Annotated in this window: 115 protein-coding genes, 1 pseudogene and 3 riboswitches (1 of these 119 running past the window's edge); of the genes and pseudogenes, 24 read left to right on the forward strand and 92 right to left on the reverse strand. The window is 42.5% G+C overall.

From position 1 onward, the window contains the following. The 11 genes from DSOL_RS05010 to DSOL_RS05055 form a co-directional block, all read right to left on the reverse strand. On the reverse strand, positions 1–367 hold a 367-nt coding region (locus DSOL_RS05010; RefSeq protein WP_139314386.1), incomplete at its 3' end, for a recombinase family protein. Beyond that, positions 315–620 carry a hypothetical protein gene (locus DSOL_RS27095; RefSeq protein ID WP_139314387.1) on the reverse strand — a complete coding sequence of 102 codons (306 nt, stop codon included), beginning with the start codon at positions 618–620 and terminating at the stop codon, positions 315–317. The genes DSOL_RS05010 and DSOL_RS27095, both read right to left, overlap by 53 nt. Before the next feature lie 59 nt (positions 621–679). After that, positions 680–1,294 carry a recombinase family protein gene (locus DSOL_RS26670; protein WP_083642316.1) on the reverse strand — a complete coding sequence of 205 codons (615 nt, stop codon included), beginning with the start codon at positions 1,292–1,294 and terminating at the stop codon, positions 680–682. Continuing rightward, positions 1,295–2,893: a recombinase family protein gene (locus DSOL_RS05020; RefSeq protein WP_075363792.1), complete on the reverse strand. Its 1,599-nt coding sequence runs from the start codon at positions 2,891–2,893 to the stop codon at positions 1,295–1,297. Between the two features lie 83 nt (positions 2,894–2,976). Further along, positions 2,977–3,138, reverse strand: a complete 162-nt coding sequence (locus DSOL_RS27840) for an SHOCT domain-containing protein (RefSeq protein ID WP_170871442.1) — start codon at positions 3,136–3,138, stop codon at positions 2,977–2,979. A 14-nt stretch (positions 3,139–3,152) separates the two neighbouring features. Then, positions 3,153–3,539, reverse strand: a complete 387-nt coding sequence (locus DSOL_RS05025) for a recombinase family protein (RefSeq protein ID WP_075363793.1) — start codon at positions 3,537–3,539, stop codon at positions 3,153–3,155. Positions 3,540–3,793: 254 nt separating this feature from the next. After that, positions 3,794–4,003, reverse strand: a complete 210-nt coding sequence (locus tag DSOL_RS05030; protein WP_075363794.1) for a hypothetical protein — start codon at positions 4,001–4,003, stop codon at positions 3,794–3,796. A 79-nt stretch (positions 4,004–4,082) separates the two neighbouring features. Then, on the reverse strand, positions 4,083–4,499 hold the full coding sequence (locus DSOL_RS05035) for a sigma factor-like helix-turn-helix DNA-binding protein (RefSeq protein ID WP_075363795.1): 417 nt from the start codon (positions 4,497–4,499) through the stop codon (positions 4,083–4,085). Between the two features lie 1,091 nt (positions 4,500–5,590). After that, positions 5,591–5,680: riboswitch (cyclic di-GMP riboswitch) on the reverse strand. 55 nt (positions 5,681–5,735) lie between these two features. After that, on the reverse strand, positions 5,736–5,921 hold the full coding sequence (locus DSOL_RS26675) for a DUF2680 domain-containing protein (protein WP_083642317.1): 186 nt from the start codon (positions 5,919–5,921) through the stop codon (positions 5,736–5,738). A 102-nt stretch (positions 5,922–6,023) separates the two neighbouring features. Beyond that, positions 6,024–6,272, reverse strand: coding sequence for a thioredoxin family protein (locus DSOL_RS05050; protein WP_075363797.1), 249 nt, complete (start codon positions 6,270–6,272; stop codon positions 6,024–6,026). A 58-nt stretch (positions 6,273–6,330) separates the two neighbouring features. Next, positions 6,331–6,663, reverse strand: a complete 333-nt coding sequence (locus DSOL_RS05055; RefSeq protein ID WP_075363798.1) for an ArsR/SmtB family transcription factor — start codon at positions 6,661–6,663, stop codon at positions 6,331–6,333. Positions 6,664–7,033: 370 nt separating this feature from the next. Here DSOL_RS05055 and DSOL_RS05060 point away from each other — a divergent pair, with 370 nt between their 5' ends. Further along, complete coding sequence (locus DSOL_RS05060) at positions 7,034–7,312, forward strand: sigma-70 family RNA polymerase sigma factor (RefSeq protein WP_075363916.1); 279 nt, start codon at positions 7,034–7,036, stop codon at positions 7,310–7,312. Positions 7,313–7,402: 90 nt separating this feature from the next. Further along, positions 7,403–8,002, forward strand: a complete 600-nt coding sequence (locus DSOL_RS05065) for a DUF2703 domain-containing protein (RefSeq protein WP_235838698.1) — start codon at positions 7,403–7,405, stop codon at positions 8,000–8,002. A 70-nt stretch (positions 8,003–8,072) separates the two neighbouring features. Here the strand turns inward: DSOL_RS05065 and DSOL_RS05070 are convergent, their stop codons facing one another. The 29 genes from DSOL_RS05070 to DSOL_RS05195 form a co-directional block, all read right to left on the reverse strand. Further along, positions 8,073–11,324 (reverse strand): molybdopterin-dependent oxidoreductase, encoded by a 3,252-nt coding sequence (locus DSOL_RS05070; protein WP_075363800.1) that lies wholly within the window; start codon positions 11,322–11,324, stop codon positions 8,073–8,075. A gap of 17 nt (positions 11,325–11,341) precedes the next feature. After that, complete coding sequence (gene nrfD / locus DSOL_RS05075) at positions 11,342–12,424, reverse strand: NrfD/PsrC family molybdoenzyme membrane anchor subunit (RefSeq protein WP_075363801.1); 1,083 nt, start codon at positions 12,422–12,424, stop codon at positions 11,342–11,344. 13 nt (positions 12,425–12,437) lie between these two features. Beyond that, positions 12,438–13,145, reverse strand: coding sequence for a 4Fe-4S dicluster domain-containing protein (locus DSOL_RS05080; protein WP_075363802.1), 708 nt, complete (start codon positions 13,143–13,145; stop codon positions 12,438–12,440). A 249-nt stretch (positions 13,146–13,394) separates the two neighbouring features. Further along, positions 13,395–14,042: a response regulator transcription factor gene (locus tag DSOL_RS05085; protein WP_075363803.1), complete on the reverse strand. Its 648-nt coding sequence runs from the start codon at positions 14,040–14,042 to the stop codon at positions 13,395–13,397. After that, positions 14,039–15,529 (reverse strand): HAMP domain-containing sensor histidine kinase, encoded by a 1,491-nt coding sequence (locus DSOL_RS05090; protein WP_235838699.1) that lies wholly within the window; start codon positions 15,527–15,529, stop codon positions 14,039–14,041. The genes DSOL_RS05085 and DSOL_RS05090 overlap by 4 nt, the downstream gene beginning before the upstream one ends. A 1-nt stretch (position 15,530) precedes the next feature. Then, positions 15,531–16,499, reverse strand: coding sequence for a substrate-binding domain-containing protein (locus DSOL_RS05095; RefSeq protein WP_075363804.1), 969 nt, complete (start codon positions 16,497–16,499; stop codon positions 15,531–15,533). Between the two features lie 326 nt (positions 16,500–16,825). After that, positions 16,826–17,092 (reverse strand): cytochrome c biogenesis protein CcdA, encoded by a 267-nt coding sequence (locus DSOL_RS29695; protein ID WP_345788361.1) that lies wholly within the window; start codon positions 17,090–17,092, stop codon positions 16,826–16,828. After that, complete coding sequence (locus DSOL_RS29700; RefSeq protein ID WP_345788362.1) at positions 17,064–17,408, reverse strand: cytochrome c biogenesis CcdA family protein; 345 nt, start codon at positions 17,406–17,408, stop codon at positions 17,064–17,066. Before DSOL_RS29700 ends, DSOL_RS29695 begins: the two co-directional genes overlap by 29 nt. Before the next feature lie 183 nt (positions 17,409–17,591). Then, positions 17,592–18,806 carry a molybdopterin molybdotransferase MoeA gene (locus DSOL_RS05105; RefSeq protein ID WP_075363805.1) on the reverse strand — a complete coding sequence of 405 codons (1,215 nt, stop codon included), beginning with the start codon at positions 18,804–18,806 and terminating at the stop codon, positions 17,592–17,594. Between the two features lie 219 nt (positions 18,807–19,025). Then, a riboswitch (molybdenum cofactor riboswitch) is annotated at positions 19,026–19,157 on the reverse strand. Positions 19,158–19,285: 128 nt separating this feature from the next. Continuing rightward, complete coding sequence (locus tag DSOL_RS05110) at positions 19,286–20,308, reverse strand: molybdopterin-binding protein (protein WP_075363806.1); 1,023 nt, start codon at positions 20,306–20,308, stop codon at positions 19,286–19,288. 439 nt (positions 20,309–20,747) lie between these two features. Further along, the gene (gene tatA, locus DSOL_RS05115; RefSeq protein WP_075363807.1) at positions 20,748–20,942 is read right to left on the reverse strand and encodes a twin-arginine translocase TatA/TatE family subunit; all 195 of its coding nucleotides are present in this window, start codon (positions 20,940–20,942) and stop codon (positions 20,748–20,750) included. Positions 20,943–21,081: 139 nt separating this feature from the next. Then, complete coding sequence (locus tag DSOL_RS05120; protein ID WP_075363808.1) at positions 21,082–21,747, reverse strand: TorD/DmsD family molecular chaperone; 666 nt, start codon at positions 21,745–21,747, stop codon at positions 21,082–21,084. A 264-nt stretch (positions 21,748–22,011) separates the two neighbouring features. Next, positions 22,012–24,822 (reverse strand): molybdopterin-dependent oxidoreductase, encoded by a 2,811-nt coding sequence (locus DSOL_RS05125; RefSeq protein ID WP_075363809.1) that lies wholly within the window; start codon positions 24,820–24,822, stop codon positions 22,012–22,014. Between the two features lies 1 nt (position 24,823). Further along, positions 24,824–25,990: an NrfD/PsrC family molybdoenzyme membrane anchor subunit gene (gene nrfD, locus DSOL_RS05130; protein ID WP_075363810.1), complete on the reverse strand. Its 1,167-nt coding sequence runs from the start codon at positions 25,988–25,990 to the stop codon at positions 24,824–24,826. Further along, positions 25,990–26,610, reverse strand: coding sequence for a sulfate reduction electron transfer complex DsrMKJOP subunit DsrO (gene dsrO, locus DSOL_RS05135; protein WP_345788365.1), 621 nt, complete (start codon positions 26,608–26,610; stop codon positions 25,990–25,992). Before dsrO ends, nrfD (DSOL_RS05130) begins: the two co-directional genes overlap by 1 nt. Before the next feature lie 286 nt (positions 26,611–26,896). Next, positions 26,897–27,466 (reverse strand): rhodanese-like domain-containing protein, encoded by a 570-nt coding sequence (locus tag DSOL_RS26680; protein WP_083642319.1) that lies wholly within the window; start codon positions 27,464–27,466, stop codon positions 26,897–26,899. A 136-nt stretch (positions 27,467–27,602) separates the two neighbouring features. Continuing rightward, positions 27,603–28,262, reverse strand: a complete 660-nt coding sequence (locus DSOL_RS05145) for a response regulator (RefSeq protein ID WP_075363812.1) — start codon at positions 28,260–28,262, stop codon at positions 27,603–27,605. 41 nt (positions 28,263–28,303) lie between these two features. Then, complete coding sequence (locus tag DSOL_RS05150; protein ID WP_083642320.1) at positions 28,304–29,821, reverse strand: HAMP domain-containing sensor histidine kinase; 1,518 nt, start codon at positions 29,819–29,821, stop codon at positions 28,304–28,306. Positions 29,822–29,873: 52 nt separating this feature from the next. Then, on the reverse strand, positions 29,874–30,830 hold the full coding sequence (locus DSOL_RS05155; RefSeq protein ID WP_083642321.1) for a substrate-binding domain-containing protein: 957 nt from the start codon (positions 30,828–30,830) through the stop codon (positions 29,874–29,876). Positions 30,831–30,905: 75 nt separating this feature from the next. After that, positions 30,906–32,384: a hypothetical protein gene (locus tag DSOL_RS05160; RefSeq protein WP_139314388.1), complete on the reverse strand. Its 1,479-nt coding sequence runs from the start codon at positions 32,382–32,384 to the stop codon at positions 30,906–30,908. Positions 32,385–32,632: 248 nt separating this feature from the next. Further along, the gene (locus DSOL_RS29705; RefSeq protein ID WP_345788363.1) at positions 32,633–32,899 is read right to left on the reverse strand and encodes a cytochrome c biogenesis protein CcdA; all 267 of its coding nucleotides are present in this window, start codon (positions 32,897–32,899) and stop codon (positions 32,633–32,635) included. After that, on the reverse strand, positions 32,866–33,324 hold the full coding sequence (locus tag DSOL_RS05165) for a cytochrome c biogenesis CcdA family protein (RefSeq protein ID WP_345788364.1): 459 nt from the start codon (positions 33,322–33,324) through the stop codon (positions 32,866–32,868). Before DSOL_RS05165 ends, DSOL_RS29705 begins: the two co-directional genes overlap by 34 nt. Before the next feature lie 206 nt (positions 33,325–33,530). Continuing rightward, positions 33,531–33,611, reverse strand: coding sequence for a YbbN family protein (locus DSOL_RS29935; protein WP_235838712.1), 81 nt, complete (start codon positions 33,609–33,611; stop codon positions 33,531–33,533). Between the two features lie 38 nt (positions 33,612–33,649). Next, positions 33,650–33,847 (reverse strand): hypothetical protein, encoded by a 198-nt coding sequence (locus DSOL_RS28690; protein ID WP_235838700.1) that lies wholly within the window; start codon positions 33,845–33,847, stop codon positions 33,650–33,652. Positions 33,848–33,911: 64 nt separating this feature from the next. Next, a complete protein-coding gene (locus tag DSOL_RS05175; RefSeq protein ID WP_075363813.1) occupies positions 33,912–34,352 on the reverse strand; it encodes a DUF2703 domain-containing protein in 441 nt (146 codons plus the stop codon). Between the two features lie 230 nt (positions 34,353–34,582). After that, complete coding sequence (gene arsB, locus DSOL_RS05180) at positions 34,583–35,659, reverse strand: ACR3 family arsenite efflux transporter (protein ID WP_075363814.1); 1,077 nt, start codon at positions 35,657–35,659, stop codon at positions 34,583–34,585. Between the two features lie 28 nt (positions 35,660–35,687). Next, entirely contained in the window at positions 35,688–36,404 is a 717-nt protein-coding gene (locus DSOL_RS05185; RefSeq protein ID WP_075363815.1) for a metallophosphoesterase family protein, read from the reverse strand. 59 nt (positions 36,405–36,463) lie between these two features. Then, a complete protein-coding gene (locus DSOL_RS05190) occupies positions 36,464–36,790 on the reverse strand; it encodes an ArsR/SmtB family transcription factor (protein ID WP_235838701.1) in 327 nt (108 codons plus the stop codon). 286 nt (positions 36,791–37,076) lie between these two features. After that, entirely contained in the window at positions 37,077–37,403 is a 327-nt protein-coding gene (locus DSOL_RS05195; RefSeq protein ID WP_207649603.1) for a hypothetical protein, read from the reverse strand. Between the two features lie 228 nt (positions 37,404–37,631). Between DSOL_RS05195 and DSOL_RS05200 the strand changes: the two genes are divergently transcribed. Then, positions 37,632–38,600 (forward strand): HAMP domain-containing histidine kinase, encoded by a 969-nt coding sequence (locus DSOL_RS05200; protein WP_075363817.1) that lies wholly within the window; start codon positions 37,632–37,634, stop codon positions 38,598–38,600. Here the strand turns inward: DSOL_RS05200 and DSOL_RS05205 are convergent. The 3 genes from DSOL_RS05205 to DSOL_RS05215 all read right to left on the reverse strand — a co-directional run bounded on the left by DSOL_RS05205 (position 38,581) and on the right by DSOL_RS05215 (position 42,712). Then, on the reverse strand, positions 38,581–40,980 hold the full coding sequence (locus DSOL_RS05205; protein ID WP_170871443.1) for a molybdopterin-containing oxidoreductase family protein: 2,400 nt from the start codon (positions 40,978–40,980) through the stop codon (positions 38,581–38,583). The genes DSOL_RS05200 and DSOL_RS05205 overlap by 20 nt on opposite strands. A gap of 207 nt (positions 40,981–41,187) precedes the next feature. Beyond that, positions 41,188–42,108 carry an NrfD/PsrC family molybdoenzyme membrane anchor subunit gene (gene nrfD, locus DSOL_RS05210; protein ID WP_075363819.1) on the reverse strand — a complete coding sequence of 307 codons (921 nt, stop codon included), beginning with the start codon at positions 42,106–42,108 and terminating at the stop codon, positions 41,188–41,190. After that, positions 42,086–42,712 (reverse strand): 4Fe-4S dicluster domain-containing protein, encoded by a 627-nt coding sequence (locus tag DSOL_RS05215; RefSeq protein WP_075363820.1) that lies wholly within the window; start codon positions 42,710–42,712, stop codon positions 42,086–42,088. Before DSOL_RS05215 ends, nrfD (DSOL_RS05210) begins: the two co-directional genes overlap by 23 nt. 234 nt (positions 42,713–42,946) lie before the next feature. Between DSOL_RS05215 and phnD the strand changes: the two genes are divergently transcribed. The 7 genes from phnD (at position 42,947) to DSOL_RS05250 (ending at position 51,608) form a co-directional block, all read left to right on the forward strand. Further along, complete coding sequence (phnD, locus tag DSOL_RS05220; protein WP_083642323.1) at positions 42,947–43,882, forward strand: phosphate/phosphite/phosphonate ABC transporter substrate-binding protein; 936 nt, start codon at positions 42,947–42,949, stop codon at positions 43,880–43,882. Next, positions 43,879–45,768, forward strand: a complete 1,890-nt coding sequence (locus tag DSOL_RS05225; protein WP_075363821.1) for a HAMP domain-containing protein — start codon at positions 43,879–43,881, stop codon at positions 45,766–45,768. The genes phnD and DSOL_RS05225 overlap by 4 nt, the downstream gene beginning before the upstream one ends. Then, on the forward strand, positions 45,755–46,384 hold the full coding sequence (locus tag DSOL_RS05230; RefSeq protein ID WP_075363822.1) for a response regulator: 630 nt from the start codon (positions 45,755–45,757) through the stop codon (positions 46,382–46,384). The genes DSOL_RS05225 and DSOL_RS05230 overlap by 14 nt, the downstream gene beginning before the upstream one ends. 138 nt (positions 46,385–46,522) lie before the next feature. After that, complete coding sequence (locus tag DSOL_RS05235) at positions 46,523–47,110, forward strand: 4Fe-4S dicluster domain-containing protein (RefSeq protein ID WP_075363823.1); 588 nt, start codon at positions 46,523–46,525, stop codon at positions 47,108–47,110. A gap of 2 nt (positions 47,111–47,112) precedes the next feature. Then, on the forward strand, positions 47,113–48,045 hold the full coding sequence (gene nrfD / locus DSOL_RS05240) for an NrfD/PsrC family molybdoenzyme membrane anchor subunit (RefSeq protein ID WP_075363824.1): 933 nt from the start codon (positions 47,113–47,115) through the stop codon (positions 48,043–48,045). A gap of 19 nt (positions 48,046–48,064) precedes the next feature. Continuing rightward, entirely contained in the window at positions 48,065–50,881 is a 2,817-nt protein-coding gene (locus tag DSOL_RS05245) for a molybdopterin-containing oxidoreductase family protein (RefSeq protein ID WP_075363825.1), read from the forward strand. Between the two features lie 91 nt (positions 50,882–50,972). Beyond that, positions 50,973–51,608 carry a TorD/DmsD family molecular chaperone gene (locus DSOL_RS05250; protein ID WP_075363826.1) on the forward strand — a complete coding sequence of 212 codons (636 nt, stop codon included), beginning with the start codon at positions 50,973–50,975 and terminating at the stop codon, positions 51,606–51,608. A 483-nt stretch (positions 51,609–52,091) separates the two neighbouring features. On the opposite strand, the gene arsA is transcribed toward DSOL_RS05250, so the two are convergent. The 8 genes from arsA to DSOL_RS05290 all read right to left on the reverse strand — a co-directional run bounded on the left by arsA (position 52,092) and on the right by DSOL_RS05290 (position 58,798). Further along, positions 52,092–53,828, reverse strand: coding sequence for an arsenical pump-driving ATPase (gene arsA / locus DSOL_RS05255; protein WP_075363827.1), 1,737 nt, complete (start codon positions 53,826–53,828; stop codon positions 52,092–52,094). Positions 53,829–53,876: 48 nt separating this feature from the next. Then, positions 53,877–54,263, reverse strand: a complete 387-nt coding sequence (gene arsD, locus DSOL_RS05260; protein ID WP_075363828.1) for an arsenite efflux transporter metallochaperone ArsD — start codon at positions 54,261–54,263, stop codon at positions 53,877–53,879. A gap of 307 nt (positions 54,264–54,570) precedes the next feature. Further along, entirely contained in the window at positions 54,571–55,647 is a 1,077-nt protein-coding gene (gene arsB / locus DSOL_RS05265) for an ACR3 family arsenite efflux transporter (protein ID WP_075363829.1), read from the reverse strand. A 57-nt stretch (positions 55,648–55,704) separates the two neighbouring features. After that, positions 55,705–56,031, reverse strand: a complete 327-nt coding sequence (locus DSOL_RS05270) for an ArsR/SmtB family transcription factor (RefSeq protein ID WP_235838702.1) — start codon at positions 56,029–56,031, stop codon at positions 55,705–55,707. Positions 56,032–56,081: 50 nt separating this feature from the next. Further along, the gene (locus DSOL_RS05275; RefSeq protein WP_075363830.1) at positions 56,082–56,360 is read right to left on the reverse strand and encodes a response regulator; all 279 of its coding nucleotides are present in this window, start codon (positions 56,358–56,360) and stop codon (positions 56,082–56,084) included. After that, positions 56,329–57,579 carry a sensor histidine kinase gene (locus DSOL_RS05280; RefSeq protein ID WP_075363831.1) on the reverse strand — a complete coding sequence of 417 codons (1,251 nt, stop codon included), beginning with the start codon at positions 57,577–57,579 and terminating at the stop codon, positions 56,329–56,331. The genes DSOL_RS05275 and DSOL_RS05280 overlap by 32 nt, the downstream gene beginning before the upstream one ends. Before the next feature lie 195 nt (positions 57,580–57,774). Then, positions 57,775–58,440 carry a TorD/DmsD family molecular chaperone gene (locus DSOL_RS05285; RefSeq protein WP_075363832.1) on the reverse strand — a complete coding sequence of 222 codons (666 nt, stop codon included), beginning with the start codon at positions 58,438–58,440 and terminating at the stop codon, positions 57,775–57,777. A gap of 31 nt (positions 58,441–58,471) precedes the next feature. Continuing rightward, entirely contained in the window at positions 58,472–58,798 is a 327-nt protein-coding gene (locus DSOL_RS05290) for an ArsR/SmtB family transcription factor (protein ID WP_235838703.1), read from the reverse strand. Between the two features lie 204 nt (positions 58,799–59,002). On the opposite strand from DSOL_RS05290, the gene DSOL_RS05295 reads away from it, so the two are divergent. Next, entirely contained in the window at positions 59,003–59,380 is a 378-nt protein-coding gene (locus DSOL_RS05295; protein ID WP_075363834.1) for a carboxymuconolactone decarboxylase family protein, read from the forward strand. A gap of 159 nt (positions 59,381–59,539) precedes the next feature. Continuing rightward, positions 59,540–60,961 (forward strand): MFS transporter, encoded by a 1,422-nt coding sequence (locus DSOL_RS05300; RefSeq protein ID WP_075363835.1) that lies wholly within the window; start codon positions 59,540–59,542, stop codon positions 60,959–60,961. 79 nt (positions 60,962–61,040) lie between these two features. Then, positions 61,041–61,101: riboswitch (Fluoride riboswitch) on the forward strand. A gap of 452 nt (positions 61,102–61,553) precedes the next feature. On the opposite strand, the gene DSOL_RS05305 is transcribed toward DSOL_RS05300, so the two are convergent. From DSOL_RS05305 to DSOL_RS05365, 13 genes are all read right to left on the reverse strand, one after another. After that, positions 61,554–61,799 (reverse strand): thioredoxin family protein, encoded by a 246-nt coding sequence (locus tag DSOL_RS05305; RefSeq protein WP_075363836.1) that lies wholly within the window; start codon positions 61,797–61,799, stop codon positions 61,554–61,556. A 68-nt stretch (positions 61,800–61,867) separates the two neighbouring features. Continuing rightward, positions 61,868–62,818: a permease gene (locus DSOL_RS05310; RefSeq protein WP_075363925.1), complete on the reverse strand. Its 951-nt coding sequence runs from the start codon at positions 62,816–62,818 to the stop codon at positions 61,868–61,870. 54 nt (positions 62,819–62,872) lie between these two features. Then, complete coding sequence (locus DSOL_RS05315; RefSeq protein ID WP_075363837.1) at positions 62,873–63,163, reverse strand: ArsR/SmtB family transcription factor; 291 nt, start codon at positions 63,161–63,163, stop codon at positions 62,873–62,875. A gap of 477 nt (positions 63,164–63,640) precedes the next feature. Further along, entirely contained in the window at positions 63,641–64,045 is a 405-nt protein-coding gene (locus DSOL_RS05320) for an ArsR/SmtB family transcription factor (RefSeq protein WP_075363838.1), read from the reverse strand. 61 nt (positions 64,046–64,106) lie between these two features. Continuing rightward, the gene (locus DSOL_RS05325; RefSeq protein ID WP_075363839.1) at positions 64,107–66,311 is read right to left on the reverse strand and encodes a heavy metal translocating P-type ATPase; all 2,205 of its coding nucleotides are present in this window, start codon (positions 66,309–66,311) and stop codon (positions 64,107–64,109) included. A gap of 278 nt (positions 66,312–66,589) precedes the next feature. Continuing rightward, a complete protein-coding gene (locus DSOL_RS05330; protein ID WP_075363840.1) occupies positions 66,590–67,654 on the reverse strand; it encodes a M20 family metallopeptidase in 1,065 nt (354 codons plus the stop codon). Position 67,655: 1 nt separating this feature from the next. Further along, positions 67,656–69,581, reverse strand: coding sequence for a S9 family peptidase (locus tag DSOL_RS28695; protein WP_075363841.1), 1,926 nt, complete (start codon positions 69,579–69,581; stop codon positions 67,656–67,658). 260 nt (positions 69,582–69,841) lie between these two features. Further along, positions 69,842–70,828: an ABC transporter ATP-binding protein gene (locus DSOL_RS05340; RefSeq protein ID WP_427854377.1), complete on the reverse strand. Its 987-nt coding sequence runs from the start codon at positions 70,826–70,828 to the stop codon at positions 69,842–69,844. A gap of 10 nt (positions 70,829–70,838) precedes the next feature. Next, positions 70,839–71,807 (reverse strand): ABC transporter ATP-binding protein, encoded by a 969-nt coding sequence (locus DSOL_RS05345; protein WP_075363843.1) that lies wholly within the window; start codon positions 71,805–71,807, stop codon positions 70,839–70,841. A gap of 11 nt (positions 71,808–71,818) precedes the next feature. Then, the gene (gene opp4C, locus DSOL_RS05350; RefSeq protein ID WP_075363844.1) at positions 71,819–72,706 is read right to left on the reverse strand and encodes an oligopeptide ABC transporter permease; all 888 of its coding nucleotides are present in this window, start codon (positions 72,704–72,706) and stop codon (positions 71,819–71,821) included. 16 nt (positions 72,707–72,722) lie between these two features. Next, a complete protein-coding gene (locus tag DSOL_RS05355; RefSeq protein ID WP_075363845.1) occupies positions 72,723–73,685 on the reverse strand; it encodes an ABC transporter permease in 963 nt (320 codons plus the stop codon). 129 nt (positions 73,686–73,814) lie between these two features. Continuing rightward, the gene (locus DSOL_RS05360; protein ID WP_075363846.1) at positions 73,815–75,494 is read right to left on the reverse strand and encodes an ABC transporter substrate-binding protein; all 1,680 of its coding nucleotides are present in this window, start codon (positions 75,492–75,494) and stop codon (positions 73,815–73,817) included. 69 nt (positions 75,495–75,563) lie between these two features. Next, positions 75,564–76,304, reverse strand: coding sequence for a gamma-glutamyl-gamma-aminobutyrate hydrolase family protein (locus DSOL_RS05365; RefSeq protein ID WP_075363847.1), 741 nt, complete (start codon positions 76,302–76,304; stop codon positions 75,564–75,566). 385 nt (positions 76,305–76,689) lie between these two features. On the opposite strand from DSOL_RS05365, the gene DSOL_RS05370 reads away from it, so the two are divergent. Beyond that, positions 76,690–77,928, forward strand: a complete 1,239-nt coding sequence (locus DSOL_RS05370; RefSeq protein ID WP_075363848.1) for a M20 metallopeptidase family protein — start codon at positions 76,690–76,692, stop codon at positions 77,926–77,928. A gap of 128 nt (positions 77,929–78,056) precedes the next feature. Here DSOL_RS05370 and DSOL_RS05375 read toward each other — a convergent pair whose 3' ends face one another. From DSOL_RS05375 to DSOL_RS05395, 5 genes are all read right to left on the reverse strand, one after another. After that, entirely contained in the window at positions 78,057–79,520 is a 1,464-nt protein-coding gene (locus tag DSOL_RS05375) for an aminotransferase class V-fold PLP-dependent enzyme (RefSeq protein WP_075363849.1), read from the reverse strand. Positions 79,521–79,798: 278 nt separating this feature from the next. Further along, positions 79,799–81,817 carry a sigma-54 interaction domain-containing protein gene (locus tag DSOL_RS05380; protein WP_075363926.1) on the reverse strand — a complete coding sequence of 673 codons (2,019 nt, stop codon included), beginning with the start codon at positions 81,815–81,817 and terminating at the stop codon, positions 79,799–79,801. Positions 81,818–82,126: 309 nt separating this feature from the next. After that, positions 82,127–82,879, reverse strand: a complete 753-nt coding sequence (locus tag DSOL_RS05385; RefSeq protein WP_083642329.1) for a creatininase family protein — start codon at positions 82,877–82,879, stop codon at positions 82,127–82,129. A gap of 12 nt (positions 82,880–82,891) precedes the next feature. Beyond that, a complete protein-coding gene (locus DSOL_RS05390) occupies positions 82,892–83,233 on the reverse strand; it encodes a thioredoxin family protein (RefSeq protein WP_075363850.1) in 342 nt (113 codons plus the stop codon). A 21-nt stretch (positions 83,234–83,254) separates the two neighbouring features. Next, complete coding sequence (locus DSOL_RS05395; RefSeq protein WP_075363851.1) at positions 83,255–84,079, reverse strand: carbon-nitrogen hydrolase family protein; 825 nt, start codon at positions 84,077–84,079, stop codon at positions 83,255–83,257. A gap of 402 nt (positions 84,080–84,481) precedes the next feature. Here DSOL_RS05395 and DSOL_RS05400 point away from each other — a divergent pair, with 402 nt between their 5' ends. Then, the gene (locus tag DSOL_RS05400) at positions 84,482–85,702 is read left to right on the forward strand and encodes a M20 metallopeptidase family protein (protein ID WP_075363852.1); all 1,221 of its coding nucleotides are present in this window, start codon (positions 84,482–84,484) and stop codon (positions 85,700–85,702) included. Positions 85,703–86,289: 587 nt separating this feature from the next. Here the strand turns inward: DSOL_RS05400 and DSOL_RS05405 are convergent. From DSOL_RS05405 to DSOL_RS05445, 9 genes are all read right to left on the reverse strand, one after another. After that, positions 86,290–86,661, reverse strand: a complete 372-nt coding sequence (locus DSOL_RS05405) for a putative zinc-binding protein (protein ID WP_075363853.1) — start codon at positions 86,659–86,661, stop codon at positions 86,290–86,292. Positions 86,662–86,955: 294 nt separating this feature from the next. Next, entirely contained in the window at positions 86,956–87,309 is a 354-nt protein-coding gene (locus tag DSOL_RS05410; RefSeq protein WP_075363854.1) for a carboxymuconolactone decarboxylase family protein, read from the reverse strand. A 147-nt stretch (positions 87,310–87,456) separates the two neighbouring features. Next, positions 87,457–88,194, reverse strand: coding sequence for a DUF169 domain-containing protein (locus tag DSOL_RS05415; RefSeq protein ID WP_075363855.1), 738 nt, complete (start codon positions 88,192–88,194; stop codon positions 87,457–87,459). Between the two features lie 2 nt (positions 88,195–88,196). Next, positions 88,197–88,559: a putative zinc-binding protein gene (locus DSOL_RS05420; protein WP_075363856.1), complete on the reverse strand. Its 363-nt coding sequence runs from the start codon at positions 88,557–88,559 to the stop codon at positions 88,197–88,199. Positions 88,560–88,663: 104 nt separating this feature from the next. After that, entirely contained in the window at positions 88,664–89,005 is a 342-nt protein-coding gene (locus DSOL_RS05425; protein WP_075363857.1) for an ArsR/SmtB family transcription factor, read from the reverse strand. Positions 89,006–89,089: 84 nt separating this feature from the next. Then, positions 89,090–89,410, reverse strand: a complete 321-nt coding sequence (locus DSOL_RS05430; RefSeq protein WP_075363928.1) for an ArsR/SmtB family transcription factor — start codon at positions 89,408–89,410, stop codon at positions 89,090–89,092. 192 nt (positions 89,411–89,602) lie between these two features. Beyond that, positions 89,603–90,217: a DUF2680 domain-containing protein gene (locus tag DSOL_RS05435; protein WP_075363858.1), complete on the reverse strand. Its 615-nt coding sequence runs from the start codon at positions 90,215–90,217 to the stop codon at positions 89,603–89,605. A gap of 137 nt (positions 90,218–90,354) precedes the next feature. Continuing rightward, on the reverse strand, positions 90,355–91,047 hold the full coding sequence (locus tag DSOL_RS05440) for a cytochrome c biogenesis CcdA family protein (protein WP_075363859.1): 693 nt from the start codon (positions 91,045–91,047) through the stop codon (positions 90,355–90,357). Further along, positions 91,044–91,568 carry a thioredoxin family protein gene (locus DSOL_RS05445; RefSeq protein ID WP_075363860.1) on the reverse strand — a complete coding sequence of 175 codons (525 nt, stop codon included), beginning with the start codon at positions 91,566–91,568 and terminating at the stop codon, positions 91,044–91,046. Before DSOL_RS05445 ends, DSOL_RS05440 begins: the two co-directional genes overlap by 4 nt. A 188-nt stretch (positions 91,569–91,756) precedes the next feature. Between DSOL_RS05445 and DSOL_RS28700 the strand changes: the two are divergent. Next, a pseudogene (locus DSOL_RS28700) lies at positions 91,757–91,878 on the forward strand (DNA-binding response regulator); the annotation flags it as partial. Here DSOL_RS28700 and DSOL_RS29710 read toward each other — a convergent pair. Further along, complete coding sequence (locus DSOL_RS29710; RefSeq protein ID WP_345788366.1) at positions 91,872–92,489, reverse strand: tetratricopeptide repeat protein; 618 nt, start codon at positions 92,487–92,489, stop codon at positions 91,872–91,874. The pseudogene DSOL_RS28700 and the gene DSOL_RS29710 overlap by 7 nt on opposite strands. A 481-nt stretch (positions 92,490–92,970) precedes the next feature. On the opposite strand from DSOL_RS29710, the gene DSOL_RS05460 reads away from it, so the two are divergent. Continuing rightward, a complete protein-coding gene (locus DSOL_RS05460) occupies positions 92,971–93,711 on the forward strand; it encodes a ZIP family metal transporter (RefSeq protein WP_075363862.1) in 741 nt (246 codons plus the stop codon). A gap of 249 nt (positions 93,712–93,960) precedes the next feature. Here the strand turns inward: DSOL_RS05460 and DSOL_RS05465 are convergent, their stop codons facing one another. The 12 genes from DSOL_RS05465 to DSOL_RS05520 all read right to left on the reverse strand — a co-directional run bounded on the left by DSOL_RS05465 (position 93,961) and on the right by DSOL_RS05520 (position 107,212). Further along, positions 93,961–95,016, reverse strand: a complete 1,056-nt coding sequence (locus DSOL_RS05465; protein ID WP_075363863.1) for a DMT family transporter — start codon at positions 95,014–95,016, stop codon at positions 93,961–93,963. A gap of 27 nt (positions 95,017–95,043) precedes the next feature. After that, the gene (locus DSOL_RS05470) at positions 95,044–96,378 is read right to left on the reverse strand and encodes a peptidoglycan DD-metalloendopeptidase family protein (RefSeq protein ID WP_139314392.1); all 1,335 of its coding nucleotides are present in this window, start codon (positions 96,376–96,378) and stop codon (positions 95,044–95,046) included. Between the two features lie 98 nt (positions 96,379–96,476). Next, positions 96,477–96,863 (reverse strand): response regulator transcription factor, encoded by a 387-nt coding sequence (locus tag DSOL_RS05475; protein WP_075363864.1) that lies wholly within the window; start codon positions 96,861–96,863, stop codon positions 96,477–96,479. A gap of 174 nt (positions 96,864–97,037) precedes the next feature. Further along, a complete protein-coding gene (locus DSOL_RS05480) occupies positions 97,038–97,571 on the reverse strand; it encodes a hypothetical protein (RefSeq protein ID WP_075363865.1) in 534 nt (177 codons plus the stop codon). A 56-nt stretch (positions 97,572–97,627) separates the two neighbouring features. Continuing rightward, positions 97,628–98,827: an ABC transporter permease gene (locus tag DSOL_RS05485; RefSeq protein WP_075363866.1), complete on the reverse strand. Its 1,200-nt coding sequence runs from the start codon at positions 98,825–98,827 to the stop codon at positions 97,628–97,630. Next, positions 98,775–99,491: an ABC transporter ATP-binding protein gene (locus DSOL_RS05490; RefSeq protein ID WP_282433526.1), complete on the reverse strand. Its 717-nt coding sequence runs from the start codon at positions 99,489–99,491 to the stop codon at positions 98,775–98,777. The genes DSOL_RS05485 and DSOL_RS05490 overlap by 53 nt, the downstream gene beginning before the upstream one ends. Before the next feature lie 19 nt (positions 99,492–99,510). After that, entirely contained in the window at positions 99,511–100,791 is a 1,281-nt protein-coding gene (locus DSOL_RS05495) for an efflux RND transporter periplasmic adaptor subunit (protein WP_075363867.1), read from the reverse strand. A 41-nt stretch (positions 100,792–100,832) separates the two neighbouring features. After that, complete coding sequence (locus tag DSOL_RS05500; protein WP_139314391.1) at positions 100,833–102,467, reverse strand: cell wall-binding repeat-containing protein; 1,635 nt, start codon at positions 102,465–102,467, stop codon at positions 100,833–100,835. 319 nt (positions 102,468–102,786) lie between these two features. Further along, complete coding sequence (locus tag DSOL_RS05505) at positions 102,787–104,421, reverse strand: cell wall-binding repeat-containing protein (RefSeq protein WP_075363868.1); 1,635 nt, start codon at positions 104,419–104,421, stop codon at positions 102,787–102,789. Then, positions 104,418–105,359 carry a phosphatase PAP2 family protein gene (locus tag DSOL_RS05510; protein WP_075363869.1) on the reverse strand — a complete coding sequence of 314 codons (942 nt, stop codon included), beginning with the start codon at positions 105,357–105,359 and terminating at the stop codon, positions 104,418–104,420. The genes DSOL_RS05505 and DSOL_RS05510 overlap by 4 nt, the downstream gene beginning before the upstream one ends. Further along, complete coding sequence (locus DSOL_RS05515) at positions 105,356–106,675, reverse strand: heparan-alpha-glucosaminide N-acetyltransferase domain-containing protein (RefSeq protein WP_083642335.1); 1,320 nt, start codon at positions 106,673–106,675, stop codon at positions 105,356–105,358. Before DSOL_RS05515 ends, DSOL_RS05510 begins: the two co-directional genes overlap by 4 nt. A 153-nt stretch (positions 106,676–106,828) precedes the next feature. Beyond that, positions 106,829–107,212, reverse strand: coding sequence for a response regulator transcription factor (locus DSOL_RS05520; RefSeq protein ID WP_075363870.1), 384 nt, complete (start codon positions 107,210–107,212; stop codon positions 106,829–106,831). 593 nt (positions 107,213–107,805) lie between these two features. On the opposite strand from DSOL_RS05520, the gene DSOL_RS05525 reads away from it, so the two are divergent. From DSOL_RS05525 to DSOL_RS05535, 3 genes are read left to right on the forward strand one after another with little or no spacing between them, the layout of a single operon-like run. After that, positions 107,806–108,420 carry a tetratricopeptide repeat protein gene (locus tag DSOL_RS05525; RefSeq protein WP_235838705.1) on the forward strand — a complete coding sequence of 205 codons (615 nt, stop codon included), beginning with the start codon at positions 107,806–107,808 and terminating at the stop codon, positions 108,418–108,420. Positions 108,421–108,440: 20 nt separating this feature from the next. Beyond that, the gene (locus tag DSOL_RS05530) at positions 108,441–109,133 is read left to right on the forward strand and encodes a response regulator (protein WP_075363871.1); all 693 of its coding nucleotides are present in this window, start codon (positions 108,441–108,443) and stop codon (positions 109,131–109,133) included. 1 nt (position 109,134) lies between these two features. After that, positions 109,135–110,523 (forward strand): sensor histidine kinase, encoded by a 1,389-nt coding sequence (locus tag DSOL_RS05535; protein ID WP_075363872.1) that lies wholly within the window; start codon positions 109,135–109,137, stop codon positions 110,521–110,523. A gap of 25 nt (positions 110,524–110,548) precedes the next feature. On the opposite strand, the gene DSOL_RS05540 is transcribed toward DSOL_RS05535, so the two are convergent. Further along, positions 110,549–110,818 (reverse strand): SHOCT domain-containing protein, encoded by a 270-nt coding sequence (locus DSOL_RS05540; protein ID WP_075363873.1) that lies wholly within the window; start codon positions 110,816–110,818, stop codon positions 110,549–110,551. Positions 110,819–111,133: 315 nt separating this feature from the next. Between DSOL_RS05540 and DSOL_RS05545 the strand changes: the two genes are divergently transcribed. The 5 genes from DSOL_RS05545 to DSOL_RS05565 all read left to right on the forward strand — a co-directional run. Continuing rightward, positions 111,134–111,625 carry a DUF2680 domain-containing protein gene (locus tag DSOL_RS05545; RefSeq protein WP_075363874.1) on the forward strand — a complete coding sequence of 164 codons (492 nt, stop codon included), beginning with the start codon at positions 111,134–111,136 and terminating at the stop codon, positions 111,623–111,625. 362 nt (positions 111,626–111,987) lie between these two features. Next, on the forward strand, positions 111,988–113,151 hold the full coding sequence (gene glf / locus DSOL_RS05550; RefSeq protein ID WP_083642336.1) for a UDP-galactopyranose mutase: 1,164 nt from the start codon (positions 111,988–111,990) through the stop codon (positions 113,149–113,151). Positions 113,152–113,210: 59 nt separating this feature from the next. Further along, positions 113,211–114,230 (forward strand): glycosyltransferase family 2 protein, encoded by a 1,020-nt coding sequence (locus DSOL_RS05555; protein WP_075363934.1) that lies wholly within the window; start codon positions 113,211–113,213, stop codon positions 114,228–114,230. Positions 114,231–114,287: 57 nt separating this feature from the next. After that, positions 114,288–115,244 carry a lysylphosphatidylglycerol synthase domain-containing protein gene (locus tag DSOL_RS05560; protein WP_075363875.1) on the forward strand — a complete coding sequence of 319 codons (957 nt, stop codon included), beginning with the start codon at positions 114,288–114,290 and terminating at the stop codon, positions 115,242–115,244. Between the two features lie 13 nt (positions 115,245–115,257). Next, positions 115,258–115,343, forward strand: the start of a protein-coding gene (locus DSOL_RS05565) for a glycosyltransferase family 2 protein (RefSeq protein ID WP_075363935.1). The gene runs 931 nt beyond the window's last position; only the first 86 of its 1,017 coding nucleotides appear in the window; its start codon is at positions 115,258–115,260; its stop codon lies beyond the right edge, outside the window.

Raw genomic sequence — 115,343 nt, forward strand, 5'->3', positions numbered from 1 at the left:
GCTGTCGGATGTAGGTAATGCAATCTACGGTATTGCGGGCAAATCGGCTGACGGATTTGGTCAGCACCATGTCAATCTTGCCTGCCATGCAATCTTCAATCATTCGGTTAAAATCGGTACGTTTTTTGGTGTTGGTTCCGCTGATGCCTTCATCCGCATAGATGCCTGCGAACTTCCATTTTGGATTTGACTGTATTTCTCTTGTATAATGCTCCACCTGAATTTGATAGCTTGACTGCTGTTGTTCCAGTTCTGTACTAACACGGCAGTAGGCCGCTACTCGCAGTTTCTTTTCCTTTGCCTTTTCATTTAAATTATAAATCGGATCGGCAGGGATCACCGATACTGTTCTTGCCGCTCTTGCCATGATCAATTCCTCCTTTTCCACGTAATGTGTAGGTGGTATTTAGCGTGACACCATTGATCAGCTCGAATCGTAGTTGGCCGATCTTTTCCACCGTAATGCTCTTGATGGTGGCCTTGAATAAATCCTCATCAAATGCTGTGATGGGCTTACGAGTTTGAAATATCGCTTTCAGCTTCCTGGTTTGATACTCAAAGTCATCTATCGTTGAGAGCCGATACTGCTCTGCAACTCTTTTGAATAATAGCTCCGCCAATACCGCTGGTTCCGAATCGCTTTTATGTAATGCGCCAGTGATTTGCAGGGTTAGCTTTATTAATTCCGTACTCCCCTGTGTGCCTTGACTGTGGGGTGAGTCTCTATCACATCCGGTTTTTCAAGCACCCGGTTGATGATCTCTATAAAGGCGGCTTCCAGCTGATGGTCATCAACTACGCCGCTTTTGCAGCAGACCCTATTGTCAACAATGTAGCGCTTGCATTTCCAGTTGCATTTTTTGTTTCTATCGTGATGCTCGGTGTAGCGCCGGAACACGCTTCCGCATTCGCTGCAGACCACCTTGCCGCTAAAGGGGTAGGTGCTGGTGATGCCGTTGGCATAGTAATTGGTATTTCTATTAAGTTGCGTATTCTTTTCTTCTCTGCATGCTTTTACGCTATTGAATACTTCCTCTGTGACTATGGCAGGGTAGAAATCATTGCCGATATATTTGCAGTTGCTTAAGATTTTCCCGATGGAACCGTGATTCCAGGAAGGTTTTCCGTTGGCATTTGGTATTCCCTGTTGAGTCAGGTCTTTGGCCATTTGCAGAAGGGATATTCCCGCGATATACTCGTTGAACATTTTTCGGATCAGATCTGCCTTTTCAGGTAGGATGGTTACGGTTCCGTTGATGATTTTATAACCGAAGGGCATATGCCTTTGCGCCATTTAACTCATTTCCTCTCCAATAAGCTCTGTAAGCTCCAATCCGTTGATTAAGTGGAAGGTAAGCGTTACTTTTGATTTCACGATGATCTTTTCTACCATCAGAGAGAAGATAGTTTCATCGAAGCTCTCCATCAGGTCCTCCTGCTTTTTGAGGATGGTGATCAGCTCATGGGTCCTAGTGATTTGCTCATCAAAATCTGTATAATCAAGGAGAGCACTGCGCTGAGCTTTTAATTCCGCAAGCTCTTTTACGATGAAACTATTTTGCTCTATAAAAAGAACAGAGTCAAGATATCCTTTCGACCTCAGTCTACTCAGTACATGACTCTGTTCCGTTAGTTCCGATATTCTGCTGTTAAGTTTTTTTATCTGCGATTCATATCCTTGACTGTAATGGAGCTTTTTCAAATCCTCTGATAGTGGGATTAGGATTGGATCACAGTTGCTTTTCAGCTTATTATATAGAATAATGAATGCTGATTTGAGGTAATCCTCTTTGATGGCTGTCATGCTGCACGCTGTTCGCTTTCGGATATGCTTACTGCAGCACCACTGCTCTGTTTGGTAGAGCATGCCTTTGAACAGCTTCTGTCTTTTGAAAGTGGTTCCACATTCGCCGCATATAATCTTGCTGGTGAAGGGGTATCGGTTATTGTACTTCTCAGTGTGGGCAACCATTTCTTTTTCTTTTCTTCGCTGGTCCATGATTTCCCTGACACGCTGGGCTTCTTCTCTTGTAATAATGGGTTCATGGCTGTCCTGTATAAAATACTTTTGTTTTTGGCCCTTATTCTTTTTCCGGATGAAAGGCACTGTATCGGTGGTAAAGGTCTTTTGCATCAGCATATCGCCGACATATTTTTCACTGGTCAGGATTTCCGTAACTACATTTTCTCCCCAGGCTTCTGCACCTCTTCTAGTAGAAACACCTTCTTGTGTCAGCTCCCTGGCGATGATATAAGAACCCTTGCCGTTTAAGTAGTCGCGGTATATCCTGCGGACGATGACGGCTTCCGCTTCATCGATGATGATTTCACCCGTGGCATCCTTAGTGTATCCGTAGGGAAGGCAAGAGGGATTCCATTCCCCTGTTTCGAACTTTTTTTGTATCGCCCATCTGTTGTTTTTGGAGATGGAAATGGATTCTTCCTGGGCTGTAGAACCGAGTATGGTGAGTACCAGTTCGCTGTCCACCGTCAGGGTGTTGATATTTTCCTTTTCGAAATAGATGGCGATTCCAAGTTCTTTCAGCTTTCTGACCGCTTCAATGCAGTCCTTGGTATTTCTCGCAAACCTGGAGATGGATTTGGTGATGACCCTATCCACCCTTTTGGCTTCACAGTCTTTCATCAGCCTCAGAAACTCGTCACGCTTGTCTTTGCTGGTGCCGCTGATACCCTCATCGGCGTAGATGCCCGCAAACGTCCAGGCGTCGTTGGCCTCGATCAGCTCGGTGTAATACGCTACCTGTGTCGAAAAGGACTTTTGCTGCTCATCGAGGTCTGAGCTGACACGGCAGTATGCGCATACACGTAGTTTGGGGATCGTTTTTTTCTCTGTTTTTGGGTTGATCGGGTTGATCATGGTTACCTTGGTCATACGCATCCTCCTTTCTTTTTTTCAGAACAGACGTCCTGTTAGCAACACACAGTACTACACAAAAAGCACTATATCAAGTGTTTTTACATATATACCTCTACTAATTGTGGCGTGTACAAACGCTGATTTATTTGGTCCGCTTCCGTAAACTCGGAAAGGGTAATAAGCCCCTTTCCAAGCATGGATTTCAGCAGGGAAAGCGCCATTTTGTATTTGATTTCATTGGCTAGTTGAGCTTGTGACATGGCTTCATCCTCCTTTACATCTGGATTGTGTCTATAATATTGTCAATCGCTTCATTGGGGGCTGTGATTCTAATGGTGCCCTCCGCGATAGAGACTGCCTCCACACCCCATCGGTTAAGCTGAGCTATGTATGCCAGGGTCGGAAGTATATCTCGCCCAAGGCAAGAAACCTTTTTAATTAAAACGGCGTCCATTTGTTGTCCGGACGCGGCTGCTGCAGAAACCTCTTTTATCCCTTCCCGGTCCATGCACCGTCCACTACCGGTATCATAAGATTCTCCCACTACCTTATAACCAAGGCTTTTTGCATGGCGTAACAGCTCATTTCTTTGGGCTTCCATCAATTCAGGATCGCCATTGGCTACCCGGTAGTAAGTCCACGCTCTTTTCTCATCTCCCATAATCTCGTACCTCCTTAAATTTGAGGCCTTAATATCACAAGGATGCAGCGGACTTTGAGTTCCGCTGCATAGTTTCTGATATCAAAGCGGTTACGCTTGTTCTCCATCTTCGGCCTGTGCTTTATTTGACACTACTTCCCAAGCACCGGGGCAACAGCTCAAACTACCTGTAGTTAGCAGGCATCACAGGAATTCCACCTCCCCGAGAACCTCCGGGCTGCACTCTTGGACTTAACCTCGACTATGCAGGAGTATCATTGTAGGCTGTTCAGGTCCTGGCGAAGCAATCCACCACAGATTGGTTTATGGTCAAACATTTCTCGCTCATAGCCTTTGATGCGATCGGTTTTACGGGCAATTTGTCCGCAGGCTGTTCTGGCGTGTTTACCAAGGTCGCTTTCCGTTTTAGCAGCTGAACAGTTAACGTATTTGAGCTGTTGGATATGGACGGCTTGCGCCGACATTTTTCAAAGAGCAGTGAGGGATAAAAAAAGCCCCTCACTTCTATAGGGAAAAAAGTGAGGGGTTGAGCGGATTTCTTTTTTACTTTTCTATAATTTTTTTTAATTTCAGTAGAGCTTTGCGTTTTCTATCGTTGATTGTTTTTTGTGGTATTCCTGTTTCTGCCGATAATTGACGCTCACTCTTACCTTTAAAAAACAGTTCACTAATCAGCATTCGCTCGTTTTCATCTAAAAGAGTAAGACCCCGCAACATCTTGGCAATCATTTCTTTCATGATGATCCTGTCCTCTATGGATTCCTGCGCAGATACAAGCAAATATTCCACTTGAATACCCTTTTCGTGGCAGGCTTCAAAGGATATATTGTTTGTTTCTGCCAATTCATTAAGATACTTCTCCCTATCTCTGCATTGGAAGTAAGCCATATAGACTTCTTTACTCACAGCAATCCGTTTCTTTTGAACGACTAACGTGTATTTACGCTCGTGTTCTTCCATGAGCTTGTCCTCCATTTTTAGATTTTTTAATCTGAAAAATGAAGAACAAGCGGAGGAGAACGGCACCCGATTGAATTTTCTAAGAAAGAAGAAAGACCAAACTTATGGTCGTTTTCCACTAAAAATTTTCTTATTTTCTCACAGGCACTATGCTTGTTACAGTTGATGCTTCTGCTCTTGACGCAGAGCTTGTCCGCATTATGATTTATGTCCAACCAGAAAGACATAAGGATAATGCCGCACTTGACCTCGTTCCAGGTATTTAATACCTGGAATAAAAGTCCGTTCCTGACTCTGACATTGAATTTCGGGATCTTCAGCTGTTTATATATAAAATCCAGTTCTTGTTCCGGTCCATAAAAGCAAAGCTTTCCACGGTTTCGCTGGTTAAACTGTGAAAATAGGATTTCATCTTTTAACTGGTATCGGTTGCCCTTTAACCAGTTTCTTAATTCATTTTTAAAGATTTTTTGGGAGAAAGAAGAATGTTTAAGACATACCAGAAGTCGAAAACAGGAATTTTTTGTCAATAACAAAACCGCAATTTGTTTGTTACAAATTGCGGTTTTATGGTCTGTTTGAGGCATATTGAATTGTGGAAATGTTGAGAGTTGCGTAACATTCTCTGAGGGTGGAACGTAATTTGGATCGGTGAAGCCACCCTCGGCATGGATATCCTTACACCACTGTACTTCAGCTATTTTAACCTTTTAATTTTTAATAAAGTTACATTTTTCATTTGTCAGCACCTCGCCTACTTAAAATGAAAAACAAAAATCTTGATAATAACATCATCCATATTTCGGTAATAATTTGTCGAAATGCGACCGTATCCATGTTGTTCTCACATCTCAATTAAATTCCTTAAATGAAGCGAGGACTCGGTTGCTATATGCCGTATATGTAATTTTTGCGCACAAGGTCGGCATCTTGCCTCCGGCTTCCTTCTGAGTCCTCATCACCCCTTACCTTTACCTAACAACTGGTGCTAGCAGCCATCGTAGTGGACTTTCAGTACTAAAGTCACGAATGCCATGCTCAAAAGACAAAAAAACCTGCCGCTAAGAGGGCAGGTTTAGACACGTAGTCTCTGCGGTAGCCAGGCTATCATAGTGCTGGTAAGCACCTTAGACCCTATGGCTTTGCGTCCCTATCTTTTGACAGGTTTGCCCTTAGCGCCGATAATTCAATTGTTATTTATAACAACACAACAATTGTTTGTGTTAGGAGGAAACGCTATATCCCCATGCCCGGATCGAAAACCTGACCGTTCGCTAGAGCTTGTTCACTGTATTGTTGGCGCAGGTCGATAGAACTCTTCATAGCGTCAGCCTGTTGTTGGGTAATGAGACCAGCCCCAACTTCTTTGTCTACTATTGAATTTCCAACAATAATCTTGTCCCTACCGCCGGAGCTGTGAATAGTAGAATGGGCCTAACTCACATGTGAACTAAGTAGTTATAAATGGTCTTTAAATAAGGCCGTAATAAGCCCGCCACACTGAACTATGGTATGGCGTGACTCTTACTTAGCATTCAGCTCTTTTTCTAAGATCTCAATTTCGCGTACCTTATTCGGCACTTTCCCAACCAACTTAACCACCCCATTGATGACTAGAGCAGGAGTACTCATCACCCCGTAAGACATAATCTTTTGCATGTCTTCGACCTTTTCAACGTGTGCTTCAATCCCAAGCTGGGCTATGCCCTCCTTAGTTACCTTTTCTAACTTCGCACAATTCGAACACCCAGAGCCTAAAATTTCAATATCCAAAAGTCCACCTCTTTTCCTTGTAGTTAACACGTTGTAACAGGATGGCATTCCTGCCGACCTAGCGGTCGGCAAAATGCCTCATCAAAGCTTCTCCTTCTTGAAATTGTTGGGCAAGAATCTTCTGGACATTCTCCAGAATAGTCAATACTTCAGGGTATTTGACGCGATACATGACTTTTAAGCCCACTTTAGTCGATGAAATAATTTGTTGCTTGCGCAAAATACTCAAGTGTTGAGATAAATTCGACTGTTCAACTCCCAAATCCTCGATCAGCTCACAAACACACACTTCTTCGCCGTTCTTCGCCAGTCGTTCGAGGATACGTACCCGGGTAGGGTGCGCTAAGGCCTTAAAAAAATCACTCTTCATGGATACGATCTGTTCTTCCACATAAACCCCTCAAATCTTATTTTTATTATAATCTGCCCATGAAGCTACTATTTAATAATATTATAATATATCTTTAGATACAAATACAACTAGATGCTGCAATTTAAGTTTAAATTCAGCCCTAAAGCGCGCGCATGGTACTTGAAAATTAAAGTACGATCAGCCAAGAGTATTACGTCCACTTTAAGCACTGGAATTATTTATTATAAAGTAATTGACAGGCTGTATAACTTGCGTAGAATATTGTTGAGAGGTGTGCTGGGAAAGTTTGATAGAGTGGCACAGTGGAATCAATTATCAAAATGCAGTCGAGGACAACATGAATTAAAGGATGAGTGTATTTAAGTGGACATATGATAGTGAGGATAAGTTGACTGCTAATGACGAAATTGCCCAATGTTTAAGACCAATGATCAGTCATTTACCTGAAAAATACAAACAAGCGATCATATTAACCGAGTTTCAGAATCTGACTCAGAAGGAACTGAGCGAAAGAATGGGTTTATCGGTATCAGGAGCAAAATCGCGGATTCAAAGGGCACGGCTAAAACTGAAAGAAATGCTCTTAGGCTGCTGTCACCTAGAATTTGACCATCGGGGTAATGTCATAGATTATCAACATAAATGCAGTGATTGTAAATTTTGTTGAAAAAAAGGCGTATAATATGCGTCTTTTTTTCATGTGCTGCGTCTTTATAGGTAAAGTCGAAAGACAAATAACTATAAGGAGTTGTTTTTAGTGGTAGATAACAATGTTTCTGTAGGCTGTTCCTGTTGTTCAGATTGTGGTGAGACGACACTGAATACCCAAGCCGTTACTCCAGATGGCTGTTCCTGCGGCCCGGGTTGCTGTGATGTTCCGAAGGATGTCCAAATGGAGAAAAAACGAATTGTCATTGATTTTTTGTTTCTTGATGTTAGCGTTTGCACGCGCTGCCAGGGAGCGGATACAAGCCTTGATGAAGCCTTATCAGAAGTTTCAAAGGTTCTTGAAGCTACGGGTGTTGAAGTGTTGGTCAACAAAATCAACGTTGTTAGTGAAGAACTTGCCAAGCAATATCAGTTTATAAGTTCCCCAACAATCCGCCTGAACGGACGTGACATTCAAATGGACGTTAAAGAAAGTTTATGCGAGTCTTGTGGTGATTTGTGCGGGGATGATGTCGACTGCAGGGTTTGGGTCTATCAAGGAAACGAATACACTATACCACCTAAAGCAATGATTATTGAAGCATTACTAAAAGAAGTATATGGTGGGAGTAACGATGAACAGGAAGTGCCGAAATATTCCATACCAGATAACTTGACAAAATTCTATGATGCCATGAAAAAAAAGTAAATTTACGAAAGACCCCCACCTCAAGAAGTGGGGGTCTTGAAAATTGGATAAAGTGGTGGAAGGTTCTTAATTAAGCTTTAACAACCTTTACACGAGTATCATAGAAGCAAATACTTCCACCCGTAATATCCTGTAGCCCTACATTTTTAAGAACGGGGTCTACTCGCATCACCGGATTGAAATGCGTTCCTTTTCCTCGCCGGGGATCTCCCTTAATAACCTTGCCGTCCACGGTAATATCGCGAGATCCATAGGCAAAGTGCCCAAAGCTCACATGGAAGGCTACTGTTCCAGGACGTATCCCTTGGACTAATTTCACTTTCGCGACCATCTGAATTTCGCCTTGAGGTCCGAGCTTCCAGACTCCATCTGGGTTCGTTGCCGAAAGAAGACGAACTTTATCCCCATCTTTGATTCCCATTTTTTCCCCATCGACTGCATTCATCATGATGCTGTTTTCTTTCTCCAGCGCTAACAACCAGTAGTTTCCAGCCGTTCTAGACTTTGTGTGTTGAATCGGGCGATAGGTAATTAAGCTAAACGGATACCCATCTTTTTCATCGGTCAGTAATTTACCAGTGCAATCCGCTGGGCCAGGCACATAGGCCGCATGAGGAATAAAGCTCTTACCCGTCATGGTATTTTTGGTCTTGGCGGTCTTCTCCTGGTAAATATTAATAAGTGCTCCATACTTGTTCTTCAGTTTTTCTCCATCGTAGGTGTCCGAATCATCTTGGAAGCGTCCGCCTCGGTTTAGAACATAAATTACCTTTTTCCAATTAGCAGCCCCACACGCTTCTTTCCAACGTTCTGGATCAAAAATCGATTTTGGAAGATGCTTCCGAGCCGCTAGGAAAATCTTCTCTTCCTCTTCATTAGCCTCTGGAACTGGTTTTCCATCCGTCGCTACATTAGCAACTTGTTTCAAGTAGAGGTGGTCTTGATGGGTTAGCGGAACTCCTTTTTCAAAACCATCCGGACCAAAGCCAGGGAGATTCATTTTCTCGGCGAGTCCAAGAAGGAAGCTCTCAAAACTCATCGGCATTTCCTGTCCATAGACTTTCGCATTATCTGTGAGCGGCGGTGCGGCAGGCTGGCGGACCGGTTGGGTCTTATGAGGAATACTCGGATGGCCCCCTTGGAATTCCCATCGTTCCAGATACGTAAGATCTGGAATAATATAATCCGCAAAGGTCGAAGTCTCGCCCACGGTAATATCAAACGTTACAAACAACGGGACTTTCTTAACATCCGTAATAATATCAACCAAAGGACCCGCAGCTGGCAACGTGTAAATGGGTGACCCCATATAAAGGAACAACGCTTTGCAGGGATAAGGGTAAGCATCTCCCATAGAAGGAAGAACCTCCTGGTAGACATCACTCGCTAAGGGGAACCATGGCCGTTTCGCAGGATACCCGCTAAAGATCGTCGTATCTTCGTATTTCACATTGTGACGGATACAAGAGATCCCGAAGTCTGGCAATTTGCCCGGTTGGTTTCCAATGTTATAGACCTGTCCTTCTTTTGCACCGGCAGGACTGTAGTCGGATTTTTTAATAAATCCTCCCTTATAGTCAAAATTCCCATTCAAAACATTGAGCGTAAACCAGGCAAAGTTATTATAGAAGCCATTCGTATGTTGGGAAGGTCCACGATGGATATCGACCACCGCTTTTTTGCCATGGCTCGTAAATTCCTTAGCCAGAGTTTCAATGTCCTCAGCTACTACCCCTGCAATCTCTGCCCATTCTGCAATGGTTTTTCGGCTGGCTTCCTCTTTCAGAATCACCAAAGCGCTCTTAACTTTAATCCCATTGATTTCAGTGTCAACAAGCAAATCTCCAGTTACCGCCTCGGTCTCACTGTTGGGATCAAACATAACTGGTTTGCCGTCTTTAAAGGCTACGAACAGTTCATCTTCATACTCCAGGCCCTCTTTGGTGGTCTTCTTAACTTTAGCACCACCGATTTCATGCGCTCGTAAGAATGCACCAGGTTTTCCGTTTTCAATCTTTACAAGCCAAGCACCATTGGACCAAGTTGGTTCTCCAGCCGCTTTAGCAGCTGCCTTATTAGCACACGCTAGAAATTTAGCATCATAGCGTTGGTTCTCGATGATCCAGCGAATCATTCCCATAGCAATTCCGGCATCTTCTCCCGGTTTAGCCGGCAACCATTTCCACGCTTTAGAGGCAAGTTTCGAGAAACGTGGATCAATACAGGCAAACTTGAGACGTCCGGACGAAAGACCGTCGATAATTCGGGAAGTCTGAAGTGGCGGCCCATAATTTGCTTCAAAATGGTTTGCTCCAACAAACAGAATAAATTCCGCCCCGGTATACTCCCCCTGCCAGTAGAATTTGCTTCCTCCTGTCCAGGACATCGCATTCTTTGCTGCATCATATTGCCATTGTTCACTCATGGCTTTACCTGTGAAGTAAAGAGAACCTTGGCATACCGTTGTATGACCGTGGGCATTGGTGGAACCCATCCCTCCAATGGCAAAACGCTTCAGTAAATCTGCACGTCCATCCTTTAAACGCCCCCATTGAAAAACGAATTGATTATTCTTCGGACCAAAGTCCGGATGTTCTGGATCAATCAATTTATCCATATGCTCTTTGAATTTTTCCTTAAATCCATTAACGAGCTGTTGCTTCTTATCCTTGTCTTTCTCGGCGAGGATTTTCGCGATCTCTGCGGACATCTCTTTCCCAAGTTTGGCATCTTTCACCGCGCGGATCTGATTGAGGCCCTCCACTACGCGGTCTTCCTCTCCAGGCACATTGGCAAAAAGTTTACCTCCGTTGGTAATCTCTTCTAGGGCTTGTTCAAACGAAATACCAACCCATTTGTTTTCTCCTCGCTTGCCAACCCGTTTTAGAACCTTACGAATCCGGTATGGGTCATAATATGCCTGGAGTCCAGCCTGCCCTTTCGGACAGATGGCCGCATCCACTTTACTGATCGTGTCTTTGTAACCCGATGTATACGGTAAATGAGGATAGAGATTCCACGGGGAATAGGGACTTCCTTCAATTTTTAGAGGCATCCCCTCACCAGATTTTACTTTAATAGGGCAACCTGTATTACACTGTAAGCAAGAGGAAGTAATGATAGATTCTGGATTGTTAAATCCGTACTCCCGACCATCTTCAAGAGTACCGGCATTTGCACGCCTCCCCATGTCTAATAGCAAGGGACTACCGCCCACAAACGCTGCGCCTGTAGCGACTGTAGCTCCCGTTAAGAATGTTCTACGACTAATCTTCCTTTTGGTAATTATTTGCTCTAGTCCGTCCGTTTCTTTCTTACTCATCGTTGTACCTCCTTTTCTTAAACGTTGACTGCTTTATTCGATTTTGTTGAACCCTCAGTATGGTCAACCAAGACTTTGGGAATCAACCAAGAAATTGCTAAAACGACAGTGGCCAAGAGTCCAACTGCAACCAACCATTCTACGATCGACGGTGTATAGCTAAGACTCAATCTAGAATCTTGGAACGCCTCCGGCAATCCGTTTAAATCCGGCTGAGTGAACGCGGCCGTCACAAACGTGACCTTATAAACCAATATTCCAACTAACGACAGAAGTGCTCCAAGAAGAGCCGTTGCTGGTTTGGTCAAAAGATAAATGGCGACTACACCTCCAAGCCCTACAAACAGAACCCAGAATCTCCAATCTGTCATTTGGGCCATGGCTTCCGGCAACTTCATTTCTAAGGCAAGGTGCCCTACTTCGACTATGAGATGCAAGACTATGGCATACAGTAACAGTTTGCGCAGTCCACTATCATCTTTCTGAAGCAAATCAGGTGCCCATAGGGCAGCTACTCCGTATACCAAAGCTCCTCCAGCAACAATCGCTGACGTGACGAAGGCGAAGGCACTCCCCCAAGAATTCCACAGAGGACGGGCAATCATCTCTCCAAAAAACAAGGTTTCAGCTCCGAGAAATACGATCGATAAAACAAGACCCAAATAGACTAAGGGTGAACGTACACTTGAAATTCCTTTAAACACAATAAATGCCACCGTAAGGATAAACAGTGCATACCCCCACGACGCCCAAGCTAGCGGAGACATAACCGACGGAGAAAAAAAGATGCTAATTCCTTTCATAGGTTTTCCAAGATCAAGCGCAATAAAGGCAAGTGCCCCAATCAGAGAGATGGCTGCAGAACCAAAACCCACTTTAATCCAACGCACTGAATTATTCTTATACCCTAACCAAAAGCCAAACCACGTAGCGCCTGCAGCAGCAGCGACTAGGAAAATATATAGGCTGACCCAGAGTCCCCAGGGAACGTAACTCCCGTAATTAACAACCGAATCTCCCCAAATAAACGCTTTGCCGACCGCAGAACCGATACCGATCAAAGCTAATAGACCCAAAACCCACTGACTCAGTTTATTCATGCACCTTCACCCCCTATAGATAATATACTTGAGGTCCGGTCCCCAAGGTTTCTTTTAAACGAGTTGGTTTTCCAGAACTTAGCACCTTGTTAATGAGACTATTCTTATCATTGAGGTCACCAAAATATGTGGCCCGTCCTATACAAGTTGAAACACAAACAGGTAACATTCCTACTTTTATACGACTTGTACAAAAATGACATTTACGGGCACTTCCCACGACAGGTGATCCATGTCCAGTTCTTGAGTACTTCTTCCCATATTCATAAAACGTTGATGTTTCATAAGGCTGTAGTTGTGGAGTCCCTGAAGTATAGTAACTTCCGGTGTCAAAGGTCCGAGCCCCATAAGGGCAATTAGCTATGCATGAACGGCATCCGATACATTTTTCATAATTGATCTCTACAATTCCGTCTTTTCTCTTGAAGGTTGCTCCAACAGGACAAACCTTGACACAGGGTGGGTTTTCACACTGCATACAGGGTCGGGGTAAAAAGGAACGTTTGACCATCGGGTAACTACCGGTCTCTTCCTCCATGACCGGTCGGTAAACCACTCCGGGGGGGAGTTTGTACTCTGAAACACAACCGATGGTACAGGCATGGCAACCTACGCATTTGCGCGTATCGATTAACATACCCCACTTAACGGACTCAGCTGGTCGAGCTAACGCAGCTTCTACCTCTTTCTGCATCGTAATGATATTATCATCTTGAGCCATGGTCTTCCTCCTTGCAACTATATTTGACTTTGTATTTGATTTCATTATTACATATAACGATTTATATAATAATCAGTAAAAACCCTGAAAATCTATCAGGGTTTTTGCGAAGGGCAAAACTATAAAACCCCAATACCTTTTCAAGTGACAAGACAAGGCAAGACAATGGGACGGTTCTTCTGTCTAAATAAATTTAGACAGAAGAACCGTCCCATTTCTCGCGCTAGTCCCCAAAAACACGATTTTCAGTTAAATATAGCCTTCTTGCATAGCATAGCGGACGAGTTCCGAACGTCTTTCACACCCGGTTTTTTCCATAACTCGGGCTTTGTGGGTCTCGACTGTTTTGATGCTGACATTTAACTTTTCACTAATTTCTTTATTGGTATGCCCTAAGGCAACTAGCTTTAAAACCTCTGTTTCGCGACCTGTCAAATTACTGCTCTTTTTAGAGCTTTCTCTAGTTTCCGGCTGGAAGATGGACTGAATCAGCATGCTCGCCAACGTTGGATGAAGAAATATCTCTTTCCTGGCAACCGCACGCACTGCCTGTAAAAGTTCAGAATCTGCAGCCTTCTTCAAGACATATCCACTGGCACCCGCCTGCATTGCTTGCTGAAGATACTCTTCTGCCTCGTGCATAGTCAGCATGAGAATCCCGACGTCCGGGGTTAATTGCTTAATCCGGGCAATGGCCTCAATTCCATTCATACCTGGCATGGAAATGTCTAAAATGACTACATCAGGCTGGTGTAATTGTACCTTTTCTAGAGCATCCTCTCCACTCACTGCTTCGCCAATCACCACCATATCTTCTTGAGAATTAAAAAACATTTTTAACCCGGTACGCAAGATCGTATGGTCATCGACCAGCAACACGCGTGTCTTTTCGTTCATACTCCCCCCCCTTTTTCTAGCGGTAATCTCACATAAAGCGTTGTTCCCCGACCCGGTTCGGATTCAATCTCAAAGGTCCCGCCTAACAGTGCTGATCGTTCTTGCATACCGGCAAGCCCTAGATTTTGTCGGCCCTGGTTACTTTCGCTTATGACTTGCTCAACATCAAATCCTACTCCGTCATCTTCTATAATCAGATTCACACTCTTAGGTCGAATCTCCAAAACGATACTGACATTACGAGCTTTAGCGTATTTTGCTACATTCGTCAATGCTTCTTGTACAATTCGGTACAGATTTGTCTCCACTTCACTCGGCAAGCGTTCCATCACTTGATTATGAACCTCAAGATCTACCACCACGCTGTCCTGCTGGCGTCTGTATTCAGTGACATAACGTTCCAGCGCCGCTACCAAGCCCATATCGTCTAATACTGTTGGGCGTAGTTCAACTGCTAGGCGATGCACATCTTCTAACGTCAAGTAGGCAACTTTTCTTAAGTCTTCCGCCATGCCTCTTGCTTGCTCCAATTCATTTTGCTGACTTAGAAGTTTCAACCCAATGATCAAGGATGTCAAACTTTGACCCGCCTCGTCATGAAGTTCGCGAGCAATCCGCTTTCTCTCCTCTTCCTGCGCAGAGATCACTTTATTCAATAATTGTTGGCGAATTTGTTCTTTGTCCATTAACTCTGCCAATAATGCTTCTCTCTCTTGAGTATACCGTTCCAAGCTCTCCGCCATTCCATTAAACGAACTACCAAGCTGCCCAATCTCATCCTGCCCCCCAATACTCACGCGTTGGCTTAAATCTCCTTCAGCCACTGCTATGCTCGCGTCAACCAAGCGTTTTATCGGTCGCGTTAAAAGATTAGACATGATAAAGGCACCGAACAAACCTAAGATAGTAATTCCTAAAGTTGTGACCATGAGCTTTATTGAGAGGGCATTAATGGTTTGATTCAGATTGGCTTCAGACATGCCGATACGCACCCATCCAGTATTCCTCTCAAGCGGTACTAAGACATCAAGAATAACACCCTCCTCGGAATCAACTTCTATCACATCCGATCCGATAGCGTCTTTCTCAAGCTGACGTAATTCCAGTAAGCCCACAGGAATTCCTTGTCCGAAGTTATGCGCAACTAATTGTCCCTTTTCATCTAAGATAAGAACATAGCGAACATCTTTATTATGCATTGAAACTGCTTTTGTCTTCTCAAATAGGCCGATCAAATCCCCCACGAGTATCAGATTCATGCTCTCAGAAGCGACTTCGTTCCCAATCGTGACCGCTCGTTTCCTTAGTTGATCGTCTAAAATTCCAGTCACATAAGACCGCATATCAATAATAACGGTTAAGCCTAATAGACTGATAAATACTGCAACAATCCCCATAATTTTGACATTAAGAGGGACCGCCTCTTGGATTTTTTGGAGTGTTCGATCAGGGAAATACTTAGTTATTCGTTTCATCGTTTTAATCATTTCAAGTCAAGCCTACTTCATGGGCCATCGTCTGTATCTTTCCATAGATTGCTTGGTCTGGATGAACAAAACGATCAAAATGTAAAAGTCCCATTGCTTTCCGCCCCTGTTCATCCATATGCATGGTCAGCAAAATGTTTTTTAAAGTTGCTATGAGTTCTGAATTAGCTTTAAGTGAGACAACAACTGGAGGGTTCCCCATCGCTTCCGATTGGTCAATCACTTTAATTTTCCCCCTGATACTTTCATCACGTGCCATAGTCAGGTCATAAATCAAACTATCAACGGCGGCTCCATCTACAATGCCATCAACCACCGCTCGAATCGACTTATCATGACTATAGGTAAAAACTGTCTGCCCAAAAAAATTATCCGGTTGATATCCCTTCCTTTTCAACATCACTTGGGGAGCAATACGACCTGAAAACGATAAAGGGTCCATGTAAGCGAAGGATTTCCCTTTCAAATCAAAAAGCGAAGATGCACTTGACGATGAAGGAGCAATGATATAGGAACTATACGTAGTGGACCCCGCAATTTGTGGGGTAACCAAAATTTGTTTGATTTGATTTTTCCCGATGTTCCCTATCAGTGCTCCGGAACAGATGAACCCCAATTGGACTTCTCCAGCCTCAATCAGACGATTTGTCTCAGTATAGTTTTGCCGCTGAACCATCTTGACCTTCATATTGACCCGCTCTCCGATGATATTTAGCAAATCCCCGTAGAGATTGACATTTTCCATCGGCGAGATAACCGAAGCTACCGCAATATTTAACACGGGCTTCCCTCCCAATTCAGGGTCTTGTTCTGGAGGCGCCTGTAGCTGAGAAAGCTGAATCTTTGGACGTTCCTGGTTAGTCTTGGGGTTCCAGAATCCCAAGGCCGCCGTTCCTAGGATTCCTAGCTGAACGACCCCTAAAGCACCCATCCAAATTACTTCTCGACGCGTAAAATCATTTTTGGACACTTTAACGACCTCCATACAGTGATTGCTTAATATAAACTCTCCTATATTCTACCTTGTTTTACTGCACCATGTCACGGAATAGATCTAATTTCCTTAATCCATCTTTTGGTTTTAGACTTATCATCTTAATCTAGCAAGCATTTCACCTTGTTCCAAACAAGGTGAAATGCAGAAACTAGCACTTACTTATGAAAAGTAAGTGCTAGTTCAACCAAATCAAAATCCTAAATAGAACATATAAAATGCTATGAGCAGAATTACGCTACCCATGACAATTCTTAAACCCTTGCTGAAGGCACCATATTTGTTGTTTGATGTCATACTTGTTACAAAACCAACGAAGTTCCTGCGACAAGCACTAAAGCACTATGCCCTATGGAGTAGAGCAATAACAGAAGAATTCCCCATAACAGGCTGCCTCTTTCTGCTACAACAACGAGAAGTGTAATCAATACCGGCGTTGCACAGGGAGATGAAAACACACCGCCTAATATTCCCGCAATAAATGCTCCGATGTATCCTCTTCGGGCGTTCTTGGCAATGAGATAGGTTGACGGAATGAAATTATATATCTCCCATGTTTGCAAGGCCATTTAACACCATCAGCACACCTAGCAAAAGATACCACCATGACGAGGATGTTCCCATGAGTTTACCGACCAGTGAGGATGCGACTCCCAATGTGGTAAAGGTGACTGCTGAGCCTGCCGAAAAGGTAAGCGAAAGCCAAAAGGCCTTTTTTGGGTCATGGTTTCCAGTGCCGCCTACATATCCTATGACAAGTGGAACGCTTGATAACGAGCAAGGAGTTAACGAAGTTAACATTCCCGCGAGCAAAGCAAGCACTGGCGCTACCCACATACTTTGCGAGATAAGTGTCGAAAGAATATCAAGCCATTGATTGATCATTCAACACCCATCTCCTTAAGTACAGCTCTAAGTTGTGCTTCTCCTTGATGTGCAGTATAAACGTGTTTATTGGTATCACGAGTGGAATACAACTCCATTTGCATAGCTTTTGCATCTTGAGGCACAAATGGATTGCCGTTTTTATCAAAATAGAACTGGGTTGGGATTAAGCCTACCTGAAAATCAGCAGCTGCATCCCGGAATCCGACCAGCCATCAGGAGTTCCCCAGGTTCTACTGGCCCATGGTTTGCTGGAACATCTACTAACAAATGGCTACCAATCATGGAACGAAGAATTCCTGATCCTTGAGCCGGAGCAAGATCAGCCCAAATTTCCCCATTTTTAAACACCGCTTGAGCACGTAAAAAGCGTCGTTGTTTCCCTGTCTTTCCAAAGCCACTTGCCATTTTAACCAGAAAATGTCCATCTTCTGCAGTAGTGCGTCCCGCCAATTTGCGAAGTGCAGGACGAACTAAAAGTTCAAACGTCACCATAGCAGCCGCGGGATTTCCTGAAAGGGAGAAAAAGAACTGCTTTTCCTTTAGCCCGACAGACACCGGAGTCCCCGGCTTCAGATTTAATTTCCAAAACAGCATTTCACATCCAAACTGGGCCAGAGCATGGCGCATTATATCATAATCCCCCACAGAGGCTCCGCCAGTCGCTATGACCATATCGGTGTCCGCAAGCCTTTTCAAAACTTCGATGGTCTCCACGATTTGGTCGGAAACGATGGGAATCACGAAAACCTCGCACCCAGCTTCTTGAAGTATCCCGCGTAGGGTATAACTGTTACTGTTATAAATCTTTGCAGGGCGTAAAGGTTGCCCTACGTCCATAAGTTCCGACCCAGTGGAGAGCAACCCCACACGCGGTCGACGGTATACAGTGACTTGATCCATGCCAACTGCGGCTAAGAGCCCAATACCCGGTGGAGTTAAAAAGAAACCCTGTTTCAGGAGGAGATCCCCTTCTTTGATCTCCTCTCCTCTATGTATAATATTAGAACCAGGTAATACTGGATGCAAGATTGTCACTTCATCACCGACTTGCTCAGTGTCTTCCATCCTCACTACACAGTTAGCACCAGGCGGAATGGGGGCACCCGTGAATATCTTTGCAGCCTCACCTAGTGCTATAACTCGCTCTGGGAAAGTTCCCGCCGGAATCTCACTTACCACGTTAAGCCGAAGTGGCTTAGGGTCACCTTCCGTAGCTAAATAAGCATAACCATCTAGAGGCGAACGATCAAACGGTGGCATGGCAATTTGTGATGTCACGTCAATAGCCAATACACGCTTATAGGCATCCGTAATTGAAATGCGCTCTGTTTCAACCGGCCGGATGCGGCTAAGAACTAATTCTAACGCCTCTTCTAATTCAATCATGATTTTCATACCGATCTTTCCTTCCACTGTAAATCTCGACTGGCATACAGTATTTACAGCGCAGATTACAGCGATCTGTCACTGAGATTATAAGATAGTCAATTTTCCTTTGAAATTGATCCTGCATTACAATCCTCTTTTCAAGATTAAATTCTGTAAAGAAACCTTGACTAATGCAAATAATGCAAATAAAAAAAACCGCGGTCTGTAAACAACCGGGGGATTTAATCCACCTGTCGACAGACTCCTTTCCAGCAGGAGATATTACGGTTTCCCATAATACCCGAGTGCCTTAAAGGCACTTGTCTGGTCACCATAACTTCTGCTTTAGGTGATCCAGCTTTGGAGCGATGACGAAATAATTTAATTTCTTCTATATTTGTACGGTCTCCTATGATTTAATTGTTCCAAACAGGAAGACGTACAATGGTACATTTTACAATCTGTGAGGTGCTTTCTTATTTGAATTCAGATATGTGAATTATTTTTTATTTGCCGAAAGAACAACGGGGATACGTGCAGACTGGACATTCGAGACAAAGACCACCCATTCCTAGCTTGATAATATCAAGCCGGGACAGTCGTTCACCCGTAAGCATCCGAGGTGCGACTAAATCAAAGACGGTTTTCTTAGAATACATGACGCACCCAGGCAACCCCATGATGGGAATATCTCCGAGGTAGGCTAGCATAAACATGGCTCCTGGTAAAACAGGTGCACCGTAAGTAATGAGTTCTGTTCCCATTCCTTTAATCGCTGCCGGGGTGACGTCATCAGGATCTACGGACATGCCACCACTGACTAAGATCATTTCTGCTCCCATACTTATTTGGTTTTGAATGTTACTTTGGATCAGGGACACATCATCACTGGCTAACGCTTGCTCTATAACGGCTGATCCCCAGTTTTCAACTTTTGCTCGTAGTACAGGCCCGAATTTATCTTGAATACGTCCATGATAGACTTCACTTCCCGTGACGACGATGCCAACCTTCAAGTGTTTTAGAGGCCGCACATCCAGAATAGGGTTAGAATACGTTCCGGCGATTTCCTCCGCTGCAAGGATCACTTTCTCATCAATCATCAGAGGAACGACACGGGTTCCAGCGACTTTATCTCCTTTTTTGACGGGGTAATGATTGTGAAGCGTGGCGAGGATGACCCCTTCTAAAGCATTCAACTCCAAAATGCCATTTTCTGAGGAGTAAAGAAGGCCGTCGTGGGCAGCGGTTAGGGTGATTTTTCCTTCTTTGGGCTCGTCAAGGACTAGACCGGAACCGGATACTACTCGGGCGAGTCGCTCCGCAGCTTCATTTTCATGAATTAGACCGGGCGTTTGATCCCAGACGTAAATATGTTCTTTCCCCATGCTCAGCAGGACAGGAATATCTTCTTCCTGAACGACATGCCCCTTGCGAAACCGAGGACCTTTAATGACACCGGGAATAATTTGCGTCATGTCATGGATAAGAATGGCACCAACAGAATCTTGCACTTTAATTTTTTCCATTGTGATAGCCTCCATTACATATGAAAGGTGTGTTCACTGGCGAATGATTTCAATGGTGCGACACGTTCCTATGTTGATTAAAAGCCTAGGCATCAGCAGCGATGCTGAGGGCACTAACATCTCGAAGAAGCCGAATGATGGGGTAACGCCCTGAAAAGCTCCTAGGGGTGTTTATGAATAAGCATCGAAACGTCTACATCTCGGTGAAGTCGTGTGGGAACTACTTTAGGGAGTAAAACCAATTAACGAACTTAACCACTACATAGCTATCTCTAGCAAAAACCAAATACTTTGCCCTCTGCTAGAGACAGTCAACAAAGATAAAGGACTACTACAATGGACCGTATCAGAAATGGGTAGTTTATCTTCATCCATTGTTACAACGCGCTCTCCAGTTCTATACTGTAAAAGTGTTAATCAATAAAAAATGAACAATTATTCAATCAATTTTTTCAGTCTTAATTTCTTTATCTTCTTTTCTCTCTTCACCCTCACTAGCCGATTTAAATTCTTTTATCCCTTTGCCTAATGATTTCCCTAATTCCGGTAACTTTCCTGGTCCAAAAATAACCAAAGCAATGACAAGAACTATACCCGCTGTCATAGGCGTAATAAATCCAAAGGTTGTTAGCATAATTGTCCACCTCCATTATTATACTACCCACAATTCTAAAGTTGTGCGCAACTCTTTTATGTTTACGCACAGGAAGTTCAACTTGCTGTAACGTGAAAAAAATACACCTGATTTGCCTCAAAGGGGCGTAAGGCCTTTATTATACGATTTGCTCCATACTATCAGTTAATCCTTCTTTCTCCTCTTCTAAAAAGGCCCTTAGCAAATGTGCCATGCCTCGATAAAAATCGGTATCTGCTTTCATCTCTAACACATTTACAAACTCAAAGATCCACGAATTGAGATGAGCCTGAAAAAACCTCACTTGCCATTCTTGAAGTCTTTCTTCATCCTCGACGTTTTTCGCAGTACTTGTACGACGACAAAGCTTTGCCATAAAAAAGAGCTCAAGGGCGATATGATCCGGGATAAGATCCCAGCCCTCTGCAAAGGCAATCTCCCATTCCTTTAAAATGCGATGCATATCCTGCGCTGGTTCTTGCCACAGCCGCCCATACGTCCCATCAATATTCCGATGGGTATAGCAAGACTCATAGGGAAACGTCAGTTTGGGTCCCGGCACATTAAGCAAAGCATCATAGTCCAGTTGAAGTTCTTTAAAATACTCGGGGTCTTCTTCTGCTCTTTTTAGGGCTTTTACGAGTTCCTCTTTGCCTGAAATATCGGGTAACCCCATTTTAAGTTTCTCACGGAACCTTGGATTTAACCATGAGTCATCAACTTTTCGGGCTAATCCCCCGGCGAACAAACTGTATAGATTTGCACGTGTTGCCGACTCGTTCTGAAAATCTGCTGCCTGAGTCATTTATTCACCTTCCTACCTAAAATATAACGGACTCGAAAAGCGTTCACTTTAATTATGTCATACTTTTAGTTCATTAGAAATCAGTACAAAACCCTGAAAATTAATAGGGTTTGACGAAGAGGAAAACCGAATGGCTTATTTTGGTATGTCCGAAAATGACTAACTTTAAACTAAATAAGCTTGCGTGCCGTTGTAGAAAGCAGAATGCAGGAAGGGACGCCTTCCTGCATTCTGCTTTTACCTAAATACGCCAGCTCTCAAATTCTATGCCTTTTCGACTTTCACACGAGAATCATAGAAAGAGCAGCTTCCACCGATTTTATCTTCGAGGCAAACATTTCCGATCGAATCGTCTACTCGCATAGCATAGTTAATATTTACCCCTTTGCCGCGCTTCGCATCTCCTGGAACATTTTTGCCGTCAATGACAGCATCAGCCGCACCATAGTTCCAGTGGCCATAGCCAACACTAGCGATTACTACCCCTGGTCGCACACCCGGGCGCAAGCGGACTTTCCCTTTAACTCCCTCTTTATTACTAGGTCCACTTACTTTAACTAAGTCACCATTGTTTAGCCCGAGCTTTTGCCCATCTTCATTATTCATCTCCACGAAGTTCTCCGGTTGAATCTCCGTTAGCCAGGGTGCTGAAATGGTTCTACTATGAGTTTGGAAGGCTTGTTTGTAAGTTGTGGCAATAAAGGGATATCCGTCGTCCTTAACTTCTTGGTCCTTAGCATCCCTCACCGGATAGTATGTGGGAATGCCATCGAAGGTTTTACCCGTCATGGAATCTTTGGTCGTCGCTACTTTTTCGGCGTAAATAGTACATAGGCTAGCTACTTTACTTTTCATCATCAGCCCTTCATAGGCCCCACCTGCATCAAAAACTCCGCCCCGATCAAGGATATATTTAACTTGCGCTTCTTCAGTAACCCCTGGTATTTTTCCATATTGGCTCGCAAAGTTAGCTACCAATTTCAAATACCAATCTTCTTCTTTATTAAGTGGCATCCCCGCCCCAAAACCATTATCCCCAAATCCCGAAAGGTTCATTTTCTTAGCTAGGTCAATGCAGATATTTTCCAGTGACTTTGTCTGGGGCAAAACATGCGTCATGGGTTGACGAACGTCAGCCACTAACCCCAAAATCGTTGGCGGGGCCCCTAAAGCATTCCATTGTTCCATATAAGTGACCTCGGGCAGAATATAATCTGCATACATCGAGGTGTCTCCAATGACAATATCTGTGGAAATAAAGAGGGGAATTTTCTTGGTATCCTTAAAAGCAGCGATAACTCGGTCTTTCATTCCAGGTATAGCATAAGCTGGGGTTCCCATGTGTAACCAAAGTATCTTAGCCGGATATGGGTATCCATCGATCACTCCTGCCACGACCTCCTGGTAAACATCCTTGGTTAAAGGAAACCAAGGGCGCTTGGCAGGATAGCCATTTTTCTTGAATTCAGTGGAATCTTCATAGTTAGCCTGTTCCCGCGAAATCCGAATTCCCTTTGGCTTAACCGCACCCGCATGAAGTTTAGCCACTTGGTATTTTCCGTTCTTATCTCCCATATAACTCAGGGTGGTTCCACCCGCTTGATACCCACCGCGATGGTCAACATTACCTACTAGGAGGTTCAAGATACATACAGCTCGACCCGCTTGGAATCCGTTCGTGTGTTGTACCGGACCCCGATAAAAATCTGCCACGGCAAGCTTGCCGTAGGATGAGAACTGATCGGCAACCCTATCAATTTGTTCTTTGGGCACCCCGCAGATTTTCGCATAGTCATCAAGACTTTTTTCTTTTGCTCTCTCTGATAAAAGCTGGAAGGACGTTTTACAAGCTATTCCATTAACTGTAGCTTCCCCGAGCAAATCTCCTGCATCAGCTTTCCCTGCTAAAGTTGGAACTCCAGCGACCAGAACGACATAGTCATCCTTAGTCCCTCCCAGCCCCGCTTCATCACCGCGCAGGAATTTGCCGTTTTCATTACGCACCAAATAGGTGGCGTCCGACCAGCTCGATTCTCCTTTTTTTGCAGCGGCATCCTTAGAAGGAGCTTCTAAGAACGATTTGTCATAGCGTTTATTGTTGATAATCCATTGGATTATCCCTAAGGCCAGCGCAGCATCCGTCCCTGGTAGGACCGGAACCCACTCATCGGATTTAGAGGCACTCACAGAGAAACGTGGATCAACTGTAATTAACTTGCCCTTATTTAGTTTGAAATTAGCTAATTTACGGCTTAATCCATTCATCGGGAAATTTGCTTCCCCATAGTTAGCCCCAAAATTAAGAATGAGCTTAGCGTTTTCAAAATCGGGCTTCAAATGCCCTTTGCCCGCAAAGGTAAAGGAAGTGGCGATATGATGACTCTGCTCACAAACCGTTGTGTGTTCAAACCAGTTAATCGAGCCGAACGCATTATTCACAAAACGTTTTACAAGCTCAGAACGACTATTCTCAATCCGTCCAGCTAAGAAGACAAATTGATTCGCTTTGGGACCCAGCTCTGGAGCTTCCGGATCGATCGGGGTATTTAAATCGTTGACGGCTTTAAGTCCCTCGACATTCCCTTCCCCAAAAAGGTTTCCACCTTCAATAATTTCCTTATAGGCTTGATCCCAACTAATCGCCTGCCACTTATTCTCACCCCGTTTGCCTGCTCGTTTTAAAGGTTGTTGAACCCTTAATGGATCATAAAGTAGTTGCAAACCGGCTTGCCCACGAGGGCAAAGTCGCCCTGCTGACTTGCGGGCTTCTTTCGGATCAGTATCATATTTAAGAGGAGTATCCGTTGACATCTGGCTATAGGGATTGCCATCTAACTTAATAACCACGCCGTCTTTAATTTTTCCTCTTAAACTACAGTCGCTGCGACATCCTAAGCAGGTCGAATAGATAAAGCTTACGCTGGGGTCAGTATCGAGTGCATCTTCGGCCGGAGAACCATTTTTCCAGCTTGGAATCCCTTTGGACGTAGTATCCGCGAACACCATAGGTGCAACAGCCATCGTTACACCAAAAGCAGCAGCACCCTGGAGAAACTTTCTACGTGTTGTTTCCATCTTATTGTGCAACCCCCTTCGTGGTTGGAGTGGATTTCATTTCCTGTGCGCCAGGGCGATTCAAAGGCAGAACTGAATATAAGAATGACAATACTACTGCTGCCGCCACTGCAATACTTATCACAATTCCAATATCCCGCCCAGAAGCAACATACTCAATAATTTTGCTTCCTGTAAGTGGCAATTTTTGGCCACCGATCACGAGGTTTATCCGCATGGCCAGCACTCCGATAATCGTGAGAAGAGAAGCAGTCACCACCGCCGGGAGACTTTGGCGGGCTTTTTTAGAGAGTAGAATTAAGAAAGGAACAAGCATCCCGAGAACGTTTTCTAGGCCTAAGAAACTCCATCCTTCGCTATGCAAGAGGAAATACCCGGCAGCATACCCAGATTCGGAGGAATACCAGAGAACAATAAAGTAAATAATCATGAGGCTACCATCCACTAAAATGAACCATTTCATAAGGTTGGCAATGTCCGCAATTAAGGATTTTATATCATCGTTTAAACGGCCAAATTTGAACTTCTCCACAAGCATCACAACAATGATAAACAATCCTGTACCTGAAACCATGGCCGACATCAGGAAAATAATCGGCATGAGCGGCGTATGCCAAATGGCGCGAGCTTGCACATTGCCTAAAATAAATCCCGTATATCCGTGAACCGCCAAAGCAAGTGGAACCCCAAGAGTTCCGAAAAACTTAGCTTGTTTTTTGTCATTTTCTTTAGACGCTTCGGACATATCCGTTTTGCCAAAGAGCAAAAAACGGTAGAGGGATGCTTTAAAGCCGCCTTGGTTTAAACCCTTCACGAAGTCCTGACGGAAAAGAAACCAAGCATAAATCATGAGGCAAACCGGATAAAGAATCAGAAGATAAACTCCCCAAGACATCGCCGACGTGAGATGAACATGTGTGAAAAGATTGATGAACCTCCCCGGCTGAGACAAGTCAAAGAGAAGGTGCAGGGGAGCAAAGAGCAACAAGACAATCGCCATGATAACCCCAACTTTGGACACCTTTTTATACTTTTCAATCCCGAAAACCGTCCCCAAACTCGTTAATATGAAAGAACCTGCACTCATCCCAGTGTAGTAGAAATACAAAGCAATGAGTAAGCCCCAGTAGATTTCATGGGGCACGTCAAAGAAATGAACAGTCAGCATCAATTCTCACCCCCGACGATTTTTAGCAGATTTGGCCGCAAGGCCTTTTCATCCGCCCCAATGTAGTAGGTTTGCGGACGATTATTCGTTTCTGGCTTGCTCACCGTCACAGCCTGTGTGGCGAGTAATTTAGACACTTCACTAATAGGATCATTTAAGTCCCCAAAGAAACGAGCGCCCCCAATGCACGTGTTAACACAAGCCGGAAGAAGGCCCACTTCTACTCGCTCATGACAGTAGGTACATTTTTCAGCCGTTTTACGCTCTGGATTAATAAACCGAGCATCATATGGGCACGCCGCAATACAATACCCACACCCGATACAACGATCGTAATCGACAAGCACTGTTCCGTCTTCAAGTTGGTAGGTGGCCTTAACGGGACAAACATTGAGGCAGGATGGATTCTCACAGTGATTGCAAAGGCGAGGCAACCGATGGCGGGAAACATTCGGAAATTTCCCAGTCTCTAACTCCTCGACCCAGGACCTATTTACGCCCAGCGGCACATTGTTCTCACTTTTGCAGGCCACTGTGCACGCGTGACAGCCTACACACCTGCGCAAGTCAATCACCATGGCATACCGTTTTCCCATTGTCTCATCTCCTCGTATTGTTATAGTGCTTGCCACCTTCGCCAAATACGGGCAGGCGCCAGATATGTTCTACGGCACCCTATCGGTCTTGACTACCTAATTAGAGCAAGGGCTCTCAAGACTCGGAGGCAGGTGAAAATCTTCACCTGCCTCCATCTTATAGTGTAATTAATCTCGCTTATAGCGGGATTAATCCTAAACCTACTTCTCTTTATCCCTATATTAAAACCTATTTGTGTCAGGTTTATCCTGACATTTCAGAGGCGAGCAGTACAGCGTGTGCGAATGGGCTAAGACACTTCCTCCCAAGTTAGCACCCCCCAATACTCTCCGTGACCTCTCCACTCCCCAAGCTCCGCCATTGCTCCATTCCACCCACTAAAACCTTTAAGTGTTGTGGGTCATATCCTTTACTGACCAGAGTTTGCCAAGCAGTAAAGGCTCGCACTCCAGTAAGGCAGATGAGAATAACGTCTCTATCTTTTGCAATTTTAGTTATTTGAGCTTCTACCGACCCCAACGGAATATTGACAGCCTGAGGAACATGTCCCGTCGCGAACTCACTTGGTTCACGCACATCGATAATCTGCCAGTCTTTCTTCGCCTTAATTCCTTCATCTAATTGACTGGCTGAAATCATCGATTCTGCTGTTAATGTCTTAGGTGCCGAAGCGTTCGCACCAGCTGTCGGATTCGCAGTATTATTAGGAGGCTGGTCTTCCGACTTTCCTGGAGACACTTCTTGTTTTCCCGTAGTTCCTGCCGAAGGTGTCACCGTGGTTGAATTTGTATTTCCAGGAGTTCCGCACCCCGCGCTGAACACAGCTATTAGTAAACCCAACCCTAACGCTTGAGTTATTCGGGTCACGTTGCTTGACAATCCCGTCCCCCCTTCCGTATCGTAAAACTCCTTTGCTTAGTGCCCGCCAAGTCTATCCATAAGATCTTATCTCGATTAAAACATACCCTTTCTAATCGTATTTGCCAATTAGGAAAAAACCTGACACGTGTCAGGTTTAACCGTTAATGATTCCATTTTCCATGGCATACCGTACAAGTTCAGCCCGTTTACGCAAATCGAGCTTCTCCATCACTCGGGTTTTATATGTTTCAACAGTTTTAACGCTAATATGGAGGAGTTCTGCAATATCATGGTTCGTATGCCCAAGGGCCAAGTACTTAAGGACTTCTCGTTCCCTCTCGCTCAGTCCTTTCTCCTTTTTCTCTTTGATGCCAGGTGTTTGCGGCCCAACCATCTGATAGAGCATGGCAGCAGCCATAGGAGGATAAACATAAAGTTCTCCACGCGAGACCATACGGATGGCTGAAAGCAATTCCACATCCGCTGCCTTTTTTAAAACATACCCTTTCCCCCCAGCTCGGATGACAGCCTTCATATACTCTTCATCATCATGCATGGTTAAAACCAAAATCTTGGTGGTCGGATGCTTCTCTAGGATTCGCTCTATACACTCTAAGCCACTGAGCTTAGGCATGGTGAGATCGAGTAGCACTAAATCAGGCAGGATCTTCTCCACCATCTCAACCACTTCTTCCCCGTCCGCTGCCTCACCGACAACCTCAATATCCTCTTCAAGATTCAATAAGACCCGTAGCCCCGCTCTTAGCACGGCATGATCGTCTCCGAGTAGAATTCTCAGTTTCTTATCCGACATGAGGCTCCTTCTTTCCTGCTCTTTGATTCAAATAAGTTTGATTAAACTTCAGCTGGAGTAATACCGCTAAACAAGTTTCCTTTGTCAGGTATTTTGATAAAAACGGTTGTGCCGATTCGTTTTTGGGACTCGATCTTAAAGGTTCCACCTAGTAAAGCAGCCCGCTCTTGCATCCCAAAAAGTCCGAGCCCTCGTCCCGGTTGTGTAACCGTTTGATTAGGGTCAAAGCCTTGACCGTTGTCTTCAACAATGGCCGAAACCCATCCTGCCCGCCAATCCAGCAAAATAGAAACCATACTGGCCTCGGCATATTTTGCCACGTTCGTTAAAGCCTCTTGTACTATACGATATAGGGCAACTTCAATAGCGGGAGAAACACGGTGTTCCTGGAACCCAATCACATGAAAGTCTATTTCCGTACCAAATTTCGTTTCATATTCCCGGAGGTAGCGTTCTAAAGCGGGCACCAACCCCATGTCATCGAGGACGCTGGGCCGTAGTTCCCTTGCTAAGTGATGCACCTCTTCCAACGTCTGTGCAACGGTCTGGCGCATTTCTTGCAAACGATCTCCTACGGCACAGAAGGATGCTTCGGACTCTAAAACCTTTAATCCCACCATTAAAGAGGTCAACGCCTGGCTTGTTTCGTCATGAAGCTCTCTCGAAATGCGTTTTCGTTCCTCTTCTTGGGCAGTCATGACTTTTTCTAAGAGCTGAAGACGCATCTCTTCTTTTTCCCTGAGTTCAACCATCAGGTCCTCACGTTCACGGTAATTCTGACTCAAGGATACCGTCATCTGATTGAACGCTTCCGTTAAAACACCAATTTCGTCTTGGGAGTGAACCATCCCCTGAACATCTAGTTCTCCTTGAGTTACCCGTTGGGTTAAGGATACCAACTCACGGATCGGCTGCGTTAAAACACGGGTTAACAAGACCGCTGCAACAATCCCTAGGGCCGAGACAAAAAGTGCAATAAGCAACAGGTTCCACGTCATCTGAAGCACCGCTTTTTGCAGCCCATTTTCCTCCATCCCGACCCGTGCTACCCCTAACTTTCCATTTAAGATAGGAACGGCAACGTCACGAACAATCCCAACTTCTGTGCGAAAAGCCGTTAAATGATACTTATCGGTTCCAGGCACTGCATTCGCTTTCAGCAATTCTTTGGGAAACGCCTCACCAAACGTATGCGCCAAGACATTCCCTTGAGGATCAACAACGAAAATATATAAAACATCCTCATTATTTTTAAGAGTGTTTTGAAGCAATTCATAAACTGCATAGGCATTATTGATTAATAGCTCATTAGTAGCTCTTGCCGCGACATCACTTCCGATCGAAACTGCCCTTTTGTCGAGTTGGTCTCGCAAATTGTTCGTCAGGATGTTTCCCATTTGCCAAACAATCATGCTACTCAAAAGAAGCACAAGCACGCCGACTAAGCCTAGGATTTTATACTGCACCCGGACATGTCTGAGTTTCTCCTTCAGATAATTCACAAAGGGATTCCTTAAACCTTTCTCTTTTATTTCCTTCACCCTTGATTTTAATGTCATAAAAGCCTCTTTCTTGCCAACCTAATCTACTGACTAACCGCCACCGGATAAATTACTTCTTATCCTTAAGAGCGGCATTCGCCTTTACCATCGTTTGAATGGGCTCATAGGCCGCATAGTTGGGTAACACAAAACGATCATATAAGAGAGCCTGCAAGGCCTTCTTACCGACGGGATCATTATCCATTTGCAACAACGCTTCCAGTAATGCCGCTTTGAGATGAGAGTCAATACTCTTGTTAACCACGACCGGAGGGCTTCCAACCTCCGGAGACTGTGCAATAATGCGAATTTTTGCCGCTAGCGAAGGATCCTTAGCCACAGTATATTGATACACCAACGAATCCACTCCGGCTGCCGATACCACATTGTCCAAAACTGCTTTAATCGAATTATCATGACTGTACGTATAAACAACTCGTTTGAAGAACTCGGTGGGTAGGCTGTTCAAAAGCGTTACCATATACGTTGGAGCAATCGTCCCAGAAAAGGAAATAGGATCCGTAAAGCCAAACACCTGGCCCTTAAGATCTTGAAACGACTGAAACTTACTATTCGAGTTCACAATGATATAGGACTGATAGGTTGATTTTCCATTCACTTCGGGAATAGCCAATAACTCGAGGTTTTCTTGTTTACCAATGACATAGGCTCCCGAACAAATAAAGGCCACATCGACCCCCTGATCACGAACGAGGTCATTAATCTCTTGATAACTTTGACGCTGTATTAATTGTACAGGTCTGCCGATTTTACTCTGGAGATAATCGGCTAAGGACTGATAATTCGCTAAGGTCTCACGAGGAGACAAAACCGAAGAAATTCCCACCCGCAAGACATTCTGATTCTCCATGGGCTGTGGATTAGTCAGAGAATAATCCGTTGGTTTAACGCTGACAATGGGTAAGCGGTCTGCACTTTGGCAGCCCACAAGCACAAAAACGATCAATAAGACGGTTAAAGCCCAGCTAATATACTGAACCAATTTTTTGATCCCCCAAGAGCGCATACCTTTCCCCCCAAACCATTTGCCGATCTTATAGTTTATATTCGTTTTTATTCTACCATTTCCTGCCCGTCAATATTACTTCACTAAGTTTCCAGAGACATCATGGCACTTATGACAATCATTTGACGTCTGTCGTTTAGGATCTTGTTGACAGGCACTTCCATTAACAAGGGGGATAAGATATCTTTCCCCCTTGACCTTACTGTTTAAAACCCAACCTTCGGCATCCCGGCGGATATATGGCAATTCTTCTCCTTTAGCCGTCTTCAAGAGTTGATCTCCTATTTTCAGCCTTGGAAAATTTGGGTTAACCTGTTCTTCTTCAAAAGCAAGGTCGTCTAGCGAACTGACCGTCCGTGCTGCAGGAGTTGTTTTCTTGGTTCCATGGCAATCGAAACATTGAATTTTCACCGTTTGGTATTCCCAAGCGTAGAGATGCCCATCTCCCATAACATCTTGCCGGGTATGGCAATCAATACAGTCCAGCTCTACTTCGCATTGCGTGAAGACCATACCCGGCTGGTAAGCATTCTGCAAGCGATCATCCAAACTTTCTTGGTTAGGACCTGAGGAAACTTTGACACGCGCCAAATCTGGACGAGCTTTAAACTGTATGTTATAGAGGTCGGGCATCCCCTGATTATGACATTGATTACATTGGGTGAATGGAATCTGAGTGGTCAAACGATGAGTCAGGCCATGTCCTACCTCACTTTTAGGGATCGTCACATCCTGTCCCTGATAGGTATGGTTCCAATTCGTCAGGACATGACAACTTTCACAACCGTTCGCCGAGGAGTCTAGCCACGGCAATTTCCCCTTGCTCTGGTGACAGAGTTCTAAGCAATTATGTTGTAAATTCTGTTCAAGGGGTTGACCATTCAACGGCGTGGGGACCTGTGACGCGGTTCCACCCGATTTCACTGAAATTTTCGGAGAAACATCGAGCCCACGCATATAGCGAACCATGGAGAGCTCTCCTCCTTTATTAGCCATCAGTGATGTTGGAACCAAGTCCACTTGATTATCCTCGCTTCGGGCATGCCCGGAATGACATTGTCCGTTCGAATTTTGGGAACCGCAACTCAATTGGCTAACCTCTAATTGACCTGGATGCCCCGCTCCATACATCCCTGCATGAGCCTGATCTTGATCAAGAGAGAGCGCATTTCCGCCGTGACAAACCACGCACCCGAACGTTTCCGTCGGATGAGAGTCGGAAATTTCTTCGATTCCCAAATGGCAGGTCTGGCAACGTTCGACTGTTCCATTGGGAAGAGTTAAGCTTCTAATCTCCGGCTGCTTTCCCTTCATGTTCTTCCGTTGTTGTTCTAAGTCTCCCCTTAGAACTGGATTTTGAGTTGCCATAATTTTTCTATCTAATTGAACGACTTGAGAACGGTAATAGTTAATTTGCCAGGTTTCCCAACTTGGATGACTATTAGCCCAAATAACTCCAATAAACATTGCTAACAACAGTAATACTGATCCCAGGAGTATCCATTCAAAATGTTGCGATACTTGCCTGCAGTTTAGCATGAACTTTTTGAACATAGGACCCTCCCGTTTCTACAATGTAACACATCTAACATTGAGTGTTAAGTGATACCCGTCCATTGAGTCCATGGTATTAAAAAAGAAGGACATCTTGCCCCTCTCTTTAATATGCTACAGTCATTTCACAATAAGAACAGGGCATTCTGCTCGCTACTAATCTTACTATATCAACTGTCCTGGCTCTCTTAGTCCATTCACTCTGTTGTCGTCGGGGATACTTCCACTCTGCATGGTATTGTTAGTTTCTAAAATCCTAAGTAGAACATGTAAAATGCTATGAGCAGAATTACGCTACCCATGACAATTCTCAGAACCTTGCTGAGTGTACCATATTTATTGTTTGATGTCATATTTTTTACAAAACCAACAGAGGTTCCTGCGACAAGTACTAAGGCACTATGACCTACTGAATAAAGCAATAACAGAACAATTCCCCAAAACAAGTTGCCTTGTTCTGCTACAACAGCAAGAAGTGTAATCAGTACAGGTGTTGCACAAGGGGATGAAAACACCCCCCCAATATTCCAGCTATAAATGCTCCAATATACCCCCTTCTGGTGTTCCTTGCCATCAGGTAGGTTGACGGAATGAAATTGTAAATTTCCCATGTTTGCATAGCCATTAACACCATCAGCACACCCAGTAAAAGATACCACCAGGAAGAGGATGTTCCCATGAGTTTACCGACAAGTGATGCTACTGTTCCTAATATGGTAAAGGTGACTGCTGAGCCTGCCGCAAAAGTAAGCGAAATTCTAAAGGCCCTTTTAGTGTCGTTGTTTCCAGGGCCTCCCACATAGCCAATTACCAGTGGAACACTGGATAAAGAGCACGGGGTTAGGGAGGTTAATCCACCCGCCAGCAGAACAAGCAAGGGAGCTACCCACATATTTTGGGTAATAAGCGTGGAAAGAATTTCAAGCCATTCAGTGATCATTCCACACCCATCTCCTTTAGTACAGCTCTAAGTTGTGCTTCTGTCATACCTCCTTGATGTGCAGTATAAACATGTTTATTGGTATCACGAGTGGAATATATCTTCATTTGCATAGCTTCTGCATCTCGAGGCACAAAGGGATTGCCGTCTTTATCAAAATAGAACTGCGTTGGGATTAAGTCTACCGGAAAATTATCAGCTGCATTTTAATTTTTCCAAACATCCACGAACTTCACAATGGCCTTGCCCTGCATCTCCGTATTAAGTTTCTTGAGCACTGGTGCCATTTCTTTACAAGGCACACAGGAATCTGCACCAAAATCAATCACAATAGGTAACCCATAGGATTTTGCTGTGCAAGGTCTATGACCGTCGCTTCAAGTGCGAAGTCACCTATATTTGCAGCCAAAGGCTTTTCCTGATTACTTTTTAGGAGAAAAATCCCTACTATTATTGCGATGATAAGAATAGGAACAATGATTTTAATAGTCGATTTGGAGTCTTTCTTAATATTTTTACTCAAAGTAAGAAGCCTTTCACGCCGAATGGTGAAAGGCTCTTAGAAGTTTAGCCGTTTTGAATTTGTTTTAGCAGCAATCTCCGCTATTGCAACCGCAGCCTGAATTTCCTGCTGGTACTGTTGTTGTTTCTACTATACCTAATACCTTGAGTGCCGCTTGACGGATGGCCTTTGCAGGGATATCTTCATATTCATTGCCTTCGAACGTTATCGTTCGACAATAGGTTTTATTTCCTAGTAATACAGTACAGGAATCACAATAGTTCTCTGATACCTCGATCTTTAGAATCTCTTCAATGGGAATTCCATTAAAGAGAATAACATTTGATTGAGGAATTTGGGTATCATCAAGTTTGGTCTCGAACCATTCAACCTCAATCCCCTGTGGCTGCAGTGCTCTGTTCAATCTTTTTACTTCTTGATTAAGATTTTCACCCGTATCATAACAACGGTTGCAGGTATCCCCCGCCACATCAAGGTGCTGCCATTCAATTTTAAGTGTTTTCATTTACATACCCTCCCAAATTTTTTATACCTTCATATATTAAGACGGGGATTTTGAAAAAAGGATGCAAAGTTTATAAAAGAAATGATAACTGTTTCTAATTGGAGAGGTGGAATTTGTGATTCACCCATGGAAACGATAGCTTATTAAGAAAAAAACGCAAGATAATCCACATGTGAATCATCTCGCGTTTTTTTTACAGTGTTAGGTTTTGCACTTCTCAAGTGAAAGCGTTAGGCTTTAATCGGCACTCCCTCTTTGTTAAAATACTTCTTCCCGAAGAACAAACTAACATTAACTAAGGCGATCATGACAGGCACTTCGATGAGCGGGCCGATGACTGCTGCGAAGGCGGCTCCGGAGCTAATTCCAAACACCGCGACAGCAACAGCAATGGCAAGTTCAAAGTTATTGCTCGCTGCCGTAAAAGCTAAGGTGACCGTTTGACCATAGGGAAGTCCTAGTCGCCAAGCCATATAGAAGGAGACAAAATACATAATTATAAAGTATATCAACAGCGGTATCGCAATTCTTACGACATCCAACGGTACGGAAACAATCGTCTGGCCTTTGAGCGAGAACATGATAACAATCGTGAAGAGCAAAGCGATGAGCGCAAGTGGGCTAATCTTGGGGATAAATTTTTTCTCGTACCACTCTTTTCCTTTAATAGGCAAAAGTATAAAACGTGTCAGCATCCCCGCAAAAAAAGGGATTCCCAAATAAATAAGCACGCTTTGAGCGATCTGCCAAATACTGATGTTCACGTTAATCTTCAGAGCGAGACCAAGCCAGCTTGGTAAGACAGTTAGAAAGATGTAGGCATAAACTGAATAGAAGATAACCTGAAAAACAGAATTCAGAGCAACCAAGGCTGCAGCATACTCTGAGTCTCCTTTAGCCAGACTGTTCCAGAGAATGACCATGGCAATACAACGGGCTAGGCCAATCATAATCAGTCCAGCCATATACTCTGGGTAATTATGCAAAAAAATTACAGCGAGACCAAACATTAAAATAGGTCCAATAATCCAGTTTTGAATTAAAGATAAGGTCATGACTTTACCATTTCTAAAGACACGTCCGATTTCCTCATATTTCACTTTTGCTAGAGGTGGATACATCATCACGATTAGGCCAATGGCAATCAGAATATTGGTCGTCCCCATCTGAAATTGGTTAATAAAATTAGAGGTGCCTGGGAATACAAACCCTATACCAACACCCACTGCCATTGCCAAGAAAATCCACAAGGTGAGATAACGATCCAACGTTGAAAGCTTACTGCGAAGGGGTAGCGCATTATTCATTGTTTAGCCTCCTATAATCCTAAATTTATTAATATTTTCCCGTCCGAATTATTTGAGCAAACTCATTCGGTAACTCAGAGGCTTCAATTGCCGTTGCCGTTGCCTCGTAATCATAAGGTACTTTTCGAAAATCAACCGTTACGTCTCTTGCAATAGATATAAGTGCATAAATAGCATGAGGGTCCCCATGCTTTGGTCTTCCAACGCTGCCTACGTTAATTAGCAATTTATCCTTCAAGACCATGGTAAAAGGCAGATGGGTATGACCACAGATGAGAACGTCGGTGTGAGCAAGAGCAATAAGCTCACTTGCATAATCTTCTGGAATTTCTTCTGTAACGTATTCATTTAACCGATTTGGGCTGCCATGGACTATAAGTAATCTTTTATCCGCGATATTAACCCGTATTTCTTTGGGGAGATTTCTCAAAAACTCTTTATTTTCTTCAAGAATGTGCCTCTTGGTCCACGCTATAGATTGATGTCCTAGAGCCTCTGCTTCAGCATCCTTATAGTCACAACCACAAATAAATCGCTGATAACCAATTCCATCGTCATAGTTACCCATGACTGTCGGAATGTTCTTTTCTTTGATTAAATCAATCACTTCATTGGGGAACGGGGCATATCCTACTAAATCGCCAACACAATAAACACTGTCAACTTGTTGTTCTTCAATATCTTTTAGTACAGCCTTTAGAGCAATGACATTGGCGTGAATATCGGATATTATTGCAACCTTCACAGCAAATTCCCCCTATTGCTTTAAACTAAACCATTGAGCCTTAGAATCACATTCAATTCTTAAGTGGGGCATCCTTTGGCACGCGCCAGCCGCTCCTCGTCTTCCTCGACCATGGGAAACGTCGGCATAAGCAAATCAAGCAGTGGATTTCCCATGGTCAGTGAATAATAAATCCATTGCCCTCCACGGCGTTCATGTACAAATCCCGCTTGGCGAAGCCGCCTCATATGTTGAGACACCCCAGGCTGGCTTATTCCCAAGACTTCTGTCAGATCACAGACACATAACTCCCGCCCCTCCAGTAACGATAAAATTCTCAACCGAGTTTTGTCCCCAAGCACCTTAAATTCTTCAGCCATCTCCTCAATTCGCGGTTCAGACCCCAAGCCCTTACCCCCTTTCGTTTTATTCATTGCTTATATAAGTATATTATTATATGTTTTATAGAATTACAACTATAGATTCATTATTTGAATAAAAATAAAACCATATGTTTGATATGAACTGTACCTTACGCGCCTTTATCTGATTATTCAATTACCAAACTTGAGCTCCCTGTTTTCTCTCAATCTAGGGGGCAACAAAGGTATTGTCGAGTTATGGCGACATAAAACAGTTTAAGATCCTAAAGGGCCTTCATCCCAGCTCATGGGATGAGGGCCCTTCTTATGATCAGCAAACCTTCCGAACCTCATCATAAATCATACTGTGGCTGATTCCGCCATAAAAACGGACAACCCCGTTAACCGCCACCAGCGGTAAAGCAAAGCCGTTTTTAAACATTGTATGAGGGGTATCGAAGCCCTTTAGGTCATCCTCAATAACATCGATAAACTGCAATTGCACGTCAGTCGCCAGATCACTTTCCTGGCAAAACCGGACTAAATCCTCGTACATTTCCCCCATAGTTTTTTCCGTCGCTGAACCACAGGCCCCACCGCAACTGCACGAACCGGCCGGAGCCTCTTCACGGATTCCGAACACATCCACTTGAACCATAATTTTTCCTCCCCTTCTTAAGAATTAATCTTTTATTGTAATTCATTAACGCCCTTGAAAAACCTAATTAATTAACCGTTGCAGGGTGGTAAAGAATTACCTCTTGCTGCTTAACTTTATATTTTAATATTAGTATACTATCATAGTTACCTATTTAAAAGACGAGAAGACCAACGCTCGTTCACAATCGCACCTGTTACTGCAACCTTGAATAAAGCTGTTAGTATTTTGGCGGTCAGCCTTCTCGCAGCACTCGCTCTTGCCATTGGCTTGGGCATCTTCTACTCTCTGCTCTTTACCCGTCCCTTGAAAGCCATGAATTTCACCGCCCTGGAAATCACGCGGGGAAATTATTCAGCTAGGACAGGAGTCAACCGCAAGGATGAATTAGGACAGCTTGGAAACTCTCTTGATCATCTGACTTTAAAGCTGGGAAATACAATCAACCAGCTTTTTCAGGAGAAAGGAAAACTGAATGACATAATCTCGAGTATTTCAGGAGGAATCGTTGCCTTCGATACGACCCTTAAGCCAATAAGTGTCAATACCGCCCTTGCGGAAATCATGAATAGACCTCAACCATATCTGATTGAAGCAGTAGAAAAGGACCTCAATAATTTGGAGATTGAGGTTCAACTCACAATGGTTATGGAAGATAAGAAACCCTCACAAGTATTTAAAGATTGGTTGGGCAAAAGGCTCAAATTTACCGTTTCACCCATTGTAGACAACCACGGTACGGTTACAGGGAGCGTTGCACTAGTTCAAGATATCAGTGAGAGCGAGCGCCTGGAACAACTACGCCGGGATTTTGTCGCCAATGTGTCTCATGAATTCCGTACTCCACTGACCGTCATCCGTGGTTCCTTTGAAGCCTTAGTGGATGGGATGGTTGAAAACAGTGAGGATATCAGGCGTTACCACCATAGGATCCTTGAATCAAAAATACTTGAGAATAATACGCTCTCCATCATCATTCGGGATCAAGGGTATGGTATTGCTGCCGATGAACTTCCCTATATTTGGGACCGTTTCTACAAGGTTGATAAATCCCGTCAAGGCCTTGGCACAGGACTAGGGCTTGCTATAGCCAAGCACCTGCTCGAACTTCATGACGGCAAGGTTTTTGTTCAGAGCGAGATCGGCAAAGGAACTGAAATAGAGATAAAACTGTTTGTTAGACTTTACTCACTTTAACGACCGTTTCCATAAAGGGTTGCCCTCCTCCGATCGGATCAACCATGACCGGAACTAGGGAATTCAAATGTACCCCAAACGTATGCCACCATTGTCCTTGATCATCAGGTGTTGGTACTACCTTTTTCCCTGAAGCATAGCGACCGTATTCAGTGTGTCCGACCCCCATGGCAAATGCCACCACTAAGGGATGGATTCCTTCCGTTACCCGGACTTTTGTTTTTTGTTGGCCGACCTTGGATTGCACGATCACTTCGTCCCCGTCTTTAAGATTCCGTTTGGCTGCACTCTGAGGATGAATCCAGAGGGGATTGTCATGAAATATCTCACTAAGCCACTTGCAATTAGCTGTCCGGGACTGAGTCTGCACGTGCACTTTAAAGGTCGTCAAGATCAAGTCATCCTGGGCAAGATTTTCTAAATGCTCAATCGGCACATAAGTGGGTAGCGGCGGCAATCCTTTCTCTTCTAGGATTTTTGAATAAATTTCAAATTTACCGCTTAACGGAAAAGCCGTTGGTATAAACCCTTGTAGCGCTTGATCCTTGATCATGACCCCCACGTACTTCTTTTTATCCCCCTCCATCTTATAAATCGTTCCGTTTTCGACGATTGTGCCGTTTAAAGTTTCCGATTTTATCGGCTTTTTATAGCGGTAGTACTCCAGCTTCTTGTTGGGATCAAACCACACGCCATGTTTTTTTAGATAATCCAAACCGCCAGCAGCCTGCAAACCCTCAATTCCAGCAATTCTACCCGCGACGTATTCATCCATAGTCTTAAAATCAAAAAACTTCTCTAAGCCACCCCCGATCCGTTGAGCTAGATCGATAAGCACATCTTGAAAAGGACGAGATTCTCCCAGCGGGGGAATCACAGGTTGGCGCAGAGCTACATAGGGATTACGAGAAAAACAATCTTCCTGCTCTAGGTTTTGGCGTTCGAGATAGGTTGCATCCGGTAATATCAGGTCCGCAAACAAGGTCGCTTCTCCCATATAGGCATCGACCGAGACAAAATAGGGAATCAACGTTTCATTCGCAAGAATTTGTTTCATATGTTCAGTATCCGGATAAGAGTAAGCATCATTGTTGACATAGGTGACATAGATACTGCACTTCGCACGTCCCTCTTCGATCAGAGGTAATCCAAGCTGAGCTACCCCGTGAGATGCCAGTGGATATTCATGCGGCTTAACCAGTTCGCTTTTTTGCGCAAGAGCCGGGGGCTTAGAAGCCTTTTCTTTGTATTTTATAGCTTCAGCCATACCGTATCCGCCCGGTGCATCCACACTTCCGATGACAGCGTTCAGCAATGAGATGCAGCGTTCCGACATCGTACCATTGGAATGGCTGGCAACCCCGCGATAGGAAAGTGTCGTCGCGTGAGGACGGGCTGAAGCGAATTCAAGTGCCAGACGACGGATATCAGGCGCTGCTACTCCACTAATTTTCTCGGCCCACTCCGGTGTGTAGGGCGCCAGATGGGCTTTGAGTTGCTCCACGCTGCTCGTCGTCCAAGTATTGATAAAGTCCGCATCATATTCCCCGGCATCCATGATCGCCTTGGTCATAGCTAAGGCGACTGCACCATCCGTACCCGGCTTGATGGGAAACCACTCGTCACTGCGTCCTGCAGTATTACTTAACCGTACATCAAACGTGACGAGCTTTGCCCTTTGATTGACACGGGCTTCAGAAATCCGCTGCGCCAAAGAAACGTGGATGGTATGCGCTTCAAAGGGATTACTGCCAAAATTCAGGATATATTTCGTATGATCCACATCCGGAAGCTCCCGGTAATACCCCCATGTTAATTCATTGGCAACAAATTTACTCCCTTCGCAAATGGTCGTATGATTCAATTGATGAGGAGTGCCATAGGCCGTAAAGAAACGCTCCGTCAAATCTCCAATCCTGTTTCGACCACTGCGGAATACCACTTCCTGAGCTCGTCCTTGCTCCCGGAGTGTTTTCATTTTGCCAACAAGTTCGCTTAAGGCCTGGTCCCAGGAAATACGCTCCCATTTTCCTTCTCCGCGTTTCCCAGCTCGTTTTAGAGGATAGAGAATCCGATCCGGATCATAGACCTGGTTCACGCCAGCCTGCCCTTTGGCGCATAATCGTCCCCGACTATTCGGATGTTCCGGATTTCCTTCAATCTTAACCAAGCGACCGTCTTCCACATAACCGATAATTCCACAACCGCTGACACATTGCAAACAAACACTGGGAATCCCTTGACGTTCTCCATTATTTTTCGGAGAAAAATCTTTGCCACTTTCCAACAGTTCCATCGCTTTCAGAGAAGGCGGAACAAGCAAGGGACTGCTGAGAAGCCCCATTAATGCTCCACTTTTAAGAAATTCTCTCCTGTTCACAGTGTTCACTCCTTGCTCAATTCTACAGGTATTTGAGATGCTCATGAATCATCCTCCGACGCAAATTGCAACCCTAGACCTAAATTCTATAAAGGAAACTTACTTCAGAAGGGATTTCAGACTCCTTCTGAATTTTAGCTGAACTTATCCAGGGGCTTAGTGCCGCTTAACTCCCACTTAAGAAGTGGAAGTCTTAGTGGCGCCCGATCAAGTCAAAGGTTGCAACTGTCCGACATAAAGAATGAGAAAACGGGAGGCGTATCCCCCGATCAATACTGCCAAAAGCAAAATTCTTACCCACTGCAAACTGACGTTTTCCCGTCGTCGCAGCCACCAGAATCCGATTCCTGGGAGCACCAGTCCCAAGGCTAGCGCGACTCCCCAAAACAGCCATCCAAAATCGATCATGAGTAAGCTAGCCGCTTCCCGAGTGTCGCGTGTGCCATGCCCATAAACGGCGATCCACAACAACCAGTTTCCGAGTGTAATCCATAACATAACGCTCAACGAAGTGAGCAAATTTCGAATCCTCATCCACCTGCCCTCTTGTTGACCTGCAAATGTACCGAGTAGACTCAGTGCTGCCAGCCCGGTGATTAAAAATAACAATACGGAAGTGATTGTTGTTTCCGGAGTCTGCCATAAGGCCCGCCCATAATTAACACTGAGCAAAAAACCATGATAGACTCCAATGGCTAAGCCCAGTAACGCAGCGATCCAACCGATCCAGCTACGAGAGCCGGACAACATATTGGTTTTTGTGCTTTCGTTTCCCTCTTTATCCCGCCACCATTGCCATGCGTAGATTAAAGAGAAAACCAGGAATAATCCCTGCAACCAGGATCCCCAAGCCAAGACGGAGGAAGCCTGCGGGTGAATGAGCAGCTCATAAATACGAAAGGGCTGCCCTAATTCACTGAGCAGAAAAATCAGGCCTAACATTACCAGAAACGGAGCGGTAATGCTTCCAACACGAATGAGCGCGCGATGTTTACTCTGGTTATGCCAAGTCAGCCAAAATGCGGTCAGGAAAAGCCCCACACCCATGCCACCGAAAAAGAGATCGAGAGCCACCTTATTTTCCCAATAAATATGATGAACGACATCATAGGTGATCGTTACTGGCATTAAAAGCCCTCCGTTCTATGTCATTATGATACTTATACGTTGGAATCAGCGTGTCTTTATCCGGGATAATGTAATACACTTGAGGACTTGTTCCCATTTCCGGTTTCAAAACCTGTACTTCCTGTGTATCCAACAATTTCCGAACTTCACTGTTAGGGTCATTGAGATCTCCAAAAATACGGTTACGCCCCACACAGGTATTCACACAGCTCGGAACCATGCCTTTGTCAACCCGATGATAACAGAAATCACACTTGTTGGCCACGTGTTTGCTAGGATGCGAAAACCGGGCTTCATAGGGGCAGGCCATAATACACGCTTTACACCCAATACAAAGGGATTCATCGACAACCACAATCCCATCTGGACGCTTATACGTGGCTTTCACCGGACAAACGAATGTACACGGAGGATTATCACAATGATTGCAGAGACGTGGTAAAAAACTCACGCGGACATGCGGATAACGTCCCTTTTCCTCAGTCTTCACCCACGCCCGCCAGTACCCGAGTGGAACGTCAAACTCCGATTTACAAGCAACAGAACAAGCATGACAGCCGATACACTTACGTAGGTCAACCACCATGGCATAACGTTTATTCATGATAGAGCGCAACCCCCTCTCCTATTTATTTCTTATTGTGTTTAATTGGCCCATTTATTATGTATCGACAAAGAGAACCTTCATCTTGGTACGCACGACAAAGATTGCAAACGCTCGCAAAAACGATAAACTAGGTGTAGGAGATGAGGCAACTAATCCCTTGACAAATACATTTCATGCTTGCTTTAGGTTAAACATAAAGAGGCTTTGATTTATGGTTAGGAGAGGATAAACGTGTCAAAGGTACGATTATTGGTCTTGAGTATGATTCTTTTACTTTTGCCTACGATGGGATGCTCAACTATAACAAAGGAGAACGTCATCCCTCTTACAACGAAAGATCAAACCCCGGTTGTCGCCAAGAGGGATGTGACTTCATCCGTATATACGTTTAGCTTTGATCGAAGGATGGACCCAGCAGAGGATGTGAAAATGTATGCTCCTTTCCTGGAGTACCTAGAAAGAACAACAGGTTATAATTTCAAACTTCGACCAATGGCCCAAAATCAAAATCTAATTGAGGAACTGGGCACAGGACGGGTGGACATTGCTGCTATAGGAACGCTTAGTTACTTAAAAGCCCATCAAAAGTATGGAGTTCGTGCCGTTGTCCGAGGCATAACGGAACAAGGTAAAGCGGAATATCGGGCTCTAATCATTACTTCGACCAATAGCAACCTACGATCCCTCAGCGACTTACGGGGCAAAACGTTTACCTTTGGTTCAGATACCTCAACCCAAGGTTATCTCATTCCGCTGATCATGCTTACCGAGGCAGGGGTTAAATTAACAGATCTTACAGGATATACGTTTGCCGGTTCACATTTCGACACTGCAAACGCGGTTATTAGTGGAAAATACGCCGCAGGAGGAATACAAGATACCTTGGGACGAGAGTTGGCAAATAAAGGACTGGTTCGAATCTTGGCGGAGTCTGAGGAATTTCCCAGCAGCACCATTTCAGTCTCCCCTTCTCTTCCAACAGAGGTGGTAAAGAAGGTCCAGGAAGCATTGTTAAAGTTTGCACCCGAAGGTAAAGATAAAGGGATGCTATACCATTGGGATCAAACTGAAATGCCACTAGGCTTTGTTTCAACTGATGATAAAGATTTCGAAAAAGCAAGGATTTGGGCTGTTCGTCTCGGCTTATTCAACGGAGGGACAGAATGAAACTTGGCAATAAGATATCTATAGTTACCGTCGCCATCATTGCTGTGATGGGTTTATTGACAGTACCCCTCATCAGTCATTTTGTAGGAAATGCCTTACGCGAGTCTGTGCAGGACAAGGAAATCTCCTTGGCTAAAGTGGTTGCCAGTAACCTCGCGAACCCAGCTTTGACCGGAAATTATTTAACAGTTCAAAGAAATCTTGAGGGATTAAAGGAAGATCGGCAGTTGGTGTATGCCTTTCTCATCTTACCGGATGGCAGTATATTACATACGTTTAAGGGAAATATCTCATCCGAACTTGTAGAACTCAACCGCCTTACTCCCAAACAATCCCAAGCTTTAAAATCTTTTTCCTCTAACGACGGAAGAGTCGAAGATGTTGGAGTATTGCTACTCGATGGATTAGAGAGTGAACTGCATATTGGGTATAAAGAGGACTATATACAGGCAACCTTGAAACGTGTCTTTGAAACGATTTTCACTCTAACTCTAGTTGGGGTAATTTTAGGCAGCTTAGCTGCAGGCGCTTTAGGTAAATATCTCTCTTCTCCGATTGCAACACTTACGATTTTAACCCGTAAAATTACGGAGGGACAACTGGATCACCGAGTAAACATTACTACGAAGGATGAAGTTGGAGAATTAGCTCAAAGTTTTAATCGGATGCTTACTGCCCTAGAGGAGAGTATGTCGAAAATCAAAGTTGCAGAGGAAGAACAACGAATTAAAAACCGAGAGCTTTCGGTATTAAACGGGGTCGCGGAAACGATTCGGCTGGGTCAAGAAATAAACACAGTACTCCAGGACGCACTAGTTCAGATTGTAGAAAACCTTGCTTTAAGTGGAGGATGGGTTCAGCTGCGTTCTAGAGAGACCACGGAGATTAATAACATAATTACCCTGGGGATTGCTGAACATACGATCCCTTGTTCGGAATGTGAATTCTGTGAATGTGACCTTTCAATGATCGAGCAAGGACAATGCTTGTCAAAAAGTTCCTTACATAAGGACGGGCGAACCTATCAGGTTACAGGAGTCCCGATTTTTGTCAATGATCGCATTTTAGGTGCAATCTACCTTCTAAGTAACAAAGAACTCATTTCCGCTGATTTGGTAACCCTGCAAACGATTGGCGGTCAGCTTGGAACGATGATTGAGAATGTAAACCTTTGGAAAGAACTCAAAGCTCGGGAAGCCAAAGTGAGCCAACTGTTAGAAAAAGTCATTGTGGCGCAAGAGGATGAACGTAAACGGATTGCCAGAGAGTTACATGACGAGACAAGCCAGTCCCTCGCTGCTTTAGCAATGCGTTTAAAAGTCTCAATGGGTTGGATTCACAAAGACACCCGCAAAGCAGAAACCTTATTAGAGGAATCCAAGGATGAAGTGGTGCGGATTATGAGAGAACTGCATAACATCGTCTTTCATTTGCGTCCCACCTTGTTGGATGATTTAGGGCTTGTTCCAGCCTTAAGATGGCTCGCTGAAAGTCGGGATTGGAAGGAACCGCCTGAAGTCGACGTTCAAGGAAACTGGTCTAAGGAAAGAATCGATCCCCAAGTGGAAACGACCTTGTATCGTATTGGGCAAGAGGCGATTACCAACGCCGCAAAATATTCTCAAGCAACTCACCTTTTTATAGAATTTAAGGTTGAAGAGACTAAAGCCATTTTAAAAATTCAAGACAATGGAAAAGGGTTCATTTGGGATGAAAATATGTTTGAAATAGAGCAAGGAAAGAAACCTTTAGGATTAATTGGCATGATGGAGAGGGCATCCTTAATCGGTGGACGTGTGGAAATTTATTCTGAAGTTAAGCACGGCACTACCGTCGAAACGGTAATTCCGCTGAAAAAGGAGGATAACAGCTATGGAAAAAATTAAGGTTATGCTGGTGGATGATCATACCCTCTTTAGGGCTGGAGTAACCATGTTATTACAAATGGAGTCGGATATGCAGGTCGTAGGAGAGGCTAGTGATGGGCATCTAGCCTTAGAATTAATATTTAAATGTAAACCAGATGTAGTCGTCCTTGATATTTCCATGCCTGGCCTTGATGGCATTTCTGTGGCCCGTAGTGTACTCGATCGACTGCCCAACGCTAAACTCTTAATGGTGACTCAGCATGAAAACCGGGAATACATCCTTCGGGCCACCAAGGTAGGTGTTGCTGGATATCTCCTGAAGAGCGCTGCAGCCGACGAATTAGTCGCCGCTATTAGAGCGGTTCATAGCGGACGCAAATATCTAGATGCTACCGTTACCCAAGTGTTAATGGAGGCCTGGCAGGCAGGAGAAAAAGGGGAAGAATCATTGACTGATCGTGAAACGGAAGTCCTCATTTTAACAGCTCTGGGGAAAACGATGAAGGCAATCGCTGAGCTATTAAATATCAGCCCCAAAACTGTCGAATTTCATCGTGCTCGTTTAACCCAAAAGCTAGGACTTAAGAATAAATCGGAATTGGTAGCTTATGCTATTAAACAGGGTCTGGTCTAGATTAAACTAGGAAAATCCCTAGCTACAATACTAGGGATTTGAAGGAAGAAGACTAGGAATCTCCTTGATATACGAGGGGATTCTTTTTTCATATACTTAATGTGAAAAAAAGTATTTTCTTAAGGAGGAGATGCCAAGATGCCAACAGAGAAAAAGCGCTATGGTATGGTCATTGACACACGGAAGTGCGTTGGCTGCATGTCTTGTACCATTAGCTGCAAAATGGAAAACGGAGTCCCTTTTGATGGATTCCGGGCTTGGGTTGACATGAAGGAACGTGGAGTTTTTCCGAGAGTCAAACGCAATTTTATTCCAAAACTATGTAACCATTGTGAGAATGCGCCTTGTGTAACAGTCTGTCCAGTTAAAGCCAGCTACATCAATGACGATGGAGTTGTGCTGGTGGATCAGAAAAGATGTATTGGTTGCGGATACTGTATAGTGGCCTGCCCTTATTCCGCCCGTTATTTGCATGAGGGGTTAAAAGTTGCCGATAAATGTACGTTTTGTGTACACCGAGTTTCAATGGGATTAGAACCGGCCTGTGTTCATAACTGTATGGGAAAGGCGCGAATATTCGGAGATCTCAATGATCCCCTGAGTGAAATCTCTCAGTATATTACTAAAAATGGGGTACAAACCCTCCGTCCAGACTTAGGTACGAACCCGAATGTCTTCTATGTTGACGCAGAAATTAACAAACTGCCTAATAAAGGGGGTAAATAAGGGTGAACACACAAGAAGTTTATGTAGTTGTGAATGCTAGTCCGTGGAATTATTTGGTTCCTTTGTATATATTCTTCAAAGGGTTAAGTGTCGGAGCTTTGTGCATATCAGCACTTTACACAGTTTTCCGATCAGAACGGTTTAAAAGTCTTGCCTTTCCTGCCGCTCTCACAAGTTTATTAGCCTTTATCCCTGTGCCCTTTTTATTGTTAGCTGACTTGCATCAACCTTTAAGGTTTTGGCATCTCCTGGTTAATTTTAATCCTACGTCTGTAATTTCTTGGGGGACCTGGCTTATCATTCTTTATCCGCTCTGTTTGCTATGGTATATTGCCCGTTTAGGAATGAGTCAAGGAATCTCAATTCCAGTTCTCAAAGGTGTTCAAGAGAGTGCGAGCACCAGCCAAAGTACTTCTGGGCTGGGGCTCAGTGGGTTGTCTATCCTAACGTTAAGCTTAGCTTTACTTGCAGATCTATACACGGCTTTCCTGCTTGGAGTCGTTAAAGGAAAGGTCTTGTGGAACAGTGCTCTATTACCCGGATATTTCCTGACTTCGGCTATTGTCACCGGCGCAGCGCTCGTTCTTATCGTGTATTTGAACAAGAAGCCTGAAGAGAAGACCGTTCGGACTTTAGTGAGAATTATCCAAGGTGCCTTAGCCTTAGAAATTTTCTTTGCGATCTCTCAGTGGATTACACTCGGTGCTACGAGCTTGCAAGGACAAAAAGCGTTAGAAATTTTATGGAAAGATCCTATGTATTTGATTGGAGATATTTTCCTCGGAATTCTGGTTCCATTAGTCCTCTTAAATAAACCCTCACTCAACAAAAAACCAGTTTTAATGATTAGTGCTTTACTCGTAATACTTGGAGGACTCTTGCTTCGCTTTAGCATTGTGGGAGTTGGAATCCAAGCAGCAGCCTTGTGGAACTAAATGAAGGAGGTTTAAGGGTATGATGAACAGACGTTCGTTCTTGAAATGGACCGGTGCAGGAGCAGCGGCAGCGACTTTAGGTACGGCTGGGCTCTTCCAACTACGCCCCGTCAAGGCAGATGAACTAGAAAGTCTAAAAAACCAAGGTATAGACATTAAATATACTGCGGACGTAATGTGTCCGAGTGAATGTGGCCTTGAAATGTGGGTAAAGGATGGCCGTCTAACCAAGATATATGGTAATAAGGCGGTACCGTTCAATGACGGCACTTGTTGTGCTAAGGGTGCTTCTGGAATTCAACTGGTCTACTCTCCTGATCGCATCAAGTACCCAATGATTCGTGAAGGAGCTAGAGGCGAAGGTAAGTTCCGCAAAGCCACTTGGGATGAGGCTATTGACTATATTGGTAAAAAATTAACCAAGATTAAAAAAGAGCATGGTCCGGAAAGTGTGATTATGGATGCCGGGGATGTGACAGACCGAGACCAGTATTGGCGCCTATTCTTTGCCTTTGGAACACCCAATGTTGTGGAACATGGTGCCATCTGTGATACTCCACGCCGCCATGGACCAAAGCTGATGCTTGGAGGAAAGCGGATTGAGCCAGATGTCATGCGTCCTGTTCATGTACGCCAGCCTGACGGAAGCCTAAAAAAGGATTTGACGTATAAAAATAAGTTGATAATCTATGTAGGGTGGAACCCCTTTGTGGCGACTCGGATTAACTATGAAAGTCGGGGAACACTCGCAGCAAAAGTGGACAATGGGTGTAAAATCGTTGTAGTTGACCCAGCTTTAACAAATACTGGATCTCAAGCCGATCTGTGGTTGCCGATTCGTCCGGGAACAGATGGTGAGCTTTTTGCTGGGATGTTACGTTATATCTTGGAAAACGATAACCCTAATAGTATTGACCGCCGTTACATTGACTGGGACTTCAAAAAGTACAGCGAAGGTTGGGACGAGTATTTAGAAGCCTTTAAATCTTGGTGGACCAAAATTGATCCTATGACAAACCTGCCTTATTTCAGCCTCGAATGGACTGCGGCACGAACTGGGATAGAGAAGGAACAAATTATAGAGCTTAGTCATATGTATGGGAGTACGAAACCGGCTGCACTCGTTTGCGGTATGCAAAGTCCGGGACATCATTACAACGGCTATGTGGCCTCAATCTTGATGACTACGCTTAATGTGATTACTGGAAATTTCGATGTGCCCGGAGGCGCTATCGATACTGAAATCACCAAATCGGATAAGGGCGGAAGTGCGACAGGTAAAGACTTTAAGAAGAAGAAAATTAAGCGCACAGTGAATGGTATAGAGGTGGAGGGCGAGGTTGAACAACTTCACATGGATCTTTATGGTGACTGGCCTGTTGCCTGGGATGATGTCGTAGGGGACTTTCCAAAGCTTTTCATGGAAGGAGTTTCGTTAAAATACGGAGCTTTTAAAGGGCATAAGTATCCAATCAAAGCGTTTCTTCAGCGTACTGGAAATGCGGTTGTTACAGGAAGCGCGCCTTATCGTTGGCAAGAAGCACTGACAACAAAAGATCCCTCCGGTGAATACAAGGTCGAGCTTATGGTGACTATTGATACCATCTATCTTGAAAGTGCTCTTTATGCGGATGTCATTCTACCTGAGGCTAGTTATGCAGAACGAATGAGCCTAAGTGACATCTATCCGCCTCATCCTTTGCTCTATTTAAGAGATCAAGTGATTAAGCCACTTCACGAGTCTAAAACCCCTACAGATATCATGAATCTACTCGCCAAAAAGCTTTATGAGCTTGGGGACAAGGATATTCAGCCCAAAGACTTCTGGGAGAAATACAAGAGTCAAGAGGACTTTGTCAATGAAATGCTAAAACCCTCTCCAGGCAGGTACAATGTCGGACAACCGCTTCCGTATCCAAAGTTTCCGGAAGGCTACAAGCTTATAGGAACTCCCGATTCATTAGAGGCTGGACGGGTTACCATTGACAGTGAAAAGAAAGAAATTAAAGGAGAAGCGGTTACTGTCGAATGGCTTAGGAAAAACAAGGGTGTTGCTGTTTGGCCGATGAGCTGGTACCGCTATCGTATGTTTGACGCAACAAAAGGGGAATATGTAGCTAACAAAACCTTCCCAAATACGAAAACCAAGCTCATTGAGTTTAGGTTTAATATGTACTCAGATATTGATAAAAAGATTCAGGCAGGACTGGGTCTCCCTAGAGGAATGAAAGAGATTGGTTGGGATCATCTGCCGTCAACTTTCTATTGGTTTGAAACCGCTTGGAACCCGCTTACTAACCCTAAATATAAAAAGTATGCCGAAGAGTATCCTTTTCAAATCATTGTAGGCCGTGTGCATCAAACGATGAGTGGAACCCAAATGATCCCATGGTTAGCCCAAACTCCCTGCGAAGGTATTTATATGCCGCTTAACAATGCTTTTGAGCATGAGATTCTAGATGCAAACCCTGCGAAAAAAGAAGGATTTGAGCTTAAAGCCAAAAAATTTAAAGCCAATACCTGGTGTGTCGGAACCACGCTCATGCATTCACAAGATGCAGCGAAGCTGGGCCTAAAAAGTGGGGATATGATTGAAATTGAGAATCCCTTAAAACGATCTGTTAAAAGCAAGGTCTTCGTCAGTGAAGGAATTCGTCCTGGAGTTGTGAAAATGGGCTTCGGTACGGGTGGACGTTTCAGCCCTGGACTCGGTGGAACTTATAAGCAAAAGGATTACACACCCAGTCACAACATGTTGGTCGACCCAGATAGCCTAAGCCCGCTGATGGGAATGCCCACTTATGCGGATATGATCGTAAAGATTAAAAAGCTTTAAATTTCCAAACGAAAAGGGGTTGACCAGTCAGCCCCTAGACTATTTTAGATGCTGTATATTGCTTCAACTTAGCTCAAAGGAGGACTAGTGTATGGATTTGTCAATCCAGAATTTGAAAGCTCAAACTTATTTCTATAGTTTTTTTTCTACTTTCTTTAGAGAAAAGCCGAGCAACGAGTGGCTAAAATCAGCCCTTGAGCTTGTGGCCAGTTGGGATGAAACGTGCTCTCCGCTCCATCAGCAATTTTCGGAGAACATTCAGAAGTCTGGTCTTGATAATTACCTCAATAGTTTAACGCAGGAGTATGAACGATTATTTTTTGCTCCGGGGCATGTCCTTGTTAATCTTTATGAGTCGGTTTACTGTGGAAGTGGTCTGCTCATGCAAGAAACAACTGTGAATGTCCGGCAACACTATCTTCGAGCGGGTTTGGTCGTAAAATCTTTGTATTCCATTCCTGATGATCATATTGCTACAGAGTTAGAGTTTATGCAGTTTCTCTCACAAAAGATGTTAGAGCTTCTTCAGCAAGACGGTGCTGAAGAAGCTCTAAAGGAAATTATGGTTTGGCAAAGTGAGTTCATAAGTGAACACCTTCAGCAATGGATTCCGACGCTAGCCGAAACTATCAGGGCTAAATCAACGGAACCGTTTTTCCAACTCATAAGTATCGGACTGGAATCTATAGTTGAAGATAATGTAACTAACCTCTTGACAAACTACTAACGCTAATGGCTCTAACTATCAACCTCCGGTTAAATCTGTAAATTGTATAAAACGACCACAAGGTGTTCCATATGAAATTGTTAATAAGGGTCCCCCTGATATTCTAACTTATCAGGGGTGACCCTTTCTACTCGGCTTTATTTAATCCTTAGCTATCAAACGTTATTTTCTAGTCAGTTATTGCTTTCCCTTGAAAATCCTTTTAATTAATAGTACAAGTACGCTAAACGAAAAGAGCAGCAATAACCCGAAAACAACAGTCCGGACGTTTCCAACCAGCATATCCCCGACATAGGAGTATACGAGAGTTGCCGGCAATAGCCCCAAGCCAGTGCCCAGAAAAACGGCCAAAAACCCATAGATGTTAAACCATCGGCATAACTCACCACTTCAAAGGAGATAAATGGGAGCACACGGACGATCAATGCCCCCTACTGCCCATGCCGTTCAAAAGAATCCTCCACACTCAGTGCTGAATTAAGTTTACAAAGTAAGCAACTTATCCCCTTTGATTTCCTCAGCACTCCAAGCGATGACAGCAAAGTTTCCCTCCGAATGCTTATCCACTTGGTTGATCCACTTAATCTCGTTGCTTGCCTTGGCAGACAGCAGTTGATTCGTTGTACCCGTATGATACAGTGAAGAATTGATGACCCACCATTTAGTCGCAATCCCTGCACGTTTCAAATCCTCTTCGAGGCGCATTGCTTCATACACGGGTGTGGCTTCAGCAAGCGTGACAATGATGACCTCGGTTTCGTCTGAATTGCGGAGCCGTGGCAGCAGATTTTTTACAGATTCGGGAATGTCCCCTTGTGAACGCTGGATTTCCTTGTGATAGCTCTGAGTGGAATCAAGCAGCAGAAGCGTATGACCGGTCGGGGCCGTGTCGATGACAACGATTTGATCCTCAGCTTTTTCCACAATCTGTGCAAAAGCTCTGAACACTGCAATCTCCTGAGTACAAGGGGAGCGCAAATCTTCCTCAATATAGGCTATATCCTCCTCGGACATGGTTTCCCTTGCCTTAGCAAGCACTTCCTCTTGATATTTTTTCAGTTCAGCCTGCTCGTCAATATGACTCATTGTGATGCCACTAGTTTCCTCGATGACGAATTTGAGATGGGCCGCAGGATCTGTGGTGGTAAGGTGTACCTTCTTACCTCTTGCGGACAATCCCATCGCAATGGCCGCCGCGATGGTCGTCTTTCCCACTCCCCCTTTGCCCATGGTAAAAATAACCTTCTTATGGGTATAATAAAGATCCTCAATGACATCCTTAAGCTGAGAGATTACCTGAGCCTGTATCCGTTCCTCACGGAGGATATAATTATCCTTCGTCAGCAAGGCTCGTACATTGTCCATTCCTGTGATGTTATAGGCTCTGAGCGGCACTGTGTATGTGAGAAGGTTTTGTAAACCTTGCGGCATTTCAGCGAGGGCTTTCTGCTGCTTTTGATAGAGACTCTCAGAAATACTGTCATCGTACGAGGTCAGTACACCGTTAATGATCATTACCTGATTGTTGACACCAATCTCCGCCAGCTCTTTTGACGCTCGTTCTGCTTCTTTAAGAGGTGCTGCTTCGGGACGTGAAACGAGAATGAGGGTTGTCAATTTGCCGTCGGCTAAGGTTTCAACAGCCTTTTTATAAATCTCTTTTTTGCTTTCCAAGCCGGATAGCTGTCCCAAGCAAGAGGCACCGTGAGTGCTTTCACTAATGAAGTTGCTCCAGGCAGAGGGTAGCTGCAGCATCCTGAGGGTATGACCTGTCGGAGCGGTATCAAAAATAACATGGTCGTAGTCCAATTGCGTTTTTTCATCGGTTATAAAGTTGGAAAACTCGTTGAAGGCAGCAATTTCAACCGTACAAGAGCCGGAAAGCTGCTCTTCCATATTGTTAAGCACGGCATTGGGCAGTTTGCCACGGTAGGGAGAGATGACACTTTCTCTGTATTCCGCTGCCGCCTGGATGGGATCAAGGTTGGCGACAACTAGATTCGGCACTTCTTTGATGGGAATACCCTTATTCGTCAGCTCAGTGTTAAAAACGTCCTGCAAGTTTGAAGCAGGGTCAGTGCTGATGAGAAGCACCTTCTTACCACTGTCCGCAAGGGTCACCGCGGTAGCACAAGCGGTTGATGTTTTACCTACGCCGCCTTTGCCGGTGTAAAATAAATAGTTTGTCAGCTTAATCTTCTGTGGATTAAAAATCTGCATCGTTTGTCACCCTCATTTCCAGAACTCCCGATTTTAAATCAAACTGAATCAGCAACTCCCGTCGGAACACCCACATCCTGAAGTTTTAGGAAGAATAGTAAACGTCTTTTCTTGCTCACCTAGTAAGGCAAGTGGGATATCGAGGAGCTTCGCAAACTCCTCATTACTCGGGTATCTACCCGTGATCAGAATTTCTCCATCTAAGACCGTAGCTGGCAGTTCCTCAACCCCTTTAGTATGAAGAAAGTCATTGACCACTTTATTGTTGACGAATTCCATGGGTTCGTTTGTAAGATTGAAACGGTCAACCTCAATGCCTTTTTTCTTGAGTGAATTTAGCACGGTTGAAATCCGCAGCAATTCCGTGTCAACCCCGACACCACAGAGACCTGTGGAACAGCACATAGCGGGTTCAAATATCTGCATTTTTTTCATAAAGAATCTCTCCTCATTTTTAATTTATAGAAGTTCAACCAAGAAACTAATCAAGTAGAGTCTAAACTCTTCTCATGATCCTTCTCGTATATCTTGCTTTCTAGTAACTGCATATATTCATTTTGCTCCAGTTGGCCCCAAAACGAGAAATCTACGTTGAAATATAAAAAGTCGGCTTAAGCCGAACTTGCAGGAAGCGGGAGCCTTAGTTGCCCTTATGCACCACTAAACTATACTTTCTACGAGGCCAGGAGGGATAATTTGACGACAATCCCCTCCTGGCATAAATGTTCCAATAAAAGGTGGTCTATCCTCTGATCGGTGCTCCCTCTTTGTTAAAATACTTCTTGCCAAAGGACAAACTCACATTGACTAAAGCGATCATCACAGGCACTTCGATGAGCGGTCCGATAACGGCTGCAAACGCGGCTCCAGAGTTAATTCCAAACACCGCGACAGCAACAGCAATAGCCAGTTCAAAGTTATTGCTCGCTGCTGTAAACGCTAAGGTGACCGTTTGACCATAAGGGAGTCCTTGGCGCCATGCCATATAGAAAGAGACAAGATACATAATAGTAAAGTAAATCAACAGCGGTATTGCAATTCGTACGACATCCAACGGAACAGAAATAATTTTCTCACCTTTGATCGAGAACATGATAACAATCGTGAAGAGCAAAGCAATGAGCGCAAGAGGGCTAATCTTGGGGACGAATTTTTTCTCGTACCACTCTTTTCCTTTCATAGGCAACAGTATAAAGCGCGTCAGCATCCCCGCAAAGAAGGGAATTCCCAAATAAACAAGAACACTTTGGGCAATCTCCCACATACTAATGTTAACATTAATATTCAAGGCAAAACCGAGCCAATTTGGTAGGACGGTAAGAAAGATGAAGGCATAAACCGAATAGAATATAACCTGGAAAACAGAATTCAGCGCCACCAACGCTGCCGCATACTCTGAGTCTCCTTTAGCTAGACTGTTCCAAAGAATGACCATAGCGATACAACGAGCCAAGCCAATCATAATCAGTCCGGCCATGTACTCTGGGTAACTATGCAAAAAGATCACGGCGAGAGCAAACATTAAAATTGGCCCAACAATCCAGTTTTGAATTAAGGATAAAGTCATGACTTTACCATTTTTAAAGACACGTCCGATTTCTTCATATTTCACTTTTGCCAGAGGCGGATACATCATTACGATTAACCCAATGGCAATCGGGATATTGGTCGTTCCCACCTGAAACTGGTTAATAAAACCCGACGTACCTGGGAAGACAAACCCTATGCCCACACCTACTGCCATTGCCAAAAAAATCCACAGGGTTAAATAGCGATCTAGTGTTGATAACTTACGACTTACTGGCAAATCAACATTCATTCTTTAATCATCCTCCTTGTTATGTTTCTCATCCTAGCATTACCGGAATTTACTTTCTTAAATAGGACATCCTTTAGAATTCATTATCTTTTTCTCGTCCTCCTCAGCTTTTGGAAACATAGGCATAAGCAAAGCCAGCAGTGGATTTCCCATATTCAGCGAATAATAGTTCCATTGTCCGCCACGGCGTTCCTTCATGAATCCCGTTTGACGCAGACGTCTCATATGTTGGGACACCCCGGGCTGGCTTATTCCCAAGACTTCTGTCAAATCACAGACACACAGTTCCCGACCCTGCAGTAACGCTAAGATTCTCAACCGCGTTTTATCTCCCAATACCTTGAATTCCTCAACCATTGTTTCAATACGCGGTTCAGTATACAATGAGCCTACCCCCTCCCTCTAATTAATGTATTGCTTATATAAGTATATTATTATATATTTTTGTTTTTTGCAAGTCGTATTAAGATTACAATTCGCATATCGGGCAGGTCTCGTTTCAACTTCTTGGCACATTCAAATCCATTTAATTCGGGCATACTCAAGTCCAAGACGAGAATATCCGGTTGGAGAACTTGTGCTAAGCGACAAGCCTCATTTCCATTAGCTGCTTCGCCTACCACTTCAATATCTTCTTCACGGTCTAATAGGATCTTCAAACCCTTACGTAAGACAGAGTGATCATCCGCCAATAAGACACGAATCAGGTTCAATCTCATCTCTCCTCTTGATCGCGCAACTCAAGGGGATATGCGCCTTTACAATTGTCCCTTGTCCAAGTATTGAGGTGATTTCCAAGCTTCCCTGATAGTAGCGCAAGCGGTTTTTCAACTCGCTTAAACCTCCGGTAGACTCCTCAAAATTAGCCAGTTGCTGGGGCTCGATCCCTACTCCATCGTCCTTGATTTGAATGGCCAACTCGTGATCACAAACACAGAACGTCAGCTCGACAAGTCCGGCTTGCGCATGGCGTTGGATATTTTCTAATCCTTCCTGGGCAATCCTAAAAATGAGAATCTCAATTTCGGACGGAAAACGCATATCTTGGGCACCAAGTGCGGAAAACTCTACCCAAACTCCCGCCTGACTTTCAAACCAACGGATATAACTCCGCAGGGCAGTCCATACTCCCAAGGTATCCAAAACAGATGGCCGTAATCGTTCGGTTAGTTCGGTAATCTCGGAAATACTTTCGCGCAGAATAGATTGTGCAACAAGATAATCTTCCCCCGCTTCATTCAGGTCCCCAGGCTGGATTGTTGAAGAACTCTTTGGAAGCATCCCCAGACGCATAAGTGCTGCACTTAGGGATTGTCCTATTTGCTCATGAAGGCTGGTGGCCAGAGCCGCTCTTTCTCTCTCCATCTTATTCCATGAATAGGTGTACGCTTGGAGTGCCTGCTCAGTTTTTTTATTGTTGGAAGCGTTCCTCGTTACAAACCAGGTTCTTACCCGCAAGCCACCCTGAATGCGCCGTGAAATCATAAAAACGGCAAGCAATAATAAATCTACCCCTAATAATGGGTGATACTGTTCCTTGATTTTTCGAAGCGGCAAATCGGAAATTCCAGCTCTGAACTGATAAAGCCCAAGGAAAGGCATCTCAAAGTTCACTTCACCCTGGGTATACCTCTGCCGACTTTTCAGTAAGACGTGTTGGTCCTGATCCAAAAGTTCGAGAAATGTCAGATTGCGATCGAATTCCAGAAGGTGCTCAAAGACCGGGTTGACTTTATCCATAGTTTCTTCATTCAGAGAGTTTCCCAGCTCGACCCCTGCATGACGCACGGATACTAGTGCCTCTTCATGCATTTGTGATTGAACATGTTGTAGTGATAACCTTTCTGCCCAAAAGACTCCAAATCCAAAGAAGGCTAAAAGAAGACAGACACTCAGTTCCCAATGCCAGACAAATCGTTTCTCACGGCTCATAGCACTCCTCAATTCAACCTTTTATATAATTATATAATTATATATTTTTCTTGTAAATCCCAAATTTCCCTAATTCACATAAAAATCCATCCCATGTGCTTCATACATCCCTGTAAGTACCACCCAGTCATCGATTAGATCAATCAACAAAAAACTATCCCCCCGATTTACATCGAGGGGTAGCAACGCCTTATATTATTCAGTTCGCTCCATTTTATCCGTTAATCCTTCTTTTTCCTCTTCTAAAAAACCCCTTAGCAAATATGCCATGCCTCGATAAAAATCGGTATCCGCTTTCATCTCTAACACTTTTACAAACTCCAACATCCACGAATTGAGATGGGCCTGAAAAAACTCTACTTGCCATTCTTGCAGCCGTTTCTGATCCTCAACCTCTTGGGCAAGACTGGTACGGCGACAAAGCTCAGCCATAAAGAAGAGCTCAATGGCGACATGATCTGGGATGAGATCCCAGCCCTCCGCAAAGACAATCTCCCACTCTCCTAAAATACGATGCATCTCCTGAGCTGGTTCTTGCCATAGACGCCCATACGTCCCATCAATATTGCGATGGGTATAGCATGACTCATACGGAAATGTAAGTTTGAGGCCAGGCACATTAAACAAAGCATCATAGTTCAGTTGAAGTTCTTCAAAATACTTGGGGGCTTCCTCTGCTTTTTTTAGGGCTTCTAAGAGTTCCTCTTTGCCAAAAATGTCAGGCAACCCCATTTGAAGTTGCTCACGAAAACTTGGATTGAGCCACGAGTCATCAATTTTCCGAGCTAAAGACCCTGCAAACAAGTTATATAGAACTGCACGGGTTTCCGACTCGTTTTGGAAATCCGCAGCCTGAGTCATTGACTCGCCTCCTTAGTCTAATCTTACATTCTTAAGTAGGGCATCCTTTAGCATGCATTAGCCGTTCTTCGTCTTCCTCGACCTTTGGAAGCGTGGGCAAAAGCAAGCCAAGAAGCGAATGTTCCCCATTCAGCGAATAATAAATCCATTGCCCTCCCCGGCGTTCATGCACAAAGCCCGTTTGACGCAGCCGCCTCATATGTTGGGACACCCCAGGCTGGCTTATTCCTAAGACTTCGGTCAAATCACAGACACATAACTCCCGACCCTGCAGTAACGCTAAAATTCTCAACCGCGTTTTATCCCCAAGCACCTTAAATTCTTCAGCCATCTCCTCAATGCGCGGTTCAGAGCCCAAACCCTTACCCCCTTTCCGATACTCGTACATTCCTTATATAAGTATATTATTATATGTTTTCTAGAATTGCAACTTTGAATTCATATTCCAAACTACCCTAAATTTTTTCAATTTTGCCTCTTGCATTTTGCGAATTAAGTGCTAATATGATTATATTATCACTTTCTAATATAATCATATCGCAAATTAGAGGAGGCAAAACCCATGTCAACTGTAAAACTCATCCAAGATCAAGATGCATCCCCGGAGGTTAAACACATTTTTGCTCACCTTGAGGAAGAAAAAGGAATGGTCCCGCCTACGTTTCGTGCCTTAGCGAACTTCCCCGATTACATGAAGGCAACACTCATGAAGATGAAAACTGTCATGGCCCCTGGAAAAATCGACGCTAAAACAAAAATGCTGATTGCCTTGACCACATCCATCAACAACAACTCAGACATGTGCATCGCCAGCCATACCAAACAGCTAAGGAACATGGGAGTCACGGATGAAGAACTCTTGGAAGTTATCGCGGTCATTGACGGTACAGTTGGGCTGAACCGAGTTAATACAGGCCTTCGCATCTTCCCTCAAGAGTAAACCCCTCCAACCCGGGAATGACCGAATTAGCCCATGCTTTTCAGATCAGTGAGCTAAGGTTAAAGCGGTCATTCCGGATTCTTAAACTCGAAAATAGTGTACAGGTTACGAATGCCGTGGTCCAAGCTGTCCTCAGTATTGACTAAGGAGGTTAAGAATATGTCGACTCCTATATCTACCGTACCTGTAGCAAAACAAAAACGTTCTTATGTTTTAGCTTGTGTTGCTACAGGTGCCTTTCTCTCCACGTTTGACGGTGGAGTGGTTAACGTCGGACTGCCACGTATGGCAGCAGAATTCAATGTCAGCCTGTCCATGATTCAATGGGTGCCCTCCGTTTATTTGCTGACCATGTCTGCCTTACTCCTAATTTTTGGAACATTAGCTGATATGTTTGGACGAAAAAGAATCTATAATGGTGGGTTTGCTTTAGTCGCCATTTTTTCATTCCTCTGTATTCTGACCAATAATGTCTACCTCTTGATCCTTACCCGAGTTTTGCAGGGGGTTGGTGGGGCAATGATCATGGCCAACGGTTTAGCCATTGCCACAGAGAATTACCCCCCCGAGCAACGTGGGAAAAACATTGGTTTCCTTGGATCAGTAGCCGCTATTGGCAGCCTGGCAGGGCCTTCGCTCGGTGGGATCGTGATTGGTCTCTGGGGCTGGCGCATGATTTTTGTTCTGATTACAATTGTGGCAACCACTGGTTTCTTAGCCTCACACTATATCATTCCTGCAGATCATGGTAAGGAACGCTCCAGTAAGAAGTTTGATAGTTGGGGAGCCCTTTACGTCATCATTGGAATGGTTAGTTTCATCTACGGCGTCTCCAATCTCAATGATTTTGGCTGGTTGTCCCCGACGATTCTTACTAGCGGTACAATTTTTATTATCAGTCTTATCGCCATCGTTATCCGTGAAAGAAAAGCGCTTAACCCCATTCTAGACTTTGAACTCTTTAAAATGCGAATTTTCTGGACATCGATTGTTGCCGCTCTTATTTCCTTCATCACCATGTATTCCAGTACCGTGCTCCTCCCCTTTTACTACCAAAAAGTCTTAGGATATACGCCTCAACTTGCTGGACTGTTTATGATGGCCTTTCCCCTCGGCATGGCGGTTATGGCAACCTTCGCCGGACGGCTCTCTGACAAAATCGGCTACACCTTTTTAACCAGCAGTGGTATGATTCTCAATGCCCTCGCCTTAGTTCTCTTGGCCAACGTCGGCGAGAAAACTCCGGTTATCCAAGTGATTCTAGCCGTCTTCGGCATGGGGGCCTCCTTGGGCCTTTTCCAAGCCCCGAACAATTCCTGTATTATGGGAGTGGTCCCTAAAAATAAACTAGGAGCAGCCTCTGGAATAAGCCAACTGGTTAAAAACTTGGGTATGGTCTTAGGGATTACCCTTTCCGTTGCTATTTTCCAACATAGCATGGACTCCAAGGTTTCCCTCGCCTATGTTCCCGCTTTTTTGCATAGCACTGGGATCGTCTACTATTTAGCTGCTGGCTTAAGTATCATCGGTGCCCTGTTTTCCCTTAATCGTGGGGGCAAAGGGATTGCTAAACCTCAATAATCCAGTTAAGTTCCAGATGATCCTAAAATAGTTCTGACACTCTGACAACGGCATTAAAACTAAAAATTGCTGTGCTAAAGTTATTTCAGGTGATGGGGCTCACCTTATAAATGCCAACAGCTAATGGCTCCTACTTTCAAAGTAGGAGTCAATTTTGTTTTCTTAAAATCATTCGGAATATTTAACCAGTAATCTTTTTCATAAAGAGGTCTGCAATACTTACGTATATATAGTAGGCATTTAAACTATTTTTCATCCTAAAAGGAAAGGTGGGAAATTTTGTTGACAAACTATTTTATGAAAATTTCGATTTATTTGCCACGATGGGGATCTTGCTATTCTACAAATTCTCGGAACAAAACGGGGCTGTAACAAAACTTAGTTTTGTTACAGCCCCGTTTTGTTATCTACCAGCACTATCATCCTGAGGAGACCTCATCTCCAGTAAAAAACAAGCCACCACCCCGTTTTCCAACCTAGAATCACCCCTTCCATCTCATGTGGTCTACCCCCAAAATAGGGACTAGAGGTGCTCCCTACACCCCTGTAAACACAACCCCATCATCGATAAGATCTCGGGGGCACACTATGCTTATTGAGGCAAAGCTTGTTTTAATATCTCCACCACGCGCGCGCGGTTGGGAACTTTCCCCACCAGCTTGACCACTTCATCAATAACGAGAGCCGGAGTACTCATCACCCCATAAGAGATAATCTCGGCCACATCCTGCACTTTTTCGATCTCCACGACAATCCCTAAATCATCAACGGCCTCTCGAACAACTTTTTCTAACTTGGCGCAATTAGAACAGCCGGAACCTAAAATCTTAATATTCATCACAAGTCACTCCTTATTATCTTTGTCAGCAATTTGGCATTATTACCTATTGCTATGACTAATTCAAGTTAAACAAATATCCAATTAAACAAATACCCTACGAAAATAATCGCTACCGACATAATCCCCACAAAAATGCCAAGTAATTTAGGTTTTAAAACTTTGCGCAAAATAATCATTTCCGGCAAACTTAAAGCGGTAACGGCCATCATGAAGGCGAGAACCGTACCTAAAGCCATCCCTTTTTCCATCAGTACATGGACAATGGGAATGATCCCAGCTGCATTGGAATAGAGTGGCACGCCGATAAGCACTGCCAATGGAACAGCAAGTAGGTTATCCTTTCCAGCATATTTAACTAAGAAATCAGCAGGTGCATAGCCATGCATTGCGCCACCGATGGCTATCCCAATAATGACATACAGCCAGACCTTTTTCAGAATGTCCACAACATATTCCCAAGCATACTCTGCCCGTTCTCTCCAAGTTAAGGCCGCCAATTCTGTTTCGCCCATTTTAATGTCGTAAACATACCCCTCCACCAGATGTTCCAGTTTAAGTTTTCCAATCACCAATCCGCCGACAATGGCAACGGTAATCCCAGTAGCGATGTAAATAGCTGCAATCTGCCAGCCAAACATCCCCCAGAGCATGATCAAGGCCACTTCGTTCACCATCGGCGAAGAGATAAGGAAGGAAAAGGTAACCCCCAAGGGTACCCCAGATTCTACAAAGCCGATAAAGACCGGCACTGCGGAGCAGGAACAAAACGGGGTCACGATCCCTAGCAAGGCCGCCATAATATTCCCAACATATTCTCGTTTACGGCTTAAAATTTTCTTAGTACGTTCCGGTGGGAAAAAGCTACGGATCAGTGAAACCAAAAAGATGATCGTGCCCAACATTAAAAAGATCTTAATCGTATCATAGATAAAAAAATCAACAGCGGCACCTAGGTGGCTGTTCGGTAGAAGCCCAAATAGTGTGTAGGCTACATAATCAGCAAACATTTGGAGCATAATAATCAGTCCTCTCATTAGTAGGTTCTTCTTGCGTCCTGCTTGTGTCCTTCTTTACATTCCGTCCGCCCTCTCTTCCGCTATACAGTAATAGACGAATTTTCCCCTTCTGCGTCCCTCTACCAAGCCCGCATTTTCCAAAACCTTGAGATTACGTGAAGCTACGGATTGGTTCATCTGAAAGTGATCCATCAGTTCGCAGACACATAGTTCCCCTTTTTCTAAGACCCGAAACATTTTAAGGCGTGTTTCATCCCCCAAGGCCTTATAGCGTTTAGCTTCCTGGCGGATTTTACATTCATCATTACCCAAAGCCAGTCTAGTCATTGGCAATTCTTTAAACAAATGGTTCATCTCCTCTAAACACAGTATCGCGCTTGCCTCATCAGTCTCAAATGGTTTATGTTATTAATTATACTAAGATATTCATATATGTCAATATGTAAATATACTAATATGCAAATATACAAATACTATTATTAAAATGAGAAATGAGAATGGACTCCAAGGTTTCCCTTCCCAAGTTACTGCCTTTCTACATAGCACTGGGATCGTCTACTATTTAGATGCCGGGTTAAATATCATCGAAGCCCAGTTTTCTCTTAATCTTGGGGGCAAAGGGATTCCTCAACATCATAATCCAGTTAAGTCTAGCTACTCCTAGCCGAAAATCCGCGAGAGTAACGATGAATCCTTTATCCGGATGTGGCACTAGTATAGAAATTTTCACATTCCGATCTGCCAAAATAATAAAGATCCAAAGTCATAATAAAATGACCTTGGATCTTTATTATTTAGTGATAGATTATGAGCGTTACCGAATTAACCCTCGTCGATATGCTCCAATCCCTGACGATAGAGTTCTGAGACATGAGAGTCATGCACAGAATAGTAGACCATCTTCCCCTCACGCCGGTATTTGACAAGATCGCTATTCCGAAGCACCCGCAGTTGGTGAGAGGTGGCTGATTGGCTTAATCCTAATAATTCAGCCAGATCACAAACACAGAACTCCGATTTTGCCAGGGCATCCATAATTCTGATTCTCGTCGGGTCACCCAGCGTCTTAAATAACTCTGACAAGCTATTCGCCCTGTCAAGGGTAATCAGTTGGTCTGAATACTTATCAATCACCTCATGATGTACGCATAAGCAGTCACACACGGCGTCCTCTACAGATTCATGCTTATCGATAGCGGCATCAGCCTCTGGCTTTTTCAGTATCATACTACTTTCACTCCGAACTTAAAAATAAATAGCCCTTGTACTTTCATTCTACCATAGAGTGCTACCGTGCCGCCACTTTAACCGTTCGCACTAACGAAGCTTCCGGAAGGGAATTTTTCGGGCTGTTATACCACCTAACCCGCATGGCGTTCATAATCGCGAGCAAAGCGACGCCTTCGTCAGCAAAAATTGCCACCCACATATTGGCCAGTCCGAAGGTTGCCAACAAAATCACCAATAATTTTACACCCAAAGCAAAACCAATGTTTTGCCAAATAATCTTCTTTGTGTATCGAGCAATATGGATAGCCTCTAGGAGCTTGCCCGGTTGATCTTCCATAATCACGACATCCGCAGCCTCAATCGCTGCATCTGACCCTAAGCCACCCATAGCGATCCCCACATCCGCCCGTGTCAAGACAGGTGCATCGTTGATTCCATCGCCCACAAATGCCACTTTACCCTGTCCTTTTGCTTGACTGAACGTCTCCAGCCAAGCAACTTTATCCTCTGGCATTAAATCAGAGTAATATTCGCTCAAGGCTAGTTCTTCCGCAACTGCTTTGGCAACCGCCGGGTTATCCCCTGTAAGCATAACCGTCTTCAAGCCCATCTGGTTCAAGCCAGCGATCGCTGCTCTGGAATCAGGCTTCACTCGGTCAGAGATAATCAATTGCCCAACATAGTCGCCGTTTACGGAGATGTAAACCTCTGTTCCTAACCCCTTAGCAACCGTAAGTCTTGGAGTCAAAATTCCGGCTTGCTCCAATAGTTCAGCTTTACCCACTAACACGGTCTTTCCATTAAAGATAGCTCGAATCCCTTGTCCGCTTACTTCCTCATAACTTAGCAAGCCTGTCAAATCACTGTCTTTCAAGACTTTTCCATACTTCTCGCGAATCGATTTAGCAATAGGGTGAGGAGAGTGAGCTTCCGCTCTGGCTGCTATTTCTATAAGTTCCTGCTTGGTATACCCTTTTGCCGGGCTGATTTCTACAACTTGGAAGACCCCTTCTGTCAGAGTTCCCGTCTTGTCAAACACCACGGTGCGAAGATCTGTCAACGCTTCTAAATAGTTCGCTCCTTTGATCAAGATACCGTGGCGTGAAGCGCCCCCGATCCCCCCGAAATAGCCCAAGGGAACAGAGATCACCAGCGCGCAAGGGCAAGAAATGACCAAGATTGTCAGCGCCCTATAGAGCCAATCTTGAAAATTTCCGCCACTCAAAAGCGGAGGCACTAAGGCAATTCCTAATGCTACCACGACAACGGCAGGCGTATAATAGCGGGCAAAGGTCGTAATAAACTTTTCCGTGGTTGCTTTGTGGGTACTGGCGTTCTCGACCAAGTCTAAGATCTTTTGTACGGATGATTCAGCAAACACCTTCGTAACACGCACCGTCAAGACCCCAGTTGTGTTGATCATACCGGCTAAAACGGTATTTCCCACTTGGACTTTTCTCGGCACCGACTCACCGGTCAGAGCAGACGTATCGACAAACGAACTTCCATTCACGATTTCGCCGTCTAAAGGAACCTTTTCTCCCGGGCGAACCAAAATCTGCTGACCGACCTGCACTTCTTCGGGATCAACTTTGAGCACATCCAACTGATGAACTAGATTGGCATACTCCGGACGGAAATTCAGCAAGGCCTGAATAGAATGACGAGAACGGTTTACAGCCCGTTCCTCTAAGTATTCACCCACGGAGTAGAACAACATGACAGCAACAGCTTCAGGCAAGGCATGAATGGCAATCGCCCCGACGGTTGCCAAAGACATCAGAAAATTCTCGTCAAAGAGTTGTCCCCTGAATAGATTGCGAACAGCCTTGGCTAGGACTTTGTAGCCTACTATAAAATAAGCCGTTAAGTTAACCAAATATTCAATAATTTCCCAAGAACTGTTTTTCCAACGTGACTCAAAAACCAAACCTACCGCAAATAACACACCCGCAATCATAATCCTTGTAAGTCTCCGCTTATTCTCCTTAGCCGCAGCAGCAGTATTATCCGGAGTAGCTACTTTTTGCTTCGTTTGGATCGGAACGAGTGTTACTCCCGCCTCAATTCTCTCCATAATATCCTGAGCCTGCACGACCCGCGAAGGAGGTAAGAAAACCGTCTTGATCGCATAGTTGATCGTTGTCTCTCCTATTCCTTCCGTTGCACTCAGCATTCTCTCCATTTTCGCCGAACAATTGGCACAAAATTCCCCTTCAATACGATACTTCACACGTTCTTCTTTAGATAGTTGTTCCGTCATCTCTTCCCCTCCAAAAAATTGCTTCATAACAAATCTAAAATACCAAGCAAACTTTATCTATGTTCATATGTTTAACTGTTCATATATAAATTAACACGACTTTCGTGAAATTGCAATCAAAAGATTAGCTCCTCCAATTTGGCCGGATATTGCCTTACTTAAGCTCCCACCTCCTGGGGCCATTGGGCGATCTCAGTCATAGAATGCAAAACGACTCCACAAGAAAGTGGAACCGTCACCGTTTTTTGCCCATTACTCAGCAGAATTAATGGCCCGTACTAATGAAAGTTCATAATAAAATTTTCTAGAATTTTTTCATAATCATAGATAGACTGAACTAAAACATACTCTCCATCACCATGCCAAAACTCTCCCGACAGTCCGAATTCAACGGAAGGTATTCGTTTCTTTGTAAAGAATCTTGCATCGGACGAACCATGTTGAGCTACAATGTTTAATTTTTCGTTGTGAGTAATCTCCCTTATTGAATCGGTCAACTGCTGCACAAAGTGATTTTCAGGTTGGATGTTGACACTTGAGCCAATCATGTTAACCACCACATCCCCAGTGACAACACTCTCAATTTCTTTGATAATCCGTTCAGGTTCAATATGAGGAACAAATCTAATATCCAATCCGATCCGACATTGATCAGGGACTTTATTATACATACATCCCCCTTCTATAACAGCCAAATTTATTGAAGAACCGCTATAAAATTCTGATTTTTCAGCCATGAAAGGTAAACTTGATACTTTATTGAAAGTTTCAAGTGCTTTTAAAATAGCATTATTGCCTTCCCAAGGTCTGCTCCCGTGTGCAGAACGTCCGTATTCAATAATATCCAACCTTATGAAGCCCTTTGCTTGTAAGCCTATTCCTAAATCCGTAGGCTCACCGCAAATAACGAAATCAGCTGTATAACCATTTTCGACAAGATACTGACTGCAGTTGTTTCCTCCTTCCTCCTCATCCGAAACTAATTGTAGCATTACCTTGCAGGGAAGGTTTTTATCTTTCAGTTTGATGATCGTGTTCATCATGGCAGCACAACCTGCTTTCATATCAGCTGCGCCTCTGCCGAATATTTTGCCTTCTTTTTCGTAGGGTTGGAATAATTCTTTTTTCCCTGATACTACATCCAAATGACCGTTGAGCGCTATCTTTTTATTCCCTTTTCCAATTTCGCAGAGATAGCTTTTATAACCCTTATTTTCAATTATTTTTCCTTTGATACCGTGATTGTCCATATATGTTTTTGCATATTCCACTGCTTTATTGGCATTTTCTTTTATGGAGGAATCAATTTTAATCAATTCACTGGTTAATTCATTAGTTTGCATGTTATTCCCCCTTGCTTAGGTGCATATCAAACCATTTCAGCAATTCATAGAATCTTTTTGCTTTGTTTAACGGTTTACCTTTCGTTTCATAAAAATGATTTTCATCTTCAAACAAACAGAATTTTGATTCTATACCAAAGTATTTTATGGCACTGAACATTTGAAGAGATTCAGTGTAATTGCATCTAGTGTCATTTTTCCCATGAACAAATAGCGTGGGTGTTTTGACTCTGTTTGCAAAGGTAAGAGGAGAATCGTTTATGTAAGCTTCCATGTTATTCCACAGATCAATCCCGCCAATATAATCCGACATATAAGCATATCCGATATCTGATGTATTGAACATACTAACTGCATTACTAATGCCTCTTTCGGAAACAGCAGCACTAAACCTGGTCGTATGGGATATAATATAATTTGTCATATATCCCCCATAAGAGCCTCCTGTTACCCCCAGCCTGTTTGCATCGATATTTGTATACTCTTTTATAACCTCATCGGTAAAACCCATCAGATCATAAAAGGCATATGAACCAAAGTTGCCTCGGATATCTGAAAAGTTATTTCCTTTTCCGTCGCTCCCTCTGGGATTGCAGAAGAATACAAAATATCCATTGGAAGCTAATATTTGCATCAGATGAGAATAGGTATCGGTGTAAATCATCCGGGGACCACCATGTATACATAAAACACCGGGATATTTTTTGCTTTCATCAAAATCAACAGGTTTAACAACCCATCCTTCTATTCTTGTCCCATCAAGGTTAGTGCAGCTTAGTGGTTCAGGCCTCATAACAATACGATTGTCTGTCAGCCAGTCATTCAAATTCGTGAGCTTGTATTCTTTTCCGTCTCTTAAGGAATATATTTCGTGGGGGGACTGTGATCTCAAGCCTATAAAAAGGATACTCTCGTTTAAAACCGCAAAGGAATCTATTGTGCCGGGTTCAAAAGAGAGTTTTTCATGCTTGCCGGTTTTATTAATTTTATTTAGATATGCACCATTTTCCTCAAGGGTTAAAAAATACAATTGGTTATCATATACATAAAAATCACTCGATTGGCCGAATCTTGCATCTGTTATAATGGATTTCCCTGAAGGGCTTTTATCAAAGCCTTCTGTGATCTTACTTTGTTTTTTGGTGTTTAAATCAATCGTATAGAATTCATGATTTTCATTTCTACCGTAAGTCTTTAAATCTGATCCTGTAAAAATAACTGTTTCTTTATCTATAAAAGCGATATTGGAAATGCTTAAGGAATTTTCAGCTGATATGATCTCGATTTTCTCTGACTCAGCATCTATAAAATAAATATTATTTGATTCGCTTTTTATATATTTGTCCATGATTGAACTGATAAATGCAATTCTGTTTCCCGATTCATCAGCTACCATACTTACGATATGAATATCGTCCCCGGAAATTTTTACTATTTTCTCATCAGAAATTCCGTACGAAAAAAGAGAATTCCTATAATTGGCAGATACGCCTATGCCTTCTGCATAGAAAGGAAGTTCCGTTCCTTCCTGAACATTTTTCGTCCGCTTAATAATAGAATTTCTGCTGCTGAAGATCACTTTATTGCCGGAAAACACGAATTCCGCAACATTCATTGGAATAGAAAACATTTTTTCACTATAGTTTGTATCTATATTATGTTTATAAAAAATACTGCTATCTTCTTCTATAATAAAGTATATTATAAAAGCATCCTTCCAAATATAATTTTTGACACTTCCTACAGTGCCCAATTTTCTCAACTGATTGCTATCAAGATAAATAAGCCAAAGGCTATCATCATAACCATTACTTTTCAAATTAGCTCTATTAATAATAAAAGCAGCCATATTCCGCTTTTCATGCATTTTTAAATTTGAAAGAACTTGATTTTCAAGAAAATCATCCCTAGTAATATTTGTCTTCATTGACATCCCCCCTTCCGGAATTTAATAGCCAAATAAATTCTAAACGTCCTGCAAATGATTTACCGCACGCTATAACCATAGTTTAACAATGATGAGAGCTATAAAAACGGCTAATAAAATAATAAAAAATCTTGGCAATATTAATTCAAACATTGCTATAGTTAATGCAAATATATCTTTAAAATCTAAACTGTCTTTTTTATTTTTTTGAATTTTAATCACCTACTCTTCAATGAAAAACCATTTTCAAAAATCATTACTCAATAAAGATGGCAGCAAACATCATGATCTGTTTCTATTGTTTTCATCTGTGGAACTGTTTCTTTACATACCGGCATTGCATGAGGACATCGAGTATGAAATTTACATCCCTTTGGCGGATTTGCAGGGCTTGGAACATCTCCTTTTAGAATAATCCTTTCCTTTTTCTCTTTGGGATTGGATTTTGGAACTGCAGACAGCAAGGATTTTGTATAGGGATGAAGAGGATTTGCAAATAAACTTTCACTTGACGCTTGCTCTGCAATTGATCCAAGGTACATCACACCTATTCTGTCACAGAAATACTTAACAACTCCCAAATCATGGGATATGAATAAATACGTCAGTCCTAAGTTTTCTTTCAAGTCCTGCATCAAAGTAAGTACTTGAGCTTGAATTGAAACATCCAAGGCTGCAAGCGGTTCATCGCCGATTATAAATTTTGGAGCAAGTGTTAAAGCTCTTGCAATAGCTATTCTCTGTCTTTGGCCTCCGCTGAATTCATGAGGATATTTTGTAACACATTCTCCTCTCAGACCGCAAAGTTCCAATAATTCTCTAGACATATTGATAGCTTCTTTTCTTTTAGCTATCCCGTGTTCAACCAAACCTTCCGATACGATTGTCCCGACATTCATTCTAGGATCAAGGCATGTTCCGGGATCTTGGAATATGATCTGCATATCACGCCTTAGGCTTCTCATTTCTTTATGATCTAAATACTGTTTCTTTTCTACGTCAAAAATCAATTTTCCATTAAAAACTACAGATCCGTAAGTGGGTTTCAATAAATTTAGAATTGTCCTTCCTGTTGTAGATTTACCGCAGCCTGACTCACCCACAAGTCCATAAATTTCACCTTTTTTAATCGTAAATGAAATATCATCCACTGCTTTGACTGCTCCGGTTACTCTTGAAAAAACGCCACTACATATAGGAAAATACTTTTTCAAATTATTCACTTCCAGAATATTCTCAGACAAAATGAATCACCTCTCAATTATACAACCAGCATCTGGCTTTATGATTTGGTTTTATTTCTTTTAATTCCGGCATTTTTTCTTTGCAGATGTCCATGCATTTGGAGCATCGGGGAGAAAATGCACACCCTTTCGGTTTGCAAGTCAATGTTGGAACCATTCCGGGAATACATATCAGCTTAGTACCTCTTTGAATACTAACAAGTCTGGAATTAAGCAAACCTTCTGTATATGGATGCAAAGGATTATCAAAAATATTTTCCGCCGTGGTGTATTCTACGATCTTTCCAAGATACATAACAGCCACTTCGTCCGACATTTCTGCAATGACACCCAAATCATGTGTTATTAATAAAACGGAGGTATTAAAATCATTCTTCAAATTCTTCATAAGCTCCAAAATCTGAATCTGTATCGTAACATCCAAGGCTGTTGTAGGTTCATCAGCAATAAGAAGCTTCGGGTTGCAGCTCAAAGCCATGGCAATCATTACTCTCTGCCGCATACCTCCGCTTAATTGATGAGGATATTCATCAATTAGTTTTTCAGCTCTGGGCAGTCCGACCATTTTTAACATTTCTATGCTTTTTTCCCTTTTCTCATTACCTTTTAACTTCAGATGTATTTCCAAGGCCTCTCCAATTTGATATCCAATCGTAAAGACAGGATTCAATGCGGTCATAGGTTCCTGAAAGATCATTGCTATATCATTTCCTCTGATAGACTCCATTTCATTAGTTGATAATTTTGTCAAATCTGCACCATTGAATATTATTTCTCCACTTTCTATAAAACCGTATGGCTGAGGTAATAATCTCATGATTGAAAGGGATGTAATGCTCTTTCCACAACCTGATTCTCCAACTACTCCCAGTACCTTGCCTTTCTTGATGGTTAAGCAAACATCATCAAGAACTCTTAGTGGTCCTTCAGGTGTTTTAAAACTTGTTACAAGGTTTTTTATATCAATTAATGTTTCAGTCACTATTCCACCTCCTATTGGGTAATTTTAGGATCCAATGCATCTCTTAATCCATCACCCACAAAATTTATAGACAATACTGTTAGTAGAACCATCAATCCAGGCGGTACCCACAACCACCACCGATTGGTCAATGTGCTAAAATTCTGTGCTGCAGACAACATATTACCCCAACTGGGAACAGGTTGTTCGACTCCCAGCCCGAGAAAGCTTAAACCGGCTTCAGATAATATACCCTGTGCTATTCCAAGAGTCGCATATACAATAATCGGTGCCAATATATTTGGAATAATATGCTTAAAAATAATTTTTCTTGAATTTAATCCCAGTGCTCTGCTGGCTTCAATGAATTCTCTCTGTTTTAATGACAGGACTTCAGCTCTAACAATTCTGGCAATTCTTGGCCAACTTAATATTCCGGAAATAAACATGAGGTTCCAAATACTCGGTCCCAATATTCCAGCGATAACGATTGCAATTAGAAAAAACGGAAAACACATGAATATATCGACGATTCTCATCACAATTAAATCAACAGCTCCACCTTTATATCCACCGACAGCACCCAGCACGACACCTATCAACACAGAAATTACTGTTGAAACAATACCAACGCTCATGGATATTCTGGTTCCGTATATCAAGCGAGTAAACACATCTCTCCCCAATTCGTCAGTACCCAACCAATAGTTTGCTGATGGTGCCTGGTAGATTTTTGACATGTTTATAAAATCTCTCTCATATGGAGTTATTAACGGAGCAACGATTGCTGCAAAGACCAGAATTGTAAGAATAACTACTCCGAACATGGCCAATTTATTTCTTTTCAGCTTTTGGGAGGCAATTTTCCACGGAGATACGCCTGAAACAATATTTTTATGATCAATATCAGTGCTTATCATGCTCATATTTCTCCTCTTAGTTGTATTTTATTCTTGGATCCAAAAATGCATATAAAATGTCTGCCAACAAATTTGAAGCAAGTATAAAAAACGCAATCAACATGGTACTGGCCGTGACAAGCGGGTAATCCCTGTTGAGTATGGCCTGATAAACCAAAGTGCCCATTCCCGGCCATACAAAAACAGTTTCAGTTAAAATTGCTCCGGACATCATATATCCCAATGACATGCAAACTACTGTAACGATTGGAATTAATGCATTTTTAAGAGCATGTCTGTAGATTACGACCCTTTCTTTCACACCCTTTGCTCTTGCTGTACGTATATAATCCTGAGTTATGACCTCAAGCATTGATGATCGGGTATATCTCATCAAAGAAGCCATATTAGTCAGTCCTAAAACTGCGATGGGAAGCACCATGTGATGCAAGTGATCAAAAAAACTTCTGATTCCTGTATAACCACTGCCAATGCTTTGCATTCCCGAAATAGGAAACAGGTCCAAATCAAAAGCTAAAAATTTGATCATTAACATGGCTAAGAAAAAGACTGGAATTGATAAGCCAATAAACGAAAATACGGTAACAATATAATCAAATACAGAGTATTTATGAGTTGCTGAAATCACGCCAAGTGGAACTGCGATTAAAACACTAATACTTAAAGAAATCAAGGTTAAAAATATTGTGTTTCCATAACTTCTCATAATAACGGAGACTACCGGCTCTTTATATCTTATTGAGAAGCCTAAATCCCCTTGGACAGCTCTACTTACCCACTTTACATACTTGACCGGTAGAGGTTCATAATACCCGATGGCGTTTAACATATTCTCCTTGTCCGCCGCGGTAAAATTCGGATCAATCATACTTGAATACGGATCACCCGGGGCAAGATTTATAAGCGAAAAAATGATAATTGAAATGCCAATTAGAACTGGTATCATTAAAAGCAATCTTCTAGTTATGTACTTTCTCATTTATGACCCCCACCTTATACACAATATCACTGCTTATAAGAACTTCGATTTCATTGCATACCTATTGTACAAGTATTACATAAAAAGTCGGGCAGCCATAATACCTAGTATTCTGGCTGCCCAAACCATTTACTTTTCCAGATACCAGTTTTCAATTTTATAGTAATAAATGCCTGCAAAAGGAGTAAATTCACGGTTTTTTAATTTTCCGGAATATACTATGTTCTCGTCCCAATGATACCTGTATATGACAGGTAATTCTTCATTTAGCAGCAAGCCGATCTTATTGAAAATCCCTACCCTTTCTTTTTGGTCAATATGCGTAAGGCTATCATTTATGAGCTTGTCAAGTTCAGGATTTTTATACCTTATGAAGTTGCTTCCTGAATTTTCGCCCAGGGGTTTGATATATTTTGAGAGATAGAATTTCGATAAGTCACCGTCATTTTCATTCCCCTGTCCTATAAAGGCAAGCTCGAAGTCACCCTTTTTGGCCTGATCAAACATGACACTAAATTCCATGATCTGTAAATCCAATTCGATTCCAACATCTTTCAGATTCTGTTGGAGGAGCGGTGCGCTTTTTTCGGTGACAACATTGCCCTTACTATATTTAAGAGTGAATTTGGCCGGTTTGCCGTTAATATACATTTTCTTTTCATTTTCATTATATACCCAGCCAGCTTCTTTAAATAATTCTAATGCTTTTTTAGGATCGTATTTATATTCTTTTAATTCTTTAGGAGATGCCCAGAAGGTTGGAGGATACGGGTTGTTTGCTATGACGCCGTGCCCTTCCAATAGATTATCGACAACTGAAGCACGGTCCATAGCATATGCAAATGCCTGTCTGATCTTCTTGTCCTTGAAGGCGTCCATTGTGAGATTAAAAGCCAAATATTGATATGCGTTTTGTGTAAGTGGTTTAATATTAAAACCTTTGGATTTGTACAAAGTCTCATCTGCCTTAGATAAATTGACCATATACATTTGATCAATTTCGCCCTTCAAAAGCTGAGCTTGTGCAACGTCCATGTTTGTCTTCTGCAAAATAATTTTTTCAAGTTTGGGAGCTCCACCCCAATAATTATCGTTACGGGTAAATTCAATGTATTGGTCCGGAACAAATTTAGTCATTTTAAAAGGTCCCGTCCCGATTGGATTTCTTAAAATATCTGTAGCCTCCAATGCTTTAGCTACCGGAACCTTTTCCCATATATGCTTCGGAAATATTTCGAAATTAGTGCCAAAACGGAGAAAACCGGAAGCAAAAGTATCTACAGTGGTAATTTCAATTGTCTTTTTGTCAATTACTTTTATGCCTGCTAAATCTTTTGTTTTACCTTGCTTGAGATCATCAACGCCTTTAATGGCACTAATAAATGAGGCGCGTGCCCCTTTATAATCCGGATACCCGACATATTCGATGGAATACTTGACATCATCTGCAGTAACAGGCTCTCCATCCTGCCATTTTAATCCATCTCTCAATACAAAAGTAAAGACTTTTCCATCCGGTGATGCACTCCATTTTTCAGCCAGTTGCCCTTCGAATTCACCCTGGGTATTATACCTGAGAAGAGGCTCAAATACGAGTCTTGTTACATACATATCATAGGTGTCTGTTGCAAATGCCGGATTGAATATTCCTCCAGGTGAAGAAAATATTGCGGTTTTTAATACTCCACCACTGGTTATGGCTGCGGTTGTGTCAGCAGTTTTTCCTGCAGATCCGGAACTACAACCTGTGAGGCCGATGCTGAGAATTAATGCAAGGATCAGTGATAAGGATACTATCCTTTTTTTCATGAATACACACCTCTCTAATAATATATTACATACGACAAATGAACTACTTTTCAAAAGACCAATTGTGAATCAATTATGAATTTTTTCTTTTGAAGCTACATTTGTTAGTAGTTTAAATATATTGAGCATTTCTTCAGAATTTGGCACCATCATTTCCGGATGCCATTGAATTCCCAATATAAAATTATCTTCTTTGCTTTCTATAGCTTCGATTATACCGTCTTTTGCAATTGCTGTTACATTAAAATTTGGGGCAATCTTCTTTATACATTGATGATGAAAACTATTGGTTATAATTTTGCTTCCTAAAATGTTATATAAATATGAATCCTTCATAATTTCAACATTATGACCTGAAACATTTCTTTTTGAACTTTGCATATGTTTGATATAACACCCATCAACATAGGAAAGGTCTTGGTATAAGGTTCCGCCATATGCGACATTAATTATTTGCATTCCTCTACATATACCCAATAATGGTTTATTGAATTTTTTACAAAGCTCTATTACTTTAAGGTGATGTTCATCAATTTGAGGAAAAATAAACTCTAATTTCTGATGAGGTTCTTCACCATAACACTGTGGGTTAATGTCATATCCTCCAGAAAGAACTATTCCGTCTACATTCTTAATTTGGTTTTCAATAACATTTTCATCAAAAACTACGGGAATAATTGTTGGTACTCCCCCTGCCTTTTCCACTGCTTCTACATAGTCATTATTTACATAAGCCCTTTCTAGACCTGGAAACATTCCTCCTTCCATAATAAACAAACTACCTAGAATTCCAATAAGCGGTTTAGTCATGTTTGTTAACCCTTCTGCCTCCCGGCTAAAAATTATACTTAAAGTAATATAAAATGCAAAAACCATACCAATTGTTAAATGAAAACGGTTTTTATGAAAATCCTTTTTTATACCCTCAATTACTCATGAAAATAACATATGCTTGGAAATAGTCATTTAAAAACTTCAACATCGCACTAAATGGGAAGATTTAATTGGTTAAATTGGTTATATATTTAGCCTATTCTTTGCCTAAATAGAACCTTTTCAAAGAAATCGTGTCCGGCAAATCATGCCTTCGCTAGTTTGGCATGATATTTGCTTGTTATCTTATTTAGCATTTATCCATATCAATTGGTTATGCTCAATAAAGATGGATCTATCTCTGAAATCGAGGAGGAATATTATGCCAAGTATTACTAATGAAAAAATGAGACAGTTGGTAAACAAATATGAACAAAATGTTATTGAAATACGCAGGGATATCCATATGCATCCTGAATTGAGTTTTCAGGAAAAGAGGACCTCCGAATTAGTGGCAAGCAAGTTAGAGGAATTAGGTATCGAAGTCCGGAGTGGGATAGGGAAAACCGGTGTAATAGGCATACTAAAGGGCAGCAGACCCGGAAAAACTCTAGCCCTTAGAGCAGATATGGATGCGCTCCCTTTAGACGAAGAAAATGACTTGCCATTTAAATCAGTAAATGCGGGTGTCATGCATGCATGTGGTCATGACTGCCACACAGCTAACCTTCTAGGAGTAGCCATGATATTATCTGAAATTAAAAATGAGCTTTGTGGAACCATTAAGTTTATATTTCAGCCGGCTGAAGAAAACGGCGGCGGTGGCCGTGAAATGGTAAAAGAGGGGGCGCTAAAAAACCCGGATGTAGATGCAATATTCGGATTGCATGTCAAACAAATGCCTTTAGGAACGATTGAAGTTGGCCATGGAAATATAATGGCTTATTCCGATAGGTTCATATTAAGAGTTAAAGGAAAGCAAGCCCATACATCCAACCCGCAACAAGGGGTAGATTCCATAGTAATTTCTGCCAATATTATTACTGCTCTTCAGTCAATAATCTCAAGACAAATAGATCCCCTCGAAACGGCTACCTTTTCGGTGGGACAGATTAATGGAGGTACAGCTCCCAATATTGTTCCTGATCTGGTGGAAATGGTTGGCATGATAAGAAGCATGTCAAAAAATACAAGAGAGATCATTAAAAACAATATTGAAAAAATAGCAAAATCAGTAGCAGAGGGTATGAGCGGAGAATGCGAATTTATTTTTAAAGAAGGCTATCCAGCCGTATTTAATAATAAGGAAATGGCTGATTATGTGAAAGAACTAGCTATTGAAAGATGCCAGGATATTAAAGATGATTTAGATCTACAACTACCTCCTGAATTTGACCTGAAGGAATTAGTGCGGATTACGGATAAACCGTCGCTTGGCGCTGAAGATTTCGGGTTTTATTCACTCGAAGTTCCTGCTTGTTTTTTCTATGTTGGTGCGGGAAATCAAGCCCCAGTCCACAGTCCAAAGTTTATGGTTGATGAAAGAATGTTTAAAGTTAGTTTAAATCTACTGTCTTCTGTTGCAGTCAAATTTCTTAACCAGAATTCAATAACTATATAAAACTCAACTTTCGCAATGGGGCTAGCCCTACTCGCTCATTTGATATAGAATCGCGAAATAAGTTTTGCTTAACTATCAGAAGGAGCCAGCTCTAATTTGAGAGTTGGCTCCTTCCGTCTTTCTGCTGTTTAAAACTTAAACCATTCTTTGACGATATTCTCCTGTTCAGGGGAATGAATGCTTTTAAACTCGTTTAAGTAAGGATCGTAAGTATATTCATTGTGCCACTTTTTTATATTATTGACAGCCTGTTTTACTGCATCTGCAATATAATGTACCTCTTCATCTGTCATAATTGGATGTATAGATAATCTCACCCAACCGGGTTTCTTCGATAAGTCTCCTGAGTCGATAAAGTGGGTAATTTTATTGGATGTACTTTCATCGATGTTAAATAGGTAATGTCCATACGTCCCGGCACAGGAACACCCTCCTCTTGACTGTACTCCAAATCGGTCATTAAGTATTTTTACCAAAAGATTATAGTGGATGGTGTCTACATAGAAGGATAATACACCAAGACGATCCCTAATATTTTCTGCAAGAATATGAAGTCCTTCAACCTTGTCAAGTCCGTTGAATAGTATCTTCATTAGTTCTTTTTCCCTCTTAAGCATATTCTCAACGTTCATTTTATCTTTAAGTTCGAGACACAGTGCTGCCTTTATGGCTTGTAAGAATCCAGGGGTCCCCCCATCCTCCCGGATTTCTATGTCAGAAGAATACTTATGTCCTCCCCATGGGTTTGTCCAATCTACGGTGCCGCCACCCGGATCGTCCGGTATATTATTTGAATATAGTCTCGAATCAAATACAAGCACACCTGATGTTGCAGGACCGCCTAAAAACTTGTGTGGTGAAAAGAATATGGCATCTAATTTTTCTTCAGGGTCAGCGGGATGCATATCGATATGAATATAGGGGGCGGATGCTGCAAAATCTACAAAACAAATCCCCCCGTTCTGATGCATCAGCTTGGCCATTTTATGATATGGAGTCTGAATTCCTGTTACATTAGAGCATGCAGTAAAAGATCCTATCTTGAGTTTACGGGTACTGTACTTTTTTAATAATTTGTCCAGATTTTTAAGGTCAATCAATCCGTTTCGGTCAGGACTTATTACCTCTACATCTGATATAGTCTCGATCCACGAAGTCTGATTGGAGTGATGTTCCATATGGGTGATGAACACTACAGGCTTTAACTCTTCCGGGATGTTTACAAATGGACGCAGTTTTTCACTTATCTTAAGCCCCATTATTCGCTGTAGTTTATTGATAACACCGGTCATTCCAGAACCCGTCGTAATGATTACATCATTTTCATCGGCCTTGACATGCTCTTTTATCCTCTGATGTGCAAAATGGTAAGCCTGTGTCATTAACATTCCTGTCTCACTTGATTCGGAATGGGTATTTCCAACAAAAGGTCCGAAATTATTAATAATTGTATTCTCAATAGGGCCATACATCCGACCGCTAGCAGTCCAATCTGCATACACCATCTTGACATTGCCGTAATGCGTCTTAAAAACTTGATCATAGCCGATGGTATTAGCCCTAAACTCTTCAAAATAGTTTTGCAATTGCATTATTCATCCTCCATTTCAACAGTCAAATCAATATGGTAATATCTGTTATTGACTCAACGATAGTAGTTCATAATTTTAAATGCAAATATCATGCCAAAAAATTAACTTTCTAGTTAGACTTATAATAAGATTATTTTAGAGCAATTAAATGGGAATCCCTAAAAACTTATACATTTTCAAAAGTAATAAAAGGACCGAGGCCTCGGTCCTTTTATTACTTTTGAATTTCTGAAATTTTATATTCGTGATCATGGAGCACTTAATATTGGTTAAATTGGTTATATATTTGTCCTATTTTCAATCCATTTCATAAAAGCTTTTCCATACGCAGTTATTTCAGTACCTTTTCTTCCAACATTAGATGATACGATACCTAAACTATTTAAACATAACAGTATCCTTCTTATTTCACTTTCACTAGTGTTTATATCAAAGCCTCTGAGGGAATTTTCAATACTTTTTCTTCCAATGCTTTTACATTGGTCAACCATTTTTATTATTTCTAAACCTTTTGTAATACTGAAACTTCCTTCTATTACTGTCAATTCTTTTTCAAAGCTATTTTTTTGGAGTAATAGATAATATGGTAGCTTATCTAAAGTTGCCTTCTCTTCATTCATTAGTGCAATATAGGAGGCTACATTCTCAAGTTCCCTGATGTTACCCGGCCAATTATAATTTAATAAAAGGGAATTCACCTCATCCGTAAGCTCCAATTTATTAGACCTTCCTATAAAATATTGTAAGAGAGGGATTATGTCCTCCTGTCTTTTCCTAAGCGGTGGGATGTTAATGGGAAGTACATTAATTCGATAAAACAAATCTTCTCTGAATAAGCCTTTTTGTACCATTTCAAATATATTTTTATTAGTTGCAGCAATAACTCGAATATTAATATTTGTAACCCTTTGTGAGCCTATTCGCATAACCTGTCTTTCCTGAAGAACTCTTAAAAGTCTTGTTTGTAGCGAAAGAGGCATGTCTCCAATTTCATCTAGGAATATTGTGCCGTTATTTGCCAGTTCAAATAGTCCAACTTTACCCTCTTTAAGTGCTCCTGTAAAAGACCCACCTTCATAACCAAAAAGCTCACTTTCAAGTAGACTTTCATTAAAAGCAGCGCAGTTTACGGCAACAAAAGGTTGTTTACATTTTTTCGAAAAATTGTGTATCGACTGTGCAAAAAGTTCTTTACCGGTCCCACTTTCTCCTGTAATAAATACAGTGAGGTCTGACAGGGCAATTTTCTTGGCCAATTCGACGCATTCCACCATAAATCTTGAGTTAGTCTTTATAAAATCAAAACTATATCTTGCTATAAACCCCTTATCCCTTAATTTTTTACTTAAATTTTGTTCAAGCTGTTTTATATAGGTTACTTCCTGAAAATTATAATAGTAACCTGCATTTTCCCCAAGATAATCGATTTTATGTTTATTAATAATAATAAATTTATTATTAAATTCCATAAGCTCATCAATAAGATTCTCTTTATACAATATATCTTTTATTTTTTTGCTAAATAGCATATCAATTTTTTTATCAGCAATTTCCTCATCTATATTAAACATAACTTTAAACCTCTTGTTACTCAATGATATTTTATTATCATTATTCATAAGCAAAATGCCTTCATTTGAAAGATTCAATACCATATCAAGCTCTTCATTTTTTATATATAATTCCTTGTATTGGCTTTTTATACCATTATCAAGTGTTATTATGGTCTCAGAGTATTTTATTAGTCTACTTCTAATCTCTTTATTATCAATGCTAAGCTTATTAATAATCTGAATAAATGTTGATATATCAATATATCTGTTACCTGTATCAATTATTTTTTGTATATCTACTGGAACTCTATCACTTTCTCCTGGAGTTATGGCAATTTTAATATCACTGTAATTTCCACCTTCTTCATAGGGTATTAGATTTAAATGATTAATTCCAATCTGATAAAGAAGGGATACTGTTTCCAGTGTTGTTTCTTTTGTATCATTAACTACTAGTACCTTTGTATTTTTAGGTATGGTAAAAATACTATAAGCCTCTTTATCCTTGATGGTACGGTGTATTACAATAATATTTTCACTATTGCTTATATATCTTTTAGCTTCTACAGCCCTTTCTTTGGACATAGCTAAAATAACGTCATCTCTTATTAAATCTCCATCACTTAACTCTTTGAGGAAATAGCTATTTATTGCGACATAGTCCCTAAATATAATTTTCAAATTCTCCATTAAAAAAACTGCGAGTTTTGCATTTGAGTCAATAATTATGCCAATAGTTTTCATAAGATACACCCGCATTCTTGAATATACTCATTAGATTTTAAGGCTAGAAGTAAGCTTCCCAAGTATTAGTCTACACTTCCTGAGCTTAATAGTATAGTAAACATTCTGAGTTAAGGGACAAGATTTGAACCTTTTAAAGCAAAAATAACTGAACCCCGCTTTCAATCAGGGTCCAGTCAGTTTTTTACAGTTACTTGTGATACGGTTTTCCGGCGCTATCCCACTTAAAATCAATTCTCCGCACATACGCGAGGCGACAGTTGAATCCTTTTTCTTGCCATAAATTTCTAAGAGAAATATTTATGGAGTTCAGCTTTTTACTTGGTTGATACCCCAGTTCGTTTCCAAAAAATCCACAATACGATCGAGGGATCGTTGAACAAGTACTTCACCCTTTCCTTTTGTCGCCAGCATCGCATTTCCGACTGTACCTGATTGTGTATTTGAAGAAAGTTTTCCGTATTTTATAATCTCTGGAAACTCGTCTCTGATTTTTTTGGGCTCATTCACCCATTTATCTGTATCGCAAAGTTCTGGGTACAGATACATTAGGATCGAAGTTCCTGCTTCACTGGCATGAGAGTGCGCGGTTTCACCGGACTCGAGAATCCCCTGATCATGCGCTTTGACAAAACGCCAGAAATCTATTTGGGCACGTCGGATTTCTTCATGGTTTCTCAACATATACGCAATTTGATTGATCATGGGAACGTTGCCGGCATGCGCATTAATAAAAAGAAAATCCTTAAATCCCCATCGTATTAGACTATTTATTATATCCAACAAATACTCCTTGAAGCTCTCCGGTCTTATCGTAATCGTTCCCGGAAATTCATCCAACATTGCGGAATCGCCAACCTCCAATGTAGGACCGATTAGCGCATTCACCCTGTGCGATATCATCTCAGCGAGTTTGACTGCAACCAGGGTGTCCGATCCCAGTGGAAGATGCGGTCCGTAAACTTCGAAAGCTCCTGTAGGAATAATAACTACATTCGTTTGTTTCTTTTTTTCAACAAAAGCTGTCCAACTCATTTCTTTCATAAAATTCGTTTCTCTCATAGCGGACTCCTCCTATTCAAAGTTGCGTTCCGTCTGCAAAGAGCTGTTCAAAAACTGTTCGATCTCATCTCGTGTCTTTCGCAGTGTACTCACAAACCGTTCCAACTCTTTGCCCTCCCGAAATGCAATAAAGCTTGGAATTCCTAAAATATTATATTGCTCGCATAGCTCTGGCAAATCATCGCGATCAACCGCTAAAAATTGAAGTCGATCTGCATATACGGTTTCCACTTCTGGCATGAAGTGATTAATATAATGGCAGTCCTTGCACCAGGTTGTCTTAAATACGGCCACAGTCAGTTTAGCGGAATTAATTCGTTCATGAAAGGTTTGCTGTGTCTTCACTTTTTCCATAATTGCATCTCCTCGAAATTATTATTTATTCATAGACGTGTACAGTTCAGGCCTTCTATGTAGATAAGACGGAAGCTTTGCCCTTACTCCTTTGATCCTACCTAGATCGATGCGACACGGAATCAATGCTTCCGTTTCAGGACCGGACACCATGATCACGCCCATCGGATCTGCAATCAAACTTTGTCCGATATAGAAATTGTCACTCACTTTACCGCATGCTACCATGTATACCGTATTTTCAATTGCTCTTGCGGTCACTAAATTCCTCCAATGATATTCTTTCATAGGTCCATGCACCCATCCGGAAGGAACAATGATAATTTCTGCACCATGTATAGCTTGATAACGCGCAATTTCCGGAAACCTGAGCTCATAGCAAACAAACAATCCAAGCTTACCAAAAGGTGTCGATATTGGTTCAAACAGTGCATCCCCCGGTTTGATGTTCTTCGATTCATTGTAGCCAAATGCATCGAACAAATGGGTCTTCCGATAAGTACTGATGACTGAACCCTCCGACGAGACGATCACGGTTGTGTTGTACACCCGCTCGTCACTTGGCTCTTCCGTTGCCTCACGCATACCAAATACAAGCCAAACTCCATATTGAAGAGCAAGCTTACACATGCCGCCTACAAATGGTCCATCTACCGGCTCAGCATCCTTTAGAGAAATGTCCTTTGGCGTGCCTATGGGAAAATGGCTCATAAATACTTCCGGAAACACAACGATGTCAGCACCATGAATTTGCTTAGCGTACTTCACGGCATTTTCTGCCTTCTTAAGATTGACATGCTTGTCGTCAAGCGAAACCAATTGTGCCATGACGAGTTGAAACGGCATTGTCTAATCATCTCCTTCGAGAAATGTTATTCGGAATATAAATCCATACAAGTCATTATTCTTAAAGTAATATAAAATGCAAAAACCATACCAATTATTAAATGAAAACAGTTTTTTTGAAAATCCTTTTTTATATCTTCGATTACTCATAATAACATGTGCTTGGAAATAGTCATTTGAAATCTTCAATATCACTTTAAATGGGTAAGGAATAGGTTAAATTGGTTATATATTCAACCTATTCTTTACCCATTTAAAATCTCTTCAAAGAAATCGTGTCCAGTAGATTATGCCTTCGCTAGTTTGGCATGATATTTGCTTGTTAACTTATTTAACATTTATCCATATCAATTGGTCATGCTCAAAAAGATGGATATATCTCAAAAATAGAGGAGGAATATTATGTCAAGTATTACTAATGATAAAATAAGACAGTTGGTAAACAAATATGAACACAATGTTATTGAAATACGCAGGGATATCCATATGCATCCTGAATTGAGTTTTCAGGAAAAGAGGACATCCGAATTAGTTGCAAGCAAGTTAGAGGAATTAGGTATCGAAGTCCAGAGTGGTATAGGGAAAACCGGTGTAATTGGCATACTAAAGGGCAGTAGACCCGGAAAAACTCTAGCCCTTAGAGCAGATATGGATGCGCTCCCTTTAGATGAAGATAATGACTTGCCATTTAAATCAGTAAATGCGGGTGTCATGCATGCATGCGGTCATGACTGCCACACAGCTAACCTTCTGGGAGTAGCTATGATATTATCTGAAATTAAAAATGAACTTAGTGGAACCATTAAGTTCATTTTTCAGCCTGCTGAAGAAAACGGCGGGGGAGGCCGTGAAATGGTAAAAGAGGGGGCGTTAATTAAACCGGATGTAGATGCAATATTCGGATTGCATGTAAAAGAAATGCCTTTAGGAACCATTGAAGTCGGCTATGGAAATATAATGGCTTATTCCGATAGGTTCATATTAAGAGTTAAAGGAAAGCAAGCCCATACATCCAAACCGCAACAAGGGGTAGATTCTATAGTAATTTCTGCCAATATTATTACTGCTCTTCAGTCAATAGTCTCAAGACAAATAGATCCCCTCGAAACGGCAACCTTTTCTGTGGGACAGATTAATGGAGGTACAGCTCCCAATATTGTTCCTGATCTGGTGGAAATGGTCGGAATGATAAGATGCATGTCAAAAGATACAAGAGAAATCATTAAAACCAATATTGAAAAAATAGCAAAATCAGTAGCAGAGGGTATGAGCGGAGAATGCGAATTTATTTTTAAAGAAGGCTATCCAGCCGTATTTAATAATAACGAAATGGCTGATTATGTGAAAGAACTGGCTATTGAAAGATGTCAGGATATTAAAGATGATTTAGATCTACAACTACCTCCTGAATTTGACCTGAAGGAATTAGTGCGGATTACGGATAAGCCAACGCTTGGCGCTGAAGATTTCGGATTCTATTCACACGAAGTTCCTGCTTGTTTTTTCTATGTTGGTACGGGAAATCCTGCCCCAATCCATAGCCCAAAATTTATGGTTGATGAAAGAATGTTTAGAGTTAGTTTAAATCTACTGTCTTCAGTTGCAATCAAATTTCTTAACTAGAATTAATATCAAAATTCAACTTTCGCAGCTACAATCAGTAAGATTAACCCTGATATTAACCCATCTCTATTACTTGGCCCGCTCACTTTAACTAAGTCGCCCTCTTTCAGCCAGAGTTTCTCCCCTTCCTCATTATTCATCTCAATGAAGTTCTCAGGTTGAATCTCCGTTAGCTAGGGTGCTGAAATTGTTTCGCTCCGGGTATGGAACGTTTGTTCGCAAGTAGTCGCAATAAAGGGGTAACCGTCATCCTTGACCAATGCCACTTACCTTTATGAATTAATATTAGTATGCTATCATATTTACCTAGTTTAAAGGCGACGAGAGCAACGCCCGTTCACAATCGCACCTTGAAAACAGATCTCCACGCTTTTCCGCGCGGACTGGAGTCAACCGCAAGGATGAATTGGGGCAACTTGGGAACTCTCTCGACTATAAAGATAAGACTGCCTAACTTAAATGAAAATTAAAGTTCGAGTGGGAGATAGATCTAACCTCCTACCACACGATTTTTAAAGTGTTGGCGCTCCAAAGTAGCCCCAATTGGCTCCAGATATACCCCCTACCACCGAACAACTTAACAGGTTCTAATCAAGCATGGCCTTAATAGCTGTTAGAACCTGTTCTAACTCCTCATCCGTATAGTCGATTTTGTTTTCCCGTTCGATACCAAGACTAGTCACTAAAAAGTGCTTATCTACTTCGATCCCTGCACCGTCGAGAACCTTCTTGCCGCATCCTTTGATGCATCCCTCGATGAGTACCCACTGTTTCGCATACTTTGCCGCATCAGCCAACCTCTTTAGATCCTTCTCTTTGAATTGTTCACCGCCCAGTCGCACAAATTTTCCGTTTCCCTCCTTTTCTAGTAAGGTTGCGGCCTTATAGGCCAATAAAGAAACATTGGAACCGCCAGGACAGGTGACGAGGCACAGCACGCTTTTATTGTTTTCGAACATACTTTTTTCCTCCATCAAAGTTGTTAACTTCCGCAATCCTTTGACCTAAAAACCTCTCTACTATTATATATCAACTAATTTCCATGAAACTAAAATATTTTTATATTACTATATGAGGCTATGCTAAAACTTATTTATGTTGTTTTCATATCCCCACTTTTACTTCTATAACATCAAAACAAAAACGTCCTCACTTCACTTTAAAAGTGAAAGGAGAACGCTTTTTTAATTGTTGTAACCACTTAGAATTTTGGGGATTGAGTTTTCACACACCCCCATTAAGGAGGAATTATCTTATTTGTTGTTGACAAGCCATTCAAGGGCAGGAAGTGAGCTTGACAGGGTTGTTCCTGCCTTAGAGAACTTAGCAATTGCAAAGGCTTCCATGATTTCCTGGACAGATGCCCCAGCCATCTTGGCACGCATTGTATAATTCAATATGCAGGGTTGGGAACCGAGGGCGATGGCTGCCGACAAAGCGATCAACACTTTGTACTTTTGGGGTATCGCTTCCTTAGAATAAGTGAACATCATGTCGGTCATATGGTTTACAACCAGGCTTTCATCGAGCTGTCCGAGCAGCTCTAGGGGTTTCGGGATTTCTCCGTTTTCCTTTTTGAAGTTTTCCATCATTTCTTTAAAATCCATGGTAAGACCTCCCTCAAATTTTTGAAACCTTCCTTGACGTTTTTTCTACTGTAACGGATATTTAATTAATATCCGTTACAAAATTCAAATCACAAATTTCCCCTGTGTAATAACGACTGCAACTACTCGTGCTGAATACCCTGACCTCTAACTATCGCATTGTGCCGAAAACGTTGATTTAAAAACCCCTTTACCACGAACACGAGGAATGGCTTTCTGGAGCAACATTTCTAAGTTCTCCACAATTTCCTGTAGTTTTGTGGAAGGAAAGCCAATCAGGCACTCTCCGTCTTCTAAATCAGTTGCCTCTCTGCAGCCATAACAACCGAGACTGCTATTTACTTTATTTTGTACAAATGGCGTTAAGGTTGAATCAATACAAGTGGCTTGGAAAATACCGGAATCGAACTGTAGACGGTCACCAGTTTTAAAAATCGAGGCTAATGCTACCCACATAAGATGTTCGGGCTGCGACTCTATAATAATAACTTGTGGCTCAAAATCACACTCTGCCAGTGGGGAAACTAAGACTCCCTTATACTCACCCATAGGAAGTCTAGGCATCTGGCTCATAACCCTAGCCGCAGCTTCTTTGTTATAAAACAACCCCAGACTTGACATCATCTCTCCCGAGGCTAGTTTCTCCGGCAGGGGTTTCAGACCGAAAGCGGCCGCTGATGCCGGACAGACAATATTTTCGGCATTAACGTAAACCTTTTCACCCCGCCTTGCCCTATAAAGCGCCTGACAATATCTAAGTTTACTTTGTCCATCATAGTCTTTAAGCACGGCATCTTCTTGTTTCACAAATCTAGCAGCAATAGGTTGGGACTCAATAGTCAAAATATTTTGTAGTCTTTTAGCATAATCTTGATATGAATTCATCCCTACTCCTCCTTTAAGCTACGAGCTGCGTCCAAAACAAATTCTACGACTTCTTCCAAGTGTGTCTCTTCATCATAATTCTTGTTTTTAGCAATGTTCAAATCTTTAGTTAAAACCACATTTTGGTCCGGTTTTAATTCAATAGTAGCTAAAGCCTTTGTCGCACACTGGAGTTCACAACCATTGAGGGCAATAAATTTGTCATGTTTCTTGGCATTAGTGACAATGTTCTCTAGTCCGAGGGGTATACCCATAGCGCAGACAATACCTAAATTCTCATCTTTGGAAAGTGCTTTGAGTGAAGCTTTTGTCGTAAGAATTCCAGTGTTAGACGCACCCGAACAGGCTACAATTCCAATTTTCATAGTCTCACCTCTCCCCATTACATTAACACATGTACGTGTATTAATATGTTACATCAAAAAGAATCCCTTGTAAATAGCATTTTGTTAACTTTCAAAACTCACGTCTAAGTTTTTTGCTGATTATGTTGTAATTGCTCGCATTCATAAGGATCATGTTTTTTAATGTGTTTTATATCCTCTTTATTAACTAATTTAGTACACAGTGATACTAAATAAGCCTCTGTATTTTCGATGTTTATTGTGTAATATGTCCATTTACCATTACGCCTTTCATCAATGATACCGGCTTGTTTTAAAGTTTTTATATGATGTGAGACCAAAGATTGGGATATATTAAGCCTTTCCATGATCTGACAATTGCACAATTCTTCCTCAGCTATAATTTCTAACATTCTCAACCGTGTCTCTTCACTTAATGCTTTGAAAAAATCTGCTCTATTTTTCATGATTACTCATCCTTGTTTAATGTATTTTAGTTTTTATTATAACACCCTTTCCTAAATACAAACACATATAACTATGTAGATATCTCAACAGTCATATCTCAGCTTTCTCTCGTTGCTATGATTATGCCTTATCATTGTAATTTCATTAAGCAAGTTTTTTGCTGCGTCACAGCCCTCTTTGCTTAAGGAATAGTAAATCCATTTTCCATGACGGTGGCTACCAACTAGTCCCGAATCACACAACATCTTCATGTGGTGGGATAAGGTGGGTTGCGAAATATTCAGATCTTCTAGGATTTCGCAGGCACACCTCTCTCTGATTTGTAACTTTTCTAGGATCATCAATCGATTAGGATCGCCAAGTGCTTTAAATATCTTTGCGTTGGCTTCATAGTTAATCTCCAAATTTATCACCTCAAATCGATTATCGTTGATATGTTTATAATATATTTCATATCGAATACTGTCAATATGATTCACTAAAGAACCCCCAAAACAAGCTGTTTCGGAGGTTCTTAGATACTAAAAGGGTTCATGGATGAAAAACTAATGTACCGGTATCTGCAAACGTTTTGTAAGTTAGGGTTTACGTTGAAATTAGTTTGTTGTTGCGCTTGAGCTGCTAGGAGTAGTCACATTTGGCACCCCAAAGTAACCCCTATTGCCGCCATGCATACCTCTGCCACCGCCCATACCGCCGCCGCACATTCCAATGCCTCCGGAAACGAAGGTACCCTTCTTCAGCGCCTCTTCTTGAACTTTAATTTGAGCTTGCATGGCATCGCTCCAAGCCTTAATCTGCTCATCCGTCAAGCCGTTCGCCTTCATAGCCTGAGCCTGTACTTGCAGGCGAGCTTGAGCTGCGCTGTCCCAGGCTTTAATCTGATCATCCGTCATGGGTTGACCGTTATTATACATCATGCCTCCACGCATCCCCCCCATACCTGGACCGAAAACCTGACCATTCGCTATAGCCTGTTCACTGTATTGTTGGTGCAAGTCAATAGAGCTCTTCATAGCGTCAGCCTGTACTTGAGTAATGATACCAGCCTCAACTTCTTTGTCTGCTATTTGCTTTTGAATCCCCAACATTTGCTGGGTCAAGCTCTTGATCTCAGCGAGCTTTGACGAATCGGTGGCAGCGATCGTTGCCGTGGCTCCTCCTACTAGTAACACAACACTTAGCACCCCTGCAGCAAGTTTCTTTTTCATGCATTAATAACCTCCTTGTAACCTCAATGTATTTTTCACCGGGTACAATAGTATCTTAACCAACAATCGTGTCAAAACCTGTTACATTTTAAACAAAGCAAAAATAAAATATTGGAACTCTGTTTATACATTGGCCTTTAAAATCCTAAATAGAACATATAAAATGCTAAGAGCAGAATTACACCGCCCATTACAATTCTTAAAACCTTGCTGAAGGTACCATACCTATTGCTTGAAGTCATATTTCTTACAAAACCAATTGATGTTCCTGCAACAAGCACTAGGCCACTATGACCGACTGAATAGAGCAATAACAGAACAACGCCCCACATCAAACTGCCTTTTTCTGCTACAACAGCAAGCAGTGTAATCAGTACTGGCGTTGCACAGGGGGATGAAAACACCCCCCCTAATATTCCAGCTATAAATGCTCCAATGTACCCCCTTCTGGTGTTCCTTGCCATCAGATAGGTTGACGGAATGAAATTGTAAATTTCCCATGTTTGCATAGCCATTAACACCATCAGCACACCCAGTAAAAGATACCACCAGGAAGAGGATGTTCCCATTAGTTTACCGACTAGTGAAGATACTGTTCCTAGTATAGTAAAAGTGACGGCTGAGCCTGCCGCAAAGGTAAGTGAAAGCCGAAAGGCCTTTTTAGTGTCATTGTTTCCAGTGCCACCCACATATCCTATGACCAGGGGAACACTTGATAAGGAGCAAGGGGTTAATGAAGTTAACAATCCCGCTAGCAAAGCAAGCAATGGAGCTACCCACATACTATGAGAGATAAGGGTTGAAAGAAGATCAAGCCATTGATTGATCATTCAACACCCATCTCCTTTAGTACAGCTCTAAGTTGTTCTTCTGTCATACCTCCTTGATGGGCAGTATAAACGTGTTTATTGGTATCCTTAGTGGAATACAACATCATTTGCATAGCGTCGGCATCTTTAGGCACAAAGGGATTGCCCTCTTTATCAAAGTAAAACTGGGTTGGGATTACCTGTACAGGAAAATCATCCGCTGCAGTTTTATTTTTCCAAACATCTACAAACTTCACAATGGCCTTGCCCTGCATCTCCTGATTAAGTTTCTTAAGTACCGGGGCCATTTCTTTACAGGGAACACATGAATCTGCACCAAAATCAATCACAATCGGTAAACCATAGGACTTTAGCTGTTTTAGGTCGATCGCTGTTGCTTCAAGATCGAAGTCGCCAGTGTTAGCTGCCATGGGCTTTTCCTGACTGCCTTTTAGGATAAAAATCCCTACTATTACTGTAATGATTAGAATAGGAATAATAATTTTAGGGACAGATCGAAGTTTTTTCTCATTTTTCTGCATTAAGCTTTCCTTACCTCCATTTCATTTCCAAGTGTTTACCTAAGAATACTTGGCTCGTTCCAAACTTACAGGACGCCAGCTTAAATTTGACCACCCATTAATACTTATTGATCTTATAATATATTAATATATAAATACTTGTCAATAAATTCAAGGACTATTCCCCTACGAAGTAGGAAAATATACTTGATGTTTGCCAGGAAATCCGCAGAAGTTCGAATGTCTAATCATTATGATTACTGCCAAGGGGGATGATGGCAAACGTATCATGGGGCTGGACATTGGAGCAGATGACTACATCGTTTATCCGTTGATAAGCTCATTGAGGTGGTTTAGAGCAAAGGGACTCTCAGGGTTTAGCTGGACTGCCTTTTCAAAAGCCTCTCTGGCTTTCGCTCTATCTCCCATCTCCTGATAGGCTAACCCTATTATATTATAGGCTTCCCCTCTGCCCTCATCGTCCTGGGAATTTGTTAGATAAGCTTCTTCCTCTACAATAGCCTGTTCCCACTCTCTGTTCGCCAAATAAGCCGTTCCTAGTGAATAATGGGCTTCGATAAGTGTTGGGTCGATCTCTAACGCTTTTTGAAAATGCTCAGTTCCTTTGGATAAATCCTTATCTTTCCCCATACCATCTATGTACATTGCTCCAATGATGATATGATTTTTCGCCATGGAACTTAAAACTCGTCTTTGATCAAAATAAATGTGGTATTCACCTTGAACATTCCGTAAAAGAAGATATTGAATCTCGCTGGATAGAATTTCCGAAGTATAAAGATCACGATTAGTTTCTGAGACCTGAACGCTTATCCCATCAACAGAATTTTCACCAATTCTAATGGTATCCTTTAACTGTATATTCTTAATCTCAAAGTTTTCGAGTTCTATCGTTTCTCTAAGCTGCTCCATCCAGACCATAATATTTTCTTTTCCTAGCTTATTACGGCTCTCTGGATGTAAAAGTTCATAAATTGACTCATCGTCTCCAGATTGAAAATCTTCGTAATAACGTAGAACCACTTGCCTCGCCGCCAACCTCGCTTCATATTCTTTATAGATCGCAAACCCACTAAGCAGTATGACAATACCTAAACCTACAATGAGCGAGATAAAAACCCCTCTCTGAATATTCAAAATCTCCTCTCCATTCTATAAATCACTTTCTCAAGCTTAAAAAGTTAAATATTGTACCCATGATTTTAATCCCATCATATGCCATAGAATGTACCTTTTTCTCAACACATTTAAATTTCACAGAATATTAACATTTTCTATAACCATAAACCTTTAACAAAAGATTCACACTTTGTTCACACACCGCTCTGTGTTACAGACATATCCAAAGAATCCCCCCATATCCTTAAAGAGTTAGTTTTTGAAAGAGCGGGGGAATCTAACCATGAATAAGCTACTTTTCTCAACACTCATTGGGTTGGGAGTTGGAGGCGTGGGTATTGGATTGGGGGGGGTTGCGGCCTATGCAATTGGTCGACGTGCTGATAAAATCATCGGATTATTATTTGCTGGATGCTCGGGTATGATAATAACCGTCTTGGGATTAGAACTTTTACCTGAAAGCATTGCCACAGGAGGTATTATTCCAACCCTAATCGGTATTCTCATTGGTATATTGGTCATTGCACGCATAGAGCATTTCTTTCACCGAATTGTAATCATTACAGACAATCCCCGTCGTTCCCAGTTTATCCGATCGGGTATTCTTCTTGCACTCGGTGTGGCAATTCACAATTTCCCTGTAGGGTTTGCCATGGGTGCCGGTTTGACGAATGACAGTGAGATCGGATTGGCTCTTGCAACGATAATGCTCTTTCATAATCTTCCCGAGGGATTTGCAATTTCACTTCCTTTAATTTTTGGAGGTCTTGGCGGAAGTATTATCCCCATCATAGCAGCAATAGTGTCCCTCCCTGCGGGCTTAGGAGCACTGTTCGGTTCAAGTTTCCAACGAGTCAATCCTGCACTTCTATCCAGTTTGTTCGGTATAGCCATTGGAACAATATTTTACGTCAGTTGGCATGAGCTTCTGCTACAATCACTTAAAATGACGCGAAAACCAGGATTTATTATAAGTCTTTGTGTTGGAGCCTTTAGTGGAATAGTCTTCACAATCTTTTTATAAGCGAATAACTCTTTGCAAACATTCAAACAGGTATTGAAATGATATCTTAGCAACTTTCCAACCTACATAAAAGCCACCCTGGTCTAACCAAAGTGTTGATAATTTCCCTAGTTTCTTTGATCGGAAATTTGTCCAGGGCTTGTTTTTCTTCTTACTCATTTGCAATGGTTATAATTCATCTTTATTCCGACCTTTTTATTTGTTTAAAAAGAAGAATGATAAATGCCCCCAGCCAGTGAGAAAATGCTTCTAGTTTTGGTGCACATGCCTGTGGTGAATATCAGGAGTATGCGGATGTTCATGAACTATTGGTTCTTGTCCATGCTCATGGGAATGGAATCCCCCTTTAGGCAATTCCTCTTTAGGATGAGGGTGTGTATGGTGGCTATCGTGAGAATGCCTATGTTCATGTACAAGGGGTTTATGTTCGTGTAAATGACCATGCTCTTCCTTTAACAATAGCACCGTTCCAATAATCATGATTGGAATGGAGAGAAAAAATAACGAGTTTAGACTTTCCTTAAATATAATCACGGATAATATGGTTCCCACAAAAGGAGCCGTTCCGAATAACGCACTTGTCCTTGTAGACCCCAGTTCTCTCATTGCTCGGATAAACAGAACAATACTTAATCCATAACTGAAGCAACCGAGTATCATCGCTCTAAGAGCGAAGCCAATTGAAGGAAACGAATAACCCAATACAAGAGACAAAATAAGTGAGAAAGTGCCAGCACTTAATCCTTTAATCATTACAATCGAAAGTGGGTCTTTTGCTGATACATGGCGTATAAAATTATTATCTATTCCCCAAAGAACGCAAGCACTAATAACCCCCACGGCACCGATTGACAGACCCCACTGTCCTAGTGAATCCCATGAAAGCAGGATACTGGCCATTGTTATCAATATCACAGCACTCCATATACGCTCTCCAACTGCCTCTTTGAATGCAACAACGGCAATTACGGTAGTTGCCACTCCCTCAAAATTTAGCAGAAGCGAAGCTGTGGATGCAGGTGTATTCTTCAGACTGAACATCAAAACAATAGGAGCAAGAATACCCCCAGCCAAAATAGCTCCAATAATCCAAGGTACATCGCATTTAGTTACCTTTGCCTCATTACTATAATGCTTTTTTCCTTGAAAAAATCTAAAGAAAAACAGCCCTATCCCACTACCTAGATACAGGAAGGATGCCATAGGAATCGGGTCAATTTCACCTAGAAGCAATTTAGAAATCGGAACACTAGCTCCAAATAAAGCGGCAGCAAGCATAGCTTGTAGGATTGGAATTAAATTCATCGTTCTCAGCTCCTAACTTACAACTCCTCAACGCAAATAATTTAACGGATTCGCATAGTCGCCATTTATAATCACTTCGAAGTGAAGGTGCGGTCCGCTAGAACGCCCTGTTGAACCAACTAATCCAATCGTCTGGCCTTTAGACACTTTCTGCCTTGCTGAAACAAGTAACTTCGAGGAATGAGCATATCGTGTCAAAATTCCATTTCCATGATCAATGAGAATACTGTTCCCGTAGTTGCCATCCCACCCTGCACTGACTACAGTGCCGGCGGTAGCAGCCACATACGGATCGCCCTGGTATCCATTGATATCCAGACCCGTATGGAATTCCCCCTCACGGTAACCATAATACGAATTAATTCGTCCTGCAAGAGGCCAAATTATACCTAAAGCTAGCTGTCCACTCCCCCTGGAAAATGCTATCACAACAGGCCTACGTGGTGGTCCTTTCGCCACAACTTGGGAAACAGCATCTTTTAGGACTCGCTCATCTAAAATCTCCTTGGTCATAATTTTGTCGTTTCTTTGCGCATAAGTATATTTTACTTCTTTCTCCCCATCGCTTCCAAACTGGGTAATTTTTGTTTCGCCATTTGCCAAACTCGAATCCACTTTGGTCACAACATCGAAGGGTATAGTTTCCGTTTCTGTTCGCACCCCTTCCGCAATGACCGTTAAGTAGGGAAAAACCTTCATTAAATTGATTGTTTGCCCGATCTGAAGAGCAGTATCCTCGTTCGCCCCCGGATTACCGGCAAGCACTTCGCTCGTTCTCATTTCGTTCTTGCGCGCAATCAACCACCAGGAATCATCCGGTTGAACGACATATTCTTCTTGACGTACATCTCCCTGTTTCAATTTTTCCAGTGTCTCCTCCGTCGTGAGTACCTCTTCTGGCGTAACCTCGACTGAGCGTGTCTCAACCTTTTCTTCATAAGATACTGTATCAACCTGGTTCGCATCTGTCTTCTGCACATAGATCTGTTGGTAAGCTTGCAATAATTTTTGTACATCCTCCTGCTTAGGAAGAATGAATATAGGCTTGTTGTCAATAGCTAACTCTACTCCATCAATATATACGGACAGTTCCTCTTCTAATTTCTCTTTAGACAAGGTGCGAACGTCCCCGTTCCTAAGCCGGAGCGGGGAGTACTCAATGTTGTCATAAGTTTTGGCGATGACGCCTAAAGGAGCTCCCTTGTCAACTAAGAATTGATGGATCAAGTTCTCACCGCTTTTCACATCAGAGACTAGGCCGACCTCTGTTCCATTTACACTTACAGAAACCGCAGAAATCGTTGAGTTCACATAGAATGCTCCACTCCCAACAAGTAGCAGTCCTAGAATAAAGAACACCATGATTTTTGAAGATTTCCAGGGCGTATGATGGAGGAAGGCACATAAATTCAACTTTTCCTTAAGAATTTTTTTTATGTTATTCCTGCTAAATACCTTCATTAAGCCTCCTTGAATTTGCTAAGATCGAAACGTCTTAGCACGCTTGGAATGCGCGCGCCAAGCTCAAGCAAATTAAAAGGTTTGACGAGATAATCATCTACTCCAGCCTCTAATGCCAAGATCCGGTCGGATTCTCCCGATCTTCCTGTAAGCATGATAATCGGAATCGAACTCAATCTCCGAAGATATTTGCATATTTCTAAACCGGTAACGCCCGGCAGCATCCAGTCTAGCAAGACGAGGTCCGGTGCTTGGATTTCGATTAGCCTCATACCGTCCGTTGCATTTGAAGCCGTAAAAACGCAAAATCCCTCTTGCACAAGATAATCCCTCACCAATCCCAGTATTATAAGGTTATCATCAACAAACACGATTTTTTCCTCCATGCTTCTCACTCCTTTCCTTTCTTGGCTGGATTTTTGATTTCCTGTGCAAAAGCCAGAACTAACTATAACGGTCCTAGCTAAAGGGTTGCTTGTTTTCCTATCTGAAAACAACAAGCTACATTGCTTGTCGTCATTCTTTGGTGGTTTCGTGTCAGCGAAATGAGAGTATAGTTACTAACGATTAGCAATACTCATATATTCAGCAGCGGCTGGATCTGATTTTTCGGTCCAAATATTGACTACACTACCAACTTTGATACTGCCAATCGTTCCGTCCTGAACAGTTGGACCATCGCTGCTCGTGCCTCTGATCTTAATCGGGATACCAACAGGCACGGTCATAGTAATATTCTTACCGGTCATCACTTCTTGAGAGGCTTGCAATTTCAGCCGTTCTTCTGTGCTTAAAGCCTGCATCTCCGCTTGTCTTTTTGCCTTATCCGCAGCTGACAATTCTGCCGCCGTTTGTTGTCTTTGCATTTCTGAGATTAATACAACATTTCCCTGAATCGACTTGACTTTGCCATAGACTTCCGCTATCCGATCCGGTTGTTCAGGATCAATATTCGTACCGTACGAGGCACCCGAACCTGAAGCACTTGCTGAGGGTGTCGTTCCTGACGACTTGGCCCCTGAGGAGCATCCTGTAAGCCCGATGACCAAAGAACCCATGACAATGAGAGCCGCAAATCGTTTCCACTTATACATTTGAACTCATCCCCTCTAATCTATTTTCACTTACTTTGATAAACTAGGTTGTATGTTCACTCATATCTTAGTGCTTCGATTGGATTAGAATCAGCTGCTTTCGTGGCTGGGTAGAATCCAAAAAATATCCCCACAATGCCGGAAAAGGCAAAAGCTATTAAAAGACCTTGCATGGAGCGAATCGCCTCTATCTCCAGGTATTTTAGCAACGGAATCACCACTTCTCCTAGCCCTACCCCCAATAGTCCCCCGAAAACACTGATGCCGATGGCTTCAAAGAGAAATTGCCTTAAGACATCTTTTTTCCGCGCCCCGAGTGCACGGCGAGTACCAATCTCTTTCGTCCGCTCACGTACAGAAACAAGCATGACATTCATAATCCCTATCCCACCGACCACCAAGACAATTGTGGCAATCGCGATCAGAAGTACCGACATCGTACGCGCCGTTTCTTGAGCTGCGCCTACCTTGCTTCCGGCATCCATAGCCCTAAAATCATCCGCCATATCAGGACGGAGTTTATGGGCTTCGCGCAGAGCAGCTGTAATTTCGCTCAGAGCCGGTTTTACACTGGGCAGATCCTTCGCTTGAACAGTGAGTCTCGGGGTAATCGTTGTTCCTAAGACATAGCTCTGAGCCGTGGTATACGGTATAAAAACCCCTTCGTCAATATTTGTACTTCCCAGAGTCTCTCCCTTTCTCTCGATCACCCCTCCAACAATAAATTTCTTCTTGTTGATGTTTATCATTTGACCCACAATCTCCCCTGGCGCATCCCCAAAAAGGGTATCCGCGATATCTGCTCCGAGCACCGCAATTTTCTCTTTGGTCGTGACGCTCTCCGGTGTCAAGAAACTGCCGGAACTTAACTTAAGGTTGGTCAAACTTTGGTAGTCTTCAGTAACCCCCAAAACCGTCACTGATTCTGTATCGACACCAGCACTTGCCGCAGCTTTTCCAGATATTTGGGGAGCAACAGCCGCCACGGAAGGGCAATTTTCCTTAATCACAGCTACATCCTTAATACCTAGCTTCGACGGAATCGGAGACCCAGTGCTACTGGCCATGACGTAAATTGTAGTTACGCTCATCTGGGAAAACTGATTATCTACGCTTTTCTTGCTTCCCAATCCCACCGCCACCACGAGGATGATGGTTGCTGTTCCGATAATGATACCAAGCATTGTAAGGAAGGATCGAACTTTATTGAGCCATATTCCATCGAGGGCTAAGTGAATGGTTTCCAGTATCCCCATTTTCAATCCTCCCGTCTTTGAACATGATGATACGTTCAGCCTGCTCTCCAATTTCCCGGTCATGGGTCACCATGATAATCGTTTTTCCCTCCCGGTGAAGCTCTTTAAAAAGCCCCATCACCTGAATGCCAGATTGGCTATCTAACGCTCCGGTCGGCTCATCGGCCAGCAGCAGGTCGGGATTCGTGCTGAGAGCCCGGGCGATCGCGATTCGTTGTTTCTCTCCCCCAGACATTTCAGTCGGTTTATGGTTCAGCCGGTGCCCTAATCCTACCCGTTCCAAAAGTTCTTTGGCTATCATGCTTCGGTCTTTTCGGTTTTGGTAAGACAGGGGCACTTCGACATTCCTTTGCGCGGTGTAGTAGGGCAAAAGGTTAAAATTTTGAAACACAAACCCTAGTTTTAGGTTTCTAAACCGGGCTAGTTCATCGTCATTTAAGTCATTGATAAGTTGTCCATCAAGAAGATACGACCCATCGGTTGGTTGATCTAAACAGCCAATAATATTGAGTAGCGTCGACTTCCCTGAGCCGGAAGCTCCCATGATCGCTACAAATTCTCCTCGTCTGATGGTTGTGTTGACATCTTTTAAAATTTGCACCGTGTTTTTGCCCAAAGAAAACTCTTTATAAATATGCTCTAACTGGATAATATTTTCGGTCACATTCCCCCCTCCTTTCCGATTATTTTTTAATGTTCTTTCGAATGAGGATTTTATCTCCAGCTTTTAACCCATCTTTAATCTCTACGATTTTTCCATCAGTCAGGCCCGTTTTAACCTTTACCCACCCCGTGCTTCCATCGGGGGACTGTACTTCAACACTGGGGGCACCATTCGCTCGGACCACAGTTTCTACTGGAATGGTAACAACTCCTTTAACTTGCTGAGCGATAAAGGCCACACTCGCGGTCATCCCGTTTTTAATGTTTTCATCAGGAGCATTCAAGATAACGGACACTTTATATGTAACTATTCCACTCTGATCGACGACAGGATTAGGGGAAATTGAACTTACCTTACCCTCATAGGTTTTATCCGGTAGGGACGTAAATACAACTTCTGCCGCCTGTCCAACCGATATTTTTCCAATGTCATCTTCAATAGGGTAAGAATCGACCGCGACCTCATTGCCATTGGCAAGCACAATAAAGGGTGTGTTAGTTGAAGTAGAACTGGAAGTAACTAATTCTCCTGTTTTTCCATTGTTGGAGAGAATCATACCGTCCGTGGGAGAAATCAAAGTAGCATCTTGCAAGTTGTTTCTGGCAATAGCCAGGGCCGCCTCCATCTGTTTGACGGTTTCGCTCGCTGTCGTCAAATCATAGGAATCTGCCGGTACGAGTAAAGCGAGTTGAGCTTTGGCGTTTTCTAACTGAGCTATAGCCCCCTCCAGTTTGAGTTCTTCTCCTAAGATATCTCCCTCGGTGGTCTTACCGCCGTTCAAGACGGTGGTCTTCTCGTTGTTCAATAGGGAAACTTTATAATCATACGAGGCCTGCTGAACTCTCAAGTTCTTCACTGCATTATCGACTGCAATTTGCTTAGCTTGACGCTCAACATCAGAGGGGCCCGCGATAAGTTTCTGGTATTTGGCTACGGCTGAGTTATAATTGGCCTCGGCTTGTTTGACCTGATTTTCCAAGTTTTTTACATCCAGCCGGGCTAATACATCTCCTTTCTTAACCCGCTGCCCCTCTTGAACCAAAATTTCTTGCACAATCCCATTGCCATTGAACTTAAGGTTGGTTACCGGGTAATCCGCTTTTCCGTCGTTGGCAAGCGAAATTTTTACATCTTTCTTTTGGGCAGTAATCACCGTACTCCCAGTATCGACGGGAGTCTGAGCCCTTTGTTCACGTAGATAATACCAACTACCTCCACCCGCTAAGGCTAGCACCACGAGGACGGCAGTTAGCTTTTTAGCAGAAAGCTTACCTTTCCCTAACTGTTTGAGAGATAACATATACAACATTCCTTTCTGCCAAATTTAATGAGGGAGCAAACCTAGTGAGTCAACAGATGTTGTAAATTTTCTTCCAGCAAACCACTCACCGCATTAAAGTTACCGACTACAGTAGACCGGGAGATGTAATCCTTATTCATAAAGAGAAATTTGTAGGGCGGAGAAGACAAGGAGAAGGATGAAAGGTCAGAAGGCGGAAGCATGGCTACAAAGCCACCGGTTTTAGCAGCTAAAGCTGCCGTTAACAAGGCGTCGGCATAGGGTTTCCCCGAACTGACGTCATCTTGACGAACCAGCCCAGATGTAAAGTAAAGCGGGGACTGGGGAATTTGCGTGTTAAAGAGATTTTGAAAGATGATACTTTGGGTATCATAGCGGTCATAGCCACCCCAACGTTGGACGGAATACTTGGCACGTAATTCATTTTCCACGGAAGTGCCAATAACCCCTGTCCCTCCAAGCAAAACGACATTACTCACCTTGAGATCGGCCAAGGCTTGAATCGTCGAAGGCGGCAATGAATCTCTATCCGTGAGCAAGATTGGGTTTCCTTGCTCCGCAGCAAAGGCACTGATCGCAATCGCATCAGGTATGGCATTCCCATTAGCGAGATATACGGTATGGGTGGGATCAATACCCACATTGGAGGAGATCAGAGCAGCCGTATCGTATCCTTGTTGTCCAGCAATCCGTGTAATCGTCAACCCATTACTAGTCAAACTATCTTGGATGACTTGAGATATGGCTGCTGTTCCGCCAACGATGTATACGTTCTGAGCGCTCAGCCTTCTAATCTCTGCTAACGTCCGTTCGTCTAAGGTGGAAGAACCCGACATAAGAATCGGAGCGTCGAGCTTTTTAGAAAGCGGAGCCGCGGCTAGAGCATCCGAAAATTGATCATCTCGTGTCAAGATCACGTTACGTGCCCCTTGTATCCAACCACTTTTGGCAATATCAACCGATAGCGAAACGTTATCCTTCGTCGTCCCTCCGATTCGAGCATTTTGGGTGTAGGCCGAAATAACCGGAATCGAACCGACCACATGCCCAGCGTAGATTATGTTGACTGTTCCTAAGGAGGTGGGTGTCATAGTGAACGTAAACGTTCCATCACTAAGGGTTGTATAGCTTACGTTTGTTGCCCCTACAGTTGTTCCGTCGACTGTTCCAGATTTACGGACCAATGGATTCCCAGCAGAATCCGTAACCTTAACCCTTATGGTTTTAGTCGCGTTAGTAACGAGAGAATCTGTAATGATTGTTTTAGCATTCAGTACTGTTATTGTCCCCGCGGCTAAGGCTGTGCCCAAAGCTCCTTGACGTATGACTAACTGATAATCTCCAGCGGTCTCTAACGTCACATTGGAAATTGTATAATCTCCAGCTGTCCCAGAAATGGGAAATAACGTTTGAATCCCCTCAGAGTCTGTAATAGTAGCGCTACCCACAGATCCCGTAAAAGGATCCGACTTATTATCCCAAAGTTGAACATGTATATTTCTTGCTTCTCCGGCAATCAGTGTGGAGTCTGCGCTGGTCGCAAAATTAAGCCAGCCGAGCCATGTACTACCATCATCACTTGTGTACGCTGAAGCAACCCCCGGTATCATTCCAATCAGCAAAATTACCATCATCAGTGCAGCCAAAACCTTTTGTGTCTGTTTCTTTTTTCCCACGTACTATTTCTCCTCTCTAACTTTCGGCGATTACAACAATGTCTACGTGATTTCTCCCTGATGCTTTCTCCTCTTATTCTTGTCTAGAGATTCCATTTCGTCTAAACTGTATGATAATATTATAAATAAGAATTGTGTCATAAGTTTAACGAAAGTTCGAAATAAGTTTGTCAACTGCAGATAGTTATATAAGAACAAATATTATTGTTCATTTTTAATATACTTAGAGTGCGTAACGAAACTTCAGTTTCGTTACGTGCTCTGGCTTTAAGTGATGTGTGTCCCGTAATCCCATATTCGACGTGAATGTGTATCAGATTTAATTAACCTTTGTGAATACATAATTACTGGAAATACTGGATTGACTGAAACTGGGATGAATGAAACTATCAGTATTACTAAAATTATTGGAATTTCCACGAATACGAGAAATACCCAAATTAGAAATTTCTAAACGATTTCCATTTAATACAAAATTGTCATCTTCAGCCCAACTTGAATTTACGATTCTTATCCTTGTGGGATTACTGAATGAATATTTTTCTTTATAAATATTAGTATATCCAGTGAGCACTTCAGTTTCTTCTAATGTACCATCATCATGAAATTCCAAAGTATGTTTTCCATCAGAAGTCTTCCATGTACCTAAAATTTCCTGTTGCACTTGTTGAATTGTCAAAATAGCAACTGGATTCACGTCTGCGACTGTAACTGTAGCTATTACATTAATTATAGTTGATTCAGCAATTGTACCAATAACAATATAATTTCCTGCACTTGTTGGTTGACTTAATGCCCTGCCCGCCCAATTGACATTAACCATTTTAGATGTCCCATCACTCATTGTAGCAGTTACTGTTGAAGGTAACACCGGAGCAGTTCCTGCTGTAGTAGTTACATTAACAGCACTTAAGTGGCTTACAGTAATAACCTGTCCTTGTCCCAACTCTTGTATCACACTATCAGGAACAACAGCAGTTCCTCCAAATACATAAACACTAGGATTATAATTACTACTACTACTACCACTATTACTAGCGTTTACTAATCTTTGCTTATAATAACTTTTTGTATCATTAGGTGAAGCATCATTCACTAAAATAATAGGAGCAGATATTTTTGAAGCTAGAGCACTTCCACTTAAAGCATCTGGAAATTGCTCACCTGAAGTTACGATTGTATTATATAGATTAAAAACACTCTCAAATTCCTTGTTAACAGCAATATTTCTGCTGTATCGATCATTTCCTGAAATCCTTTCATAATTTGGAAATTGATTAACAACATTATCAGTAATTTCATCTGAATTACCTATAACATAGGACTTTACGATACTTTTATTTGAAGATATATAATCCTTGACCGAGTCAGGGATATTATTATTGGGTACTAGAATGATTGGATCTCGTTTTATCGATGCAATCGGAGAAATTGAAAGTGCGTCCGAGAAATCATCAGATGTACAAACAAATATTATTGAAGGGGTTGAAGTGACTTGTTTAGCTACTGCTATTGCGGTTTCATATTTATCATTTCCAAATACTCTATTTGCAGTTATTCCCATAGATTGCAATTCTGTATCTACCGATGATGAAATTACTCCTGTACCACCTATGATTGTGACATTTTTGGTTTTTAAATCAATTAATACTTGTCTGGTAATAGGTGTAAGTGATGCACTCTCAGTAAGTAATATTGGAGCATCATATTTCTTTGCTAATGGTGTTGCTGCGAGGCTATCGGAATAATTACCTCCATATGTTAAAATACAGTTTGATGAACCATTAGGCCAACCTTGTTTGGCGATTGCAGATGATGTGTCATAGCGATTTTGACCCGAAATTCTATTAATTATTGGAGATATGGTTGTTGAGCTAGTTGTAGCTAATGTTGGTGGTACATATGAGAATGTGAATAATGTGGTAAGAAATATAGATATCAATTTTTTCTTCATTTATGCATTTCTCCTCTTTTAATTAAGTTGTTTATCTTGTAACAAGAAACACCACTCCTAATAAACATACTTTTCCTCTTTAAATAAATTGCGCTGATAATCCAGTCCCCTAGTTTCACTGCAGCCAGGGCCAAGAAGATTCCTGCGATAACATCGGTTACCCAATGAATTTCCAGATAAAGCGTAGAATAAATGATCGAGAGGCAGAAAAACGTCCAAACCCAGCGGAAAAGTTTATCCTTTTCTCTCCAAGCGAGCAACAGCATAGCGAAGGCTATCGAAGTATGCATTGAAGGGAAACAATTGACAACGACCACCGCCGCATCAGCTGCCGTGAGATGACGAGCCATTCCATCGGGTTGGCCTAGAACATACCAGACTTCATTGACGTGAATCGTAAGATAAAAGGGAAAAATTAATACAAATTGTAAGACATGAGCTGACAAACTATAACGGATCATTTTTAGAGAATCCTTGGCTAGAAAGGAACGAAAAACGGGTATAAGCACGGGTAGAGTAAAGCCATTAGCATAAATCCACCGGAAATAGCTTGTCAACCAAGGGGTTTGGATCACTCGAAACATCCAGCCATTATTACCTGGTATTGACTTAAAGAGATTATCTAAATCTAAAAGGTGGGCTCTAGTACCTAGTTGCCAATAAACAACGTCATTCCAGATCGGAGGAAAATATTTCCACATTAAAATTGGAAATAGAACTAAGGGTATTCCGAGCCATAAGAAATTTTTCCAAGAAATCGGCAAACGATCACGTTGCATTTCCCAAAAAGCCACTCCGGGTAAAAGATAGGAATAATGGGCAGAACGGTTCGGAGCAACAAGAACGAACACAACAAGAGCAACAAGGCATAATTGCAAAAAGTATTTCTTGGGCCATTCAATAGCTCTAATCGTTCTAAAGTCCATAGAAGAGATCATCTATTCCCTCTCAATCCTTTCCCAAAGAGTACGTTAGATAAATCGGCTTGGCGACGTACGAGCCTTGAACCATGAACAAGTTTTGGGCGAAAAATGTGAACCTTGGTTGAGGATTGCCATATCAAATACCAGTGACAGAGAGAATAAAGGATTAATAAACCCAATAGCCAGATTACAACTCCAAACAACAGAGAATGCCCATTGAAATTGGACAGCAGTGCCGGTATAGCGGCATAAAGCCAAAGATGGGTATTGTAGAAGAGAAGTGGAATCTGACCAAAGTTCTCTAGGATTCCCCCTATTCTTGAGGTTTGTGGCAGTTTGTAAAAGAGGAAAAGCAATAAAAAGACAAGACCTAAATAAAGCAGAAAATAGTCTGGGCTCGGAGGGTATTTAGAAAGACCTATAAAGCCTTGGAACGTGCCATCGGGAAGAAGATAATCCCCTATTCCAGCGGAGCGGAAGATAAAGAAAAGGGCTAAACTACTAAAACCTGAAACAGCAAAACGTTTGGCCTCGTAGGCAACTCCACGCTCTTCCGCATAGGTGTGTCCATATAGCCACCCAAGGGTCATCGGTAAAAGCCACGGGATGACGGGGAAATTATTATTCACTAAAAAGCTCGGCGAAAAAGGGACAGGTAAAACCAGAATCGTCTGCCAGGCCTGTTCTATTGCTTGATGGAAGGGGAAGTTTCTGGTGAAACTGGAAAGAAACAATTGGCTCAATAAATAGAGGAGCCCAGATATTCCGAAAAGTTTCCAGGGGGAAATATGGCGGCCCACTGAAAGAAAAAAGAACCCAATACCAATGGTAGATAAAACGCTCAAGGAAAAAAAAGTTCCCCAAGTAACGACGGAAAGTGATTTAGCTTGAATGAGCATGGGAAGATTAAAGGCGGGAGAAGCAATAAACACTTGCAACACAATAAGGAGCATTCCTCTGCGCCATAAATGATGATTGATACTGGAACTCGAAAGGCCCTTTAATTCGCGCTTTTTAATGGACAAGGCTAATACATACCCAGCGATAAAGAGAAAACCCGGTGCACAGAGACTCGACAAAAACATAACAATTACAGCCAAGGCACTTGAGACACCTAGTGGATTAAAGGTTACAGCACCATTAACCAAGAGTGGTAATCCTTCATTGTTGATGCGTCCAGTACTCCAAAAGAACAAGGCATGGTCTAAGGCCATAAAGATCATTATTAAACCACGGGTACGGTCTAAAAATGGAAGTCTGCTGCTAGAATTACTTCCAATCGCTTCTAGACTTTTAGCTTTAATATTCTTAGCAACAAAGCTTAAACTCAATTCAAACTATCCTTTCCCCGAACTCGATTTACAGTTATTTAAGATACTAACTGCTAAGTTCCTTAACGGTTCTTTCGCATAATTGGCACACCCAACATAATCCTATTGAAGTGCTAATTTCCTTTCTCAAGAAGGTATTGCTAAGAGCGCAAATCAGTACCTAATTGCCTCTTTCGGGAAACGCCTAAGTACGCTTCGGATGCGCGCGCCAAGCTCAAGCAAATTAAAGGGCTTGACGAGATAATCATCTACTCCAGCATCTAATGCCATGATCCGGTCGGCTTCTCCCGATCTTCCTGTAAGCATGATAATCGGAATTGAACTCGATTTCCGAACATATTTGCATATTTCTAAACCACTAACGTCCGGCAGCATCCAATCTAGCAAGATGAGTTTTGGTGCTTGGTTTTTGATTAACTTTAGACCATCCATTCCAATTGAAGCCGTAAGAACGTCAAATCCCTCTTGCACAAGATAATCACGCACTAATTCCAGTATTGCAGGGTCATCATCAACCAACACGATTTTTCCTTCCATGGTTCTAACTCCTTTCTTTCCTTCTTTTGTTGGATGTTTAAGTTCTAATATAAAAGCCAGAACTGACTGTTACTCTGTTGGTGCTGCTGGCTAATGATTTACTTACAATATTATAATATCGTAAGTAAAAACAATTCTAGCATACACAAGGGTTATGAATCTCAAATGAATTAATTGTGAAAAGAATGTTAAGATCAGGTTTTTCATGAGACTGAATTTATCGTCAAACTTCCTAAAGATATAAAAGATAAAAGCTATGGTTGAAGATAAAATCCTCAGCCATAGCTTTTTACTTTCTTCTTATTTACCATCTAAAACCTGTTTTCGGCTTCTCCACAGTCTCTTCACAATTTTTTCACATTTCATTCATATAACATTCATAACTAATGATTATAATAGACAGACATGATACAATTAGGATATTATAATATATTAAGAATATGATAACTTAAAAAATGCCTTTGAATCAGGGGCCTCTATTTATTCATGAGAAAGGAGAAACTTTATTTGAAAATCTTAATTACAGTTATCATGGTCGTTTTAGGTCTTATCGCGTATCAATCACTACAGCCCGTTAATGGGGAGGACATAAAGTGATTAACAAAAATAAAAAAAAACCAATTAAAGCCATAGTTCTTACAATTTTGCTAACCATTTGTTTAGTTGGTGCAGGGGCCGAATATTTCTTCGGTGGTACTTCTACAATCCCTTCCTCGTCTTCTAGTAACAGTGATTATAATAGCTTTAAAAATCAGGTAAATGCTCTAAACCAACAGTTAAAATCAAACCCTAATGATATTTCACTCCAACAGGATTTAGGTAATGCCTATTATGATTTGGCTGCTGTAGCTCAAAATGTTGCACCGACTGAAGCGAGAGAAGATTATATGCTAGCGATTAAATACTACCAAAATGTTCTCAATACTAAGCAGGATATCAATGTATTAACGGATATGGCTACTGCGGCCTTCTTTAGTGGGCAAAATGATTTGGCCGAAAAAAGCTTTAAAGAAGCCTTGACCCAGAAACCGGATTTTCAACAGGCAATGTTCAATTATGGGGTTTTCCTTTCGGAAGTCAAAAAGGACTACTCAACAGCTATTAGTGTCTGGCAGACTGCATTGGACAAAGAACCAAATGGTTCTAATGCTGATCGTCTAAGACAACTTATCCCTCAGGCTAAAGATATGCAGGCTAACCAGCAATAAACAAAGGAGTTTCGAAATCTATGAAGATTTTAGTAGTGGATGATGAGAAAAAAATCACAGCTGTGCTCAAAGCCTATCTCCAACAAGACGGGTTTCGGGTCAGCACTGCCCTTAACGGTAATGTCGCTCTAACCATGTTTAAAGAAAACCCCTTCGACTTACTCCTCCTTGATTTAATGCTCCCTGGAATGTCAGGAATAGAGATCTGCCACGAGATCCGCAAAATATCCTCTGTCCCCATTATCATGCTCACCGCTCGAGTCGAAGAAGAGGACCGCATCCGAGGATTAAATATCGGTGCAGATGATTACATAACTAAACCCTTTAGCCCTCGTGAAGTGGTCGCCCGTGTCCGAGCCGTTCTACGACGCATTAATAACGAAACCTCACCGCTTGCGAACGTGATCTCCTATGATAATGGCCTCACTATTGATAACCTACAATATAAAATTCTGCTTCACGATCAGGAGGTCCATTTAACCCCCTCCGAGCATAAGATCCTTGGTGCCTTGGCGAAGCACCCCGGGCGAGTGTTATCTCGAAGTCAGTTGGTGAAAATTGTTCAAGGACACGACTTTGATGGAGATGATCGCGTGATTGATGTCCATATTAAGAAGATCCGCCAAAAAATCGAAACCACCCCTAGCGATCCTCAAATCATTCTGACCGTTTTCGGTATCGGTTACAAGTTTAATCCAAGTGCGGGGGGATAAGATGCGCAAAAAACTATTTATCTCCACGTTGCTCATCGTGCTTATCACCCTAACCTTCAGCATGCTTTCCGTCCATCTCGTCTTCCAACAACAATTTACTGATTATCTAACCAAAACAAACGAAACAATCTTGGAAGAGTTACCTTCTCGTCTAAGCGCCCTTTATCTGAGTAAGGGCACTTGGGATCCCGCCTCTCTGAATGAAGTAAGCCAAGCCCTCCCGGTCGGTACAATTGTCACGCTGACTGATCCGAACGGCAAGTTTATTGCCACGTTAAACAGCTCTAGGGGAAGCATGATGCAACACGGTCCTGGCGGAATGGGAATGGGAATGTCCTCCTCCCCCATCACAAAATGGAAAACAAAGACCATAACTGTGTTTGGACCTCTCGGGACTTTAGCCACTGCACTGGTTCGCTACCCAGCGACCGCCCAGATTCTCAATCCCCAAGATGTCCTCTTCCAATCCTCAGTCTTTCGTTCTCTACTTTTTGCTGCAGGCTTAGCGCTTCTATTTGGGATTATCCTCAGTTTCTTCACAAGCCGCCGACTGGTCGCTCCGTTGAAGCGTTTAATGCAAGCCGCCGAACGTATCGGTCAGGGACACCTTGATGAACACATTTCCCTTCGTTCTAAAGACGAGGTAGGGCAATTGGCGAATGCTTTTAACACAATGGCCCACAATTTGGAACGTCAAGAGACTCTCCGCAAACAATTCACCGCCGATATCGCCCATGAGCTTCGTACACCTTTAACCTCGATCAAAAGTTATATTGAAGCCTTCCAAGACGGCGTCCTTCCTGCCGATCAAGAAAATCTTTCCTCCATTCATGAGGAAATTGACCGCTTAGTAGACCTGTCCAACGACCTTAAAGACTTAAACGTGGCGGAAATGGGCGCTTTAAAGCTAAACTTAGGACCTGTGAACTTAAACCACCTTCTTGAAAAAATCATCCATAGCCTCCATCCGCTCATCCAAGAAAAGGAATTGACTCTGAATTTGAACGCTCCAGAAGAACCCGTGACTACGTCCGGAGATGAGCGCCTTCTCACCCGCCTCTTTTACAATCTAGTTCACAATGCCTATCAGTACACGGAAAACGGCGGTCTGGTATCCGTCACACTTACGCAAACATCAAATGTTACAGAAGTCCGAATCCTAAACACAGGTATCGGCATCTCTGAAGAAGATCTCCCTTTTATATTCGAGCGCTTTTATCGTACTGACAAATCTCGAACACGTGAGACCGGGGGAACCGGAATTGGTCTGGCTCTGGTTCATCAGATCACGGCCCTTCATCAAGGCAACATCACCGTACAGAGTAAAGTCGGGCAAGCGACTGAATTTATTGTTAAACTTCCTAAAGAGCAAAAAGAGAGTGAGGATTAAATCCTCACTCCTTTTAACTTTCTACTCATTTACCCTCTAAATCCTGTTTCCGACTTTGATATTCGGCGGAATCTATCTCCCCACGTGCATAGCGTTCACGGAGGATATCCATACCACTCTGATTACTAAGTGCTCCTGTCCGAACCTGCGGGGTAGAACGACGAAATACATAGATACCTAGCAAAACAATAGCAAACCCCATGATCAGAGGCATTAACATACCCATCCAACCATAAATACCATTTCCATAACCCCATCCACCCATCATGTAATTGTTACCCCAATGCCCCATCATATAAATTCCCCCTTTGAGCTACAGCTTCATTTCGCTTGGTTTTGCTGTTTCTCTATGGCCTTAGTGTATATCTCGGATAAGAAAAACCCATGAATAATTTGTGAATTTCTTATGAAGAAGGAGCCCTGATTTATTAATCAGAGTACTTTCTTGATCAAATGGCCAAAACATCATATGAACAACTCATTAAAGCTCTGTGAATCTCTGATCTTCACTGTCTTTTCACACTTCATTCATCTGAAATTCATAACCTTTGTTTATACTATAATTGCCCCGGTTTAGATTATTATAATATTTTAAGGAGGTCATGTCTTAATGAAAAAGAAACTTGCCGCTGGGATCCTCACTGCATCCCTCTTGATCGGTGGAGCCACAACAGCCTTTGCGGCTACCGATTCAACAGCCCTCACTGACATCAAAGCTCTGTACCAACAAACGTTTGGCATTCAGAAACAAATCCTGCAGAAAGAAGTTGAGTCTGGCGCAGTAACCCAAGACCAAGCTAATTCTATCCAGAGCATGATGGATCTTCGTCAAAAATACCAAGAGCAAGCACTAGATAGCGGGCAGATCATGGGCCCAGGCATGGGTGGAATGGGTCGTCATGGCTACATGGGCACCACTGGTCAGCCACTTACGGCGGACCAGCAAAAGGCCTTGAATGATTTCATGGCACAACGCCTAAAACTGCAACAAGATGCCCTTGCCAACGGCACCCTTGTTCCTGGCATGGGAATGGGCGGCTACGGACGCTGGGGCGGCTACGTACCTAGCACAGTTCCCGCGCCTGCCACGAGCACCAACTAACCCACACTTCTAACCGGGGCCAACCTTTTTACTTAATTTCTGAATATCTCACTTATTTTATCCCTTGAGTCTTTCTCAAGGGATACTTATTATCCACCTGTATTGATTTCCTCACTTTTTTCGGTTACCCAACCATAGGGAGCTCTTTATTATTGCAAGCAAAAAATGGCCTCAGCGAAAATGGGGTCTCAAATTAAACTACAAGTGGATCCTTTTTTCATTATCGTACAAAGCGTTGACACACCGAGCATAAACACTTTCCCTTAAAGTCTAGAGTTGCAATAATTTCAGACCTAGTAAAATGTGAATATCGCAACTCGCAGATATTTGATAATATAATTTTGAATGTAGGGTATAAAAACATGAAAAAAAAAGAAATGTATGATTGTCTTGTCGTCGGTTGCGGCATAGCAGGCACAGTTATAGCGCGTGAACTTGCTGAACGGGCAGGTAAAAAAGTGCTGATCCTTGAGATGTGCGACCATATAAGCGGGAATGCTTATGATCTTCTCAGTGAGAGCGGAATTTTTGTACATCAATTTGGCCCTCATATCTTTCATACGGACAGCAAAAGAGTCTTCGATTATCTCTCTCGGTTCACACAATGGCGGAATTACTCCCACGAGGTAGTGGGCGATATACACGGGCAGCTAATGCCAATTCCTTTTAATCTAAATTCGCTTCATTTGGCCTTTGAGCCTTGCAAAGCAGCGCGTATAGAGCAAAAGCTGATCGCCATCTATGGCCTCGGAAGCAAGGTACCCATCTTGGATCTTCGCCAACAGCCCGATACAGAACTTGCGGAAATCGCGGATTTCATATACAACAACATCTTTTTATATTACACGCAAAAGCAATGGGGACTGGCTCCCGACGAAATCGATTCTTTGGTTACCGCCCGCGTCCCTGTATTTATCTCATATGATAACCGCTACTTTCAGGACACTTATCAGGGTATCCCTGCCAAGAGCTATACTTCACTCTTCGAGCACATGTTAAATCACCCCAATATAGAGCTCAAACTTAATTCCGATGCTCGCAGGCTGCTCCGGCTGGAATCCGGGGAAGTGTTTTTTGACGGTTCCCCGTTCAACGGCACCGTAATATACTCAGGACCGGTAGACGAACTGTTTGACTGCCGGTACGGGCACCTGCCGTACCGGACTTTAGATTTTGTCTTTGAAACACACAATACTACATGGTACCAGCCCAAGGGGACTGTGAATTATCCTGTTGACCGCGAATATACCCGTATAACCGAATTCAAACACCTCACTGGACAGGCTCTGGACGGACGAACTACTATAGTCAAAGAATATCCACGGGCCTATACGGGCGCTGACAGCGAGACCCCCTATTACCCAATCCAAAATCCTGAAAATCTCACCCTTTATGAGCGATACCGGAAACTTACCGACGAATTTCCACAATTCCACTTACTGGGCAGGCTTGCGGAGTACAAATACTACAACATGGACGCCATAGTTAAGAAGGCTTTGGAGCTTGCCGACACCTTAATAAAGTAATGAGTTTAGTCTTCTTATTTTATTTTTTGCCGACTCAAAGCTTCAGATCGGAGGAAAGATTGAAAATAATTACATTTACCGTACCCTGTTACAATTCAGCGGCTTATATGGAACGCTGCATCAATACACTTCTTCCGTGCGGAAATGATGTGGAAGTTATTATTGTCAATGACGGTTCTACCGACGACACCGGAAAGATTGCCGATAACTATGCCTCGCAATACCCTGATATAGTACGGGTGATCCATCAAGAAAACGGAGGACATGGCGAAGCGGTCAATACCGGCCTAGAGAACGCTTCCGGTCTATATTTTAAAGTGGTCGATTCAGACGACTGGGTCGATGGCCCGGGTATGATCGAGGTGCTGCAAACCCTTAAAACGTTCGTGGGTGGCAACTCTGCTCCCGATATGCTGGTATGCAACTATATCTATGAAAAGCTGCTGGAAGGGACCAGGCACGTCATTAATTATAGCAATGTCTTTCCCCGCAATCAGATGTTCGGTTGGGATGACATGAGGAGGTTTCCTCCCTGGAAATATCTTCTGATGCATTCGTTGATTTACAGAACACAACTGCTGCATGAATGTGGCCTTAAATTGCCAAAGCATACCTTTTATGTGGACAATATTTTTGTTTACCAGCCACTGCCTTTTGTGAAAACTATTTACTATCTGGATGTGGACCTTTACCATTATTTTATCGGGCGGGAAGACCAATCTGTCAATGAAAGTGTCATGATAAAAAGAATTGACCAGCAGATCCTAGTAACTCGCATCATGATAGGATGTCACAGTCTCCCCGGGAGCATACCCAGCAAAAAGCTGTCCAGCTATATGCTTAGCCATTTGGCTATGATGATGATAATTTGCACCGTATTCTTAAGAATTTCTGGCACAAAAGAAGACAATAAGAAGGAAAAAGAGCTATGGACCTTTCTTTTAAGTTGCGACAACGGTCTGTATGGGCATGCAAGCAGCAGGTTTTTGAGAATGGTTGCAAACCTGCCCGGAAGTTCCGGCAACAAAATCACCGTCCGATTATATAACATAGCCCGCAAAGTCTATAAATTTAATTGACCCGTGACAATGAAAGAAAACAGATCTACCGAATCTTTGGACCAAGGGAGCAAATGAATGCCCACTAAAACAAAACTAAAGCTGTTCATAGGTATAATCATCACAGCTGTCATTGTTTATTACTCGATTGGAGCGCTCAAAGGCCTGCATGTGGGCGAGCTTTTCCATGCTCACATCAATTGGGGCCTTGCGCTGGTTTCAGTCGCTATCTTTGTGTATGCAAACTATATTCGCGGACTTGCCTATACACGGGGTATTGACCGGGACATGGACAGAATGACAGCTCTCCAAATCGTGGGTATAGGGCATGCTGCTAACATGGTTTTGCCGTTCCATGTCGGAGAGGGGCTGCGGGCGGCTTTTTTCCCGAGGGGATACAGTGCCATAAAGATTACAAACCTGCTGATTATTCCGGCCTTCGCAGATTTCGCTGCAATTATGATCCTTTCACTCTCCGCAGTTCCCTTTGCCGGATTTACGGACCAAAATTTGTTAAAAGCCCTGTGGATTCTTACCTTTCTCTGTATTGCGGCGTTTATATTGTTCGTGATTCTCATCTTTTTTCTTCCGCGACTTCGCAGTTATCTCAGTGAGTATTTAAATGTTGACACTGTGAAAATGATGAATTGGGTGCTCCTTTCATGGATTATACTACTCGTGTCGACATGGATTGGGCTTGTGGCCTTCGGCTTCCCATGGGTGGCGTCCATTCGCATGTCGCTTGCCGTATTTGCCGCCACCAATATCATCAATTTTATACCGGCCACGCCAGGGGCCATCGGCCTTTTTGAATACGGGACAATTCTGGGCCTTGGGGGTCTGGGAATTGATCCAACCACAGCGCTGTCAGCGAGCTTGCTGTTGCACCTGATACAGTATGCAGCACTCCTGCCCCTAGGAAGTTACCTATACATTAAATCCCTTCACGGGCAATACGGAGAAGCGCTCGGGAACATGTGGCACACGAATCAGCAGAAGGACACTAAATCGATTAAACTAAAACGGACAAAATGAAGCTAATTTGGAGGTGAAAACTATCAAACTTTTATCAATTGTCGTACCGTCCTATAATTCGCAGGACTATCTTCGCCACTGCCTGGATACTGTAGTGCT

The sequence above is a fragment of the Desulfosporosinus metallidurans genome (genome assembly GCF_001936615.1).
Lineage (GTDB): Bacteria > Bacillota > Desulfitobacteriia > Desulfitobacteriales > Desulfitobacteriaceae > Desulfosporosinus > Desulfosporosinus metallidurans.

Coding starts and splice junctions, on each gene's coding strand:
- DSOL_RS05030 (WP_075363794.1), bottom strand. CDS start 4,003: ATGTCGGCGCAAGCCGTCCATATCCAACAGCTCAAATACGTTAACTGT.
- DSOL_RS05125 (WP_075363809.1), bottom strand. CDS start 24,822: ATGGAAACAACACGTAGAAAGTTTCTCCAGGGTGCTGCTGCTTTTGGT.
- nrfD (WP_075363810.1), bottom strand. CDS start 25,990: ATGCTGACTGTTCATTTCTTTGACGTGCCCCATGAAATCTACTGGGGC.
- DSOL_RS05360 (WP_075363846.1), bottom strand. CDS start 75,494: ATGAAAAAAAGGATAGTATCCTTATCACTGATCCTTGCATTAATTCTC.
- DSOL_RS05505 (WP_075363868.1), bottom strand. CDS start 104,421: ATGAAGAAAAAATTGATATCTATATTTCTTACCACATTATTCACATTC.
- DSOL_RS05160 (WP_139314388.1), bottom strand. CDS start 32,384: ATGTTCAAAAAGTTCATGCTAAACTGCAGGCAAGTATCGCAACATTTT.
- DSOL_RS05070 (WP_075363800.1), bottom strand. CDS start 11,324: ATGAGTAAGAAAGAAACGGACGGACTAGAGCAAATAATTACCAAAAGG.
- DSOL_RS05485 (WP_075363866.1), bottom strand. CDS start 98,827: ATGGGGATACTGGAAACCATTCACTTAGCCCTCGATGGAATATGGCTC.
- nrfD (WP_075363819.1), bottom strand. CDS start 42,108: ATGCCAGTAACGATCACCTATGATGTCGTTCATCATATTTATTGGGAA.
- DSOL_RS05215 (WP_075363820.1), bottom strand. CDS start 42,712: ATGAATAAACGTTATGCCATGGTGGTTGACCTACGTAAGTGTATCGGC.
- DSOL_RS05175 (WP_075363813.1), bottom strand. CDS start 34,352: ATGAAAACACTTAAAATTGAATGGCAGCACCTTGATGTGGCGGGGGAT.
- glf (WP_083642336.1), top strand. CDS start 111,988: ATGAAAAAAAAAGAAATGTATGATTGTCTTGTCGTCGGTTGCGGCATA.
- DSOL_RS29695 (WP_345788361.1), bottom strand. CDS start 17,092: ATGGCCTTGCAAACATGGGAGATATATAATTTCATTCCGTCAACCTAT.
- DSOL_RS05390 (WP_075363850.1), bottom strand. CDS start 83,233: ATGGAAAAAGTGAAGACACAGCAAACCTTTCATGAACGAATTAATTCC.
- DSOL_RS05105 (WP_075363805.1), bottom strand. CDS start 18,806: ATGAAAATCATGATTGAATTAGAAGAGGCGTTAGAATTAGTTCTTAGC.
- DSOL_RS05440 (WP_075363859.1), bottom strand. CDS start 91,047: ATGATCAATCAATGGCTTGATCTTCTTTCAACCCTTATCTCTCATAGT.
- DSOL_RS05445 (WP_075363860.1), bottom strand. CDS start 91,568: ATGCAGAAAAATGAGAAAAAACTTCGATCTGTCCCTAAAATTATTATT.
- DSOL_RS05090 (WP_235838699.1), bottom strand. CDS start 15,529: ATGATTAAAACGATGAAACGAATAACTAAGTATTTCCCTGATCGAACA.
- DSOL_RS26670 (WP_083642316.1), bottom strand. CDS start 1,294: ATGGCGCAAAGGCATATGCCCTTCGGTTATAAAATCATCAACGGAACC.
- tatA (WP_075363807.1), bottom strand. CDS start 20,942: ATGCTAACAACCTTTGGATTTATTACGCCTATGACAGCGGGTATAGTT.
- DSOL_RS05280 (WP_075363831.1), bottom strand. CDS start 57,579: ATGAGCCGTGAGAAACGATTTGTCTGGCATTGGGAACTGAGTGTCTGT.
- DSOL_RS05530 (WP_075363871.1), top strand. CDS start 108,441: ATGAAGATTTTAGTAGTGGATGATGAGAAAAAAATCACAGCTGTGCTC.
- DSOL_RS05285 (WP_075363832.1), bottom strand. CDS start 58,440: ATGACTCAGGCTGCGGATTTCCAAAACGAGTCGGAAACCCGTGCAGTT.
- DSOL_RS05120 (WP_075363808.1), bottom strand. CDS start 21,747: ATGACTCAGGCAGCAGATTTTCAGAACGAGTCGGCAACACGTGCAAAT.
- DSOL_RS05370 (WP_075363848.1), top strand. CDS start 76,690: ATGCCAAGTATTACTAATGAAAAAATGAGACAGTTGGTAAACAAATAT.
- DSOL_RS05250 (WP_075363826.1), top strand. CDS start 50,973: ATGGATTTGTCAATCCAGAATTTGAAAGCTCAAACTTATTTCTATAGT.
- DSOL_RS29700 (WP_345788362.1), bottom strand. CDS start 17,408: ATGATCAATCAATGGCTTGATATTCTTTCGACACTTATCTCGCAAAGT.
- DSOL_RS05325 (WP_075363839.1), bottom strand. CDS start 66,311: ATGACGGAACAACTATCTAAAGAAGAACGTGTGAAGTATCGTATTGAA.
- DSOL_RS05085 (WP_075363803.1), bottom strand. CDS start 14,042: ATGAACGAAAAGACACGCGTGTTGCTGGTCGATGACCATACGATCTTG.
- DSOL_RS05080 (WP_075363802.1), bottom strand. CDS start 13,145: ATGGCTCAAGATGATAATATCATTACGATGCAGAAAGAGGTAGAAGCT.
- DSOL_RS05245 (WP_075363825.1), top strand. CDS start 48,065: ATGATGAACAGACGTTCGTTCTTGAAATGGACCGGTGCAGGAGCAGCG.
- DSOL_RS05540 (WP_075363873.1), bottom strand. CDS start 110,818: ATGATGGGGCATTGGGGTAACAATTACATGATGGGTGGATGGGGTTAT.
- DSOL_RS05110 (WP_075363806.1), bottom strand. CDS start 20,308: ATGGAAAAAATTAAAGTGCAAGATTCTGTTGGTGCCATTCTTATCCAT.
- DSOL_RS29935 (WP_235838712.1), bottom strand. CDS start 33,611: ATGGCACCAGTGCTCAAGAAACTTAATACGGAGATGCAGGGCAAGGCC.
- opp4C (WP_075363844.1), bottom strand. CDS start 72,706: ATGATAAGCACTGATATTGATCATAAAAATATTGTTTCAGGCGTATCT.
- DSOL_RS05405 (WP_075363853.1), bottom strand. CDS start 86,661: ATGTTCGAAAACAATAAAAGCGTGCTGTGCCTCGTCACCTGTCCTGGC.
- DSOL_RS05425 (WP_075363857.1), bottom strand. CDS start 89,005: ATGAAAAATAGAGCAGATTTTTTCAAAGCATTAAGTGAAGAGACACGG.
- DSOL_RS05480 (WP_075363865.1), bottom strand. CDS start 97,571: ATGTATAAGTGGAAACGATTTGCGGCTCTCATTGTCATGGGTTCTTTG.
- DSOL_RS05150 (WP_083642320.1), bottom strand. CDS start 29,821: ATGACATTAAAATCAAGGGTGAAGGAAATAAAAGAGAAAGGTTTAAGG.
- DSOL_RS05475 (WP_075363864.1), bottom strand. CDS start 96,863: ATGGAGGAAAAAATCGTGTTTGTTGATGATAACCTTATAATACTGGGA.
- DSOL_RS05320 (WP_075363838.1), bottom strand. CDS start 64,045: ATGATACTGAAAAAGCCAGAGGCTGATGCCGCTATCGATAAGCATGAA.
- DSOL_RS27840 (WP_170871442.1), bottom strand. CDS start 3,138: ATGTCACAAGCTCAACTAGCCAATGAAATCAAATACAAAATGGCGCTT.
- DSOL_RS05415 (WP_075363855.1), bottom strand. CDS start 88,194: ATGAATTCATATCAAGATTATGCTAAAAGACTACAAAATATTTTGACT.
- arsD (WP_075363828.1), bottom strand. CDS start 54,263: ATGAAAAAAATGCAGATATTTGAACCCGCTATGTGCTGTTCCACAGGT.
- DSOL_RS05235 (WP_075363823.1), top strand. CDS start 46,523: ATGCCAACAGAGAAAAAGCGCTATGGTATGGTCATTGACACACGGAAG.
- DSOL_RS05365 (WP_075363847.1), bottom strand. CDS start 76,304: ATGACTAAACCGCTTATTGGAATTCTAGGTAGTTTGTTTATTATGGAA.
- DSOL_RS05225 (WP_075363821.1), top strand. CDS start 43,879: ATGAAACTTGGCAATAAGATATCTATAGTTACCGTCGCCATCATTGCT.
- DSOL_RS05420 (WP_075363856.1), bottom strand. CDS start 88,559: ATGAAAATTGGAATTGTAGCCTGTTCGGGTGCGTCTAACACTGGAATT.
- DSOL_RS05510 (WP_075363869.1), bottom strand. CDS start 105,359: ATGATCTCTTCTATGGACTTTAGAACGATTAGAGCTATTGAATGGCCC.
- DSOL_RS05155 (WP_083642321.1), bottom strand. CDS start 30,830: ATGCGCTCTTGGGGGATCAAAAAATTGGTTCAGTATATTAGCTGGGCT.
- DSOL_RS05535 (WP_075363872.1), top strand. CDS start 109,135: ATGCGCAAAAAACTATTTATCTCCACGTTGCTCATCGTGCTTATCACC.
- DSOL_RS05305 (WP_075363836.1), bottom strand. CDS start 61,799: ATGAATATTAAGATTTTAGGTTCCGGCTGTTCTAATTGCGCCAAGTTA.
- DSOL_RS05465 (WP_075363863.1), bottom strand. CDS start 95,016: ATGAATTTAATTCCAATCCTACAAGCTATGCTTGCTGCCGCTTTATTT.
- DSOL_RS05410 (WP_075363854.1), bottom strand. CDS start 87,309: ATGGATTTTAAAGAAATGATGGAAAACTTCAAAAAGGAAAACGGAGAA.
- arsB (WP_075363814.1), bottom strand. CDS start 35,659: ATGAATAATGCGCTACCCCTTCGCAGTAAGCTTTCAACGTTGGATCGT.
- DSOL_RS05385 (WP_083642329.1), bottom strand. CDS start 82,879: ATGAGAGAAACGAATTTTATGAAAGAAATGAGTTGGACAGCTTTTGTT.
- DSOL_RS28695 (WP_075363841.1), bottom strand. CDS start 69,581: ATGAAGACAAATATTACTAGGGATGATTTTCTTGAAAATCAAGTTCTT.
- DSOL_RS29710 (WP_345788366.1), bottom strand. CDS start 92,489: ATGGTCTGGATGGAGCAGCTTAGAGAAACGATAGAACTCGAAAACTTT.
- DSOL_RS05460 (WP_075363862.1), top strand. CDS start 92,971: ATGAATAAGCTACTTTTCTCAACACTCATTGGGTTGGGAGTTGGAGGC.
- DSOL_RS05195 (WP_207649603.1), bottom strand. CDS start 37,403: ATGGTTCAAGTGGATGTGTTCGGAATCCGTGAAGAGGCTCCGGCCGGT.
- DSOL_RS05300 (WP_075363835.1), top strand. CDS start 59,540: ATGTCGACTCCTATATCTACCGTACCTGTAGCAAAACAAAAACGTTCT.
- DSOL_RS05165 (WP_345788364.1), bottom strand. CDS start 33,324: ATGATCACTGAATGGCTTGAAATTCTTTCCACGCTTATTACCCAAAAT.
- DSOL_RS05310 (WP_075363925.1), bottom strand. CDS start 62,818: ATGCTCCAAATGTTTGCTGATTATGTAGCCTACACACTATTTGGGCTT.
- DSOL_RS05395 (WP_075363851.1), bottom strand. CDS start 84,079: ATGCCGTTTCAACTCGTCATGGCACAATTGGTTTCGCTTGACGACAAG.
- DSOL_RS05470 (WP_139314392.1), bottom strand. CDS start 96,378: ATGGTGTTCTTTATTCTAGGACTGCTACTTGTTGGGAGTGGAGCATTC.
- DSOL_RS05520 (WP_075363870.1), bottom strand. CDS start 107,212: ATGGAAGGAAAAATCGTGTTGGTTGATGATGACCCTGCAATACTGGAA.
- DSOL_RS05355 (WP_075363845.1), bottom strand. CDS start 73,685: ATGAGAAAGTACATAACTAGAAGATTGCTTTTAATGATACCAGTTCTA.
- DSOL_RS05435 (WP_075363858.1), bottom strand. CDS start 90,217: ATGAAAAAGAAACTTGCTGCAGGGGTGCTAAGTGTTGTGTTACTAGTA.
- DSOL_RS05230 (WP_075363822.1), top strand. CDS start 45,755: ATGGAAAAAATTAAGGTTATGCTGGTGGATGATCATACCCTCTTTAGG.
- DSOL_RS05295 (WP_075363834.1), top strand. CDS start 59,003: ATGTCAACTGTAAAACTCATCCAAGATCAAGATGCATCCCCGGAGGTT.
- DSOL_RS05035 (WP_075363795.1), bottom strand. CDS start 4,499: ATGGAAGAACACGAGCGTAAATACACGTTAGTCGTTCAAAAGAAACGG.
- nrfD (WP_075363801.1), bottom strand. CDS start 12,424: ATGAATAAACTGAGTCAGTGGGTTTTGGGTCTATTAGCTTTGATCGGT.
- arsA (WP_075363827.1), bottom strand. CDS start 53,828: ATGCAGATTTTTAATCCACAGAAGATTAAGCTGACAAACTATTTATTT.
- DSOL_RS05495 (WP_075363867.1), bottom strand. CDS start 100,791: ATGTTATCTCTCAAACAGTTAGGGAAAGGTAAGCTTTCTGCTAAAAAG.
- DSOL_RS05020 (WP_075363792.1), bottom strand. CDS start 2,893: ATGACCAAGGTAACCATGATCAACCCGATCAACCCAAAAACAGAGAAA.
- DSOL_RS05145 (WP_075363812.1), bottom strand. CDS start 28,262: ATGTCGGATAAGAAACTGAGAATTCTACTCGGAGACGATCATGCCGTG.
- arsB (WP_075363829.1), bottom strand. CDS start 55,647: ATGAATGTTGATTTGCCAGTAAGTCGTAAGTTATCAACACTAGATCGC.
- DSOL_RS05375 (WP_075363849.1), bottom strand. CDS start 79,520: ATGCAATTGCAAAACTATTTTGAAGAGTTTAGGGCTAATACCATCGGC.
- DSOL_RS05560 (WP_075363875.1), top strand. CDS start 114,288: ATGCCCACTAAAACAAAACTAAAGCTGTTCATAGGTATAATCATCACA.
- DSOL_RS05545 (WP_075363874.1), top strand. CDS start 111,134: ATGAAAAAGAAACTTGCCGCTGGGATCCTCACTGCATCCCTCTTGATC.
- DSOL_RS05025 (WP_075363793.1), bottom strand. CDS start 3,539: ATGGGAGATGAGAAAAGAGCGTGGACTTACTACCGGGTAGCCAATGGC.
- DSOL_RS05400 (WP_075363852.1), top strand. CDS start 84,482: ATGTCAAGTATTACTAATGATAAAATAAGACAGTTGGTAAACAAATAT.
- DSOL_RS05330 (WP_075363840.1), bottom strand. CDS start 67,654: ATGCAAACTAATGAATTAACCAGTGAATTGATTAAAATTGATTCCTCC.
- DSOL_RS05380 (WP_075363926.1), bottom strand. CDS start 81,817: ATGAAAACTATTGGCATAATTATTGACTCAAATGCAAAACTCGCAGTT.